The sequence below is a fragment of the Chelatococcus asaccharovorans genome (assembly GCF_003201475.1).
In the GTDB taxonomy this organism is placed as follows: Bacteria; Pseudomonadota; Alphaproteobacteria; order Rhizobiales; family Beijerinckiaceae; genus Chelatococcus; species Chelatococcus asaccharovorans.
Genome location: NZ_QJJK01000003.1, coordinates 1 through 115343, shown reverse-complemented (window position 1 = coordinate 115343; position 115343 = coordinate 1). Strand labels below are relative to the sequence as shown.

Below are 115343 nucleotides of genomic sequence, written 5' to 3'. Positions count from 1 at the left end.
TCTCGATCCAGCCGCCCGATGCCGCAACGGCAGTGCGTGTCATCAAGGCTTATGCGGGCAACCTTCTGCCTGAGGACACCGATCTGACAGGTGTCGCCGATCTTGTAGCCGGCCAGATCCCGGCGATGATCCGTGAGGTGGTCGAGCGAGCTAAGCTCGCCATGCTGTCGGAAAGCCGGGCCTCACTCAGCGCAGAGGACCTCTATGTCTCGGCACTGGGTATGAAGCGGCACCAGGAGTTGCTGGAGCCGAAGGAAAACGAGCCGACCGCGCGGGATCGACTGGCTGACGGCCTGATCGACATCATCCGAGAGGCTTTCGGTGAGGTTGACGTCTCGACGGATGATCTTTCGGGGCAGCTCAAGCGCCTTGATGACCGTGTCCGAGGCAGCTTCCGCAAGCAAGCCGAGGACCTTTCGACGGTCAAAAACATCGCCGCAGCCGGAGCCGAGAGCTCCAAGAAGGGCCTGGATAAGACGGAACAGGTCCTTAGGGCGGTCAACGAAGTCTAATCGGCCCCACCCTCCCCCATGGGGCTGATCGACGGCGGGGGCTCTCACTGCCTCCCGAGACCGGAGTTCCCGCCGTCACTTATCCCTCTTCGGAGAACTATCATGAAGATCACTGGACTAGGCATATACCCAGGCGCGTTGGGAGCCGAGCGGGACGATGAGGACAATGATAGGTCCTCCATCTTGCCCGAGGCGCAAATTGCAACGCTCCGGGAAGTGTACGAGCGCTATCGGGCGCCCTGCCCCTTCAAGCCCGGGGACCTCGTGACGCCCCGCAAGGGCATGGCAATGCGAGGCGAAGGGAAGCCGCATCTCGTCGTAGCGACCCAAGATGGGACGTATCACTGGAACGGCGAGACTTCGACCCGTGGGTACGGCGCCCGATTGGATATGCGAACGATCAAAATGTACGACACAAACGTCGTCGCGCACTGGGACGAGAGCTGGATGTTCGAGCCTTACGTGGGCGAGCCTGGCAATCAGGTGTCGTAACATGAGCGCCGCGGCTGAAGTCACGCGCGCCCTCACGCTTCTGAACGAACAGGGCGACACGTCGATTACCTGGACCGAGGACCAGGACGACGAAATGGAGGCCATCATCGAGAAGAAGATGGCCGAAGGGCTTACGTTCTTCATCGTGGAGCCGCGTGGCTTTGGTCTGCTGCCGCCTCGCAAGACCCCACTCAGCGACGCGACAGATGCCAGGAAGCATCGCGCGCTCATGATCAAGGACGAGGATCTCTCACGCTTCGTGTCGTCCGGATCCGGCGATGTCGTGAAGACGCCAGCCGAACCGGTGCGCAAGTCCCGCGTCAGCCGCAACGCCAAAGAGATCGCCATATCTCAGAGCGTCGCGGTCAAACCTATGCGGGGTGGCTGAGATGGACGTGCGAACCACTGCCCTCCCCGACCGCGCTGAGTATTTCATCGACAACGCGGGTGAATGCGGCGAGATCACCGATATGGCAAGCGTGGTTTGCCGGCTTTATGCCGATCCCGATCGCCTCATGGAAATCATCGGGGGGCTTGAATGGCGGGGTCTAAATAGCCGGCGGGAAATCTGCCTGGAGATCGAGCGCTATGCTCATACGCTGCTCTCGCAAGTGCCCGAGCCGCGACGTTCAACACTCACGCTCTACGGCATGAACGGAATATTGCGGACCATAAACGAGATCGCCGTCCTCTTGGCCGATTGGAACTACGAGGACGAGACGAAAGGCGGCTGCGCCAAGGATTTCCGCGACCACTGGCGCCTGCGGCGCAACATGACCCCCACGCCTCGGGCGATGCGCCATCTCACCAGCCCGCGCGCCATTCGGCGGTATGCCAAGCGGTCCGATGAGGTCCTGCACCTCAGGAAGCTGGTACGCATGCTCGCCGCTAACCGGGTTGAGGGCCCAGAGAATGTCGAGGAGGTGCAAGAGGACATCTTTCGCGACCTGCAGCTCCAGCACGCGATTGCGCGGCTCGACCGCGTCAAACTGTTCGATCGAAAACCGCGCGAGAGGCGAACAAGGCGAGTGCTAAAGCGCGCCGCCGTGATTGCCGCCGCTGTAGTTGGGGCCGCGAATGTGTCTGCCCTGGCGCGCGGTGAGCCGGTCTGCATCACAGGCGACAGCCTGGTGATTGAAGCTTCGCTTGCGCACGACATCGCGGCAGAGGGACACGGCGCCCTGAGGCTGACGCTACGGGGCCTCGATGGCAGCCGGCTCGCGGGCCTTTGCATGTACCAGGAAGCACCAGCTCTCGACCAGCTTACGAGCATCGCCTTGCATCTGTCGGCGGGCGAAGAACGCGCAGTGCTAAGCGCCGGGAATCTTTATGCCATCGACCCCGCCGCGATCTCGCACCCAGCTCTGCAGGATCGCGTGAAGCCGCCGCCTATCTCCGCTGACGACGGGAGAGGCTTCCTGGCGATGTTCGGCCGCAGGGCGGAGGAGCGATACCGTGCCGGGATGGTCGCGTATAAGGCCAAGTATCTTCCCGTCTATCGCGAAGCTGTCGCTACAGCAGTTCTCGGCGTTGTATCGCGCGGTCGCCTGGAAGTCATTGGGGCCGCTGGGCGTAGGCAATACGAGGCATAAGCCGTGCACTTGTTCGTCTGGACACTTCCAGTCACTGCAGCCGTCGTCCTCCTCATTTGCGTGGTTGCGAACCTTTTCTCGGGACCAAAGATCGACGAGTAGACAAGTATTGCTGAATCCGAAATTTAGACGCTATCGCGATGTATGTTTACATCATGGGCCGTTTGTTTGGCCTATCTCATCTCCCAACTGGTGGTGAAGTTATGAATGACACTCCAGCGGATACCGCGGCACCCCGAATTATCGTGACGGCGGACGTGCTCCGGGAGATCCTGGAGCGCCAGCCTGGGCTTGAAGTCGAGATCGCCAGATCTGCGATCGCCAAGATCGCGGCGACCATCGAGAGGCGCTTTGACGCGCCGAACCGTGACGTTGTCGATACGATCCAGTCCCGGATCATTGAGAAGGTCGAGTTGGATATACGCTCCCGCCTTCGAGAATATATGATGCCGAAAATTGAGGAGATTGCCGCCCAAGTTGTCAAGCAGCGCCTGAATGAAATTATAGCGGAGCGCTTTCAGAAGGAGGCCGACAAACTTCGCGAAGAGCTTTCACGTCAGTTCAACGCCCGGTTTGGGCGCATGGCGGCAGCTCTGCACCACAGCAAGGATCGCGCCGAATGATCTGCGCCCGCTGCAACACCGACACCGTCGAGTGGACGGGCAGTATTTTAAATCCGACCGGGATCAAATGCCGGGTTTGCAGTTGGTCTGCCTGCGGTCCCGCGCCTGAGCCTGTTGCAGAGCCAGAGGAAGGCGGCCCGTGCCCTGAGTGTGGGCATCTCGGGCTTGTTTTCGCCACGTCGGCGACGGCTGCTCCTGCCACGTCAACCCGGCGTGTGGCTACTGCACCAGCTCATTTTTCGCTTGTGATACCTGCGATTGGGAGGGCGAACGCCCATGACAACGAGTGAAGCAAAGACCTTCCTGCTTGCCGATGTCCTGTCATGCTCGACAGGCTTCCTGATGGGCGGGATCGATGGAGTATATCGGGTAGCCGAGTTCTTGTCCGGCGGCCCGGTATGGACGCATCAGCTCGTTCGGCTGTGCCCTCTGAGCGCGGACTATTTCAGCAACTCCAACGGCTCGACCAGCACTGATTATTGCGGCAGAAACTGCACCCGAACCGAAACGGATGAGATCGCGACGACGAGGGGCCTTAGGACTGACCACAGTGGGCAAGCTGATTAAGGCACTGATGGGCAATAATCTATCAGCTATGGAACGATCTAGCGAACGCCTCGGGCGAAAGTCATTTTGGTCTAAGGCGCACTCATAAGTGCTGATCCATTCTTGACAAGGTTTTGAACCCGCCTGATTCTAAGTCCTATTTTTTCTGACCGGGAGGGGCAGAATGAAAAATCAATTCGCGAGACTGTGCGTTTCGGTGGTTGTCACCTTCTTAGCAACCACAAGTTTGCAGGCGCAGCAGTGCGACAGTATATTAAACCGTAGTTTGATGAATAGTCATGATGTAGTTAATAAATCGTCCGCAAAATCCGCCATGACTAATCAATTTTGCAACTCTTCTTTTAACGATGCGAAATCTAGCGGCTCGCTGAGCGGGGGTGTATCGTACGGAATATTTGACGCAGAGGTTGCGCAATCTGACTCGTCATATCAAAGCTGGAAATCTGAAAACTGCGGTTCAAGCTCAAGCGCAGATCAGGCCGCCACATATCGATTTGAAGCCCAACGAGCTCTGTCGTCACAAGCAATCGCCGCCTGGGAGGCGTGCATGACGGAATCTGAGGGGTTATCTTGCTATGCAAAACCTAATCAAGATCCCAACGTTGTCGTTATTACAATAAGCTGGCGGCCTCCCGGCCCCGGCGCGAGTATTATTCAAGAGGCCGAGTTGATTGGAGGGCGGCGTCAAGGGGGCGCTGAGGGTTTTATTTTACCGCCAAACAGCGAGATAGCTTGGGGCAAACGAAACATCATGCTGACTCGGGATGGCAAGAAGGGCATTACGGCAGCGATCACCGTTCTATACGGCACCCAGCGCTCATATAGCTGCGAGGTGAGAGCCCCTGCACTTGATACCCCGCCGCCGCCCCCACCGACAATCCCGCCCGTCTCCGTGATCTGGCAGTCAGCGATGCCACCGATCACAACAGGGCCACTGCTGCAACCCTGCGGCTGCTTGGCACATGTCCAGGATCCGAACCAAACAACTGTCGAACTATCAAATGCGTGTAAAGGTGACGTATCAGGTATCGCGATCCGCGACGCTACCATGCCGGACACGCGGTTTAGCCCGTTCATGCCGATAGCGGGTCGCCAATTCGCGGCGCTCCGCCTGCCACCCGGACGCAAAGCGACGCTTCAGTCGCCGGAAGGTGGCATCTCGGGTTTCATAGCTTTCACTTGCCCCGGCCAGCCTGCCGTACCACTGCATAAAACCTGCGGGTTCTTCTCTGCCGATCAACAACGCTCAATTATCGCGGCGTGCCCCTATTCTGGGAGCAGCGCGCTCGGCGGATCATGCACATGTCCCAAGTTCGAGCCCAAGCCTGGCGGCGGTTTTGTGGAGGCGGGGACATGGGCGGGCAAAGTAATCCCCATACCACCTCCCCCGCCCGGCACCCTTCCGCTCTTCAAATAATACCTCATGCGGCGCGCCAAATGCTACAATATGGGTATCAGATTTTGTCATCCCAGCGAGGTCGGCAGCGTTGTAGAAAATATGCCGCGCTGCCTCAACATCCTCGGGCGCCTGACTGTTGATCGCAGCTTGACATGCTTCCATCGCAGCGACTCGGGCCGGCGCCACCTCTACCTCATCCGGCCACTTATCAAGGAGAATGCGCGCTTCCTCCTCCATGCTCGTAACGGTACGGCGGACGGTGTCGGAAACCCTGAAATCAACAGGATCGAACCAGAGGCGAGGCATGGCTCACATTAATACACACCAGTTTCGTCGCGGCGACATTGTCCGACACCGGCCCAGCCGGCGAGGAATGACTGCTCGACTACGCCGACTATGACACTGGCTATTTGTCGGTCGCAGGCTGGCCTTACAGCGAGGCGAAGATCGTAGATTGCGATCTGGTCAGCGCCGTGAGCGATGACGAGCACCGACGACGGGTTCGCGACTGGGAACCATACCATGACCGTCGCGGACGGATCGTGAAGGCGCTATACGGTGCCGCTCTCGCCCAGCCAAAGGATTGATACAATGACCACCCCAATCACCGGCGCCACCCTGATTGCGTGGGGTTTCAAGCCGGGCGAGTATTTTAAGGCTGCGATCGATCGCGCAAAACAGATGCGCGCAGGTGGCGCGAACGATGATGCCATTTTCTCGGACATCCAGTCGCTGGTGCCGGTGACCACGCTGATGCGGACAAACGCGATCGACTATGGCGTGTTCCTGGATGCAGACACCGAAGCCGAACGGGCCAATGCCGCCGATGTCGTGGCGCATATGGACGCCCTCATGCGCGTGCCAACCATCGTCTCTGGCGCCGTTATGCCCGACGCCTGCCCCTCTGGCATGCAGGAAGGCACGATACCCGTCGGCGGAGCGGTCGCGTGCAAGGACGCAATCCATCCCGGCTTCCACTCGGCCGACATCTGCTGCTCGGTCGCGATGACCTTGTTCAAGCGCGGCGACGATCCGAAGGTCGTTCTCGACGCCATGCAAGCGGTCACGCACTTCGGGCCGGGAGGGCGCAAGGACATGCTCCAACTGCCGCGCGAGTTCGCGGAGGCCTTCGATAACCCCTTCCTCAGGGGATTGGAGAACATGGCGCTTGGGCACTTCGGGAGCCAGGGCGACGGCAACCACTTCGCCTATGTCGGCCGACTGGCTTCGACAGGGCAGATTGCGCTCGTCACCCACCATGGCTCGCGCGGTTTCGGCGCCCAGCTCTACAAGCGAGGGATGGCAGTCGCCAAGAAGCATACTGCGATCACCGCGCCGAAGGTGCCAAGTCACAACGCCTGGATCAAGGCGTCGAGCGCCGATGGCGAGGCGTACTGGTCGGCACTCCAGTGGGTAAGGCGCTGGACGAAGGCGAGCCATTTCGCCCTTCACGATCTGGTTGCCAAGCGGATCGGGAACGCCGTCGTCGACCGCTTCTGGAACGAGCATAACTTCGTCTTCCAGAAGTCCGATGGCCTGTTCTATCACGGCAAGGGCGCGACCCCGTCGTGGGCCGGCTTTTCGGAAGACGATGACGGCCGCACTCTCATACCGCTCAACATGGCAGAGCCGATCCTGATCGTGTCGCATCGCGACCGTAAGGAAGCACTTGGCTTCGCGCCGCACGGCGCTGGCCGCAACATGGGCCGAAAGGCATTTCTACGCGATAACACTCCGGAGATACCGGCGGGCATTGACGCCCGCTTCTACTGCGGCATCCCTGATCTTTCCGAGCTGCCCGCAGCCTACAAGAACGCCGCCTCGGTGCGCGCGCAGATCGAGAAGTACCGTCTGGCCGATGTCTCCGACGTGATCGAGCCCTACGGCTGCATCATGGCCGGCGATTGGGAGCAGCAGGCGCCGTGGCGGAACAAGGGTGGTAAGGAAAAGCGATGATCCTCGCCGCCTTCCTTGCCCTCCTGTTGGCCACGCCAGCCGCCGCTCAAGAGCGCATCCATGCGCTCGACGGCGACACGATCGCGGTTGGTCGCGAGCGCATCAGGATCATCGGGCTCGATGCCCCTGAGACCTTCGACGCGCGTTGCCCGGCCGAGAAGCGGTTGGGAGACAGAGCTACCGCGGCCATGCGCCAGATGGTTGCCCAAGGCGTCAGTATCGAGCGCGCCGGCGCCAAAGACCGATACCGGCGCACTCTCGCGCGGGTCCATTTCCGTGGCCGGGACGTCGCCGACATCATGATCGAGCGCGGGCTCGCAATGCCGTATGATTGCCTGGCCGGGTACTGCCCGCGGCGCATCGATTGGTGCGCGAAGTTGGGAGGGTGAGATGGACACATTGCTCGATCAAGCCGTCGAAGCCGCAGCCGCCGCGTTCCACCAGGTCAACAAGGAACGCAATCACTTTCGCTGGGAGAACTGCAGCGGGCAATATCGGCGCGAGATCCGGGAGTTGATCCGGCCGGCGGCTGAGGCGGCGTTTCGGGTGGCGCGGGAGAAGCCCATTGAGCCCAGATGATTTATCAGCGGTTCGGAAGGCGTTGGGACTGACGCAGAGAGAGATGGCTGCGAAAATCGGTCTCTCTTTGCGTGCCTGCCAGCTTCTCGAGAATGGGCGGTCGGGGATACGGCTTCTGCACATCAACGCGACCAATGCCCTGGAGCAGCGGCGATGAACCTACGCGAGCTGACGGTAAACCGATGTCCCGCGCCGGGGTGGGCCCGGCCGGCATGGGGTTCTTGCAATGGTGGGAAATTCGGCAAGGGGTCGGCTCTTTAAGCCGCGCAAGAGCGTCGGAAAGATCCTCGACGCTACCGCCAAGCGGCTGGGTCTTCACTATCAGTTCCACGGCGAGGCAAAAGGCACCAAGAAATTGGCCTGGAGCTGGGCAGCCGACGTTCTCAAAGAAGAGAATGAGGAGGCGTAGTAGTGGGCGCCAGGAAGGACAGCCTGCGGCTCCCCACGAGAACGCCGGCATACGTTGACAGAGAGGTTGGTGCGGCCGAACTGCGCATATCTCCTGACACATGGGACAAGTGGGTCGCGGAGGGACGACTCCCGAAGCCGTCGCCGGGGTTCCCGACAACAACCCCGAGGTGGCGATGGGCCGACGTGGACGCCGCATTGAGCGGCGCCAAGCTCGTGAACTCGAGCTCGGTTGAAACCATGTCCGAGGAGGATACGATGAAGCGCTACTATGCCGCCGCTGAGTTGTACCGCAATGCCCCGAAAAAAGGTCGCCGCCGTGATCTCGCTGCCTCCTGAAGTGCAGTGGGTCCGCTCGGCTAAGGGCAAGGTCTACTATTATTGGGTTCCGAACCGGAACACGCGGCAGCAAGGTGCGCGGGAGGCATTGCCCGGCGACCCAATGGCAAAGCCGACCGACACGGCATTCAAAGCCTTCTGGGCGGCAGTCGAAGCGAAGGGGAGCATTGACCCACAGCGCCCCCCCGGATCAGTCTCGCGGTTGGTCTCGGAGTACCGAGAGAGCGAGGAGTTCAAGAGCTTAGGCGAAGGAACGCAGGCGACCTATGAAGTCCATATGAGGCGGTTTGAGAACCCAGAAGGATGGGGACTATCCCCTGCAAAGGATCTCTCCCCTTTCGCCGTTAAGCTTCTCCGCGATTCGATTAGGGGCACGCCGGTGATGGCGAACCAGATGGTGAGCGTGGGCCGCACAATCTGGGCATGGGGCATTCCGTTAGGGCTCCTTGGGAAAACACCGCACAACCCGTTCGAGCACGTGAAGGACCTGGATATCCCCGATCGCGGACATGTCCCGTGGCCGGAGTGGGCTCGCACTTACGTCATCGAGAACGCGCCAGCGGACCTCGTTCGCTTGGTGAAGCTTGGCGTTATGACGTGCCAGCGCGAGAGCGATCTCGTGAGGATGGGCCCAGAGCAGCGCGACGGGAATGGGATCTGGTGCCGACCTCAGAAGACGCGGCGCAAGCGCAGGGCATTTCGCGTCCCGTTATCCACAGCTGATGCATTCGAGCTGGATCGTTGGGCCGAGACGCCGATCCGCTTCGAGAATAGTCGCTGGAAAGCCCCGATCGAAAGGTATCGAGACGACCTTTACCTCTATACACCTCGTGCGCAGCCCTACACGCCCGATCGGCTTCGGGCGAGATGGGGCCGATGGCTCAACGAGACTCCAGCCGGCAAACAACTGTGCGAGACGTGGCGCGAGTGGCTCGCTGCACAGGTGAGAAAGTATCAATGGGATATCGACCCCGAAGACGTCCGCGGGCCAACGATACACGGGCTGCGAGGCGCAGGCGTCCTTGTGCGCCTGAAGGCTGGCTATGATGCAGACGCAGTCTCAAACGACATAGGTATGAGCCTCCCGATGGTTCAGAGGTACACCCGGTTCCGCGATCAGATCGATATTGCCGAGTCCGCAAGGGCCAGGATGAAGGTTGTCGAACGGGATTGACGGGGAACAAAAAAGCACTTATCAGGACCCCACCAACGCGCTGGATTGAAAAATTTTCCGGGTTGATTGAAAAAAACGCCGGAAAAGAATAACAATATCAGCAGCTTAGTTGGGGGATAGTTTAACGGTAGAACTGCGGACTCTGACTCCGTTAGTCCTGGTTCGAATCCAGGTCCCCCAGCCAATTGTAATCATTACGTTTTTCCCATTTTTAAGGTTGGACCGGAAACGGCATTTTGAGAAAATTTTGAAAAATCTGTTCTCGTTTCAGCCCCCTTCGACCACTCCTCGAGCTTCCTGACAGCGCTCTCCGCCATGGTCACATCGCGGCTCAGATCATGCGCGTCGAGGATCTCCTGCACGTCCCGCAGGGTATGCCCGGTGATGGTCGCGATCTCGGGCACACTGGCGCCGGCGAGGGCCAAACGGGTGACCGCGGACCCACGAAAATCATGGAATGTCAGCGCGGTGATTCCCGCCTTGGCACAAGCCTTGGGACAAGCCTTGGCCCAGGCGGCGACGATTGGCGGTGGCCTCGGCCGGCCCATCATCTCTGGCGGCAGAGATATTTCTCGGCAAATAGTCGCGCGCATTGCGGTACGTACCGCCTAGTGGTTCGACTCCGACATTTGCATCCGCCCGATAGCACCCTCGGAGCCAATGTCGGAGTCAAGAAAACCACTAGCAAGTTATTGGTTCTAGTGGAGCTTTTGAATTTGACATTTGATTTGGAGCTTGATGTCAGGCGGGACTCAAATGTCAAATTCGCTCCACTAGGCAACGCTGATCGCGGGCGTTAGCTTGGACGCGTGCCTATCTCAGTGCCGGAGGCGGTGGGACCATGAGCGAGTGCCTTGTCCGTAGGCTCACGGTGATCGAAGTCGAGCAACTCATCGGCTGGGCTCATGCTGAGGGCTGGAATCCCGGGCTCAATGACGCTGCTGCGTTCCATGCGACGGACGCCCAAGGTTTCATCGGTGCGTTTGTCGATGGCGAGATGGTCGCCGGCATCTCGGCCGTTGCCTACGGAACATCCTACGGCTTCCTCGGGCTCTATATAAGCCGCGCGGACATGCGCGGCCGCGGTTACGGGAAAGCCGTCTGGGACGAAGGCATGGCGTATCTCGACGGGCGCACAATCGGCCTCGATGGGGTCGACGCACAGTTCGACAACTACCGCCGAAAGGGCTTTGCTCCAGCTTACCGAACCATCCGTTTCGGTGGCCGCCTTGCTGGTCGTCCTATTGATGGCGGAACGCTGACGGCCGTTACGCCCGCTCTCTTGCCCGACGTTTTGACCTTCGATCGCAGAAGTTTCCCGGAGCAACGGGACGGGTTTCTCGCACGCTGGCTTGCGCCTCCGCATCTTGCCTGTGTCGCCGCCGCGCATGATGCCGTCACGGGGTACGGCGTGGCGCGTCGGTGCCGATCGGGTTGGAAGATCGGCGGGCTCACGGCGATCGACGACAGGACGGCTGCGGCACTCGTTCAGCATCTTGCGGTCTCTGTCGATGGCGACATCTTCATCGACGTTCCCGCCGCGCGACAGGCGTTCATCGGCTTCCTGTTGAACGCAGGCCTTCGGCCCGGATTTGAGACAACGCGCATGTATCGGGGCAACCCGATACCCCTCGCGCCCGCGTTATACGGCGTGACGACCCTGGAACTTGGCTAGAGCATTTTCGAGCGAAGTGGACACCGGTTCGCGTGAAGAAAATGCGCTAAAACAAAGACATGGAGCATTTTCGCGATTCGGAGAAACGCGAAAATGCTCTAGGCGCTCTCACGATTCAGGCGATATCGGGGAGATCAGCGGTTCGGCGATCCGCTCGATCGGCCAGGCCTGCGCCCCAATATCGGCCGGAGAGGCTCCCTTTGCAGTTTCTCAAAGCAGACCCATCCGTTTTCTGGCGATAGGGCCAGATGGCGTTGCTGAGAGCCACGCACAGGGGAAAACGATGGCGCAACCTCGAGCGCGTTTCGATCTGATTGCATCAGATCGGCGCTCTAACCTCTTTTATTTCAAGCATAATCTTATCGATCCTCGTTTCACTCCGGTCGGATTATGCTCTAGCGAGTTTGATCGGCTATGCGCGCGACGAGAGCGTTCCGGTCTCGGGGTGAAGCACGGATGCCGGCGCTTTAACGGGCGTCAGCCGTTCGAGGCTGTCGCGGTCCACCGCGCAGGCGAGCCTGTAGCTGGTCAGTCCGGAGGCGGTTCCAGCGAGCGCTTCGAGCGCGGCCTTAACGGCGGAAAAGCAGGCTGCGAGCGCGTCATCGTCATAGCCTTCCAATAGCAAGGCCCCGCCGCGGGGGAAGTCGGGGGCATCGCCACCGATGGTGAACGGCACGTCGGGGACGGCTTCCTCACGCACGAGGAGATGGACGGCGACGATGCCGGGCTGTGACGTCAGGCCCCTGACCGCCGCGAGGAAGGCCGAGGAACTGAGCGCTGGCCCATCCGCCAGAACCGCCGCGCCAAGGGCTGCACCAAGGCCGCCCCCGATCGACAGTTCCCGCCTGCAGCACAGGCGCATGAAGCCGCGGAACGACGGCCGCATGCTCTTCGACCACGGCGTCGGGTTGTTCAGCAGCCGGAGATAGGCTTCGCTCGACAGGACATGGGTGTCCGCCATGTCGTAGAGCGTGAGATACTCCGGCAGAGGCCCAGCGACGCGCACGTAACGGCGCGCGCCGATCATGCCGGGTACTGCGACGCGTTCCGGCACGTGCTCGCGCGTGTGCCAGAGATCGTATTCGGCACGTCGGGCAGGATCGATACCGTTCCAGAGCGCGAGGGCGCCCTTGCCGCGAAGATTCATGTCCGCAGTCTCCATCTGGCTATGCGCCTAATTAAACGCGTTCGCCATATAGAACAAGCCTATCCCGTCGTCTTCCGCGACTGGGCGATCTCGCGCAGCAGGATGCGGAGGAGCTGATGCGCTTTCGGTGGGAGCGGCACGCCCTCTTGCGAGATGATGCCGACGGTCCGCTTGATGGTCGGGTTGCTGATTGGAATGATGCGGACGGTGTCGCTGACCGGGATCGCCGCACGCGGCAGGACCGTGATGGCTAATCCGGCGAGGACGAGTGTACCAGCCATATAGGTGCGCTGCACTTCGTAGCGCCAATCGAGTTGGTGCATGAGGTCCGAAAGGCTTTCGCTGAGGATCACGCCATGACTGGTCGTGGTGGAGATGCGCGCGAGGGGGTAGCCGACGAGATCGGCCCAGGTGAGCTGCGCGCGATCCTCCAGCGGATGGCCGGCTGGCACGGCCGCGACGAAATCCTCCTCGTAGAGCACCCGCATTTTTTCCGCCCATCGCTGCGCGCCGAGGATCGTCAGCGCGAACTGCGCCTCACCCGCCGCCACGCGGTCGCTCAGCATCGCCGCGTGCTCGTCGTAGATGACGACGGTGGTGTCCGGATTCTGCTCGCGAAAGATGCGCAAGACACGCGGAAGGTAAAGCTCCCCCAGGGATCCAAGGCATCCGATGCTGACCCGCTCGCGTGCCCTTTGTCCTTCGATCCTGAGATCTTCATAGAGCGCGCTTAACCGCACCATCATGTCGCGCGCCTTCGGAAAGAACTCCTGCCCGGCGCGCGTCAGCGTCACCGTCCGGGTGGTGCGCTGAAGCAAGCTGAGCCCGATGTCCGTTTCGAGCTTCCTGATGCGGTGGCTCAGCGCCGTCTGGGACAGGTTCATCGCGACGGCAGCGCGCCGGAAACTGCCGGATTCCGCGATCTGGATGAAGGCCTGGAGACCGAGCACGTCCATTTCCGGCTCCTTTGATGAAAGTTCTTCATCAATTGCGCCAGAACATTCCTTTGATCAAGCTATTCTGCGGACATACGGTCCCTCCATCAGCCGGGGAAACGCCGGCCAAAGGGAGGATCCGATGACTTCACGCAGCGGGACCGCATGGTTCGTGTCCGCAGCAACGGCAGTGCTCATCGCCGCGACGGCCGCGGATGCGGGCGAAAAGATCGTCATTGGCACGGTGAACCTGCCCGCGACCGGCCCTCTCTATATCGCCCAGGACAAGGGCTATTTCGCCGCGCAGGATCTTGATGTGGAGGTGCGCTTCTTCGAATCGGCGCAGGCGATCGCCACCGCCGTCGTCTCGGGCGACATCCAATTCGGGGCGACATCGCTGACCGCCGGCTTCTGGAGCCTGGCCGACAAGGGCGGCCTCAAAGTGATCGCCGGCATGCTCGCGGATCGCAAGGATTACCATGCCGGCAATGCCTTCGTCGTGTCCAACGACGCCTATGCGGCCGGCGTGACCACGCCCGCCAAGCTGGGCGGCAAGGTGTTTGCAGTGACGACGATCGGATCATCCCTGCACTACGGGGCGTTGCGGGTCGCAGAGACGCTCGGCGTCGATCCCGCCACGATCCAGATCCGGCCGATGCAGCAGTGGTCCGCCGCGCTCGCAGCCGTCAAGACCGGGAAAGTTGACGCGACACAGGCCGCGGCCGCCACGGCGCGAGGCATGGAGGCGGCCGGGGAGGTGAAGATCATCGGTTGGCAGGGCGACTATATCCCCTTCCAGATCGCCGCGATCTTTACCAGCGCGGCGTTGATCAAAAAGGATCGGGGCCTCGTCGAACGCTTCATCAAGGGTTACGCGAAAGGCATCGACTTCTACACGGAGGCCTTCCTGAAGGGCATCGAGTCCGGTGCGCCGCAGTACGGGCCGGAGACCGACGAGGCCATCGCGATCATCCACAAGCGCCTGCTGAAGGACGATCCGGATTTCGCCAATAAGATCAAGGCATCGGTGACATATTATCATCCGAAGGGCGCGATGGATGTCGACAACATCCTCAGTCAGGTCGCGTTCTTCAAGGCCAATGACCTCGTCGCCAAGTCGATCGACCCTGGCAAGCTGATCGACGGCTCTTTCGTGCCGCCCCTGCCGCAGCAGCCTTCGCAACGGAACCCGGGATGACCCCATCTGTCCATCGTGGCGCGCTCCGCCTCGCATCGGGCGGCGCGATCCTGCCCGACAACCGCCCGCGCGATCGCGGACTTGCCCTCAAGGTCGACCACTTGTCGCATCGCTATGGCGACCTGAGCGTTCTCGATGGCATCGACCTTGCCATCGAGCCCGGGAGCGTTGCCGTGCTGGTCGGGCCCTCGGGCTGCGGCAAGTCCACGCTCCTCAACATCATCGGCGGGCTCCTGAAACCCTCCGATGGCAGCGTGAGCTATTCGGGCGAGATCGCGCCGGACTGCATCAACCCGTTCACCTATGTCTTCCAGGATTTTGCGCTACTGCCGTGGCGCAGCGTTGGCGGCAATGTGTCGCTTGTGCTGGAAGACTCGACGCTGTCGGCGCGCGAGCGATCCCAGCGCATCGACGAGGTGCTGGCGCTGACCGGGCTCAAGGAATTCAAGGATGCCTATCCCGGGCAATTGTCCGGCGGCATGCGCCAGCGCGTGGGCATCTCCCGCGCCTTGTCCGTTCGCCCCGCCTGCCTGCTGATGGACGAGCCGCTTTCGGCGCTCGATGCGCAATCACGCCTTCTCCTCCTGGAGGAGTTTGCGCAGATCATCGACCGGGCCAGAACGACGACCGTCTACGTGACCCATAACCTCAACGAGGCGGTAAGATTGGGCCACCAGATCGTCGTGCTGTCGCGCCGTCCGGGGCGGGTGAAGGAGATCATCCGCATCGACCGTCCGATCACCGAGCGCCGCGCGACGGATGCCGACATGGTCGAGATCGAGGCCCATGTGTGGGATCTGATCCGCAACGAGGCGGCGATTGCCGACAAGGAGCTGGGCCATGCGGGCGACGCCTGAAACCATTGTGCCCTTCCGCGCGAAGGGCTTTGCGCCGCGCAGCAACCCGGTCATGGGCGCGGCCTCCATCGCGGCCCTCGTCGGGCTGTGGCAGCTCGGCTCGTCGCTCGGCTGGATTTCGCCTGTTTTCCTGCCCGCCCCGCACGAGGTTGCCGGCGCCATCTACCGAATGGCCGTCAGCGGCGAACTGTGGCGCCATCTCTCCGTATCGCTCTGGCGCATCGTCCTCGGCTGGACGCTCGGCACGGTCGTGGGCGTGGCCGCCGGATTTGCGATGGGCCTGTTCACGCTTGCGCGCTCACCCATGCAGGCGTTCGTCGGCATTCTCTTTCCCGTGCCGAAGATCGCGCTCGTCCCCTTGTTCATCATCTGGTTCGGGATCGATGAGGGGTCAAAGATCGCCACGATCGCGATCGGCGTCTTCTTTCCGACGGTCATCAGCACCGCCGCCGGCGTCGAGGCGGTGCAGAAAAACCTGATCCGGCTGGGACAGAGCTTCAACCTTTCGCGCTGGTCGATCATCACGAAGATCATCCTCCCGGGCGCCCTTCCCTCGATCCTGGCCGGCTTCCGCATCACCTTGTCGGTTTCGATCCTGCTTCTGGTCGCGGCCGAGATGATCGGCGCACAGGAAGGGCTCGGGGCCTATATCATCCGGGCGGGCGACCTGTTCCAGACGGATTCGCTGATCGGCGGCGTCGTCATCCTGGCCGCGCTCGGCCTCCTCTTCGTCGGCCTGCTCGGCCTTGCCGAGCGGCGCCTGCTGAGGTGGCGATGATGCCCGCGACAGCGAGGGCAGAAGGTGGGGCCCGGCCAGCGTGGGTCCGCGTGCATAGTCCTGACGGGACGGACATCGCGGCAGCGTTCTCCGGCGCGCCGGTCGCCGACGGTATCGTCTTCATCCACGGCATTCTCCAGGCCGGTCTCTGCTGGAAGTATCAGATGGCGGACGCGTCGCTCGGCCGCTGGCGGCTCGCCGCCTATGATCTGCGCGGGCACGGCTTCTCGTCGAAGCCCGTCGGCCGCGAGCCCTATCATGATGGCACGCGCTGGGCCGACGACCTGCTGGCGGTGATGGACGCCGCCGGCATCGGGCGCGCGGTTCTCGTCGGTTGGTCGTATGGCGGGCGCGTGATGCTCGACTTCCTGGATCGCCACCTTGCGCTCGGCCGCGTCGCGGGACTCGCCTTCGTGGACGCCAACACCAAGAACGCGCCGGGCCACACCGGGGCAATCGGCGGCGGATTGCTCCGTGAGGCCGCGAGCGACGACATCGCCGAGGCCATTGCCGGCCGGCTGGGCTTCGTCGACGCTTGCTTCGAAAACAAGCCGTCCGCCGCGGATCTGCACGAAATCATCGCCTACAACATGCTTGTGCCGCCGCAGACGATGCGTGACCTGATGGGCAGGCCCCTCGAGCGCGACGCCCTGATGGCGTCACTCGACCTGCCCACGCTCGTCATCCAGGGCGAGCGCGATGCCTTGTGCCTGCCCCTCTCCGCTGAGCACACCGCGCGCAGCATACCCGGGGCGCGGCTCAGCATCTACGAGGGGATCGGCCATGCTCCCTTCCTGGAGACGCCTGAACGCTTCAACGCCGAGCTGGCCGCATTCGCCGATGCCTGCTTCGCGGCGGCGCCCCTCGTGCCCGCAATCCGCAAAGCCTGAACCTCGAAGGACGATGACATGGAATCAAGGACGATAACATGGGATCCATGACCGAAGACGGCGGGCGCCTGTTCTTTCGTTCCGAATCGTTCGCGGTCAAGCGCGGCGAGCGGCGGCGGGGATCGGACCGGATTGTGCAGGAACCGGCGCAGACGGTGCCCGTCCACACCGCGTGCGACGTCCTGGTCGTGGGCGGCGGGCCGGCCGGCACGGCAGCCGCCGTCGCAGCAGCGCGGCTCGGCGCCGACGTCGTCCTGCTCGAGCGCTACAACCATCTCGGAGGCCTCTCGACAGGCGGCCTCGTGATCTGGATCGACCGCATGTCGGACTGGAGCGGACGCCATGTGATCCGCGGCTTTGCCGAAGAGCTCCTCTCCCGGCTCACGCCGGACAAGATCGCAGGCCCCCCAAAGGCGGACTGGGGTTCCGGCGATCCGGCCAAGGTTGCCTACTGGTCGCTGCGATCCGCGGCCTACAACAACACGGTTACCCACTCACCCACGCTCGATCCGGAGTGGCTGAAGGCGGAGTCGCTCGCGATGGCGCTGGAGGCAGGAGTGCACCTGATCTTCCACGCATGGGGGGCAAGCCCGATCGTTGAGGATGGCCAGGTCGCCGGCTGCATCTTTGAAAGCAAGGAAGGACGGCGCGCCGTCCTCGCCAAGGTGACGATCGACGCGACAGGGGACGGTGACCTCTACGCGCGGGCCGGAGCCGGCTTCGTCAGCGACGTCGACGTCCGCGACATCCACGGCTGCATGAACACGGCCTGGCTGTTCGGCGGTGTCGATATGGACGCATTCCTGAAGTTCCGGGCGGAGACCCCGTCGCAGTTCTCCGACTTCATGGCGCGCGGTCGTGAAAGGTTGGGCTCGTTCGAGAGGCCGGTGGTGTCGTGGCGCCAGGACATCGCCGTGTTCATGGGGCCACGGCTCGCCGGATATTCGGCCTTGAAGGTCGAAGACCTCTCGGAGGTCGAGATCCGGAGCCGCAAGCTGATGCTCGCGCATTTCGACTTTTATCGTGAGCACGCCCCAGGCTTCGGCGACGCTTTCATCATGCTGTCAGCCCCCCAGATCGGCGTCCGCCACGGGCGCCGGCTTGACGCGGCCGGGCGGCTGACGCGCGAGATGTGGGACGGCCGGGTCGCTGCCGACGAAATCGGCGTGTCGCCATCGCTTGCGCCAAAATTCGCCAATATCTCCGTGCCCTACGGCGCGATCGTGCCGCGCGACGTCGGCGGGCTCCTGGCTCCCGGCCGCCATCTCGCCTGCGACGCCACCAGCCATTCCTTCATGCGCGAGATCCCGCAATGCTGGCTCACCGGCCATGCCGCAGGGGTCGCGGCAGCTCTTGCCGCCGATCGCGGATGCGCCGTCGCCGACGTGCCGATCGGCGAATTGCGGATGAAGCTCAGTGCCCAGGGCGCCTATCTCAACCCTTTGAACGCGATGGCAATTGACTGATCGATGAAGGCCGCGATTGGCGCAGGGCGCTGAGGATGCAAGACTGCTCGGCGCAGGACAATGATGCAAGACTGCTCGGTGCAAGACTAAGAAGAGCGGCCTCGGGCTCGATCAGGGAGAAGACGATGATACGGAGAATGAGTTTAAGCCGGCGCGCATTGATGCTCGCGGTGGGGGTGGGCATCGCGCTGTCCTCGGGGCCCGGGCGGGCCGCGGAGGTTGCAGCCCTTAATCCGCCGGCGCGCGTCAAGGTTGCCTATGTGCCGATCATGAAATTCGCCACGCTCTATGTCGCGGAAGGACGCGGGATCTTCGCGAAATATGGGCTGGACGTCACGCTGGAGCGCGTCAAGTCCGGCACCGAAGCCATCGCCTTCCTCGACCAGGGCAGCGTCGATGTCGGCGGCATCGCCATTGTCGCCTCGCTCTGGTCGGCCTGGGACCGCGGCCTCAACGTTCGCATCATCGCCCCCGGCGCGCTCGATCCCATGGAGAACGGTCCGACCAAGTTGATCATCCGCAAGGACCTGTCCGACGCCGGAGCGATCAAGACGATCGCCGACCTCAAGGGCAAGAAAATCGGCGTCGCGGGCGGCCCGGGAAGCGGCGGCGAATATTTCGTCGCGAAGGCCTTGGAGCGGGCCAAGCTGACGATCCGGGATGTCCAGCTCGTCAATATCGGCAATGCCGACATGCCGCCGGCGCTCGAGGCCAAGTCGCTCGACGCCGTCCTGACGAGTTCGCCCTTCTCCGACCAGATCCTCGGAGGCGGCACGGGCATCCTGCTGGCGCAGGACTTCACGCCGGGCTTGATGACCGTCGCGTTCGTGGCCTCGGGCAAGTTTATCAAGGAGCGGCCGGAAGTGGCGGAGCGCTTCGCGCTCGCGCTCGCCGAGGCCGCGCGCATGATGCAGGGCAACGACTATCTCTCGCCGGAGAACATCGCTGCCTACATCAAATACACCGCCTCCACGGAGGAGGCGCTCCGAAAGGGCGCGCCGGTGATCTACGACCCCAACATCGAGATCCCCGTCGATGGGCTCGCCGACGTCGAACGCGTGCACCGCGAGAACGGCCGCACGGAATATGACAAGCCCCTCGACCTTTCCAAAGCGGTCGATACCACCTTCGTCAAAAAGGCGATCGACGCCTTGGGCAAGCAATAAGTCTTGAGCAAGCAATAGGTCTTGGCAAGCAATAGGTCTTGGCAAGCAATAACGGCGTGACATGCCGCGGGAATCGCAGGATTCCCGCGGATCGGAGGACAATAATGGATGCGCAGGTGAGCGCCGGGCAAGTGCCGAAAATCGCGGCGCGGAACGTGTCGCGGATCTACCAGACCGTCGACGGCGACATGGTCGCGGTCGACGATTTCAGCCTGGACGTCACGGACGGCGAGTTCGTCTGTGTTGTCGGACCGTCCGGCTGCGGCAAGTCGACGTTCCTGCGCATGATCGCCGGGCTTGACACCATATCGGCGGGATCCATCCAGATCGCGCCCGGCGGCGTGCCCGGCAAGCCGCTGAATAGCGTGGTCTTTCAGGAATACGCGATCTTCCCCTGGAAGACGGTGATCGACAATGTCGCCTTCGGCCTGGAAATGCGCGGCATCGCCAGGAAAGAGCGCCTCGAGACCGCGCGCTACTGGCTCGACCGCGTCGGACTCGGCAAGTTTGCCGGCTATTATCCGCACCAGATTTCCGGTGGCATGAAACAGCGTGTCTCGATTGTGCGCGCCTTGGCCAATGATCCCGAAGTTCTGCTGATGGATGAGCCACTGGGCGCGCTCGACGCGCAGACGCGCGTGGTGTTGCAGGAGGAACTGCTGCGCATCTGGGAGGAAACGCGCAAGACGGTCGTCTACATCACGCACAGCCTGGATGAGGCGGTCCTGCTCGGCGACCGCGTGATCCTGATGACGGCCCAGCCTGGCCGGCACCTGGCCACCTTCGACATCGACCTGCCGCGCCCCCGCAGCATCGAGACGGCCAACACGCCGCGTTTCGTCGAACATCGCGCCCTGATCTGGGAGAAGTTGAGCCAGGAAGTGAAGCGAGCGATGGAGCAGAACCAATGACCGATGCGACGAGGCCCATCGCTCAGGAAACGCGCCTCGCCCGTCTGACCGGCAAAAGCGCCGTGAGCGATTTCCGTCTGATTGCGCTATTGGTGCTTGGCACGGTAGCCGCCAATCTGGCGCTCGCCGAGACCGGGTTCTGGCGAAGCTTGTCCTTTATCGCCATTCCGGCCGGCTTCGTCGTGCTGGTCGTCATCTGCGAACGGATCGGACGGCATGTGCGGCCCGCTCGCCGCGCCGCCTACGAGAAGGCGCTGGCCTTCGGTTTCCCCGCGGCGGTGCTGGCGCTATGGCAGATCGCCGGCGACACCGGGATGATCAACACGACCTGGTTTCCCCAGCCGAGCCGCATTGCGGCGGGACTGTGGGATATGACGATCCGCTACGACAAGTTCTCGCAGACGAGCTTGTTGGGACGTCCCTGGCTTATTCCTCAAGCCTTTTCAGAAGGCGGCTTCGCCGGCGTCTGGACGCTTCTGTCCGAAAGCCATGTGCTCGCCACCGTCGCGCGCGTGTTTATCGGTTTCGTGCTCGGCGCGATCCCGGGCATCCTGCTCGGCGTCGTCATGGGTGTGAACCAGACCGTCCGGCTCATGCTCGATACGACGCTCTCGGCGATTTACGTGCTGCCGAAGATCGCCATCTTTCCGATCGTCATGCTGATCTTCGCAGATCCTTTCGGCGAAGGCCCGAAGATCCTCGTGGTGGCGCTGGCGGTCTTCATCCTGATGACCATCAACACGATGGCCGGCGTCCGCGGCATCGACAACGTCTATCTCATGGCTGGCAGGAATTATGGCGCGCACGGCTGGCAGCTGATGCGCCATGTCATCCTTCCCGGCGCCATGCCGGTGATCTTCGCCGGACTGCGCATCGCACTCGGAACCGCCATGATCGTCATCATCTCGGTCGAGTTCCTGCGCGCCAAGCAGGGCGTCGGTTTCATCACCTTCTACTACTGGGAGGTACTGAATCCCGAGAAGATGTATGCCGGCCTCGTTGTCGTCATGCTGCTCGGCGTCCTCCTCACATACCTGCTGCAGTGGCTGCAGCGCAGGCTGATGCCATGGCAGCGATAGAGCAAACGCAACGCGAGACGCCCGGGATGGATGCGCTCTTTGCGGACTTCACGGAGCGGCGCGCGCAGATCGCCGACGGCACGACCTTCCGGCTGCTGTCCGGCGGCGAGGGTCCGGTCGTGCTGCTGTTGCACGGCTGGCCGCAGACGCTGGCGGCCTGGCACCGGATCGCCCCGCAGCTTCGCGCGGCCGGATATCGCGTCGTGGTGCCCGACCTTCCCGGCTACGGCCAGGGAGAGATCGGATCCGGCTCAGCGCTTGCACGCGCGCCGTCGCGGCGCGCCATCGCAGGTTCGATCGCGACCCTGATGGAAAGCCTCGGCCATCAACGCTACGCGGTCGTTGGCCACGACCGGGGTGCGCGTGCGGGCTACCGACTGGCTCTCGACCGACCGGACCCTGTCGCAGGCTATGCGTCCCTGGCGGTGGTGCCGACGCTCGACGTCTGGGAGCGGATCGATGGACGCTTTGCGCTCCGTGCACCGCACTGGTTCTTCTTCACGCTTCCGCCAGACCTGCTCGAGACGCTGGTCGGCGCTGACCCCGACGGCTATCTCGATCATGTCTTGACGGGAATGGCCGGCGGGCGCGACAGGCTCGATCCCCGGGCGGTCGCCGATTATCGCGCCGCCTTCGCGCGGCCCGCGGTGCGCGCGGCGATGTTCTCCGACTATTCCGCGGCGCTCGGCATCGACCTGGAGCATGAGCGGGCGGATCGCGAGACGGGCCACAAGATCGCCTGCCCGGTCCTCCATCTTTGGCCTGCGGGCGTCGCGGGCGACCCGCTCGCCGTCTGGCGACGCTGGGCGGACGATGTGTCCGGCGGCGATGTCGCGGGCGGCCACCTCCTCCCCGAACAGTCGGCCGATGCGGTCCTCGAGGCTCTCATCCCTTTCTTGAAGCGCTGCTTTCCCCGCTAGAGCAAGTCCGTCTTTTGCGGACTTGCTCCGCTTGAGAATAGACGAGCAAATTCACCGACTTGGAGGGTATCGGACGATTCCACCCAAGTCGGATTTGCTCTAGGGGGGCGCGGTTGAATTCACCTGGAGAACGACATGAAAATCGCCTTGATTACGGGCGGAGCCGGTGCGGTCGGCTCCGCGACAGCCCGCATGCTTGCAGCCGATGGATTCTCGATCGTCATCGTCGACCGGGCCGCGGAGGCGGCGGAGTCTCTTGCAGATGACTTGCGCCGCGACTACGGGGTGGAGGCGATCGCCTTGTCCGTGGACCTGAGCGACCTCGCGGCGCTCACCCCGCTGATGGACCGCGTGGCCACGCGCTTCGGGCGTCTCGATTGCCTCGTCAACAACGCCGGCCGAACAGGAGCCTCGCAAATCGCCGATGTCGACCTCGACGAATGGCACGACATCCTGACGATCAACCTCACCGCGCCGATGATGCTCGTGAAGGCGGGCCTGCCGCTCATGCGCCGTGCCGGCGGAGGCAGCATCGTCAACGTGGCCTCGCGGGTCTACCTGAGCGGGACCGGCGTCGGCTACACATCGAGCAAGACCGGACTGATCGGCCTCACGCGGGCCTTGGCCGTGCAACTCGGCAAAGACCGCATCCGCGTCAATGCGGTCGCGCCGAGCTTCCTGAACTCTCCGTTCAATAAGGGCATCGTGGACGCGAATGCCGGCCTCGCGGATGCCTTCTCGAAGATCACGCCACTCGAACGGCTCGGCACGTCGGAGGACGTTGCCGGCGCCATCGCCTTCCTCGCCTCCGACCGCGCATCCTTCATCACCGGCGATATCTTGCATGTCTGCGGTGGCGCGCAACTCGCCCCGCAGCCGGCGTGAGGACCAACATGACCTCGGCGCGCCCCGGCGACACCAGGCTTTCGCTTCCTCCCCTCGGCATCGGCTGCGGCAGCCTCGCCAATGCCGACGGCGAGGAGGCCTTCCGCGCGATGGTCGGCCATGCGCTGGCCTCCGGGATCGGCTACTTCGACACCGCGCCGCTCTACCTCGGCGGGCAGAGTGAGCGACGCCTCGGCGAGGCGCTAAGAGGTTTGCCGCGATCGCAGTTCCTGGTGTCTACCAAGACCGGCCGCTACCAGGATTTCGAGGAGCCGCGCCCCGATCGAGGCGCCAGAAGGTCACGCTTCGACTACTCGGCGGAGGCGACCTTGCGATCTGTCGAGGAGAGCCTCGGGCGGCTTCAACTCGACTACCTCGACATCGTGATGATCCATGACCTCAGTCGCTTTATCCATGGGGAGCATTTCGAGCGGCATCTCGAATTGGCGATGTGCGGTGCCTATGAGGCGCTCTTGTCGCTCAGACAGTCGGGCATCGTTCGCGCCATTGGCGTCGCCGCGATGGATTGGCGCGACTGCCTCGAACTTTCTCGTCTCGGTGATTTCGATGCCGTCATGCCGGCCGGCGCCTACACACTCCTGCACCGGGAGTGTGGCCCTCTCCTGGACCATTGCGCGGCCACTGGCGCAGCCTTTATCGCCGCCTCACCCTTCAACTCCGGGATATTGGCAACCGGCACGATCGTGGACGCGATGCATAATTTCGAACCGGCCTCGCCGGACGTTGTGCGCCGCGTCAAGCATCTGGAACGTCTATGCAGCGCAGCAGGCGTGCCGCTTTCCGCAGCGGCGATCCAGTTTCCCAAACGCCATCGCGCTGTGTCCTCGGTCGTTGTCGGTTGCCGCTCGGCGCAGGAGGTCGAGCGCAACACCGCCTTGCTCGCTCTCCCCGTCCCCGATGCCTTGTGGGGAGAACTGGAGGAGGTGGCGTCGGGGTGGGGGACGATGTCCGCCGCCTGATCTCGTCGGCCCTCAGAAAGATGAGCAGTATTCACTAATCAGCACGACAATACACGAATTCTTCGAGAGCAGGCTTGCTATCGTCGCGTGACAGGGAGATCGGAATTGTGACGAGCTACCACGTGCGCAGGATCAATGGCGTCCGCATTGCCTATGCGGCCGCGGGCGATGGCTTCCCCGTGCTGTTGCTGCACGGATGGCCGCAGACGGCTTACGCGTGGCGCAAGGTCATTCCGCTGCTCGCGCAGCGTTTTCGCGTCTACGCACCGGACTTGCGCGGGTTCGGCGCCTCCTCCAAGCCCGACACCGGCTACGACAAGAAGACGGTCGCGACCGATCTCGCCGGGCTGATGGACGCCCTCGGCCATCGGCGCTTCGCCGTGGTCGGCCACGACATGGGCGGACAGGTGGCTTATCCACTGGCCGCGATGCATCCCGACCGCGTTGAGGCCATGGCATTCATCGAAAGCGGCCTGCCGGGCTTCGGCCAGGAGCGGGCGATGGATGTCGGCAGCGGAGGCAGCTGGCATTTCGGGTTCAACATGGCGGGAGACATCTCGGAAGCGCTCGTGCGTGACCGCGAGGCGCTTTTCATCGGTTATATGATGCGCCGCGACAAGGTCGGAATAATGGGTGCCGACCGCGTCACCGAGGCCGACATCGAGGTCTACGCAGCCGCCATGCGTCAGCCGGGCGCGGCGCGTGCGATGTTCTCATACTACCGCACGCTCTTCGCGGACGCGGTTGACAATCGCGCGTTCGGCAGCCGGAAGCTCACCATGCCGGTGCTCGCCGTGTCGGCCGACCACGGATACGTCGGCGGAGCAGAGCGCACGATGGCGCAGGTGGCGGACAAGGTGGAGGAGGCGCGGATCGCCGACTGCGGCCACTACGTGCCGGAAGAACAGCCGGAGGTTTTGGCAAATCTGCTGTCGGACTTCCTCGCGCGCGCCGGAGTTGAAACGGCCATCTAGACACTCGAGCATTGTCGCGTTTCCCCGAATCGCGAAAATGCTCCATGTCTTTGTTTTAGCGCATTTTCTTCACGCGAACCGGTGTCCACTTCGCTCGAAAATGCTCTAGAGCAAATCCGACTTGAATGGAATCGTCCGATACCATCCAAGCCTCTGAATTTGCCCGTCTATTTTTGATCGAAGCAAGTCCGAACAAGACGGACTTGCTCTAGGGGCCCGGCCAGAACCGCCCGACCGAAGCGCCCTTAAGCTTCTGTCCAGACGCGGATGATGTTTGCGTCCGCAGCAACCACGGAGACAGTCATGCTCGAGCGCTACAGCGGTGCCACCCGCATCTACTTCATCATCGGGCATCCGATCGCGCAGGTGAAGGCGCCGGCCGGCATGACCCGCTTCTTCGAGGTGGAGGGACGGGACGCGCTCTGTGTGCCGATCGAGGTGCCGCCGTCAGGTTTCGATGCCTTCGTCACCGCCGTCACGGATCTGTCGAATGTCGACGGGTTGGCCATCACCATACCGCATAAATTCGCGGCCGCGCGCGCCTGCGCCACGGTGTCGGAGCGCACGCGGCTATTGACAACCTGCAATGTCATGCGCCGCGGTCCGGATCGCGGCTGGCACGGCGACATGGTCGACGGCATCGGCAGCGTGGCGGCGTTGCGCGCCAAGGGCGGTTCCATCGCGGGCAAGCGCGCCCTGCTCGTCGGGGCCGGAGGGGCGGGCAGCGCCATCGGGCTCGCTTTGCTCGACGAAGGCGCCGCACTTCTCGCCGTGCACGACACCGATGTCGGCCGGCGCGACGCGCTGATCGCCCGGCTTCGGCAACGCCACGACGGACGCGTCGTCGCCGGCTCGGACGATCCTACCGGTTTCGCCATCGTGTCCAACGCCAGCCCGGCCGGCATGAACCCGGCCGATCCGCTCCCGGTCGATGTGGGACGGCTGGAGCCGGGCACCTTCGTCTGCGATGCGATCACCCTGCCGGAGATTACGCCGCTCATTCATGCGGCGCGCGCGCGCGGCTGCCTCACCAGCACGGGGATCGACATGTTCGAGGCGGAACGCAGGTCCATGTTCGATTTCTGGTTTGCCACATGACGATGCCGCGCGGAACCGTCGCGCTCATCGGCGTTTGCCGCTTCGGCCGCCGGGCCGGGGGCCCAAGCGCTCCCGGCCCATGAGCCCGGCCCATGAGCCGGCATGGTGCCTTCGCGGCGCTACACCCGCAGTTGCGGCAGATCGCGGAACAGATCGAGCGCTTCGGGATTGGCGAGTGCATCCGCATTCTTCACCTCCCGGCCGTGCACGACGTCGCGCACCGCAAGCTCGGTGATCTTGCCCGATTTCGTTCGCGGAATATCGGCCACGGCGATGATCCTGGCGGGTACGTGCCGCGGACTGGCGCCGCTGCGGATGGCTTGGCGTATCGTCTCGACCAGGGCTGCGTCGAGGACCGCTCCCTCCGCCAGCCGCACGAAGAGCACGACCCTGACATCGCTGTCCCAGTCCTGCCCGATGGCGATGCCCTCCAGCACCTCGGGAATGCGATCAAGCTGGGCATAGATCTCGGCGGTGCCGATCCTGACGCCGCCCGGGTTCAAGGTCGCGTCGGAGCGCCCGTGAATGATGATACCCCCGTGCTCGGTCCATTCGGCGAAGTCGCCGTGGCACCACACCCCGGGGAAGCGCTCGAAATAGCTCGCGTGATAGCGGCTGCCGTCGGGATCGTTCCAGAAGCCGAGCGGCATGGTGGGGAAGGCCTTGGCACAGACGAGCTCGCCTTTGCCACGCGTCATGGGCCGGCCCTCGTCATCCCAGACCTCGATGGCCAATCCAAGCCCTGGCGCCTGAATCTCGCCCTTCCACACCGGTGACGTCGGCTCACCCAGAACGAAACAGCCGAGGATATCGGTGCCACCGGACATCGAGACGAGCTGGGCGTCGGCTGAAATCGCATCATAGACGTAGTCGAAGCTCTCGGGCGAGAGCGGCGAGCCGGTCGAGGCGATGACACGGATCGTCGACAGATCATAGCTGTCGCGCGGTCGTATCCCCGCCTTGTGACAACTGTCGATGAATTTCGCGGAGGTGCCGAACAGGGTCACGCGCTCGTCCTCCGCATAGCGGAAGAGCACGGCAGGCGATGGATGCAGCGGCGAACCATCGTAGAGGACGATGGTCGCATCGCTGGCGAGAACGGCGGCGAGCCAGTTCCACATCATCCAGCCGCAGGTCGTGAAGTAGAACACCCTGTCGCCGGCGCGAATGTCGAAATGCAGCCGATGCTCCTTCAGGTGCTGGAGGAGCGCACCGCCCGCCCCATGCACGATGCATTTTGGGGCACCCGTCGTCCCCGACGAGAAGAGGATGTAGAGCGGATGGTCGAAGGGAAAGCGCGGAAAGCGAACAGGCCGCGACGGGAAGGCCGCCAGCACCTCCGGCAGATAGACACCGTCCGGAATCGTGTCGGCGAGCTCTTCCGCATCGCCGAGATACGGGACAAGGGCCACCGCCTTCAGGCTCGGCAGCTGCGCGGCAATGTCCCTCACCTTGTCGCCCACAGCAATGCGCTTGCCGGCATACCAATAGCCGTCGACCGCGATGAGCACCGTCGGCGCGATCTGTCCGAAGCGGTCGAGCACGCCGTGAACGCCGAAATCCGGCGAGCAGGAGGACCAGGTCGCGCCGAGCGCGACCGTCGCCAGCATCGCAGCGACGGTCTCCGGGCGGTTGGGCATCATCGCCGCGACGCGGTGCCCCGGGCCGACGCCAAGGCTCTCGAGCCATTGCTGCAGGCGGGACACGAGGCTGTGCAAATCCGCGAAGGAGAGCCTGGCCTCCTCCTTGTCCTCCCCCCGGAAGACGATGGCCGTGGCATGGTCGTTCCGCTGCAGGAGGTTTTCCGCGAAGCTGAGGCGCGCGCCCGGGAAGAAGACGGCGCCCGGCATGGTGTCCTGCGCGAGCACCGTGTCGGTGCGTTCGCCGACGACGCCGCAGAAATCCCACACCGCAGACCAGAAGGCCGCGCGATCGGCGACGGACAAGGCGTGAAGCTCTCGGTAGGACGACAGCCGCTGCCCGACCCGTGCGCCAAGAAAAGCCATGAAACGCGCCACAGTCGACAGGGACGCGTCCGCCGGATCGGGCGTCCAGAGCGGCGACGATGTCATGATGTCTCCCCCATTCATCTATGGCTGATATTTGCGACCGGTACCGGCCGGCCAATAAAGCGCCACCTTTCAGGTTCACACAATATCTGCCAGAGTGCGTCGCGAGGGTGAGGCGGCTCTCTTATAAGGGTAATGGCCATAGGCTGTTACGGGATTTTTCGTAAGGTTTTCGGCGGGTCAAGTGATGATTCTCGGCCCACCTGACGTCCTCTCAGCAGTTTGGACGATTCGTTCGTCCCGTCCATTCGCCCCTTCATTGCTCTAGGTCATGACCCGACGGACATTTTTCCTCCTGGCATCGGTCTCATTCGCACTCGCGCTCGCCGCGGTGACACCGTGGTCTGTCCCAAGCCTCAGGCTCGATCGCCAGGTCGCCGGTCAGGTGGAGCGTGTGACCGGCCTGACCCTCGTATCGGACGGGGAGGTCACGCTGACCCTGTTGCCGGTGCCGCGCATCACGCTGCCGGACGTGACAATTCGCACAGCCAATGGCGAATCCATTGTCTTTGCCCGTCAGATGCGGGCCGATATCAATCTGCTTTCCCTCATCAGCGCGCGCCGTATCGACATCGCCGAGACGACGCTCATCGCGCCGACCATCCATCTGCGGCCCTTCACAACCGGGGATCTCTGGCCCGGTGTACAAAAACGCCTCAACAGCGGGGATGCATCGACCGCCACCACGCGGCTGACACTTCTGCGTGGCCAGGTGCTCGACGACGACAACGACGTGGCAGATAGCATCGATCTGTTCGCGAAATGGTCGCCCGAGGGCGATGATCTCGACTTCAATGGCCGGGCGCGCTGGCGCGGCGAGATGGTGGAATTCCGCGCCGTCAATCTCGCACCGCGCAATCTGGCGGCCGGCCAATCCTCGCCAGCCTGGATCTCGGTGTCCTCACGCCTCCTGTCCGTTTCGCTTCTGGGCACGATCGACGCCGCCGAGCAACTGCGCACGCGGGGCCGTTTTAGCCTCAAGACCCCATCCCTCTCCGACGCCGTCCAATGGCTCGACAGGCCTCTGCCGCTCGCAGCCCAGATCGGCAGCTTGGCGCTCAGTGGCGACGGGGATCTTTCACTGCGCGGCGGTTCAATTCCTGCAGCCACGATCGAACTCGGCAAGAACCCGCTCGAGGGTGCGCTCGTGCTGCGCGTCGAGGACAACCGTCCGATCCTGTCGGCGACGGTCGCGGCCGATACGCTCGATCTCGACCGGCTCCTTGAACCGCTCACACCCGTGCGTTCCTCCTGGGGGAGCTGGAGCCGCGAGAATTTTGCACCGATGCTCGGCAGCGCCAGTCTCGATGTCCGCCTGTCCGCCAATGCGGCGCGTCTCGGCGCACTCGTCTTCGAGAATGTCGCCGCCGGCATCATGATGAACGCCGGCCGCACGGAGGTTTCCGTCGGCCGTGCCACGCTTGGTCAGGGCAGCCTCAAAGGCCGGCTGATCATGACGCAAAGCCAGGCTCCCGCCGTGGATGCCAGGCTCATCGGCAGCTTCGACCAGATCGAGGCCGGCGACATCGTCAACGAGGTTTTCGGCAATCGCCGCTTCGCCGGACTTGCGCAAGGACAGCTCGCGCTGGAATCCAGCGGCCGTTCTTTCGCCACGCTTGCCAATGCGCTCAGCGGCAAAATCTCGCTCAGCCTGCGGCAGGGAGAGATTTCCGGTCTTGATCTTGCCGAGATCGCCAAACGTGTGCAGGCGAGGCCTCTCTCGACCGCGATGGAATGGCGCGGCGGCCGCACCAATTTCGATCAGATCGGTTTCGGCCTCACGATCACGGACGGCGTCGGCGAAATCACCGAAGGCACCATGAGCGCGCAGGGCCTGCGCGGCAGCCTTGGCGGGCGAATCGACTTCGGGGACCGCCAGTTCAACCTGCGCGGCGTGGTCGCGGCGCCGACGACGGCCGTGCCCGGCAAGGGCTTTCCCCTCGGCATCACGGGAAACTGGGACAGCCCGACGATCGCGCCGGATATCCAGGCCCTCATCGAGCGGTCGTCGGTCACGGCGCCCCTGTTTGCCGTTCCCGTCGACAGCCGCCAGCGCGGCCCGACGCGGGCCGATGCCGTGAAAGCGCAATAGCTGCAATTTCTTACGAACTAGACTTCAAGCATCTTGCCATCGACGCTCCTGGCCTTGGTGACGAGCGACGCAATGATGACGAGTGCGGTCACGCCCGCCAGCATCAACGTACAGAGCGCATTGATCTCGGGTGACAGGCCGCGCCTCGCCTTGTTGAAGATCTCGATGGGAAGCGTCGAGGTGCCCGGACCGGTGGTGAAGCTCGCGATCACCACATCGTCGAGAGACAATGTCAGCGCCAACAGGAAGCCGGCCCCCACCGAGGGTGCGATGAGCGGCAACGTGACCTTGAAGAAGGTGCGCACCGGCGGCGATCCGAGGTCCAGGGCGGCCTCCTCCAGGCTGCGGTCGAAGGCGACCAGCCGCGACTGCACGACGACCGCGACGAAGCTCATCGTGAAACTCGTGTGCGCCAGCGTGACCGTCCAGAAGCCGCGACCAACGTCGAGCGAGACGAAGAACAACAGAAGCGCCAGACCGGTGATCACCTCCGGCATGACCAGCGGCGCATAGACCATCCCGGTAAACAACGTCCGTCCGGTGAAACGCCCGTGACGCACGAGGGCCAGCGCCGCCAGCGTTCCGAGGACAGTGGCGAGGCTCGCCGAGGCAAGGGCCACGCCGATCGATGTCCACATCGCATCGATCAGTTGCGTGTTCTGCCAGATCTCGCGGTACCAGCGGGTCGAGAACCCACCCCAGACCGCAACAAGCTGCGAGCCGTTGAAGGAATAGACCACCAGCATGACGAGCGGCAGGTAGAGGAAGGCGAAGCCGAAGGTGAGGACGGTCGCATCAAGCCCGGAAAAGCGGCGGATCATCGCGCCTGCTCCAGTCGACGCAGCTCGATGGAGCGATGCAGCGTGATCGGTCCGATGATGATGACGAGCAGAACGATGGCCACCGCCGAGGCGAGCGGCCAGTCCCTGTTCTTGAAGAACTCGTCCGACAGCGTCTTGCCGATCATCAAGGTGTCCGCGCCGCCGAGAAGTTCGGGGATGACGTATTCACCCGTGATGGGGATGAAACAGAGCAGCGCCCCGGCGGCGAGCCCGGGCAGCGCGAGCGGCAGCGTCACCTTGCGGAAGCTCCGCCATGGCCGCGCGCCGAGATCGCCCGCGGCCTCGATCAGCGTCCAGTCGAATTTCTCCAGGGTCGCGAAGAGCGGCAGGATCATGAACGGCAGGTAGCAATAGACGAGGCCGATCAGTACCGCTGTTTCCGTCTGCAGCAGCCCCAGCGGCTCGCTGGTCAGCCCGAGGCCGATCAGCACTGCATCGAGCAGCCCTTGTGGGCGTAGAATGCCGATCCAGGCATAGACGCGGATAAGAAAACTCATCCAGAATGGCAGGATGACCAGGAGAACGAGCAAGGGCCGCCGGCTCGGATGGGCCTTCGCCATCGCATAGGCAAAGGGAAAGCCGATGACGACGAGGATCACCGTTGCGGTGGCGGCAATGCGCACCGAGGACAGGACGGCCTCGCCGTAGAATAAATCCTCCATGAGGAGGACGAAATTGTCGAGGCTGAGACCGGACAGGAAGGCCGAGAGACCCGCCAGCCCCGCGGAAAGGTCGAGGACGGGCTGATAGGGGGGCATGGCGCTCGCCGTCTGCGACAGGGACAGCTTGAGCACGATTCCGAAGGGTACGAGGAAAAAGACGAGCAGCCACAGGTAGGGAACAGCCGGCACAGCCGCCTGCATCAGACGTCGCACGGGGCTCTTCGGATGGGGTGTCGTCATGCTTCGGCCCGGACGGAGGAATCAGCGTAACCCTTGCTCCCAACAAGGTTTAAAGCCATTGATGGCTTTAGGGGAGTACCCGCGGCGCCACGATCTTCACTGCGCGCGTGGGCGCGGACCGGCACCACGTGTAGGATGGCGTCATTGACAGTCCCCCCGGTCGGACGGTTTGCTGCCCGAAGACCGCGGCACGAGACAGACAGCGAAGGAACGCATGGCGAAGGAACGCATGGCGAAGCAGGACAAAAAGGGCACCAAGCTCCCGCAGAACGAGCGCGGGGCCGCCAATATCGAAGCAGCGCGTGCGTTTGTGGACGCCCATGGCATCGAGGATATCGAGTGCTTCGTGCCCAATCAGGCCGGCGTCGCCCGCGGCAAGATGATGCCCACGGAAAAATTCTTCGGCAGCCCGAATCTCAGCCTGCCGGGGGCGATCTTCTATCAGACCATATCGGGCGATTATCCGGATGACGTCGTCGACAAGGAGATGCCGACGGACGGCGACCTGATCCTCGAGCCTGATCTCTCCACACTGACCGTGGTGCCCTGGGCGAGCGATCCCACGGCGCAGATCATCCATGACGCCTATTTCCGCGACGGGCGGCCCGTCGAGACCTCGCCGCGGCAGGTGCTGAAGCGCGTCGTCGACATGTACCGCCAGCGCGGCTGGCAGCCGATCGTCGCGCCGGAGATCGAATTCTACCTCGTCAAGCGCAATACCGATCCCGACTATCCCCTGGAGCCGCCGATCGGCCGCTCGGGCCGGCCCGAGATCGGCCGGCAGGCCTATTCGATCGCCGCCGTCAATGAATTCGATGCCCTGTTCGATCTCATCTACGACTATTCGGAGGCGCAGGGCCTGGAGATCGACACGCTGATCCACGAGGAAGGCGCGGGGCAGATGGAGATCAATCTGCGCCACGGCGATCCCATCGATCTTGCCGATCAGGTCTTCCTCTTCAAACGCACCATTCGCGAGGCAGCGATGGCGCATGACATGTATGCGACCTTCATGGCCAAGCCGATCGCCCATCAGCCGGGCTCGGCCATGCATATCCACATGTCGGTGGTGGATGCGAAAACGGGGGCCAATATCTTCACCAATCCCGCCGACGGCCAGCCGACCCCTGAGTTCTTCTCCTATATCGCCGGCCTGCAGACCCATCTGCCCGCGGCGATGGCGATGCTCGCCCCTTACGTGAATTCCTACCGGCGCCTCACACGGCACTCGACCGCACCGATCAATACGCGCTGGGGTTACGACAACCGCACGACCGGCCTCCGGGTCCCCCCGTCGAGCCCCGAGGCGCGCCGCGTCGAGAACCGGGTCCCCTCCTCCGACGCCAATCCCTACCTCGCCATCGCGGCGTCACTGGCCTGCGGCCTGCTCGGCATCGACCGGCGCCTGCGCCCCGGTGAGCCGGTCCCCGGCTCGGCCTATGACCTCGAGCACGATCTGCCGCTCGGCCTGCTCGAAGCGGTCGCCGCGCTGGAAGAGAGCGAGGCGATGCGTGAGATCCTCGGCGAGAGCTTCGTGCGCGCCTTCACCGCCGTGAAGCGTTCGGAGTTCGAAACCTTCATGGAAGTCATCAGCCCGTGGGAGCGCGAATATCTCCTGCTCAACGTCTGAGGCGAACGCTCCTCTCAAGGCCCATGCCGCATTACGACCGATGACCCAACCCGCACGCCGTGATGCGCATCTCAATCTCTATGAGGACGCGCCGCTCAACGCCGCGCCCGCCACGGCCTCCCTTAGCGACGGCGCGCGATCCGACATCTGCGTCATCGGCGCCGGCGTCACCGGGCTCGGTGCGGCGCTGACGCTGGCCGAGGGGGGCGCCGACGTGCTCGTGGTCGAGGCCAGCCGCATCGGCGGCGGCGCCTCCGGGGTCAACGGCGGGCAAATCCACCCCGGCCAGCGGCGCGACCAGGGATGGCTGGAGGCCAAGGTTGGCGAGGCCGAGGCGATGCGCCTCTGGCAATTCGCCGAGGAGGCCAGGCGCTGGCTGCAGGATCGCATCGCGCGCCACGGCATCGTCTGCGATCTCGAGCCGGGCCTCCTCAGCCTCGCCCATCGCCGCGACATCGCCGAGGGCATGCGGGCCGACGCGCTCCATATGGCCAATCGCTACGGCGTTGCCGGGCTCGAGGTCCTGACCGAAGCGGACTTGCCGCGCTACACCGGCGCCCAAGGCTATTGCGGGGGCCTGTTCGACCCCCATGGCGGGCATCTCGACCCGCTCGCGCTCACCCGCGGCCTCGCTGCGGCGGCCGCTGCCGCAGGCGCCCGCATTGCCGAGGAAACGACCGTGCGTCGCGTCGTCCGCGACGGCACCGGCTGGCGGCTGGAGACCTCGCGCGGCGCCGTCAGCGCCCGCGTCGTCGTCGCGACGGGTGACGGCAGCATCGGCAATCTTCTGCCCGAGGTCGCCGCGCATGTGGTGCCCATCGTGAATTTCATGGTGGCGACGGGCCCGCTCGGCGATCGCGCGGCAACGCTCCTGAGAGAGCGCCATGCGGCGTCCGATACCAAATTCGTGGTCAACTACTTCAAGCGGACGGTCGACGACCGCCTTGTCTTCGGGGGCGGCGAAAGCTACGGCAACGCAGTGCCGGCCGATATCCGCGCCCGTGTTCAACCGCGCATGCTCAAGGTCTTCCCCGATCTTGCCGACGTTCCGCTGACCCATGCCTGGGGTGGACGCCTGGGAATCACGGCGACCCGCCTGCCCTTCATCCGCCGGCTTGGGCCCGATCTCTACGTGGCGTCAGGCTTTTCCGGACAGGGTGTCATGATCGGGCCGTACACCGGCGTCGCCATCGCCGAGGCGATCGGCGGGCGCAGCGATCGCTTCGACCTGATGGCGCGGCTGCCGATACCGCGCTTCCCGGGCGGGCCGCTGCTGCGACGCGCCATCGTCATCGCCGCCATGGTGGGGGCTGGATTGGTGGACAGGCTGTAAACAAGAGAATCAATGCCTGAAAGACAGCGCGACGACACGGCCTTGATGCTATCGTTGAACTGAAAATTATCCAGCAACGATAAGAAATCAATGGTTTATTTTAAATATATTATCGCGGCGTTCCTCATTATTTTCATACCTGTCGGAACGTTTTTTCTATTCTTTATGGACGTCATACCAAGATCGTCACCGCACGCCGCGCGGGTCGCGCATGTGGTCCTCGTTCGCTTTCGACCAGATGTGGCGAAGCCCGAGATCGAAAGCGTGTTCAAGGCTTTGGAGGAGCTGCGAGACACGATCCCGGGCATCACACGCATTCGGACAGGGTCCAACAGCAGCCCGGAGGCGTTAGGGCGCGGCTATGACCACCTGTTCATCGTCGATTTCGCCAGTATTGCGGCGCGCGATGCCTATCTCAAGGACCAAAGACATGCCGCGGTCGCCCAACAGCTGCTCTCCCTCGCGGATGGGGGTACGGACGGCCTGATCGTTGCCGATCTTGATCGCGGAAAATGAACGCGCGCGCGGCAGGTGGGGCGGGTCAGGCCGTCAATGTCCCCCGCCGCCTCCCCCAGCGGCGGCGCGCGGTTTCTTCACCAGCGGCAGGATCACCACGAGGGCGAGGAACAGGAAGGTCAGGGCATAGAACACATCGGCGAAGGCCATGACCGTCGCCTGCTGGCGCACGATGCCGGCAAGCTTCTTGATGGCGGCAATTTCGGCATTGGAGCCGAGCGGCGCCATCCCCTGCGTGATCTTGGCGAGGGTTTCCTCGGCCGCAGTCCGCCCCCAGGCGACCTGTTCGTGCAACCTCACCAGATGCAGGTCGAGCCGATTGTTCAGAAGCGTGTTGATCAAGGCCAGTCCGACCGCACCGCCGAGATTGCGCGTGAGATTGAACAGACCGGAGGCGTTTTTGATTTCGTGAGGTGGCAGCGTGCCCAAGGCGACATTGCTGATCGGCACCATGCAGATCATCATCGAAACGCCGCGCAGCACCTGCGGCACGAAGAGCTCCCAGAAATCCCAGTCCGACGTGATGCTCGTGACCTGCCAGGTCCCCAGCGCGAAGCCGGCGAAGCCAAGCCCCATCATGGCGCGCGGGTCGAGCCTGGTCATCAGGCGGCCAGCAAGGGGGGCCGCGAAAAACATGGCGAGCCCCGAGACGAACATCGTCTCGCCGATCATCAGGGCGGAATAGCCGCGGATGCGCCCGAGATAGACCGGGTAGAGATAGGTCAGCCCATAGAGGCCGATGCCCATCACGAAGCTGAAGGCCGATCCTGTGGCGAAATTCCGGTCCCGGAAGGCGCGGATATCGACAACCGGCATCTTCGCCAGGAGCACGCGCGCGAAAAAAGCAACGCAGGACGCCGCCGCGAGAAGGGTGAACAGGACGATGAGTTCATCGTCGAACCAGTCGTTGGTCGGCCCTTCCTCCAGCACATATTCGAGGCTGCCGAGAAAGCCGGCCATGAACAGGAGACCCCACCAGTCGAAGCGGTCGAGCAGCTTGAGGTCGGGCTCGTCGAAGTCGACCAGGAGGAAGGTTGCAATCGCCACGATCACGCCCGGCACGATATTGACGAGAAACAGCCAGTGCCAGGAGAAGAGGTCGGTGAGATAGCCGCCGATGGTCGGGCCGATGGTCGGCGCCAGCGTGGCGACAAGCCCGATGATCGGCGAGACGACCGCCTGCTTGTTGCGGGGAAAGGCGCTGAAGGCTGTCGCAAAGACGGTCGGGATCATGCCGCCGCCGATGAAACCCTGCAGCGCGCGATAGACGATCATCTCGTTGATCGACGATGCCGTCGCGCAGAGGAAGCTCATGATGGTGAAGCCGGCGGCGGAGGCGGCGAACAGCCACCGCGTCGACAGCGCGCGCGACAGGAAGCCCGACAGCGGGATCATGATCACTTCGGCGATCAGATAGCTCGTCTGCACCCAGGAAATCTCGTCGGAGCTCGCCGCGAGGCCCGCCTGGATCTCTGACAGCGATGCCGAAACGATCTGGATGTCCAGGATGGCCATGAACATCCCGAACACCATGAAGATGAAGGCGATGAACTTGCGCGCCGGAATACCCAGCATGAGAAGGGGCGGCCGTTCCTGGCCGGCCGCGGCGATCGCGCTCATAGGCCTATGCCTTATTCTGCGCTCGACCGGGTGGGAGCCTTCAGGGCAGCCGTCCGGGGTGCGTCGGCGTCGTGACGTGTATCGACTGTGGCGACGACCGACATACCCGGTCGCAACACATGGTCGCTCAGGGCGTCGGCCGAGAAACGGATGCGAACCGGCACCCGCTGGACGATCTTGGTGAAATTGCCGGTGGCGTTTTCCGGCGGCAGCAGGCTGAACAACGCGCCCGATGCGGGTGAAATGCTCGCGACCTCACCGGTGAAGACCCGGCCGGGATAGGCATCGACGGTGATGTCCACGCGCTGGCCGGGCTTCAGGCGGCCGAGCTGCGTTTCCTTGTAGTTCGCGTCGACATAAACGGAATCCAGTGGAACGATCGCCGCGAGACGCTCTCCAACGGACACCAGCTTGCCGACCTGCACCGCGCGGTTGCCGATGACGCCCGACACCGGCGCCTTGATTTCAGTGAAGGAGAGATCGCGCTCAGCCTTGGCGAGGGTCGTCCTGTCCTCGTCGAGGCTGCGCTCGGCCTCGACGCGCTGGGCGTTGAGGACGCCGACATTGGCCGTCGCGGAATCGAGCCCGGCCTTGGCGCTGGCCAGATTGGCGCGCGTGCGACCACGGTCGGCTCGGGCATTGTCGAGGGCCTGCTTGCTCGCGAAATTGCTTTTTGCGAGCTGCTGCTGGCGGTCGAATTCGAGCTCGGCACGATCCACATCCGCCTGTGCGGCGTCGATCTGCGCCTCGGCCTGCTCGACAGAGGCCTGTCCGGCCTTGATCTGCTCGGCGATGCGCGCGATGGCCGCCTGCTGGGTGGCAACCTTGCCCTTGGCCGCATCGACCGCGAGCCGATAGTCGCCATCATCGATGCGCGCGATGATGGCGCCTTCGCGCACGAATTGGTTGTCCGTGACGTCAACGCTGGTGATGTAGCCAGAAACCTTGGCCGCGAGGATCGTCATGTCGACATGCACATAAGCGTCGTCGGTCTCGATCTCGAAGCGGCCCAGCGTCCACCAGTGATAGCCCTCGTAGCCGCCTGCAGCGAGTGCGATCAGGGCGACCGCCGCCAGCAAGGGCTTGCGAATGCGGCTCTTCTTCTTCGGCGCATCCTTGTCGTGGTGCTTGCCGCCATGGTGCTTGTGCCCCGACTTTCCAGCAGGAGCCGGCCCGGCCGGCGCTTCCTGGGCCGGGTTCTGGAAAGCACCCGGCTCTTGCGGTTTCTCGGCGCGCGACACATCGCGGGCAGGCTTTTCCGCCTGCCCCGACGCGCCACCGCCTGCGCGCGGTTCCTCGTGGACCATGAGACCGGACCCGTCGGCCATATCCTGGCGTCTATCCACGGCACTTGCCCATCTGTCAGAATGCTTGACCGAACCGTTCGGTCAGCACTACAACCACATAGATTGACCGAACGGTTCGGTCAATGACGGACATGTGCGCCACCGCACGCCACGGGAAAGTCGTCCAGCGCGCTTGCCACGCCTATCGCGCGCGATGCAAAGATCATGTGGCGACGCGTTCATGCGTATCAGCGAACCATCGGGATGGAGCCAATGGACCCCCTCACCCTCGCATCCAAGCGCGAGGACGCCGCACAGGATAGCTCGAAACGCCGCGACATTCTGAATGGCGCGCGGCACGTTTTCCGTGCCCACGGTTTCGACGGGGCCAGCATGGGCGACATCGCGAAAGCGGCGAGCGTCTCAAAAGGCACGCTTTACGTCTATTTCGACAGCAAGGAGGCGCTGTTCCGCGCCTTGATCGATGTCGACCGCCGCGATGCGGCGGAGCGCCTGTTCGACCTCGACCAGGACGAACCCGATGTGCGGGGCGTGTTGACGCGGCTGGCCACGAGCTTCATCAGCATGATGATTCAACCGGACCATGTTTCGTTGCTGCGCATGGTCATCGGCGCGGCGGAGAAATTTCCAGCCCTCGGACGGGCCTTCTTCGAGGCCGGCCCCTGCTATGGTGTGAAACGGCTTTCAACCTATCTCGCGGCCCAGCGTGCGGCCGGGCGTCTCCTGATCGAGGATACCGATCTCGCCGCCGCGCAGTTCATGGGCCTGATCCAGGGCAGCCTGACGAAAGGGCCGCTGTTTGGCGTCAACGAGCGGCCCTCCCCCGAAGATATCGAGGTGACCGTCGCAAGCGCGGTCCGCGTGTTCTTCGCCGCCTACGGACCAAAGGCCTCCTGGAAGCAGGATCCTTGAAAGCAGGCCTCTTGGAATGCAGGATCCTTGAAACGCGGCATCCCGCTGGCGCCTACTTGTCGTCGCGCAAGGCTTCCTTGACGCGCGCATCCAGCACCTCAGGCTGTTTGATGACGAGCGCGCCGCGCGTGCGTTCCACGAGCCCTTCGGCCGACAGTGCGCTGAATTCCCGCGTCACCTGCTCGCGCCGGCAGCCTATGCGGGCCGCAATGACGTGGTGGAAGGGCGGCGGCGTCACCACCCGCTCGCCGGGGTGGCCGGCGCGCGGCACTGACAGGCGTAGCAATTCGGCATAGAGGCGGTGCCGGAGATCGAGCACCGTATGCTCCATGATGCGGGCATTGAGCTCCCGCACGCGGCCGGCCAGCAGTTTGAGCAGCCGCTCGGCGACGATCGGCGAGGCAAAAACGATCTCGCGGAACACCACGGCCGGCATGATGCAGACTTCGCCGCGCGTCAGGGCCGTCACATTGGCCGAGCGCTTGACCCCATCGATGGCGGCGAGTTCACCGAACAATTCGCCCACGCGCATCTCGCCGAGGATGACCTCCTTGCCGGACTGGCTGCGGACGAGCACGCGCACCTCGCCGGAGACGATGAAATACACGTCGGTGGAAATATCCTCGAAATCCACAAGGATCTCGTCGGTATCGAAACGGCGCCAGTTACAGCGCGGCTCGAAGGAACCGAGATCCAAATCCGCGTCCTTGAAGAACGGAACACGCGTCAGCTGCAACATCGCCCCGATTCTCACCTTCCGTCCGCATCGTCCGGACCTGAGGGAACGGGGTCAAGCGGCTTTGGCCTCACATCACGAAGCCATCAGGCAAGTGCCATCGGATGAGCGTTGAAAGCAACAGATCTTCGTATGCACGGCGCACTTTTTGCCGCGAAGGCGCGTCGCCATTCCCGACATTCGCATCTTCATCGGCCAGAGCGCGTGGGTCCAGCCGCTTCAGACGGTCGGCGTCGCAACCCTGACAAGCGCCTTGCCGGGAGACCAGGCGTGCTGATCCACGCGCACGGCGTCGATGCGCGTGATCGCACCCGCGCCGCCGACCACCAGGACTATGCCCATCACAAGCCCCAAGACCGCGATCGTCAGGGCGGGAATGGAAAACAAACTGACATCAAAACGCATGGTCATCGAATCACATGTTATCCACAGCTTTTCAACACCCTGTCCTCAACTCTGTCCAAGGCAGCATCGCGACCGGACTATGTCGAAGGCAAGGCAGACCGGGACGACCTGACGCGCAAACGACCGGCCGTGACGCCTCGTGCGATAGACGGGACTTGCAGGCGAGGCCGGCAGACGGCACAAGACTGCCATGCTGCAGATCAACGAACTGACCTATCGGCTCGGGGCACGCCTCCTGATCGATCGAGCGACCGTCACCGTCCCCAGCGGGGGGCGGGTTGGGCTCGTTGGCCGCAACGGCGCCGGCAAGACGACGCTGTTCCGGCTGATCCAGGAGGAGATCGGCGGCGAGAGCGGCACGATATCGCGCCCGAAGAACTGGCGTATCGGCGCGGTGGCGCAGGAGGCGCCCGGCGGTCCCGAGACCCTGATCGATGTCGTGCTGGCAGCGGACACCGAACGCGCCGCGCTGATGGCCGAGGCCGAGACCACGACCGATCCCATGCGGCGCGCCGACATCGAGATCCGCCTGGTCGATATCGACGCCCATTCGGCGCCGGCGCGCGCGGCCTCCATCCTGCACGGCCTCGGCTTTGATGCCGAGGCGCAGGCGCGCCCATGCTCGTCCTTCTCCGGCGGCTGGCGCATGCGCGTGGCGCTCGCCGCCGTGCTCTTCACGGAGCCTGACCTGCTGCTCCTCGATGAGCCGACGAACTATCTCGACCTCGAAGGTACGCTCTGGCTCTACGACTATCTCGGGCGCTATCCGCACACCGTCCTTGTCATCAGCCACGACCGCGATCTGCTCGACACCGCCGTCGACCACATCCTGCATCTCGACCAGGGCAAGCTCACCATCTACCGCGGCGGCTATACCTCCTTCGACCGCCAGCGCCGGGAGAAGCAGGCGCTGCAATCCAAGGCGCGCATGAAACAGGAGGCCGAGCGCAAGCATCTGAGCGCCTTCGTCGAGCGCTTCCGCGCCAAGGCCTCGAAGGCCCGCCAGGCGCAATCGCGCCTCAAGCGGCTGGAGAAGATGGAGCCGATCGCCGCCGTCGCCGGCGAGGAGGTGCTGCCGTTCCATCTGCAGGGGCCGGACCGGCCGCTCTCGCCCCCTCTCATCTCCATCGAGGGCGTGGGCGTCGGCTACGGCGACCGCATGGTGCTCGACCGCCTCAACCTCACCCTCCTGCCGGACGATCGGATCGCGCTGCTCGGCTCGAACGGCAACGGCAAGTCGACCTTCGCCAAGCTTCTGTCCGGGCGGCTTGCGCCGATGAAGGGCCAGGTGATCCATTCGCCGAAGCTCAAGACCGCCTATTTCGCGCAACACCAGCTCGACGAGCTCGGCCTGGCGGAAACGCCGCTGCAGCATGTCGCCGCGCTCATGCCGGATGCGCCCCCGGCCAGGCAAAGGGCGCGCGCCGCCCAGTTCGGCTTTTCCGGCGCAAAGGCCGAGACGCCCGTGGAAAAGCTCTCCGGCGGCGAGAAGGCGCGGCTTCTCATGGGGCTCGCGGCTTTCGGCGGCGCCCATCTTCTGATCCTCGACGAGCCCACGAACCACCTTGACATCGACAGCCGCCAGGCGCTCGTCGAGGCGATCAACGACTACACCGGCGCGGTGGTCCTGATCAGCCACGATCGCTTTCTGATCGAGGCTTGCGCCGAACGTCTGTGGCTCGTCGCCAACGGCACCGTCAAATCCTACGACGGCGACATGGACGACTACCGCCGCCTCGTGCTCGGCCTCGACAAGTCAGGCAGCAGCGCAGCGCGCGAAGGGGATGCCAGCACGCGGGGCTCCGCGCCGACGCTCTCCACGCCGTCGCGCCCCACGGGTGCACCACGTCCGTCGCTCAATGCCATGCGCAAGCGTATCGGCGAGCTTGACGCCCGTCTTGCCAAGCTGTCGACCGCCATCGCCAAGGTCGACGCCGCCCTCGCCGATCCGGCGACCTTTCGCGACAATCCTGCAAAGGCCGCAGAGCTGGCGCGCATGCGCAGTGAGGCCGCTGAAGCGTTGGCGCGCACCGAAGACGAATGGCTGGACGCGACTGCGATGCTGGAAGCGTCGCAATTATAGCAGGCTGGACCATTGTTGTGACATAGCCTGCCTCGAAAGCGAAAGTTATTCGACGATAGAATCTCAGCGAACTTTGCTGATTTTGTCGGAGCTTCGCCTATGCGTTCCCCACGCGCCTCCGCCGCCTCATTCGAGTCCAAGCATTACGTCTATATATATGCGTCTCGTCCGTTCTTAGAACGGATCCCGCAATACTGGAACATGCACCGGTGGGGTAATCGATGGCCGAATTGTGAAATTATTCATGGCCCGGAGAAAATCGAAATCTTGGGGAAACTCGACACCGTTCTCAAGGCTGGCCGACGCGCCTTTTCCGGCAAGCTAGAAAAGCTGTCCCCGCATTGCACGCTTTACATTCTCACGGAGAATATCGGCGTCGTGGCGCGCAAAAAACATGGAACAGTACGACAGACGCACAAGGGAGCAGAAGCCCTTGCCAACCACCTCATGGGCGAGAGGCTCCCGCGCACGTGCCGGTTCATATACCTTTACAGAAACCACATTAATGAAACAGCAGAAGATTTAAGCTATGCGGAAGCTTTTGAGAAGCAACTCAAAATAAATGGATATGGCGCTGCGTTCGTCAAGACGTTTCACTTCATGCACGGCACTGACCAGCTGGGAGGCCCTGTAGACCTCCGATCCAATCCCACATACTTCAAAGATACTAGGAATATACGCGAGCGAGAGGCCAAGATTTTAAGTGCACGAGAAAACGAGCTCAGGTGCGCGCGCGAAGCCGAGATTATACGCGCGCGGGAAAACGAGATTAAGCGCATGCGAGCAGCGGGGATTGAGATTGAGGACGGAATTGAGGCTAAGGAAGACCTCCCCCCGACCGGATGCTGGTCGGCGATATGGCGCCACATCAAAAATTTCGCACCCGTTAAAGTCACGCGCCGGTAGCGCGGTCCGTTTATGTCATCCCACATTATTAAAAAAATGCGTCTGCCAGGTATTCGAAGAGGTTTCTCTCCATGGTTCATCGCCCTGAATTTCTGAAGCATCGCCCCATACTCGTTAAAAAGGCCATGACGCGTTTGGGATTTGAGAAAATAAAGAATAACCAGCCGGCTCAACTGGCCATAGGAGGCGCGGGCCCCTCCCAGTCCGGATCACTCATCCGGGGGGACGGCGATCCCACGCCAAACGTCACTTTTACGGGTGAGGACTGCAACGGAACAGTTGGACCAAATGGGGAATGCAGCAGGGCCCTTATGCCGCAGCCTAGTGCGAGCGATGACCCGCTTCGCGATAGCAGACGGCAGGGGCTCATCTATATTCCCGTGCGCTCCCGCAAGCTGAAAGGCCTGGCCCAGATCTGGAACCAGCACAGGTTCAGCACCGGCAAGGGCCTCTATGGCGTCCTCCATAAGCCCGACGACATGCTGGAACGCGCCTGGCTGGCGACACGCCCGCTCCGAGACCTCGATTGCGAGGCAAAGCTCTACGTTCTGCTCGATGCCGACGTTCCCGGCCATGCCGGCGAGAACATCGTCGGCGGCGTTGAAGACCCGGTTGCCTATTCCATGGAGAAGAAGGCGGGCACGCGAGAAGTGCGGTCGGCGAACCCGCTCTCGCCCCTTCTCAAATTCGGCAACAACTGCTTCGTGAGCGACGAGCACATCTGGTCCCCGAAGGACTTCGCACGGCACATGGGAGAGGCCGGCCTGCCGACCGATTTCCGCTTCCTGCGCGTGTATGTAGGCTTCTCACACTATGTGAAATCCAAGCACGAAGGCGCCTGCTATGACAGCCACCCGGGCTGCGCCTTCGTCAAGGAGTTCACGGCCGCCATGAACAAGAATGGGTACAAACATCTTGAGGTGCGCGGATACTTCGGCATGCTGTCGATGGGAGGCGATGACATGTCAAGAGATTATCGATATACAAAAATATATTTCGAAAATCCACGCCCGGCCGCGACGCCCGAGTATTTCAAGCCCAGCCAGAAGAGCTTTGTCTACTACAGCAACACGGATGACGTACGGTCGGGAACCGTGCTCGGTCGAACGACGCAAGCCGCCGAAAAGGCCGCGGCCTTCATCAGGAATCCAGCGGATTTTATGCGCAAAAGTATCAGGGACAGCGCGGCGAAGAAGCTCAATCCGCTGGCCTGACGACCACGGACCGGCCATCTTGCGTCCGACAATCGTGGATGGCTGGCAGGACGCCGCCACAGGCGGATCAGGATTTCCGTCCCACCGCCTTGAACAGCCGCTCGGCGCTGTCCCGCAACGCCTTGCGGCTGTCGTCGCGGGTGTAGAACATGTGCCCGCCGGGCACGACCTCGAGCCGCAAGCGTTCGGAATTCGCGATCGTTGCCGGGATGCGATCGAGCACCAGACGTGATTCCAGATAAGGCGTGACGAGATCGGTGAAGCCGTGGGTCACGACCACCACGAGCGCCGGATCGAGCGCCATGGCCGCGTTGAGATCGCTCGCAGCCTCCGGGCCCTCGCGACGGTTGCCCCATGACCAGCGCCGGTTGATCTCGCCGTTGAGAAGCTCGTAAGGGCGTGAAACCTCATATTTGAGCACACGCCTGGTATAGTCCACCGCGGCGCTCGTCAGCGGCGCCATGCTGGCGTCGAGGACGGGATCATCGAAGCTCGCACGCGGGGCCGAGGGCGCTGGATCAATCCCGGAGATCAGCGCGTCGTAATAGCTTGCAACCTCCGATCGTGGCCGTCCCAGCTCGCGTGCCACGCTCGTCATATCCGGCTGGCCGCCGCTGCGGGTCAGGAAATCCCGGTCAAGGCCCGTGAGCGCCTGCACCCTATCCAAGATCCGCGCCACCGCGGCCGCGTCGCGCGGCCCCTTGAGCGCATCGACGAGATAGTCGCCCAGCGCATAAGCCTCGACCTCAGCCAGGGCCTCCCGCGTGATGGCCTCTCCCTTCGCGGCGCGTGCCGCCGCGACGAGGCTCGGCAGCCGCGCCGCGCTCGAGAACGGCAAGCCATCGGCCTTCAGATTGAAATCGAGCACCGGCGAGATGATGTAGAGGCCGTTGATCCCGACACCGTAGTCCCCCTGCAGGGCGCGGGCGATCTTCGGCACGCGGAAGCCGCCGTAACTCTCGCCGACGAGGACCTTCGGCGAGCGCAGCCGGTCGTTCTCGGTGAGATAGCGCGTGACGAACCGCGACAGCGCGGCGACATCGCCGCTGACCGACCAGAATTGCTGGCGCAGGTCCTGGTCGTCGCGCAGGAAGCGGCTATAGCCGGTGCCGACGGGATCGACAAACACGAGATCCGTGAAGGGCAGCCATGTCTCGGGATTGTCCGTGAGGATCGGCGGGCTCGATGGCCCGTCGCCCTGATTGCCGAAGGCGAGCCGCTTTGGTCCCATGGCGCCGAAATGAAGATAGGCGGAGGCCGCCCCTGGGCCACCGTTGAAGGCGAAGGCAATGGGCCGCGTCGCCGGGTCCTGGCCCTCGAGACTATAGGCCACATAGGCGATCTCGACCGTCGGCCGGCCGGCCTGATCGCTGAGCACGATGCTGCCGGCGGTGGCTTGATACTTCCCGGAGCCAAGCGCCGCCGGCAGGCTATGGCTGGTCGTGACCGGCGCCGGCAGGCGCTCCCCCGGCTCGGCCGCCGGTCGCTGCCGCTGTCCCGGACCCTGCGACATCTCCTGCTGGCCGCCCGGCCTGCCGGATTCCTGGGCCGCGATCGGCGACAGCAGCGCGAGCCCCAGCAGCGCACCTATCACGGCAGTCCTGGCGAGAGGCCTGGCGCGACGGCCGTCGACGCCTTCATTCTCGCGACAGCGGTGGAAACGGATCGGCGACTGCATAGGGACCCTCCGGGCGAATGACGGATCGTACCGGGACGGTGCCCTGTTCGATCAGGCCTTCTTCTGCCAGCGCCCTTGCTCGTCCTGCTGCCAGTAGGTCACATCATAGCCCTCATCACGGGCAACGCGCCATTGGCCGCGGGCCTCAGCCAGCGCCTCATCGTCATTACCGTCAAATAGGACGACAATGCGGTCGTAGCTACCGGCCTCCACACCCAGTGTCGCGCCATCGACGAGGAAGCGGACGGCCGCGGCATTAGGATTGTCGGGCGAGGCGGTCAGCACGACGGGCTGGCTCGCCGCATCCGCATCGGCTTGCGTACCGTGCGGCAGGAAGCTCTCCTCCCGATAGGTCCACAGGTGATCGTCAAGCGCGGCAAGGCGCTCGCGATCGGGAACCTCGATCGCAACCCGCCAGCCACGCTCCAGGCTCTTCTCCACGAGGGTCGGCAAAACGGCTTCGAGTGGCTGCCGCTGCAGATGATAGAATAGCACATCCGTCATGGGTGGCCCGCTCCCACGCTCACCAACTTTTTATCCCGTCGCGCGGGCGCTCAGCCTTCATAATGGTCGCGCACGAGGCGATCGAGCAGGCGGACCCCCCAGCCGGAGCCCCAGCTCTTGTTGATGTCGGTCTGCGGCGCATTCATGCCCGTGCCGGCGATGTCGAGATGCGCCCAGGGCGTATCCTTGACATAGCGCTGCAGGAACTGCGCCGCCGTGATCGATCCGCCGAAGCGGCCGCCGGTGTTCTTCATGTCGGCGAATTTCGAGTCGATCATCTTGTCATAGGCGGGCGCGAGCGGCAGGCGCCACACCTTCTCGCCGGTCTCCAGGCCCGCGGCGGCAAGCCGATCCGCCAAGGTGTCGTCGTTGCTGAAGAGCCCCGCATGCTCCTGGCCGAGCGCGACCAGGATCGCCCCCGTGAGCGTGGCGAGATCGACCATGAAGGCCGGCTTGAAGCGGTCCTGCGCGTACCACAGCACATCCGCCAGCACGAGGCGGCCTTCGGCGTCGGTATTGATGATCTCGATCGTCTGGCCGGACAGCGAGGTTACGATATCGCCGGGACGCTGGGCACGCCCGTCCGGCATGTTCTCGACGAGGCCGATCAGGCCGACGGCGTTGACGCGCGCCTTGCGCTGGGCCAGCGCCTGCATGAGGCCGACGACGCAGGCCGCGCCCGCCATGTCGCCCTTCATGTCTTCCATGCCGGCGCCGGGCTTGATCGAGATGCCGCCGGTATCGAAGGTGACGCCCTTGCCGATGAAGGCGACCGGCTGATCCTTCGCGCCTGCGCCGTTCCAGCGCATGACGACGACGCGCGCCTCCCGATGCGACCCCTGGGCGACGCCGAGAAGCGCCCGGAAACCAAGCTTCTTCAGCTGCTTCTCGTCAAGGATCTCGACGTCGACGCCGACCTTCTCCAGCGCAGCCGCCCGATCGGCGAATTCCTCGGGAAAGAGGACATTCGGCGGCTCGTTGACCAGTTCGCGCGCGGTGAGCACGCCGGCGGCGACCGCGTCGCGTGCTTTCGCGACCTGCCGCGCCGCCGACGGGTCATGGACGAAGAGCGTGACCTTGAGCGGCTTCGATGCCTTCTCGTCGGCATCCTTCTTCGTCTTGTACTTGTCGAATTTATAGGCGCGCAGCTGCATGCCGAGCGTCAGATCCGCCGCCGCCTCCGGCGTGACATCGTGGCCGGGAAGCGCGACATAGAGACTGGCGCGGGCGCCCGAAAGCATAGCCTGCACGGCGCCGCCGAGCTCGACCCAGTCGAGCTTTGAAAAATCGGCAGCCGGGCCGGTGCCGACGACGACGAGGCGATCCGCCTCGATGCCCTGCGGCGCGGCAATCACGAGGGCCTTCTTGAGCTTGCCCTTGAAATTCTCCGCTGCCGCCGCCCTGGAGATGGTTGCCAGAGCATCCGGCCCGAGTGCCTTCGCCGCATCCTCGCCTGTTTCAAGCGCATCATTCACAAACACGACGACGCTGCCGCCCCCCGGCTGACCAAAAGGCTTGAACTCGAATTTGCTGCGCTCGACCATACGATCCTCTTTCAGTCCCTCGCCCGACCGCTCTGCCCGGGGGCAGACAGTGGTATAGCATGGCAGGACCAGCCGCCAATGGTTCCTCCCCTGCGATAAGCTCAGCAGGCATGAGCCACCTTCTGCCATCAAACCGCCAAGCTTGCCGCCGATGGCTGGTCGCCACGGCATCGTGGCTTACATCGTGGCTTACATGGCGGCGTGAACGGCGGCGTGAACGGCGGCGGCAATTCAATGGGGAGAAGCAGGCGCTGCTGATCTGTTGTGCGCTGGCTCACTTGCCCTATTGTGCTCGACACGGTAGCTCGGCTGTCGGCGAAGAAAGTATGGGACTGGTAGAGTAAGCGAGCCATGGGGCTGATCGACCGCTACATCCTTCGCAATGTCGTCGGAGCCTTTCTGGCCTGCCTGTCGGCGTTGACGCTCGTGATCTGGATCACCCAGATCCTGAAGGAGCTCGATCTCGTCACCGGCAAGGGCCAGACCATCGGCATCTTCCTCGTCGTCACCCTGCTGTCGCTGCCCGCCCTCATCACCATCATCGCACCGGCTGCCCTGTTCATCGCGACGCTCTATGCGCTCAACCGCCTGAACGGCGATTCCGAGCTGATCGTCATGAGCGCCGCCGGCATTCCTCCGGTGCGCCTGCTACGGCCATTCGCGCTCTTCACCGTCACGGTGACCCTGGCCGTCGGTGTCATGACCGTCTATCTGATGCCGCAGAGCTTCAATTCGCTGCGCGATCTCGTGACGAAGATCCGCGCCGACTTCGTTGCCAATATCGTCAAAGAAGGCCAGTTCACCACCCTCGACACCGGCATCACCTTCCACTACCGCGAAAAATCCGGCGACGCCCTCCTCGGCATCTTCCTGCAGGACCAGCGCGACCGTAACAAGGTCGTCGTCTATATCGCCGAACGGGGCCAGGCCGTCGACGTCAAGGGCCAGAGCTATCTCCTGCTCGAGACCGGATCCGTGCAGCGGCAGGAGCCCGGCAGCAAGGATTCGGCGATCGTGACCTTCGAGCGCTACGCCATCGATCTGTCGGTCTTTGCGCAGGAAGGCGCCGACGTCATCTATAAGCCGCGCGAGCGCTCGACCTGGGCCCTGATGACCCCGGACCCGAACGAGCCCTATTTCAAATTGCAGGAGGGGCGGTTCCGCGCCGAATTGCATGACCGATTTTCCGCGCCGCTCTATTGCATCGCCTTCATGCTGATCGCCTTCGCCGCGCTCGGCGAGGCGCGCACCACCCGTCAGGGGCGCGGCGCCGCCATCCTTGCCGCCATCCTCGGCGTGATCCTGGTGCGGGTGGCGGGCTTTGCCGCGTCGAGCGCCGCCGTCCGGTCGCCGACAGCGCTCATCGGCGTCTACGGCGCACCGCTGGCGGGATGCCTGGTGTCGCTCGTCATCATCTTTTACGGACATGGCGTCGGGCGTCTGGCAGCCGCGCTCGTCCGCAGGCGCGGTGGCCGCCCGGTCGGATCCGTCGCGACGGCAGGGTCGTCCTGATGCTCATCGGTGTGACGCTCGGGCGCTACCTGTCCCTTCGCTTCCTGAAGACCATCCTGGCCGTCTTCGCGACGGTGTTCCTGCTCGTCTACACCCTCGACTTCGTCGAGCTGATGCGGCGCGCCGGCGATGCCCAGGGCGCGAGCACCGGGCTCATGGTGACGCTGGCCCTCCTGCGCACGCCGGCGGTCGTCGAACAGGTGATGCCTTTCGCGGTCCTCTTCGGCAGCATGGTGACCCTGCTCAACCTGAGCCGGCGGCTGGAACTCGTCATCGCACGCGCGGCCGGCATCTCGGCCTGGCAGTTCCTGCAGCCCGGCGTCTTCATCGCCCTTGCGCTCGGCATCGCCGTCGTCACACTCTACAACCCCCTTTCGGCCATGCTGAAGCAAAGGGCCGGCGTTATCGAAGCACGCGTCTTCGCGCGCAGCAGTGCGGCGACGACGGGCCAATATATCTGGGTGCGCCAGCGCAGCGTCGACGGACAGGCGATCGTCCGCGCCGACGCCGCCAGCAATGACTCCGCGACGCTCGTCAACGTCACCTTCTTCCTCTTCGACCCGCACGGGCAATTCACGGAACGCGTGGAGGCGCGCGAGGCCGATTTGCATAGTGGTTACTGGGAGCTTAAGGACGCCCGCGTGACCTCCGCGACGAGCGAGCCGGAGACCCATACAACCTATCTGATCGCCACGAACCTGGAGCCTTCGCAGGTGCGGGAATCCTTTCTGCCAGCGGGTTCTGTGCCATTTTGGCGACTGCCGTCGGTAATCGAGCGGACCGAGCGAGCAGGCCTCGATTCCACGCCTTACCGGCTCCAGCTCGATTCCTTGCTGGCGAGGCCTTTGCTTTTCGTCGCGATGGTCATGGTGGCCGCGTCTGTTTCATTAAGATTCTTCCGATTTGGTGGTGTAGCACGCATGGTTCTGAGTGGCGTCGTTGCCGGGTTCATGCTTTATGTCGCTACGGAGCTCATGGAGGATCTCGGGGCATCCGGGCTTGTAAGCCCAATGGTGGCGGCCTGGTTTGCGGCCGTTGTCGGGAGTCTGCTCGGTACGCTTGCGCTTCTTTATCAAGAGGACGGGTGATGCCGGTTCGTGCGGATTGGAGCGTGTGGACAAGGAGGGCGCGCTTGCATCTCGGCAAAGTTGGGTGGATTTTATTGTCGACTGTGGCCGCTGCTGCGCTGACCTTGCCGTCGGCCGCACGTGCACAGACCGTGAACGAACGTCTTGCCTCCAAATCCCAGCCCAATAAGACTGACAAGCTCCTCGTCGAGGCGCGTGAGATCGTCTACGACAACGACAAGAACACCGTTGCCGCGGTGGGCGACGTCCATGTCTATTATCAGGGCCGTGCCCTGCAGGCCGATCGCGTCGTCTACGACCGTAACACCAGCCGCGTGCATGCGGAGGGCAACGCCCGGCTGACCGAATCCGACGGCACGGTCGCCACCGGCGACCGCTTCGAGCTGACCGACGATTTCAAGGACGGCTTCATCGACACCTTGCGTGTCGAGACATCCGACAAGACGCGCTTCTCGGCCCCGCGCGCCGAGCGCACGTCCGGCGAGACGACGGTCTTCCAGCGTGGCACCTATACGGCCTGCGAAGCCTGCAAGAAGGATCCGTCCCGCCCGCCTCTGTGGCAGGTGAAGGCCGCCAAGATCATCCACAACAACAGCGAGCGGATGATCTACTATGAAGACGCGACGATCGAATTCTACGGCATTCCACTCGCCTATATCCCCTATTTCTCGACGCCCGACCCGACGGTGCGGCGCAAGACGGGTTTTCTGTCGCCGCGCTATGTCTATTCCTCGGCGCTGGGCTATGGCGCGTCGGCACCCTTCTTCTGGGCGATCGCGCCTGACTATGACCTCACCCTGACCCCGACAATCCTGTCACGGCAGGGTTTCCTCGGTCAGGCGGAATGGCGCCAACGGTTCGAGACGGGCTCCTACAACATTCGCGCCGCGGGTATTTTCCAGCAGGACAAAGCCGCGTTCAGCGAGCCGCCCTATGGTGCCGCCAACAAGGATTTCCGCGGCTCCATCGAGTCCACCGGCCGGTTCAACATCAACCAGCAGTGGGCTTGGGGCTGGGACGTGGCGCTCCTTTCCGACAAGTGGTTCCTCGAGAACTACAAGGTGCGCAGCGAGAGCCTGACGTCGACCTTCTTCAAGGAATCGACCTCCACCGTCTATCTCACCGGTCGCAGCGAAACCGGCTATTTCGACATGCGTGGCTATTATTTCCGCACGCTGTCTTACGACGACTGGCAGAAGCAGCAGCCGGTCGTCTACCCGACGCTCGACTACAACAAGCGCATCCAGGCCCCCTGGGCGATCGGCGGCGAGATCGAACTCGACGCCAACGTCACCCATCTGAGCCGCTCTGCCGCGCAGTACCAGGCGGTGCCTGGTATCGTGAATGGCGTATACCCGACCGGGTCGACTTACGAGACCTGCACGGTCTTCAACTCCACCCAATGCCTTGTGCGCGGCATTGGCGGCAGCTATACGCGCATTTCGACCAGCGCAACCTGGCAGCGTGAATTCGTGGATCCGCTCGGCCAGACCTGGAAGCCCTTTGCCGGCATCCGGGTCGATGGTTTCGCGATGAACCTGAAGACCACGAACTACCAGAATTCGGAGATCAGCAATTTCCTGAACCCGAACGACAACCTGTCGGCGCGCGTCATGCCGACGGTCGGGCTGGAATACCGCTATCCCTTCGTCGCGACCACGCAGGGCTGGGGAACCCATATCGTCGAGCCGATCGCACAGATCGTGGTGCGGCCGTCGGAGACGCGCATCGGCAAGCTGCCGAACGAAGATTCCCAGAGCCTGGTGTTCGACGATACCAACATCTTCGAATGGAACAAATTCTCGGGTTATGACCGGGTCGAGGGCGGCGTGCGCGCCAATGTCGGGGCGAAATACTCCGTCACGACGGAAACCGGCGGATACGGCGACGTCCTGATCGGCCAGTCCTACCAGATCGCCGGCCAGAACTCCTATGCCGGCACGGATATCGCCCACACAGGTATGGACTCGGGCCTCGAGACGAACCAGTCGGACTATATCGCCCGCGTGCATATGGCACCGAACGAGAACTTCTCCTTCACCGGCCGCGGCCGCTTCGACGAGCAGACATTCGCCCTCGAGCGTCTGGAATTGCAGGCCAATGCCAAGGTCGGTCCGGTGACGGCCAATGCGATGTATGCGCGCTATGCGGCACAGCCCCAGCTCGGCTACCCCTATCGCCGCGAGGGCTTGCTGACCGGCGCGACGCTCCAGTTGTCGACCAACTGGTCGGTGAACGGCTCGGTCCTGTTCGACCTCGACCGCTACATCACCGAACGCGCGAATTATGCGACCGTGGGCGTCACAAACGGCTCATCCAACCGCTGGTCGGTGGCCAATATGTCGATCGGCGCCAGATACCAGGACGAATGCCTGACGTTGGGCGTGACCTATCTCTCGTCCTACAAGAATGATTCAACCGGCACGCGCAGCCCGGACAAGACCGTGATGGTCACGCTCGAGCTCAGGACATTGGGTGAGATCAAGTTCAGCCAGAACCTCAGCTCTTCCAGCTCGACCGACGGTATCGCCAATTGAACGTGACGAAAGCCCGGCCGACGGGGACGCCGGCTGCGAGCGCTGGCTCCGGCGCTCTCCCGCTGGCGCTGACCCAGGGCGATCCCGCAGGGATCGGGCCCGAGATCGCGATGAAAGCCTGGCTGCGGCGCAAGAGCGAGGCGTTGCCGCCCTTCTTCCTGTTGTCGGACCCGGCCTTCATCGCCACCCGCGCCGCCCGCCTCGGGCTTGACCTGCCGATTGCGGCCGCGACGCCCGAGACAGCCGCTGCGGTCTTCGCCGCAGCCTTGCCGGTGGTCGACACGGGCCACTCCGTCACAATCGAGCCGGGCGCGCCGTCAGCCTCGACGGCTGCGTCGACGCTGGCAGCCATCGATGAGGCGGTGGCCTTGACCTTCGCCGGCCGTGCCGCCGCCGTGGTCACCAACCCGATCGCCAAACACGTCCTCTATGCGGCCGGCTTCCGCCATCCCGGACATACTGAATATCTCGCGGCGCTGTCAGCGGCCTATCTGCCCGCCGGTACCCCCGCGCCGCTGCCAGTGATGACGCTGTGGTCGCCGGCGCTGGCTGTCGTGCCCGTGACCATCCACATCGCCCTGGCCGAGGTGCCGAGCCGGCTCACCACCGCCCTGATCGTCGAGACAGCGCAAATTGTCGCGCGGGATCTTCAATCGCGCTTTGGCATTCCGGCGCCGCGCCTCGTCGTGGCCGGGCTCAATCCGCATGCCGGTGAGGGTGGGGCGATGGGCGGAGAAGACATCGCGATCATCGCCCCGGCCATTGCCGCCCTGCGCGGCGCGGGTATCGATGCGCGCGGTCCGCTTCCCGCCGATACCCTGTTCCACGCCGAGGCGCGGGCCGGCTACGACGCCGCGCTCTGCATGTATCACGACCAGGCGCTCATTCCGATCAAGACCATCGCCTTCGACGATGCCGTCAATGTCACGCTCGGGCTGCCGATCGTGCGGACGTCGCCGGACCATGGCACCGCCTTCGACATCGCCGCGCGCGGGATCGCCCGCCCCGCGAGCCTGTGCGCGGCGCTGCGTCTGGCCGCACATCTCGCTGCAACGGAAGCGGCTCGATCGTCATGAGCCCCGCTCCGGACAAGGCGCTGGCCTTCGACGGCCTGCCGCCGCTGCGCGAGGTGGTGCGCACACACGGCCTCATGGCGATGAAGTCGCTCGGCCAGAACTTCCTGTTCGACCTCAATCTCACTGGCCGGATCGCCCGCGCGGCAGGTCCCTTGGAAGGCGTGACGGTCGTCGAGGTCGGTCCCGGCCCGGGCGGGCTGACGCGGGCGCTCCTCGCCCATGGCGCCGCCCAGGTCGTGGCGATCGAGCGGGATCAGCGATGCCTCGCCGCGCTGGCGGAGATTGCGGCCCATTATCCCGGCCGGCTGACCGTCATCGAGGGCGACGCACTCGAAGCCGATGTCACGCCCTATCTCGGCAAGGGTCCCGCCCGGATCGTCGCCAATCTCCCCTATAACGTGGCGACGCCGCTGCTGGTCGGCTGGCTCACGGCCTCGCCCTGGCCATCCTGGTGGGATTCGCTGACGCTGATGTTCCAGCGCGAGGTGGCCGAGCGCATCGTCGCCGGCCCGAGCAAGCCCAAGGACTACGGGCGCCTGGCCGTATTGGCCGGCTGGCGGACGGAGGCGTCGATCCTCTTCGACGTGCCTGGCTCGGCCTTCGTGCCGCCGCCGAAGGTCACCTCGTCGATCGTCCGGCTCGTGCCGCGCGCGGCCCCCCTGCCCTGCGCGACGCGCGCCCTCGAAGTCGTCGCCCAGGCGGCATTCGGCCAGCGGCGCAAGATGCTGCGCCAGAGCCTGAAGAGCCTCGGCGTCGATCCGATGGCGCTGCTCGAACCCGCCGGCATCGCGCCGACGGCCCGCGCCGAGGAAGTGCCCGTCGCGGGTTTCATCGCCATGGCGAACGCCTATGCCGGATTGACGTAGGGGCGCGCACCGGACAAGGCCGTCACACCGGGACGTCGATATCCAGAAGCGGCGCATATTGCTGCGCACCGAAGATATCGCTGTCGCCGGCGCTGCCGCTCGGGCTCGTCCGATAGATCGTGAACTTGATCGCGCAGGCGGGATCATATTCCACGAAATCGGCGATGCGCTCCTGGGCTATTCCATAGAGGCTGGAAATTTTCGCGGCCGTGATCGCCCGGCTGGCGAGCACCTTCTCGTAGACCGCGCGATCCGTGAAAATGATATCGAAGGTGATCTTGTCGACGCCGGCATTCTTGCTGCGGATGGTCTTGGCGAGTTCTGAAAGCTTGGTCATTGTTATCAACCCTCTGTGCCGACCGTCTCGGTGTGCGTGGGAAAAAGCTCCAGCGGATCGTCGACCGCCAGGGTGTGGTTCACCGTCCAGCGATAGGCGGGCGAGGCCTTGAGCACTTCGTCGAGTACGAAGGCGACGCCGCCGGCCGTGCCCTTGACCTCCGGCAGGCGGGCATAGAACAGCTGGCGCGTCGCGGTCATGCAGAGTTCCTCTGCCATCTCGGCCGTCGGTGCGACCCCCTGCACGACGATGCAGAGCTCATGCGCCGGCGTCTTCACGGGCTCCATGTCCCCCATGACGCCGTTCTTGCCGAAGACGTTGAAATGCAGCTCATAGCCACTGGCACCGAAGCGTTCGACGACCTGCGCCTTCGCCCAGGCGATGACCGCGTCGATATGGGCGATGGTATAGGGGTCGCGGACCGAGGCGATGCCGACATAGCGCTCACCGACCTTGCCGGAGCCTTCCAGCTTGACGCGTACGCGTTTGGCCGGCTCGAAGCGCTGGCCGGTGACGCGCGTGGTGCGGGGATCGATCTGCGTGTAGTGGCAGTCGCGCATGTCGAGGCGCCCCCCCGCGACGAATTCGTCATAGGGATTGGAGCGCTCGTACATGGCGTGGCCGGCGACCGAGGCGATGGTGCAGCGCTGGTCCGGGTGCATCGCCGTCACGGTGACGCCGGCATCGTCGATGGCGCCCAGCACCGTCTCCTTCGCGCCATAGGGCTCGGCGCAGAACGACGCGCATTCCAGGACCTTGCCGAGGTAGTAGGCGTCGGCCTCGCGCGCGCCGCGGTGCAGCGCGGCCGCAGCGAAGATCGCACAGTCACTCGAGCGGCCGCCGATGATGACGTCGCAGCCCTCCTCCAGGAGCTTCCGAAAGGGATGCACGCCCGCCATCGCGACGATGCGGTCCGTGGCGTCGAGCTCCTTCTCCGAAAGGGGCTCGCGTCCGTCGAGCCCGAGCACGGGCTCCGACGAGCCGATGGCGCGACGCACGCGGTCCTTGCTCACTTCCGAATAGAAATAGCCGAGCTTGAACGGTGCAAGCCCATGCTTGGCGGCGACCTCCTTGATGATCGCGACATAGCGGTCGACGCGGCTGTTCGTGCCGGTGTCACCCGCCGAGCCAATGATCATCGGAACGCCGATGCGCCGCGAGGCCAGAAGCATCGCCTCGAGATCCTGCCGCTGCCAGGCCTCCGGGGAGGTCGACGTGTCGCTGCCGAGCGGCACCGGTCCGATGTCGTCGCTTCCCGAATCCGCCGCGATGAAATCCGGGCTCGCCTCGACGCCGCGCAGAAAACTGTCGGTCTTGAGAGGCGCGAAACCCAGATGACCATTGGGGCAGATAATGCGGATCAGTGACATAGCCAGGAACCTCCGAAAGTCACATCACAGGATGTGCATTCCGGGCTCAGCAGATTTTATGCCATGGCGCTAATTCTCTATATCACCTTGATATAAAATAACTTTCTTCGCCCGACGGGCAAAAGCCGGCGCCGAACGGCCGGCCGCATCGCGCGTTTCGCGCAGCCTTGCGTGAAACGCGCGCGCTCAGGCCATGCCAAGCTTCAGCATCTGGTGCCTGAGCGCGTGGCGCGTCAGCCCGAGGCGAGCCGCCGTCTCGGTCAGATTGCCCTCGGTGGCAACCAGGGCCTGGCGAATGACCTGCGCCTGGAAGGCCGCCGTGACCTCGTGGTAATCGAGCGGCTCGTCCGGCACTTGCATGATCCCCGGCGCTCCCCCCTGCGGCGGCGCCCCGGAGTTCAACGGGCCGTCCATCTCCCGGACGTCGCGCAGGATGCGATCCGGAAGATGGCGCGCGAGAATGATGGCATCGTCCTCGAGAATGAAAATGCGCTCGAGCAGGTTTTCGAGCTCCCTGACATTCCCCGGCCACCGGTAGCGCCGGAAGATGTCGCGAGCCTCCGGGGACAGCCCGCGCACCACCCGCCCGTAGCGACTGCTGAGCCGGCGCAGGAAATTGTCGGTCAGGACGAAGATGTCGTCGCCGCGCTCCCTGAGCGGCGGCGAGTTGATCGCCACCACCTGCAGCCGGTAATAAAGATCCTCGCGAAAGCGGCCGGCCTTCACCTCCGAGAGAAGCACCCGGTTCGTCGCCGCGATGAAGCGCACATCCACATCGACCGCGGCCGTCGCGCCGACGCGGCGCATGCGCTGCGTGTCAAGGACGGTCAGGAGCTTCGCCTGCATGACGAGATTCATGTCGCGGATCTCGTCCAGGAAGATCGACCCGCCATTGGCCGTCTCGATCAGGCCGGACTTGCGCATGGCCGCGCCCGTGAAGGCGCCCTTCTCGTGGCCGAACAACTCGGACTCGAGCAGCTGATCGGGAATCGCTGCGCAATTGACATCGACGAAGGGTTGCGGCGCGCGCGCCGACTGCTGGTGGACGAGACGGGCGATGAGCCCCTTGCCGGTGCCGGTCTCGCCATAGATCAGCACCGCCCGCGCGGCGCTGCGCGCCACCCGGTCGATGAGCCGCCGCACCTCGACGATGGAGGCGTGTTCGCCGATAAGCCCCGCTTCGTAAGCCAAGATCGCCCCGCTCTCGTCAGGGCCGGCAGTCGTAAAGGCTCCACGCGCCGGCGCAAGGATGTTGCGCTGAAAAGTAGAGACGGCGCTCCGAAGGTGCAAATACGGAACAGGAGATCGTGCTGGAATCCCCATCCTGTCCGTGCCGGCACAGCGCCTCCTCGCCATCGGCGCCATGGCCGCCCATCAGCGCCGCGATGTCGGCCAGCGGCGGCCGCTCCCGGCGGTCCCCGAGCCACGACTGGAGGCGGGCGTAGCGCCCCAGCGTACTCCTCGCCATCGGGTCGGAGCCGACCGGAAACCAGAAGGGCGCGCAGGCGGGATCGACGAAATGGTTGGTCTTCAAGACGAAAGGCGTCCGCCGTTCCACGGCCTGCGCGCTGTGGCCGAGCTCGACGGCCGCGATCCCGCCCCCGGCATCGGCGAGGACGATGCATCCGCCGCCGGCATGCGGCAGCGCGGCGATGAGGCCAAGCGCCTCCTCGACGTCGGCGCAGGTCCAGAGCAGCCACGTCATCAGGAAATAGCGCAACAGGCCCGGACCATGGTCACGCGTCGACACATGGGTGTCGACGATCGCGAGGCCCTTCGCATTCATGCCGCTCGAAAACGCGCCGGGGCTCCCAAGGCTCCCGACGCACAGCAGGGCCTCCCCGGGTCGCGCGGGATCGCGATGCAGGAAGACCCGCTGCAGCGCCACATGCTCGCCGCGGTAGTCGCGGTTCTTGACGAGGACCGTGTCCGCGCCAGGCTTTCCCCAGGCCCATGCGGAGCAGCCATCCTCGGCGAAATCCCGCAGCAAGCCGAGATGCAGATAGGTCAGAAGGGCCGCATAATCGATGCCGAAGCCATCGGCGATCCCGCGCGTCTCGGCGGCGGCATTGGGATCGAGCCCTTCGAGATCCGCCTCCTGACGGTCGAGGAAGGCGCGGACATCGGCACGCGCCAGCAAGGAAGTGGCTTGCCCCAAGCGCAAGCTGACGGCTTCGCGCACCGCGTCGGCCAATACCGGCCCGCAAGCCGCCTGCGCCCGCCCCCGCGCATAGGCATTGCCGGAAAGGAGCATGGGCGTTCCCGTCTCAAGCTGCATGCTCAATCTCCAGAAGGTGGCAGGCCGCGAGCGCATCGCGGCCGTTCTTGCGCAGGACGGGGGCCTCGCGCCGACAGACGTCCATGGCAAAGGGACAGCGCGTGTGGAACTTGCAGCCGGAGGGTGGCGCCAGGGGCGACGGCAGATCGCCGGTGAGCTTGACCCGCTCCCGCCGGCTGCCGGCATCGATCTGCGGCACCGCCGACAGAAGCGCCTTCGTATAGGGATGGCTCGGCGCGTTCAGCAGGGCGCGCGTCGGCCCGATCTCGACGATATCGCCGAGATACATGACCGCGACGCGATCGCTGACATGGCCGATCACCCCGATATCGTGGGAGATGAACAGATAGGTCAGGCCGAGCTCGCGCTTCAGCGTCCCGAGCAGCGCGATGATCTGCGCCTGCACGGATACGTCGAGCGCCGACACCGGCTCGTCGCAGACGACGAAGCTCGGATTGAGGATGAGCGCGCGGGCGATGCCGATGCGCTGCCGCTGCCCACCCGAGAACTGATGGGGATAGCGGCCGAGATGCCCGCTCTTGAGGCCGACGTTTTCCAGCATGGCGACGACGCGGTCGCGCAGCTCGCCGCGCTTCGCCACGCCATGCAGGGCGAGCGGCAGGCCGACGATCTGCTCCACGGACTTGCGCGGGTTGAGCGAGGCGTAGGGATCCTGGAAGATGATCTGCATGCGCCGCCGGAGCGCCGTCATCTCCGCCAGCGGGATCCGGGTGATGTCCTTTCCGTCGAAGACGATGCTGCCGGATGTCGGCTCATGCAGACGCAGCACCGTGCGGGCGAGCGTGGACTTGCCGCATCCGGATTCACCGATGAGACCGAGCGTTTCGCCCGGCTGCACGGAGAAGCTGACATAGTCGACGGCGCGCAGGACGCGCGGCGGTTCGCGCATGACCCGCTGGAGAAGGCCGTCGTTGAGATGATAGACCTTCTCCAGGTTGCGGACGTCGAGCAGCGGCGGCGGCTCCTGGTGGGTCATGGCAGATCCTCCCCGGCGCGGATACAGCGCGCCTCATGCGCGGCGCCCACGGGCCGCATCGGGATGTCCTGCCGACATTCCGGCAGACGGAGTTCGCAACGATCGGCGAAGCGGCAGGTGCCGCCGAGGCCGATCAGGTCCGGCACCTGCCCCTCGATCGGCTTGATGGGCGCATCGAGATCCGACAGACGCGGAATGAGGCCGATCAGGCCACGGGTATAGGGATGGCGGGGATGCGCGATGAGATCCCGCGTCGGGCCCGTCTCGACGATCTGCCCCGCATACATCACCGCGACCCGGTCGGTATGCTCGGCGACCACGCCGAGATCATGGGTGATGAGCACGACGCTCATGCCGAACTCCCGGCGCAGATCGGAGATCAGGTCCAGCACCTGCGCCTGGATGGTGACGTCGAGCGCCGTGGTCGGTTCGTCGGCGATCAGCAGTTTCGGACGGCAGGCGAGCGCAATGGCGATCATGATGCGTTGACGCATGCCGCCCGAGAACTGGTGCGGATAATCGTCCATCCGGCTTTCCGCGGCGGGAATGCCGACGAGCCGCAGCATCTCTATCGCCCGGGCGCGGGCAGCGCGCCAGCGATTGCGGCGCGGAAGATCCTGGGCATGGGCAACGAGCACCTCGCAGATCTGCTCGGCGACCGTCAGCGCCGGGTTCAGCGCGGTCAGTGCGTCCTGCATGGTCATCGCGATGTCGCGCCCACGCAGGCGCCGCCATCCGCCGGGATCGAGCGTCCTGAGATCGGCGCCGTCGAAATGGATGGAGCCTTCGGCGATCCGCCCCGGCGGACGAATGAGGCCGATCACGCTGGCGAAGGTCACGCTCTTGCCGGAGCCGCTCTCACCGACGATGCCGAGGCATTCGCCCGGCTGGACGTCGAGATCGACGCCGTCGACGGCGGTGACGAGCCCCGCGCGCGTCGGGAAGCAGGTCTTCAGGCCACGGATCGACAAGAGCGGCGCCGGCCTGTCAGTCGCTGAACTTCGGGTCAAAAGCATCACGCAGGCCCTGGCTGGCAACATTGATGGAAAGAACGAGCGCGAGAATGGCGAGCCCCGGAAAGGTGCTGACCCACCAGGCGTCGAGGACGAAGGCGCGGCCATCGGCGACCATCGAGCCCCACGAGGCCGTGGGCGGTTGCACGCCGATGCCGAGGAAGGACAGGCTCGCCTCGAGAATGATGACATGCGCCATGCGGATGGTGGACACGACGATGACCGGCGAGAGGATGTTGGGCAGGATCTCGCGGAACATGATGTAGCGGCGCGGCGCCCCAACGGCGCGGGCCGCCTCGACATATTCCATCTCGCGCGCGGCCAGCACCTCGCCACGGACGACGCGGGCCGGCACCACCCATTCCTTGAGGACGAGCGCCAGGATGATGTTCTTGAGGCCCGGCCCCATCATCGCCATCAGGGCGATGGCGAAGATGAGATAGGGAAAGCCGAGGAGAATATCGACGATCCGCGAGATGACGATATCGACCCAGCCGCGCAGATAGCCGGCGGCCAGCCCGAGGACGATGCCGATGACGGTCGCGATCATGACGACCGCGAGGCCGATGGTGATCGACACCCGCGCGCCGTAGATGATGCGCGACAGGATATCGCGCCCGAGCCCGTCGCACCCCAGGACGAAGCTCCATTCGCCGCCCTCCATCCAGGCGGGCGGCTGCAGGCGCCGGAACAGATCCGTCTCATAGGGATCGTGGGGGGCGATGAAGGGCGCGAAGACGGCGAGCAGCACGAAGAGAAGGACGATCCCCATCGCCGCGGCAGAAAACCGGTCCGCCAGGAAGCGCCTGAGGCTCTGGCCGGTGGGGCTTTCGATGCGCTCCCGGACGATCGCCGCGTCGTTTGGCACGGCCGTCATAGTTTTACTCGCGGATTGAGGACGGTGTACAGAATATCCGCGACGAAATTCAGCAGAACATAGGTCACGGCGTAGAAGAGGACGGCGGCCTGCACCAGCGGATAGTTGCGCACGAAGATGCTCTCCACGACGAGGCGGCCGAGGCCCGGCCATCCGAAGACCGTCTCCACCACCATGTTGCCGCCAAGCAGCGAACCGGTCTCGATGGCCGCCACCGTCACCGTCGGCACGAGCGCGTTCTTGAGCGCGTGCCGCCAGAGAATGCGTCGCCGCGACAGGCCCTTGGCTTCCGCGAAGGTGATGTAGTCCGACCGCAGCACCTCGATCATCGCCGTGCGCTGCACGCGCGTCAGCACGGCGGCCATCGGCAGGGCTAGCGTCAGCGCCGGCAGCACGAGATGCGACAGCGCATTGGTGAAGCAGTCGGGCCGGCCCCTGAGCAAGCTGTCGATGGTCAGGAGATAGGTGACGGGCGCCACCTCGCAGGCAAAGTCCATGCGGCCGGCGACGGGCAGGATCTTCAGATGGACGGCGAAGAGAATGATGAGGATGATGCCGAACCAGAACCCAGGCAGCGAGATGCCGAAGAGGGAGCCGACCGCCGCCAGCCGGTCGACCAGGCTGTTCTTCTTGATCGCCGCGATGACGCCGAGCGGTATGGCGATAACCAGCGCGAGAAGAAGCGCGGCCAGGGTGAGCTCGATCGTCGCCGGCAGGCGTTCGGCGATCACGTCGAACACCGGGCGCCGGTGGAAGAAGCTCAGGCCGAAATTGCCGGTGGCCGCATTGCCGAGAAAGACCCCGAACCGTTCCAGTGCCGGCCGGTCGAGCCCCATGTCGTGACGCATGGTTTCGACCTGCTGCGGTGTCGCCTGCTGGTCGGCCAGCATGATCTCCACCGGGTCGCCCGGGGTCAGCAGCATCATCACGAAGACGATGACGCTGACCCCGAGGAGAACCGGAACGAGCTGGAGCGTCCGCCCCAGGAGCGCCAGTGGCTTCATTGCGCGCTCTCCCTCAAACCACCTCGCGGCCGGTCATTTCACGCAGGCGTCGTGCAGGTTGATGCGGCTGTCGGCACTCGGCTCCCAACCCGTGACGCGCTTGGACACACCATAGATGTCCTGCGGCAGCCACAGGAAGATCCAGGGCGCGTCCTTGTTCACGAGAACCTGCGCCTTCTTGTAGAGGTCCGCGCGCTTGACCTGGTCGAGCTCCACATTGGCCGCATCGAGCAGGGCGTCGACCTCCTTGTTCGAATAGAAGGCGGTGTTGCCGCGGTCGCCCGTCCGCAAGGTCGGCACGAAGATGTCGGCGGGGTCCAGCGAGCCATTGCCCCAGGAATTGAAGAACATGTCGCCCTTCTTTTCGCCGCCTGGCGCCCATTTCGCGCGGATGGTCGAGCCTTCGCCGACGACCACCTTGGTGCGGATCCCGATTTTCGTCAGCATGGCGGCTACGGCCTCCGCCATGTCCTTGAAGGCACCGTCCGTGTCGAGGGTCACATCGAGCCCGTCGGGATAACCGGCCTCGGCGAGCAGCGCCTTGGCCGCCGCGATATCGAAGGCATAGGCCGGCAGATCCGGATTGAAGCCGAAGGCATCCGGGCTGAGCACGCCGTTCAGGGGGACGGCTGTTCCCAGCAGGATCTTGTCGATGATCAACGCCTTGTTGACGGCCATGTTGGCGGCGCGGCGCACGCGCGGATCGTCGAAGGGCTTCTTGGCGTTGTTCAGCGCGACGAAGAAGGACCGGGTGCCGTTGACCGTCATGACCTTGGTGTTGGCGTTGGCCTCCACCTTCTTCATGTCATAGGGCGGTAGTTCGGCGATGATGTCCGCCTCTCCCGCGAGCAGCGCCGCCACACGCGACGCGTTTTCCGGAATGATGCGGAAGATGACACGATCGACGCAGGCCTTGCCGACGGGCGCGATATCGGGGGAGCCGCCATAGTAGTCATCGAAGCGCTCGAGGATGATCGCATCGCCCTTGCGCCATTCGACCAGCTTGAACGGGCCGTTGCCGTTGGTCTGGGTGGCCAATCCCTGCGAACCGACCTTCTCGGTGAAGGCCTTGCTCACGACCTCCTGCACCGGCAGCATGGCGGGCAGGATCGGCCAGGGCTCCTTCAATTTGAAGCGCACCGTGTTGGCGTCGACCTTGGTGATGGACTCGACCGGCCCGACGAGATCCTTGCGCGGGCTCGTCTGGCCGCCCATCGCGCCGTCCTTCGTCAGGCGCTCGAAGGTGAAGACGATATCGTCCGCCGTCATCGTTGAGCCATCATGGAACTTCACGCCCTGGCGGATGCGGAAGTCGTAGGTGAGCGGATCGACCTGCGTCCAGGATTCAGCCAGTTCCGGGACCACCTTCATCTTGGCATCGCGCGTCAGGAGGCCGTCATAGATGTTGCGGAGAATGGTCTCGGTCTGTCGGTTGCGGTGGTTGGCCGGATCAAGCGTCAGGGCATCGAGCGTGAAACCCACGCGCAACTCACTCGCCATCGCCGGTGCGAGCGGCACCGCAGCCATCATCGCAATGGCTGCGACAGCAGAAACTCTCGAAAACATGTACCCCTCCATGCCGTGTTCTGTATCTCGTGGACTTCTGACAGGGAGGACGGCAAGAACCGTACCACTATCCCAGGAATCCAGCACAGCACTGATTTATATATATAATTCCCATGCTCTGCGCAGCGCTATGCGGGTTCATGCGTGAAAATCCCGCATGCTGTGTTTGTCTCACACGCGCCTCTGATCCTACCAGAAAGCCGCATGTGGCTGCCCGCCAAATCGGATCGGACCGGAAGTGGCTCGCCGCCGCAATGCCCTCATGCCTCTCATGCGAAAGGCGCGGAGAGCGCAGGCTTCCTGTGGCGCTGGACGGCGCCCCTTCGATACGCGTCACCGCAGCATCAGTCGTGACGTCGCCCAGGCCAATGACCGGGATCGGCCGTGCCGCGATGGTCCAGGATTGTTGGGATCGCGAGCGGACTTGATAATGCCCGCGAATCGGGCCTTGTCGGCTGTCGGCGCCGATGTGGCAGTTCTGAAGCCGAAACAATCGGGAAGCGTTTGCGATCATGTCTGCCAGCAAGAAACCCGACAGCCAGAAGGGCGACGGTGGCCCGGCCGCCCAGGCGCCGGACGTGCCCCGGCCGTCGGTCTCGTCCGCACAGGACATTCTCCAAGCCGTCGTCACCGAGGCCGCCGACGAACTGGTGAGGATTTTCTACGACAGGTTCCTGCAGCACCCCGAAGCGTCTGCATTTCTGAGTCATGCCGTGGTGCACGAGCGACTGAGTACATCGCTGCGCGCCTGGCTGATCGACCTTGCACGGATAGGCGATACAGAGAGCTTCGCGGATCGCCAGCGTCACATCGGTGAAGTGCATGCACGCGTCAGGATACCGATCCATCTGGTGCTGGAAGGAGCAGGCCTGATCAGGAGCCGGCTCATCACACTCCTGAAGGACCGAGCCTCTTTCGACCCGACGACATTTGCCGACGTCGTTCTGCTGCTCAGCCAGCGCATCGACCATGCCATGAGCCTGATGAGCCGCGCCTATGTCACCCGCGCGACAAAGGGCGCTCAAGCCGATGAGGCCTTCCGGCTGTTCGCGCTGGGGCAAGACATCGGCCTTGAACGCGAAAGCCAGCGCGCCGCATTGATGGAATGGAGCCAATCCGTCGTCTTTGGACTGTTTGGCGAGGAGAACGCCCGCCGTCAGCAGCCGATCATGAACTCCTCGTTCGGCCTTTGGTTGCGCCACCGGGCAGGCGTCATGTTCCAGGGCACGCCGGCGATCGACCGTATCAACGAGACAATGCTGCACATCGATACGGTCCTCCTGCCAAAGCTGGTGGAGGCCAAGGCGGCGGGGCCGGCAGAGACGGCGCCGGCCATCGAAGCGCTGCAGTCCTGCATCAAGACGATCAAGCTCCTTCTCGCGGATCTCTTCCAAAGTGTCGCGGGCCTCGAGAACGGGCGGGATCCTCTGACCCGCACGCTGAACAGGCGCTTCCTGCCCTCCATCCTCGGGCGGGAGATCGCGATGGCGCAGAAAAACAATTCGCCCTTCACCGTGCTGATGATCGATATCGACCACTTCAAGCGCATAAACGATGGCTGGGGGCACAGCGCGGGCGATGTCGTGCTACGACAGGTGGCCGAGATCATTCTGGACGCCGTGCGGCTGAGCGATTTCGTGTTTCGCTATGGCGGCGAAGAGTTTCTCGTTGCGCTCGTTGAGACGGCGCCTGAGGGCGCCCACCAGATTGCCGAACGTATCCGCTCCGCGATCATGGATCGCAGTCTGCTGTTGCCCAACGGCGAGACCCTGCATGTGACAGCATCGATCGGCCTCGCGACATTCGAAGGTCACCCCGACTTCGAATTCGTCGTCAGAGCGTCGGACCAGGCGCTCTACCGAGCCAAGCGCCTCGGCCGCAATCGCACGGAAATGGCCTAGAGGCGCGATTTGGCCGCGACACGGCCGCGACTTGGCCGCGACTTGGCCGCGACTTGGCAGCGACCTGGCCCCTGCTGGCCGCTTATCTCGCCGTCCCCTTGGCTGCTCGCGGACTTCTCAGAGCCGGCCGAAGATCACCGACGCGTTGACGCCGCCGAAACCGAAGCCATTCGAGAGTGCATAGGTGATCGTTTTCTTGCGGGCGTGCGGGCCAATCAGATCGAGATTGCCGGCGGCGGGGTCGCGCTCCTCCAGGTTTAGCGTTGGCGGCAGCATCGAGGAGCGCAAGGCCTGGATGCTGAAGATCGCCTCGACCGCGCCGGCTGCTCCCAGAAGATGGCCGGTCGCGGATTTGGTGGACGAAATGGAGACGTCGGCATGCGGCCCGAAGATGCGTCTGATCGCCGTCAGCTCAGCCGCGTCCCCCATCGGCGTCGAGGTGGCATGGGCGTTGATATAACCGATGTCCGACGGCGCGATGCCGGCGGCTGCAATGGCAAGACGCATCGCGCGCTGCACGCCCTCCCCATCCTCGGGCGCTGCCGCCATGTGAAAACCGTCCGAACTGGTACCGTAGCCTGCGAGCTCCGCGAGCGGCTTGGCGCCACGGGCAAGGGCGTGATCGAGCGCCTCGATCACCAGCATGCCGGCGCCCTCCCCCATCACGAAGCCGTCGCGCCGCAGGTCGAACGGGCGTGAAGCGCGCTCAGGCGCATCGTTGAAATGGGTCGAGAGTGCATGCGCCGCGGCGAAACTGCCAAGGCTGACCCGCTCGATGCAGGATTCCGCACCTCCGCAAATGGCGATGTCGGCCTCTCCGTTGGTGATCAGCCTTGCGCCATCGCCAATGGCCTGGACGCTGGCTGCACAGGCTGTCACCGGGGCTCCTATCGGGCCCCGGAAACCGTGCCGGATCGACACCTGGCCGGCAGCCAGATTGACCAGGAACGAGGGCACCGTGAAAGGCGACAGCCGCCGCGCACCCTTGGTCTCAACGGTGATCATCGCCTCGCTCATCGTCGTGAAGCCGCCGATGCCCGAAGCGATGATGGTCGCGGTCCGTTCGCGTTCATGGGCGCTCGCCGGCCGCCAACCCGACTGGAGGATCGCCTCCTCGGCTGCGGTGAGCGCGAGAAGGATGAAGGGATCCATACGCTTCTGGTCCTTCGGCGACACCAGCAGATCAGGATCATAGCCTGCTTCCGGGTCTTCCTCCCTGGTCGGAACCCGCCCGCCGATCTTGGCCGCCACATCATGCACCATCTCATCGGGAAGCCGCCTGATGCCAGATCGGCTCGCGATCAGCCGGCGCCACACGGGGCCGACGCCACAGCCGAGCGGCGACACAACCCCTAGACCTGTAACCACTATGCGGCGCTTGCTCACTGAAATGTCACCTCCCGACGGGGGAATACTTTCGCTGCGCGGCGCGAGAATTGGAACATTGGCCGATCAAGGAATGGGGGATAAGGTAAAACCGGCCTGCTTGAATCCGTCTTGCCCAAGGGAAATGCGGCTTGTCTACCAAAAATTCGGCTTTTCCTTCGCAGGACGCCGACAACGCTTGCAAGGGCTTTGCCGGGCGTCAAGACTGCGGCCCGTCGAGGGTCGCCATCGAAATGGGGTGAGATGCTGCTGCTGTCCAATCTTTTGACCAAGTTCGTCCGGAACGGATCCCTGCATCTGACCGACGCCACCGGGAAGCGCCATGTGTTCGGTGGCAAGGGGCCCGGGCCGGAGGTTCATGTCAAGCTCCATGATAAGGCCCTCCATACCAAGCTCTTCCTCAATCCCGAGCTGCATGCGGGCGAAGCCTACATGGATGGCACGCTCACTTTTGAACAGGGCTCGTCGGTCTACGATTTTCTCTATCTGTTTTCGATCAACCGGGCTGGGCTCGGCGCCCATCGATCGCAGAAACTGCTGCGCGGCCTGTGGCGCGCCCTGAAACGCCGCCAGCAGGCCAATCCCGCCAAGGTCGCCGCCGCCAATGCACGCCACCATTATGACCTCTCGACCGATCTCTACCGGCTTTTTCTGGACGAGGGGCTGAACTATTCCTGCGCCTTCTTCGAACATCCGGAAACCGACACGCTGGAGGAAGCCCAACGCAACAAGCTCCGCCGTATCGCGGCCAAGCTGAAGCTTGAGCCCGGCATGCGGGTCGCCGAGATCGGCTCGGGCTGGGGTTCGCTCGCCATTGAGCTGGCAAAGAACGGCGCTGACGTCACGGCGATCAACGTCTCGCCGGAGCAGTTGCGCATCGCGCGCGAGCGCGCCGCCGAGGCCGGGCTTTCCGATCGGATCGCATTTCGCGAGCTCGACTACCGTGCGCTGGAGGGGCACTTCGACCGTGTCGTATCCGTCGGGATGATGGAACATGTCGGCATCGGCCATTTCGACGACTATTTCGCGAAGATCGCCGCGCTTCTGACAGAAGATGGCTATGCCTTCGTCCATTGCATCGGTCGCATGACGCCGCCCGGCACCACCGGGCCGTTCATCCGGAAGTATATTTTCCCCGGCGGCTATGTGCCGGCCCTGTCCGAGGTCTTCGCTGCGACAGAGCGGGTCGGGATGTGGATTGACGACATGGAGGTCCTGCGGCTGCACTACTATTACACCATCAAGCATTGGCGCGAGCGCTTCGAGGCGCGCCGCAGCGAGGCCGCCGCCCTCTATGACGAGCGGTTCTGCCGGATGTGGGAATTCTATCTCTGCGCCGTCGAGCTCGGCTTTCTCAACGGCTCCAACATGGTGTTCCAGCTGCTCCTGTCGGGGAAACGCGACGCGGTGCCGATCGTGCGGGACTTCATGGTCGAGACGCTCCGAAAGGCCTGAGTTCTCACTTCCTTCCTCAAGCATTTTCGAGCGAAGTGGACACCGGTTCGCGTGAAGACAATGCGCGGATACAAGGACCTGGAGCCTATCCGGTGAACCGGGGCTCACCGGATAGGCTCTAAAAATCCCCGGCGTGACCGGCCTTCATGCAAGGCCGCGGCACGCGCTGCTGCGTTCGGTTGTCGCCCCGGTTGGACCGCGTGTGCGTCGGCCACGCCGCAGACCTGTGGGCGCCCCACATCCACACCGAAGTACCGCTGGCTATGGCTTTTTGGTAGTGTTATTCATTACCCTCGGCAAGCCACGGCACGGCGGGCAATCTCCAAGGAATGGCAGGTCTTTAGTTCCATCTAAGTTTAGGGGGGCATCAATGGCGACCAAGACATATAATGTCGGAACGAACGGCTATAGCGTCATAGCCGGAAATTTCTCGCAGCAGACCGATCTCGTCATCAAGGGCAATGGCAGCAATGCCAATGTCGTCATCGAGTCGACGAATATCTTTGGTTTCAACATTCCGACGACGCTGAACGGCTCCGTCAATGGCCAGTCGAAGTTTCTGGCAACACTGATCACCAACGGGGTTTCGTTTTCAGGAACATCCGGCAGCGAGACGTTTAACGCCGCGAAGTATCTTGGCGATGTGAAATTCAACGGCGGAGCCGGCAGCAACAAGCTGGTAGGCGCGTCCGGAAAGAATACCTTCACCCACGATTACAGCAACGGCGGCGTTGACACCATCATTGGCGGCGCTGACAAGACGGTCAGCTGGAAACTGCTTTGGTGGAACTACAGCAAGACCTATCTCGCGTCGAACGAGCTTGTGGTCAACGGCACGGCGGCGGCCGACGTCTTCAATTTCTCGGGAAGCGGCAGTGCTTTCAAGGTCTTTAAAGATAATACCAACAACCATGTCATCGACGCGTGCCAGTTCAACAACGGTGCGATCAAGGTCAATGGCGGAGCGAGCGGCGACCAGGTCGATCTGCGCGCCTTCAGCGGAATCCTGACCTTCAACGGTGAGGCCGGCAATGACACGCTTGTCTACAAGGACGGCTTCAGCGGTGTGGGCTCGACCTACAACGGCGGCGCCGATCGCGACGGGCTGGCCGTGGACGCCAAGGACGCGGGCAGCACGCTGATCCTGTCGGACAGCGCGCTGACCAATGGGAATTCCACCCTCATCTATCTGTCGAGCGTTGAGGATTTCAATTTCGTCGGCGCCGCGGGCGATGACGATGTCGATGCCAGCCAATTCAGCGGACGGGTCATCTTCCGCGGACGCGGTGGTGAGAACGACTTCAAGGCGGGCAAGGGTGACAACGACGTCATCCACGAGCTCGCCTATGGCGGCCATGACACCATCACCGGCAATACGGTGAGTGGCCAGACGTCATTGGAAATCGTCGGCGACGGCGAGGCCAACAGCCTTGCGTTCGCGGGCGATGCCAATACCTTCAAGGTGACGCATAATTCCGTCGAAATCATCGATGCGACGGATGTCAACGGCATCAAGACCGTCAATGCCGACGCCGGCGCGGACGCGCTTGATCTGACAGCCTACAAGGGCAAGGTCGTCTTCAACGGCGGGGCCGGCGATGACCTGCTCACCGTGCGCGACAAGGTGAGCGGCGCCGGCACCACCTATGATGGCGGCGCCGATACCGACACGCTGAAGCTCGTCGCCTCCCTTGGCGGCAGCACCATCACGGTCGATACGACCAGGCTGGTCGATTCCAACGGCGCCGATCTCGTCACGTTCCAGAACGTCGAGCGCTTCGTGTTTGACGGCAAGCTCGGCGACGATTCGGCCGACGCCTCCGGCTTCACGGGCTTCACCACGCTCAACGGCGAATGGGGCTTTGATACGCTGAAGGCCGGCAGCGGCGGCAGCGCGATCACCGGCGGCTTCGGTGGCGACCAGATCCATCTCGGCAGCGGCGTCGATAAAGTCTACTATACCGGAGACATCTTCCAGTCGATCTTCCTCGCCATGGACGATGTCACCGGCTTCGACACGACGGCTGACGAGCTCGTTTTCAACGATGACAACGCGATTCAGGCTGATGCGGCTGTTAAAGTTTTCGGCACGACGGTCGCCAACTTCGACGATGGCATCCTGAAATTCGGCACGAATTTCGCGGGCAATACGGCCAAGACGACGTTCAACAATCTGTCTCTCCTTGCCGCCACCGAATTCGTCGCGGGCTACGCCGCCGACGATAGGATCGTCGGCTTCCAGCACAAGGGTGAATGGTATGTCGCCGAATTCGGCGACGGAATCATCATCAACAACATAGTCCACCTGACGGGCGTCGACCTCGCCAGCACGAATCTCGCCGACTACGTGAGCTTCGCCTAAGGCAAGTCCGCTTCGTCTAAGGCAAGTCCGCGTTTTACAGATTGGCTCTGCGCGAAAACAAGCGGCGAGCCAATTCGCCGGCTTGGGTGGTATCGGACGATTCCATTCAAGTCGGTTGTGCTCCGGACAGCCCACAGACGGTCCGATCCGATGACAGGGCTGTCCGCCCAATCAGCCCAATACGCCCATGAGGGCGTGATTGGCTGGAGACCCGGTCATGGGGCAATGCGAGTGGTATACCCGCCAGCCTCTGCGGCGTTTTGCGCGCCCAACGGCAACCGGAGACGATTTGGCCGCAGAGCCTCCTCTCCCCGCGTTCCGACGAACGCGGGGCCGCCGTTGTACTGGTTGTTCTCGATTGGACCGAGCGGGTGCGGCCACGCGCCGGAGATGGCCGCCTCGTCCGGAACAGACGAAGCCCGCGCCGAACCGTGGCGCGCCGCCCGGCGCGTTGATCAGCGCGAGCTCTCCCACACGATAGTCGTCGGTCTTGAGGGCGAAGCCGCCCAGCAATCGTCGCCGCCGCGTGACGGCGCGCGGGCGATGTCCATGGTGTCCGGAACGATCAAGCCGATCCGCGCAGGAGACACGCACCGTGGAACGCCCGCCGACCATGGTTCCGGACTTTTCCAGGACTTTTTGGTCCGAAAGTGCGCCAGCGCGTCCGTTATGTTCTGTGGACATACGAATTCAGGCTTGCGCTCTGCCGCGAAAAATCCTACGTCATCAACGCCGTCAAGGCGTCGGAGCGTAGCGCAGTCCGGTTAGCGCACTAGTCTGGGGGACTAGGGGTCGTGGGTTCAAATCCCGCCGCTCCGACCATTAAAATCGACGGAATTACAATTACTTATAGACGACGCTTAAAGAGAACTATAGGTGAACGACTGGCGACCTGGCGACCGCAGTGGCGACCAAACGTTCTAGGATCGTTCTTGGCACGGCATGCTGGTCCGCGTTGCAGCGATCGATTGGTGTTCTCCGCAAGAGAATCACCCCAGGCTCACACGCATAAAGGCTGAGGCCTTGTCAGCCTGCTCGGCTGTCTTCGGCAGGTAATGCTCCACGATATCGTAGCCCTGTTCGATCGTATGGCCTGAAATCGAGCACACCCACTCGACAGTCGCACCCTGCGTGATGGCATGGACGAAGCCCGATCGTCGTCCGTCGCGGAGTTGCCCGCCTTTGAGGTGTGCCCATTTCTCCGGGTCACGCTCAATGGCTTTGGCGACAATACGTGTGAACACGCGGCTAATGGTCTTCTCGTGATACGGCGCCTTCGTTTCTTCGGAAATGATCCAATTCCTGCACTCCGGGTCTGCTGACTTAACGCGATGCTTGGACAGCAATTCCGAAATGACACCTGGCAGGAGTATATTCACCTGAAATCCGGCATCGAGCTTGCCCGCCTTTCCAATCTTAGCCGATTTCGACTGTGTGAATTTGAGCCTGGCAGGCGCCGCTCCGGTGGCAGGCGCAATATGGTCATCCGTGAGGGTGATCACATCGGTAATCCGCTGGATGCATGTGAAGCCGACAACGAGCGCGATGCCCACGGAAGGGCGTTTTTCTTCGATTGCGGTGTTGAGGATGTGAAGCACATCGCCCCATAGAAACCGGAACTTGCGCTTTCCACCCGAGCCAAGCCCTGCCCCCTTGAAAGGGTTGTGACCTCGAGGAATGTACTTTTTACGGGAGGCCCATTCAAACAGCGATCGGGCACGGCTCGCCAGGTGCCGAACTGTTTGCGGTGCGTGAACGCGGGCCACCTCCAACCATTCGTCAACGCGCACTTCGTCGATCGATGCCGCCAGTTCGTGTCCAAATTCGTCTTCAAGTCGTTTCAATTCGTAGCTGTACGTTTGTCGGGTCCGCTCGCGAAGTGTCTTCCAAACCGGCGAGGAACGGTAAAGGCCGCTAAGTTGCCCGACTGTGAGAGGGCCCGTCCGCACACGAGGCGATTTATCGATCGTCCGAGCTCGATCACTCAACCAAGCGTCGGCTTCGCGGTTGAGACGCCGTGCCTCGGCTCTGGCGCGATCGACATTGTCACCAAGTGAAATGCCTTTCCAATGCGGTCGCAGTCGCTTGTCCGGCTTCCAATGCCAGTAACCGTGCTCGTTCTGAAACAGTCTAGGAACCTTGTGGCTCTGGCCGTTAATATTGGATCTGGATTTTGGTGATGAGTTGCGCATGAGGTGCCCTCCCTTCCGCGCTTAATCGACTATCCTGCCGGCTTCCGGCGGATATATTCACGATGTTCAATCGTATGTGCCGGTGAAGCTTGGCACGGGGCGGCCGCCCATTCAGCCGTCCTATGCGAAGTGTCGCACGTTAGCCGCCACATGGCGTGGCAAGCGTTGCCTTTGGCGTCGATGGGCTACGCCTTTCCCCTCTTTCGGAGGAACGCGTTGTAGCGATCAGCTAACCTGAGTCTTATTATTTGATTTAGCGGAAGCTCTCGGGCGGCGCGCAAGAACGATGTCCCCGTCATCCGTTTGCTCATGGATGACTTCATGGCCGTCTGATTTCAAACGACTGACCAGCATGCGCGCGCGGGTGGTTTTTCCGCTTGCAGGCGGACCATCAAAGATCCGCCGAACCTTCCAGCCTTCGGCTTCCAGCTGGCCTATCGCCGCTTTCGAGATCATGATTGACCGCCCTGTTGGGGCACGAGCTCCGGCGGCACAGAGCGGTTGCGTCGCTCTTGCCTGTCTTTCCAGGCTAGGACTGCGGCGGGGTTCCATCGCTTTTCGCGCGTGCACCAGGGAAGCGGCCGCGGGAAATCAGCCGCTTCCCATTGCGGCATGAGTTTGCGTCTTAGCAGGTCAATTGACACGCTGAAGACTTGGGCGAGGTCGGGATAGGTCCAGAAATCCCGGCGAGGATCGCCGGGCACGGTGGTTAAATGTGCGGGCTGTGCCTTCACGGCGAAGCCTCCATCTGTCTGCCGGCAGCGCGCGCGTGATAGTGGCGCTTGTGCTGCTCGTTGCTGTGATTGATCGGTGGACGCATCAATGCGGCTCTGCCGGCCGCGGTGATGCTGACGGCACCAGGGATATCAGACTGAGCGATCCATCCACGCTCGCCGATCCTGGCAATCGTCTCATTGGCATAGCGGCGCGAACCGCATCGCCACGCGCCATCATGATAGGATAGTCGTCCTGAGGCGAGCGCAGCCAGTGCCTGGCGCTGTGCGCTCTGCGAAATTGTTGCCATCACACCCCCCGCATGAGTGGGATGCGGCGGTACTCCACCGTCGCACCCATGTTGTCTGTGAGGCGCCGGCTCTCGATGTGTCCTCGGGCTTCGAGCCGGCTCAGCGCATTGTGCAGCCTCGCTGGCACTGAACTCAGGTGCTGCCACGACAGGTGACGCATCCAAGCCATAGCCGCGGCCTCGTCAGTCTGAAGTGGCCGCAGATCGGGCTCCAACTCGACCAATATCGGCAGGCCCGTAAGCGCCCGCACGACTGTCGCGCCGCTGCTGCTAACGCCGATCAGATCGCCGTCCAGACCTCGGCGGCGTGTTGTGACATATTCGAGGAGCCCGTGCTTCAACAGGCACCCAATTGGCCCTTGGTATTCGCGATCGATGGTCGCCAACGATATCAGCGGCGCGACAGCGACCATCCGTAGGGCAATCTGCTCTGACAGGGAAAGCGACGCACCAAGAGGCGGATGCAGCGCTGTCATGGCTTCTGTCCCTCCGCCTTCTGTCCGGCATTCCGCAGCGCGCGAAGCTGCGCGATACGCTCCTTCATGACACCCTGGACGTTGTAAAGGTGGTGGATACGCGCGGTCGTGAAGGTTGTTGCCGAGGCCAGCGCGCTATAGGTGAGCTTCACTTGCCTCAGTTCGTCGTCGATATGTTTGAGAACGTCTTCCAGTTCGCGTTCGAGATGCGAAGGATCCTGCCAGCGATTGCTTGGGAAAGGGATCATCATTGCACCGCCCCCTAAACTGCCGGCCGGGAAGCGGCGATCGGAAGCACGTCCGTATCGATGCCGGCGGCAATTGCATATGCCTGTCGGGCTGCGGCGTGGTTGAGCGCGAAGAGCGCAGGGCCAATTGCGCCGTCTCGCACTTGTAGTTTCACCGCGTGAACCATGGCATGCGCAAAGCCATGGCAAATTGCATCGGAAATCTCGTGTTCCTGGATGCCGCGCTCTCTTTCCGTGGCAATGAGATCGGCGATAGCCTTGGACAGCGCAGATGAAATGTGATCGCGCAAGGCCATCATGTCGGTCTTCAGCGCTTTCCTTCTTTGAGCAGCGCGCAGGTTCGCAATGACGCGCGTGACCGCGCCTCTATTCGAGTCAGCGATTGTCATGATTGAAACCGGATTCCTGCCGATATACGGCATATTATCTATCAATGACCGCGGGCTAAGCCCCCGCGAAGTGAATGGCTTTCACGCAATACGATAGACAGCCGTGTTGAGAGTGCACGCTGTCGCGCGATGTAATGGGCAACGCGTTCGACAGGGAACCTCCAACGGAGAACACGGGTATCACAGAGATATGCGTAAAAGCAAACGCAAAAATCCGATTGAAGTGTGATTTCTGACGGGCCGCCGCCGCTTGATGGTTGCCTTGCGCGCCCTGAGAGCTACCGAAATTACGCTGAATACGAGCGCAATATGCTGGAAAACACAGTGATCATTGGCGCCTGGCGACCGTCCTCGATGCGCTAAGGACGTCCGCAAAGGTCAGGCGTATCCTGGCTCGCCCCCTGTCAGGCAGCTACTTTGACCGCGCTGCGCCCGCGCAGGCTCATGACCACAACACCTTTGATCTGTGTGCTTTGCTCGTCGAGAAAACGGGGCCGTCGCGCCGCGTCATCGGAGCCCGCACCAAGCAGGAAGGGCGGGTGATAAAGCCGAAACACCGTCTCCCCGCCGCGCTGCCAATCGCTGACATGAGCGCAGACGACATCGCCAACATCCGGGCGCGCCTCGCGATCGACGATGACGACATCTCCCGGCCTATAGCCCTCGAATTCAAGGGCACGCCCGCGTAGGGCCCAGATCTCGAACCGCGCTTCATCCTGGTAGGGCTTCAAAACGGTCTGCCATTCCGGGCTTGCCGCCTCAAGCGGCACGGGCTCGGCCTCGCGCGCCCGATGGATAGCCTTGAGCGGCAACTCCCCGCCAGGTACTGCGATGGGCACGCCGGTCGTTTGGGAGATCGAATTGACCGTGAGCGGTGTCAGCGTGCCCTTGTGGTCGGGCTGATTACGAAACCGCGTCAGCGTCGAGGGGTTTACGCCAGCTTCCTTGGCGATTTCTGTCAGGGTAAGGCCTGTGGCCGCGCATACGTCATCGAGCCATTTGCGCTGCGCTTCGCGCAAAGCCACCTTCACATCAGTTTTAGCGGTCGCCTTTTGCATTTTCATATCACATTCCTTATCGATCACCGCGTCATGTGTCGATATTTCCATCTGGGATACCGGATAGAAACCGCTTGACGTGCAATTGCAAATCACATGACAATGTGCAATCGCATATTGCATTCTAGGGCGCGATGGTTACCAAAATGACATCGGTGGAAATGGATCTCCGCATCAGGCGCATCCGCATGCCCATCAAGGGGCTGGCAAGCGCGGCGGACGTCCATTCCGACAGCATCTATCGCTTCGTCAAAGGCCTGCATTGCCTCCGGCGGAGCACGAACAGGGCAATTGCCGCGGCTCTTGTTAGCGAGGAACTGGCGCTCCGCGACCATCTTGTTTCGCTCCATGGGCCGGGTAAGGCGGCGGGCATCTGAGCCATCGCCACGTCGTCGCTTGTGTTGTGTTGCGTCGGTCGTATGCGCCGCGTGCGTTTTTGCGTTTCGCTGCATGGTGGCGCCCTCCCACTCCGTGCAGCCCGCCTGGAGAGGTCGGCGTAATTTGCGTCGGCCTCTCCATTTTGCCAGCGGAGACGCGCTATGCAGCTCGACACAATCCTCAAAATCGAGTTCTCAGTGCCCTATGCCGGCGGAGAGGCGCGCTTCGAGGCGACGCGCCTCGGTCCTGCCGGCAATCTTCCCCTCCTTGCGTTTCTCGATCCCTGGCATGACACATCGCCGGCGGTGTCGAACATTCGCGCCGCGTGCAAGATCTATTCGGGACTGCGCGACTATGGCGATGTCGCCCATATCCGTAGCCTCGCCGAGGCTGATCGTCTGTTGGATCTTATCTTTCGGCCCGCCCTCGACCTCATGGGGCGTGTTTGATGGCGGGCAATTGGCAATCGGGGTGGCGTGTCAGCCGGAAGCGCGAGTTTCAACGCTTCGATGCCCTGCCACCATCGGTCCGGCAGATTGTCAGCCGCGCGCCCTATCCATATGTCGTCGCTGGCATCGTGCGGCAACTCCGCAAGCATTTGGCAAACGGAGGCGATGCAGCGACGTTCCGGAACTCGCTCATTGCCGGCATATGCCTGGATATTCAGCGCAGCGCCCGCAAGACTTACGGCAAACACCATCCCGATGCGCTGCGATCACGGCTTGAAGGTCTCCGGGCAGGAGCGCGGCCGTGAGCTTTGCCGTCTCGATCGACCTGATCAAAGCCAAGCTCTGCGAGCGCATCGACACGCTCGTGCCCGAGCTGTTCCCGAATGCCACGCCAGAGGGCAAGGAATGGACCATGGGCGACGTCTATGGCGCGCCCGGGCGCTCATTGTCCATCTGCAGGGTTGGGCACAAGGCAGGCTGGTGGCGTGATTTCGGTGGCACCGCCAAAGGCGATGTGCTCGATCTCGTGGCCGCCGGCGCCTGCGAGGGCGATATCAAGGCGGCGATCCCCTGGGCTGTCAACTGGCTCAAACTCGGCGGGATGAGCGCGCAGGAGCGCCGGCGCCAGGAGGATAAAGCTAGGCGTGTGGCGGCGGATCACGCCCATCGGCAACGCTCTGACCTCGCGCAGCTGCGGCGCCTGGCAAAGGGACACTTTTTGAGCGCGGCCCCCCTGCCTGGCACGCCGGCCGAACGCTATTTGCTCGGCCGCGCCATTGATCTGCGCCGCCTCGGCCGGGCGCCTGGCGCTCTTCGCTTCAAGCCGATGAAATGCCCCGAAACCGGCGAAATGCGCCCGTGCATGCTGGCGGCCGTCAATCACGGCATCACCGGTGAACTTCTCACAGTACATCGCCATTTCCTCGAGCAGCATCTAGACGGCCGGGTGACCAAGGCGTCCATGGCCAAGCCGAAGCGCGCCTATTGCGAATATGCCGGCGGCTTCGTCCCGCTCTCGCGCGGTCGCTCCGGCAAACCGATTGCGCAAGCGCCCCAGGGCGAATGGGTCGCCTGTGCCGAGGGTGTCGAAAATGGCCTGTCAGTTGCGTTGGCGCGGCCCGAGCTGCGCGTGCTCACCTCAGTCAGTTTGGCCAATCTCGGCAATATAACGCTGCCGGACCATATCGGCGGGGTCTATGTTATCGCCGACAACGATAGCGAGCCTGACGCGCTCCGGCAGCTGAATGCCTCGCTCGCTTTACTTGAAACGCGCAATTTTCCGACACGCGTCGTGCGTGCGCCAGAGCCCCATAAAGATTTCAACGACTGGCTTCAGGTTCTCGCGGCGCAATCAGGCAAAGAGAGGCAATTTGCCCATGTCTGATGTCGCATCGTCAATATCGATCGGCGCGCAGGCGGCGAGCACGCGCGCCATGCTTGCGTGTTCTGCGGCCTCTCGCAAATCTGTCGAGAGTTTCCGAGCCTGCTCGATTGTAAGCGAAAGCTCTATTCCAAGGCAGCTAGATTTAGCGAAGGGGCAATATCCCCTTTGTGAAGCCACAAATAAAGAAAGTTTGTCTTGGCAGCTGGCATCAACTTCAAATGCGGTCGCCACAATAGCGTTCCCACCATTGCACTGCATTGCTCCCCCCACGGGCAATCAAATTATTAAGCAATCCGCAAACGTTAACACAACGCCAGGACTTGGCCAGTCCTGTTTCGCACGCCTTGCGACTTTTTTTGCCGGCGCAGAAAAGGGGCCACGGTGAGCGATCCGCCTCAACCCATCGCGCCGTTTCTCGCCCCGATTGCCGAGGCGTTCGACGCTGCGGATGCCGCCGCCCGCGCGGCGCGCGCTGAAGAGGCGCAACGCGAGGAAGACAGGCAATCGATCAGGCGCGCTTTCAAGCGCGGTGGCTTCAAGATGGCGGTGTCAGTCGGGTCCACCTATGGCTGGAGCCGCGACGAAGTCGAGGCCTTGTTTCGGGCGCCAGCCGAACCCGAAGATGGTGGAGATGGTGACGATGGCGAACCGCCCGTCGTCGATCCCGATGATGAAGACGGCGACGAGGAAAAGCGTAAATGGACGCGCATCAAGCATCCCATCAAGGCACTGCCGCCTGACTGTCCGGTGATCCCGCTCGGCAAAAGCGGGGGGCATTTCCACTACCTGGACCCATCGCGCGAATATGTGGCGCTGCGCAAGCACGGCGCGGATGAACTGCGCGGCCTCTTCGCCGGTCGCAACGACTGGCTTTGGGCGTTCATGCCGAAGTTCAACGAAAAAAACCAGACGCAGACGGGCTGGAAGGCCGACCGCACTGCCGACAGCCTCATGGATGCCTGCGGCAAGATCGGCATTTTCGACCCGGCCAAGCGCCTACGCGGCGTCGGTGCCTGGCGTGGTGATGACGGCGGGCTCGTCCTGCATGCCGGCGATGTGGTGTATTTCGGTGGCGAATGGCGTGAGCCTGGCTATCTCGGCGAGCATGTCTATCCCGGCCAGGATCGGCTGCCGCGGCCGGCGGATGAGCCCGCGCCCCCGGCCAGCGCGTCAACGCTGCTCAACCTGTTCAACGCATGGCCTTGGGAACAAGACGCCTTCGCCGATGCCGACGTGTCCACGGTCGAGATCAACGGCGCGGCCTGGGCAGTCCCCTCCGTTCTCCTGCTGGGATGGGCGGGTTGCGCCATGGTCGGCGGGGCGCTCGACTGGCGCCCGATGATGTGGATCACGGGCGATGCCGGCTCGGGCAAGTCCACGCTGCAGAAGGTCATCCAGTACCTGATGGGGCCGGCTCTGGTCGCCTCGTCGGATGCCACCTCCGCCGGGATCTATCAGGCGGTTGGCTATTCCTCGCGCGCGGCGGCGATCGATGAGGCGGAAGCAGATCCGAACAGCCTCAAGATGAAAAACATGGTCGATCTGGTGCGCCAATCGGCATCAGGCGGCAAGATCCTGCGCGGATCTAACGACGCCAAGTTCAAAGGCTTCGAGGCACGATCGACCTTCCTCCTGTCCTCGATCATCGTGCCGCCGCTCAACACGGCCGATCTTACGCGTATCACCATCCTGAGCCTCGGCCGGCTGAAAAGCATCACGCCGCCACGGATCGACGGCGCCGAGCTCCTGCATCTCGGCCGGCAACTGCGCAGGCGTGTCATGGATGGCTGGGGACGATGGCAAGAGACGCTCGACGTCTATCGCCAAGCCCTCGCGCTCACCGGGCATGATGCCAGGGGCTGCGACCAGTTCGGCGCGCTACTCGCCATGGCCGATGTCCTGCTCTTCGACGCGGCTGCCGACAGCGACACGGTCGCCTTGCTGGCGGCCGCCTGCGGCAAGGCCAAGATGCTCGACCAGCAGGAAGAGCCCAGCAACGCCGAGGCCATGCTCAACTGGTTGATCTCCATCCCGCTCGACGTCTTTCGTGGCGGCACGCGCATGACGATCGGCACACTTGTTGCCGGCGCGGCGGACATTGTGCAGGTCGATGGGCAGCTCCCTGTGGCCTGCGCCCGCGCCCTTGAGGCGCATGGGGTGTTCGTCCAGGGCCTCAAGGATGCGGCGACCGTCACGCTGCCGAACCAGCATGCGGGCTTGGCCCAACTCTTCGACCGCTCAGTTTGGGCCACGTCGCCGGGCGCGGCCACGTCAGGCTGGAGCCAGGCCATGCGACGGCTTTCCGGCGCCCAGCGCGTCAACTCCCGGCGCCTCGGCGGGCGCGGTGTCAGCATCCCTGTCAGGATCTTCCTGCGACAGGATGAAGGCGAAACAAGGTAATCGACAATGGGCGCAAATCACCTCACGCTCGCGATTCCTGTACCTGTTTGCTGCGCGAACAGGAATTCGCAACACTTCGGGGGCGGGACGCCGAAACTGTTGCAGGGTTGTTGCAAGCGGAAGGCATTGCAATGGTTGATGTATTTCCGATCTGCAACACTGCAACACCTGCAACACCTCCAATCGGCCTTCACATGTACACGTGCATGCGCGCGCCCACGCGCGCGAGCGCACGGGGTGTTGCAGGTGTTGCAGTGTTGCAGAATACATATATCTATTGAATATCAATGGATTAGCCTTGCAACACCCTTGCAACACTTTGCCGGTCCGGCTCGGAAAGTGTTGCAGCGCTCGAAATTAGGGCTTCGGTTCGATCCATTCCGCGCATTGTGGCGGCACCGTCTCAATCAATCAGGGGCGCTGGCGACCTGTTCGGGTGCGTCGCCTCGCGCCGATCGAATTAAATATTCCCGTATATTCAATGTTTTAGGGGGTGTGGCGTGAGCGGCGCGGCCGACGACGGCGCGCGCGGCGAGCGTGGCGTGATCGCGGCGGCCGTGAGCGAGGCCGCCGGCGCGGTCGCGGCCGATCGGGCGCCCGATGAACAGCTCGGGCTCTTCGAGGCGCCAGCCGGGCGCCGCATGGATGTCGAGCAGGCGGCGGAAGACCATGCGGCCCGACGCGGGCGCGGGCGGCCGCCTGGCGCGGCCAATCGCTCAACGCGCGAGCTCCGGGAATGGCTCATGCGCGGCGGCGTCCTGCCCCAGCGCTGGATGATGGATTGGCTCCTGCTATCGGTCGAGGAACTGGCAGCGCGGCTCCAGTGCTCGCGGCTCGAAGCCTTCGATCGGCAAGCCTCGCTTGCCGATCGCCTGGGCCGCTATTTCATGCCGCATCTGGCACCGACCGACGCGCAAGGCGCGGCTGTGCCGATGGTCGCGCTCATGGTCGGCGGACAGGCCGTGAACGGCGCCGCGACCGGCTCCGCGCCGCCATGGGCGCGCGCCTTCGAGGATGTGGAATATCAAGAGCTTAGCGACGGCGATGCGGCGCAGTCGCCGCTCGATCAGTCGCCACCTGAGGAAAACCCGTGATGGTTCAACACCTTCAGCGCCCATTGCGTCTAGTCACGGTCACTGAACGCACCTTCGTCACCAGCGCCGCCGCCGCGCGGATGGCGGGCGCCGCGACCGACGCGCGGATCCCACCCCCCCGGTCTCGCCGGGAGGGTACCCCCCAGGCGGCGCGGGTCGATTTCTCAGAGACAGCCTCGCCGATATTTTCCAGCGGCTGGCCTGTCCGGGAAGACGGCGGCCGAAAAACTCGCCCGTGTGGAACCGGGGCCGAGGGACATGGGCGCCGGGGATTTGGGCTCGGGCATATCGGGCGCGGGGGGCACGCATGACGGTGACCTTCGGCTCCCTCGACGATGCCCTCAAGCGCTATCCTGATGGCGCCCGCCTCCTGCTCTCGGCCGGGGCGGTGTCCGATGCCTTCATCATGTCGAACGGCACGCGGGATCTGCTCAACGGGCCGGTGGGATCGGGCAAGACGACAGCTTGCGTCAAGCGCGCCCTGCGCTCGGCCATCCAGACCCCGCCGATGATCTCGAGCGGCGTGCGGCGCTACGTGCTGGCAGTTTGGCGCGAAACCTATCAGCAGCTTTGGGGAACGACCATCAAGAGTTGGCGGAAGGTGCTGGACCCCGACAAGGGCATTGGCACCTTCACCGGTTCGTTTCCGCGGGCGGCCGAACATGTCGTCGAGTTCGAGGACGCTTTCGGCAAAATCCAGCTCATTGCCCGCTTCATGGCCTTCGGCGCGGACGCCGACCCCGACGACCTCGGCGGCACGGAATATACCGACGCCTACCTCAACGAGATGGACAAGCTGCCGGAAGCGCTGTTCATCAACCTCGCGCGCTCGGTCGGCCGCGATCCGACCCGTGGCGAACTCGGGCTCCCTGATCGGCCGGGCATCCGCTACGGCCGCATCTTCGGCGACTGCAACGCGCCAAGCCCGCTGGTGTGGGTCTATCGTGACTGGTGGTCGCCGAAAAAGCCCGCCGGCTATCATCTCTTCCGCCAGCCCGGCGGCCGTCATGCCGAGGCGGAAAACCTCGCCGCGGTCGGCCGCCAATATTACCATCAGCAGGCGGAAGCGAATGCGCATCGGCCCTGGTGGATCCGCGTCAAGATCGACAACGAGCCCGGCTTCAACCGGGACACCGACGTCGTTTATCCGAAGTTTGTCGACAGCCGCATGGTGGCGCTGGAGCCCCTGACCGTCTTCCCTGATATCCCGGTCATTGTTGGCTGTGACGGCGGTAATACGCCTGCGGCCGCCTTCCTGCAGGAGATGCCGGACGGGCAATTGCGGGTTCCGGCAGAAATCGCGCTCGATCGTGGCGACGAGCTGGATCTCGCTCGCGCTGTAAACGTGGTGATGGCCTCGCGCCGCTTCGCCGGCTGCGAGTTCTACGTGGTCGCAGACCCTGCCACCTTCGCCGGCGACGACACGACGGGCGGCTCCTGGGCAGGGCGTCTCGGCAAGGCGATCGGCCTCAAGGTGCACAAGCCCCCTGTACGCAACGAAGATACCGAGGGGCGCCACCGCGGCGCGCGCGAAGCCATGGAGCGGGCGCTTGTCGGTGATAGGCCCGGCTTTCTGCTCGATCCCAGCTGTTCCGCCATCCGGCGCGGCCTCAACGGCACGTTCCACTATCACCGCATCAAAGGCACCGACGCGCGCGGCGGCATCGTCAAGACGCCCGACAGCCATGTGGTCGAGGCAATGGAATATGGCGCCTCGCTGTCCGGCTCGTCGGCCGCGCGCCACCGCACGTCCGAGCATGAAGCGGAGAAGCGCCGCAAGCGCGAGGCCTCGCGCAAGACGCAAGGGCGCTACAACGCGTTGCGGAGACAAGCCTGATGTTCATTCGCCCTGCCACCGTCGCCGATATCGAGCACATCTGTCGCAATCTCAGGCCGATCGATCGCCATGAAGTCATGGCTGTGCGCTTCAACGACGATCCTGACGCGCTGGTCGATGACATCCTCATGCTCGGCCCGCGCAAGCTCGGCCTGTTCGCGCTCGCCGATGCCGGCCGGGAGCCGGTCGCCCTGGTCGGCGCCCATCTTATGACGCCGACGACCGCTGCCGCGTCGATGATCGCCACGGCCCGATGGAATGCGATCGCGCGGCCCGCGCATCGATGGGTCCGCCGCGTCTTCATGCCGGCCGTTCTCGCCCCGCATGTGGCCCGCGCCGAATGCCGCGTGTGGGACGGCAACACTGTCGCGCGGCGCTGGCTGCGGCGGCTCGGCTTTGCCGAGGAAGGTCGCGCGCCGGCCTTGGGGCGGCACGGCGAGGCTTACGTGCAGTGTGCGTGGATCAATCCATCATGGACATTCCCGGAGGTCTGACATGTCCTTTTTGAGCAAGATCTTTGGCGGCGGCTCGAAGCGCAAGCAAAGCGCCCTTCTGTTTCAACAGCAGTTGGAAGCCCAGGCGGCGGAGGCCGACCGCAAGGCGATGACGCAAGAGCTCACCGCCGCGCAAAACCGCATCGCCGACCAGCTTGCCGATCAAACAGCCGTGGCCCAGCAGGCCCAGCAACAGGCTGAGGAAGCCGCCCTCAAGGCAGCCGAAGGGCCAGGCGACAGCGAGGACGCGCGCCAGGCGGCCGAAAAGAAGATCCGCAAGGCCCTGTCCGCCAAGGGGCTTGCCTCAACCATCCTGTCGCGCGGCGGCGGCGATCTCGGCGCGGCGCCGGTCGGCACGCGAACCCTGCTCGGCGCCTGATCTCACCTTCAGTCAGGAGGCCGCAATGTTCGGCATCAATCACATCCTCGATCGGCACGGCGAGCTCAAGGCGGCGCGTCAGCCGGCCGAAACGCAGTGGCGCGATATCGCCAAGCTCATGCGGCCCGAACAGGAGGATATGTTCTCGGGCAACAGCAAGACCAGCGCCTATGACGATATCTATGACAGCACCCAGCTTTATGCGCTGGAAAGCTTCTCCGGCGGCATCTTCGGGCAGCTCACCAATCCCGCCAACCGTTGGTTCGAGCTGAGCCTGCAAGACAAGGACCTGGCGAAATGGCTGCCGGTGAAACACTGGCTCTACAGCGTCGCCAATGTCATCTATGCCTCGATCTCGCCGAGCGTTTCGAACTTCTACAGCGAGGCGCCCGCCTGGTTCGCCGACCTCGGCGCCTTCGGCATGGGCACGCTCTATCAGGAGGAAGTGCCCGGCAAGGGTCGTATCCTCGATCGCGTCATGCCGCTCGGCGAGACCTACATCGATATCGACATGGATGGCGATATCGACACCGTGCACCGCGAGTTCAAGCTCAAGGGCGTGAAGGCGAAGCGGGAGTTTCCCGACCTGGCCGAACCCGCTTCGGGCTGCCAGGACAAGAGCGAATACACTTTCATCCATGCCGTTTCGCTCAATCCCGAATTCGAGGCAGGCCGGCTCGGACCACGCGGCATGCCGTGGGTGTCGGCATATGTGAGCCCCGATTTGCGCAATTTCATGCGGCTGGGTGGTTACTATCAACTCCCTTATCACGCCGTGATGTGGAACCGCCGGCCGGGTCGCGTCTATCCGGTCGGTCCCGGCCATATGGCCCGGCCGGACGTCGCGATGCTCCAGGAAATGGAGCGCTCGCATATCGTCGCGGCGCAGCATGCCGCTGAGCCGGCCCTGCTCTTGCCGGATGAAAGCACCATCACGGCCGCCGATGTGGTGCCGAATGCGGTGCTCTACGGCGCCGTCAGCGAGGATGGGCGCGAATTGGCCCGCCCGCTCAACCGCGCGCAGAACCTTGGCCTGTCGCGCGAGCAATCCCAGCAGCGGCGGGATGCGATCCGCGAGGCGTTCTTCTTCGGGCTGATGCAGCTCATGAACCGCCCGCAGATGACTGCAACCGAATTCCTCGGCTTCCAGGAGGAAAAGCTGCGGCTCATGGGGCCGAACCTCGCCCGCATCCAGGGGCAAGGCTTGTCGCCCTTCCTGTCGCGGCGTTATCGCATGCTGGAGCGCGCCGGACAGTTGCCGCCGCCGCCGCCGGAGCTCGAAGGCCATGCCATCGAGGTCGAATATGTCTCGCCGCTCGCCAAGATGCAGCAGGCGGCGACGGGCCGGGCGGTGCTGAGCTGGATCGGCGCTGTGGGACAGGTGGCGCAGACCACCGGCGATAGCGGCGTGCTCGACAATATCGACGGTGACGCCGTCGTGAGCGTGCTGCACGACGCCTTCGGCCCGCCGCCGGCGGTGCGGCGCGATCCCCGCGAGGTCGAGAAGATCCGCAAACAGCGGGCAGCGCTTGCCGCCCAGCAAACCGAGCTTGACCAGCAAGAGCAGTCGGTTGCCATCCAGTCCGAGGCGGCGCATGCGGCTCAGGCCCAGACGCTGGCGGCTGATCGGGTGCAGCCATGAACCTGATCGGCTGGTTTCGCACCGCCTGGCGCAACGACGGCCACCGCGCCGCCGTGCTCTCCGATTACGCCAAGGTGGCGGAGTTGCGCCACTTCATGGCGGATTTGGCCCTTCGGGGTTCCGTCTTCGCGCCGCTACCGCCGGCGAAAGATCTCTATGCCGCCGGCATCGCGGAGGGGCGACGCCAGCTTGCCTTGGAAACCATGCGGATCGCCGGCACCGATCCCGCAACCTTGCAGCGTCTGTGTTTCGAGCCCCTGAAACAGGAGAATTCCCGATGACCGATCTCAAGCAGTCCCTCGCGCCCGCAGCGTCCGCCGCCTTCCTGTTCGCCAATCCGATCGGCCCGCGCATGGTGCTGGCGGCGGAGGGGGGCGCCGGCGCTGCGGGGGTGCAACCGGCCGCCGGCGGCTCGCCAGCGGGTGGCGATGGCGCCACGCCGCCAGGCGCCTGGTACGATACCGCGCCGGGCTTCTCGGATGAGCAACGGACATTCCTGGCCGGCAAGGGGTTCACGGACCTAGCCGCTGCCGTCAATGCCCATATGCAGGCCGATAGGATGGTGCGGGAACGGAATATCCTGGCAAAGCCGGATCCGACGCGCATGGCAGAGTGGGAAGGCTGGGCGGAACTCGGCTGGAAGGCGGATCGCAACGACTACAGCCTCAAGAAGCCGCGCGTTCCCGACAGCTTCCTCTATGATGCCGGTTTTGAAAAAGCTTTGGTCGATGCGGCTCACACGGCCCGTGTGCCATTGCCGGCGGCGCAGGCCATGCTCGATGCCGTCGTGGGCTATGCTGCGCACGCGATCGACGCTGTGGATGCCAATGGCGCGAAGGCCAATGCGGATCTCGCGGCCGCGCTCAAGAAGGATTGGGGCGCTGACTACGCGCGCAACACCGATCTTGCCCAGCGTGCGGCGCGGCATCTCGGGATTGGCCTCGACGACGGCGCCGAGCTCGAAGCGATGATCGGTGCGCCGCGTATGATGCAGCTTTTCCACAAGCTCGGGGAAATGCTTGGCGAGGACCGCCTCGTCAGCACCGCCGGCGGCGGCAGCGCGGCGATGTCGGCCAGTCAGGTGCAAGCCGAGCTCGACCGGCAGGCTGCCGATAGCGACTTCATGAAGGCTTTCGGCGATCCGCGGCACCCGCGTTATGCCGAAGTCCGCGCCCAGCGCGAGGCGCTGTTGATGCGGAAGGCGAAGATGGCCGGCTGATTGGAACACAGGGAACGACAAAAAATGAGAAGTACCTCAGCGGCGCGGAGAAGCAGCTAGCCGGATTCCGAGGGCAAGGTTTGGGAACAATGAGAAGGGTATGCTAAAGACTATATTGATGATCGCCGTGGACATTCCGACCGCCAACCTGCGGTCGGTGTGCTCACTATGCCCATCGTGATCGCTCACTTAAGCGGACCGGACGTCGCATTTCGGAAGCTCTCGACTAGCCATTTTTGCCGCGGCTTTTGCATTTGCCTTTGCGCCTTTGCTCACATTCACCAAGTCCGGGAGCGATTTAGGCGGAAGGCGTGCCACGCGCGCGTTCAATTTTCCGTCCATTTTTTGGAGAAATTTTTGGGATCGGAGCGTCGCCTTGAATGATCCATACTCATCTCTATCGTATGTATCAAGAGCGGCATCGTAAAAAAGGTCCGTCGCCTTAGACACATACTTTGTAATTGCAGCGATGAATTCGGTCGTATTCATTGTGTTTAGATCTATATGCACCGATTCCAAATTTGAGAATTTTGCGATTAGCTTATATGTGCAGAATATTATCCAATATGAACTCGTCACACTTAGCAAGTTCGTGTTATGATCTTTATTCAATTTCTTGAGCAAAGACTGCCGCTCGCTATCAGCCTTTCCACCGATGATCCAGGCTAGGTACACAGTCGATGCCCTGATCCCAGCAGGGAAAATTTTCTGATAGGGCCGATCAAATAATTCGCTCTTATTATCGATCGCCTGGATAAGAAACTCAGTCTCAGACGACGCGATATACTGCGCAACCTTATCAAGCTCGATAATTTTATCACCTTTTTTCCGTCTTGACCCTTCCTGCTTTGGAGCATAGTCCACGTTTATTTTCTTAAATTCACCACGAAGCACTTGCTGTACATGATCCGCAGATCTTACGGTCCATATTTTAATAGCGTTCTGAGAGTTATTATATCTAACAATATCTGTCTTTATTGAGTTTTTCGCAGCTATTACCCTCACTAGCACCTTGGCTTCTGCGGCAGCCTGGGCTTGAACGAGGCTTGTTGTCGTTTGACATCCGTTGACGATGCTAAATCTCTTGAGGGATAAAATATTAATTTTACCGGAAGGTTTCTTTGCAGTCGCCGTGTCCGCTACTATTGTTACTCCGTTGTTCAATGCCCAAAATATTCCGGGAGAATCTGTAGCCGTGTTGATAATTTGCTCGTTGATTCCACCCTTCCGTGCACCTAAAAAGAGGCGCACATTACCAGCAAACAAATCGCTCCCATGTTTTCCATGCAGCCGCTGCAATTCGGTCGCGCTTACGGACCCTATCCACGCCCTTCCATACTCACCCTTATCTTCTATTATTCCCCCACAAAACTCCAATGTATCCTCAGGAACTCCTTGTCCCGCCAATACAAGCGCTTTGTATCGCGATATTATATCTTCCTGAGGAACAAATAAAAACTCGATATCCTTCTGACGCTTACTGTGAGCAACAACAGACCCCCTTATCTCGTCGGAGTTCTTACCCAATGTTATTAGACAAATCATAATCTGAAAATCTGGATTGCTTTCTTTCAATGAGGAAATTGTTTCCTCAAGGTCAGGGCGTCCATTTTTGCCTAGATTTGAAGGATCGATCACAAAAGGCACCGAGCTTAAGACGGCGTCCCACTTAGCTTTCGGGCACTTCTTTGTTGTATTTTCTGGGCAATGAGCTTGAATTACGATTATTTTCTCAGTTGTGGCGTCCGCAAACGCAAGATCAATCCCTTGATCATTGCCACCATCAGCAGCCGCTGCCTCTAGCGCGTCATCCTCATCGAGGTTGTAGAAATTGATCGCGTACCAGGCCGCGAACGCTCGGCCGCGTGGTATTCCACCGCGAGTAGATAGCTCGTCCAGAGATTCTAAAATTTCGTCCAAACTGCCTGCTTCGACCATAACGTTCCCCCAATGCAACGACGCAAGATCATTATCTCAGACAACCGACCAAAAGAAAGTGTGAAGTAAGGATCTTCTCTCCTTTACGTTTTGTCATACACTTGACAGATTCGGCAGATTAGCTTCAATAGACAAACGTTCGCGAGCGTCGCGCCCCTGTCCGCAGGTTGCGCGTCCCAACTGCCGCACCGTCCGAGCTCGCGCGGATGCCCGCTGGATGCCCGTCACCATAACCGGGCCGCCGACCGCAGGCGTTAAACGACAGGCGTTGCCCGCTGGGTGGATTGCGATCCTGCCAGCCGCACCTTCGCCGGAACCTCAGAACCCAACCGTTCTTTCGTTTCGCAGGTGCTGCCATGCCCCAGGAATTCGGTCCCATAGAGGCCGTGCACAAGGTTCGCTACAACGATAACGTCAAGCTGGCGCTCCAGCGCATCCGCTCGGTTTTCCGCGAGACCTTCTCGCTCATCCCCGACGTGAAGGGCAAGGAAGCCCAGGCGGTGGAGCTCGTCGGCCGTAGCCGAGCCCGCCGCAATGCGCCCAACAATGCCCCGACGCCGAACATCCCGCCGTCGCATGCCGGCATCTGGGTCAAGCCGCAGCGCCTCGACTGGGGCCGCACCATCCCGTCGAGCACGTCCCTGCTCACGGCGACCCAGTATGAGAGCATCTATGTGCAGGAGGGCGCCGCCGCCATGCGCCGCGGCGAGGATGAAATCCTGTCCGAGACCTTCTTCGGCATTCGCCTGGTCGCGCAGGACGATACCGGGCTCTATACGCAAGTGCCCTTCGACACGGCCAATCAGCAGATCCCGGTGAACTACAAGGCCGGCGGCGCCACCGGCCTGACGGTCAAGAAATTCGTCGGCGCCCTGTCCAAATTCATCGACAGTGAGGTTGACGTCGATCACGAGGAAATCTTCTGCGCTATCACCGGCAAGCAGAATGAAGACCTCTACGCCGAATTGCAGGTGTCCTCAAAGGACTACCGCAACAAGGCCATTTTCGAGGACAAGCGCGTGTTGTCCTTCATGGGCGTGCAGCTCGTCACCTATACCGATCTGCCGAAGACCGGAGAAGGCCACCGCCGCTGCCCGTTCTGGCTGAAGAGCGGCATGCATATGGGTGATGCCCTGCCGATCTCGACGGTGATCGAACGCAACCCGTCGATGCAGTATCAGCCGCATCCCTACATGGAGCAGTGGCTCGCGGCGACCCGCTCGGAAGACGAGAAGGTCATCGACATTCTTTGCGCCGAGGCCTGAGGCGTCGCTCGTCGGGCGCCTGGCGCCCGGCCTCTCCATCCCGATCGTTTCGCTTTTATGGGGGCCGCCATGGCCGTTCGCACTGTCTATAGTCAGGCGCATCCTGACCCTGCCACCAATGTTCGCCCTAAGGGCATCAATGCCGAGGCGCGCGTGGTATCAGCCATCGCCACCTTTGCCGTGCTCAATGGCGACAGCGCCAACACCAAATTCTTCATTGCGAAGGTGCCGAGCTGGGCGCGCATTCTGCCGCTCTCCGCTGTTCGGCATGCCGGCATCACGGGGCTGACCGATCTCGATATCGGTACGGCGGAAGATGCCGACGCGCTCGCCGATGGCCTCGATGTCAGCGCGGCCGGCACCAAATCGCTGATCGCCGCGGTGACGGTCGCCGATCTGCACAAGCCGTTGTGGCAGCTCGTCGGCCTGACAAAGGATCCCGTCCGCGAGCTCTCGCTCTTCGCCACCATGAAGGCGGCCGCCACCACCGCCGGCGCGGTGCAATTCGAGCTCTATTTCGCGACGGAAAACTGACCCATGCAAAGGGCGGCGACCGAGACGGAAGCGGCATCGGGGGCGCTGGCGCATGTCAGCCATCCCCCGATCGTCGATATCAACGCCGCGGTTGCGGCCGCCATCGCCTGCCGCACGCGCTTCGGCGACGTGCGCGATGCGGTCTTGCGGGAATACCCCTGGAATTTCGCCGGCGCCTGGATGCGGCCGGCACGCGAGCCCGCGCCAGCGCTCGGCCCGCTCAAGAACCGGTTCGCCCTGCCGCCCGATTGCGTCGCGGTGCGGGCTGTCGATGGCCTGAAAGAGGACGAATGGGCAGTTGAGGGCGCCGCGGTCAATCCCGGTGAAATGCCGGTCTTTGCCATGGTGCTCGTCACCAATGCCCCGGCGCCGCTCGTTCACTACACCCGCATCGTCGAGAACCCGGCGTTGTGGGATGCGTTGTTCCTGTCCGTCTTCCAGCTGCGCCTTGGCGCGGCGATCGCGCCCTTTCTCGCCAAGGACCGGGCGCTTGCCAATGATTTGACGGTTCGCGCCGATCTCCTCATTGCCAAGGCCAAGCGCGCCGATGCGAAGGAACGCGCCCGCACCGAAATCCCGCGAACCACAAGCTGGCTGAGGGCGCGCCGATGAGCCTCGCCAATGTCGAGCGCAGCACCTTTGCCTCGGGCGAACTCGACAAGGCCTTGCATGCCCGCGTCGATCTCGCGCGCTATCAGACCGGCCTCAAGATCTGCGAGAATTTTGTGGTGATGGTGGAAGGCGGCGTGACGCGCCGGCCGGGCACCCGCTTCGTCACGCCGCTCCGCAAGGAAGGCGAGCGCTCGCGTCTCATCGGCTTCGAGTTCTCGGCCGACGACAATTATGTGCTCGTCTTCAATGACGGGCATATGCGCGTGATGCGCGCCGGCGGTGTCGTCGAGACGGCGCCCGGCACGCCCTACGAGCTGGCCGTGCCCTTTTTGGAAGCGGATCTCACCAAGCTGCGCACGGCGCAATCCGCCGATGTCATCTTCGTCGCCTGGGGTGGCAAGCCGAAGGTCATCAAGCGCTTTGCGCATACCAACTGGACGATCGGCGACTATGAGAATGAGCGCGGTCCGCTCGAAATCCAGAATGTCGACCGCGCCAAGCGCATTCGCGCCTCCGCCACCTCGGGCGATATCACGCTTGAAGCGGATTTCGATGTGTTCGCTGCCGGTCATGTCGGCTCGATCTGGCGGTTGGATGAGAGCAACGTCGCCAATGTCCCGCTGTTTAAGACCAATGAGACAGGGCTGACATTCGGGGCGCTCCGCCGCAACAAGGGCAATGTCTATTCCGTCGTCTCCGGTTCGGATGCCGGCCCGAACACCCCGCAGCACGACGAGGGCGACGTGTCGTCGGGCAATGGCAATGTCGTCTGGCGCTTCGTCCACGGCGGCGGCGGCTTTGTCCGCATCACCGGCTTCACCGATGCGCGGCACGTGTCTGCCACCGTCATCTCGACCTTGCCCGGCGATGTGGTTGCGCCGAACTGGACCTTTCGCTGGCATGAGCCGGCCTGGTCCGATGTGAAGGGCTGGCCGACGCATGTCATCCTGCACGACAACAGGCTGGTCTGGGCGCGCGGTAATCGCCTCTGGCTGACCAAGATCGGCGATTTCTATACATTTGAGATCACCGATCTCGACGATAGCGCGGTGACGACGCTCTTGACCTCGCCCGATGGCAAGATCGTCGACATTCAATGGATGATGAATGCCGGTGTCATCGTCGCCGGCACGCGCAGCTCGGAATGGATGGTGCGCGGGGCGGATGCCTTCGACACCATCACCGTGTCGAACGTCCGCGCCGTGCCGGACGGCACGGAAGGCTCGGCCTCGCATACGCCGCAACTCGTCGATGGCGGCGTTGTCTTCATCGGCCGGTCGCGCCGGCGGCTGCATTTTGCGCAGTTCGATCGCGTCGGCGAAAAGATCGGCGTGGATGAGCTGACGCTCTATGCCCGCCATATCCTGAAGGGCGGCGCCATCGGCGTGTTCTATCAGCGTGATCCGCACCGCATCCTCTGGATCCCCCAGGAGAACGGCGAACTCGTCGCCATCACGTTCCGGCCGGATCAGCAGGTCATGGGGTGGCATCGCCACCCGATGGTCAACGGCGCCATCGAGGACATGGCTATCATCCCGTCCGGCGACGCCAGCACCTCGGAGCTGTGGTTCACCGTGCGGCGGACGATCAAGGGCGAAACCCGGCGCTATGTGGAAGTCATGCAGCCCTTTTTTGAGCCGGTCGATGAAGTGCAGCCTGACGCGCGCGCGGCCTGGTTCGTCGATAGCGGCTTGAGCTATCAGGGCGCCGCGACGACGGCGCTCGCCGGTCTCGATCATCTCGCCGGGGAAATGGTCTCCATCATCGCCGATGGCGTCGAGCATCGGCAGCTCGTCGTTGGCGACGACGGTACGCTCACCCTCGATCGCCCGGCGGCGCGCATCGTCGTCGGGCTGTCCGTGCGTAGTCGCGTCCGCACATTGAAGGCCGAGGCCAATCTCCAAAGTGGCTCGACGAAGGGCGGCACCAAGCGCGCCAGCCATGTGTTGATCGAGCGTCTTCATGCGGCCGGCGGCGAAATCGCCATCAATGACGGCGACCATTGGGAGCCCTTGCTCCAGGGCGGCGGCAATCCGCTCGGTGTGCCACAGCCACTGGTGACAGACGGAAGGCTCACGACCCTGTTCGGTCCTCCCTCGGATCAACTGGAATTCGAGCTTGTTTGCGACAGCGTTTATCCCTTCACGCTGCTGGGCCTTACGCCGTGGGTTGATTTCACGGAGGCGCGATAATGTGCGAAGCCTCCATGCTCGTGGCGCTCGGGGCCTCGGCTCTGTCGAGCGGGATCGGCGCGGCGGGCCAGCTTTCCGCCTCTCGCAGCCAGGAAAAAGCGAGCCTCTGGCAGGCTATGGAAGGCACACGTGCCGCCTATGGCGAGGCGCGCGACATCGGCCGCGCCACGATTGACCAGGCCATGCGCGGCACCCGCGCCTATACCCTCGCGGCCAGTATCGCGCAGAAGAACGCCGAATTGGCGCTGGCGCGCGGACGCCTGGATGAGAACCGCGTGCGCGATGAAACCGATCGCGCCACGGCCTCGCAGAGGGCTTTCTTTGCCGGCGGTAATATCGATCCGGCATCCGGCTCGGCTTTGATGCTGGCGGCATTCGGGGCCGCACAAGGCGAAACCGATGCGCAGATCACGCGCGCGAATGCCTTTCAGGAAGCCGCCGGCGCACAATGGTCAGCCTATGGGGCGCTCGACCATGCCGAGGATGGTTTGCAGGCGGCGAGCCGCACCATCGATAGCAGCTTCAAGGCAGCCGACAGTCGGTCCCGTGGTCTCACGGGCGGCGCGGCGATGACGGCGGACGCCAACCGCAAGGCCGGCATGTTTGGCGCCGCGAGCACCTTGCTGAGCTCAGCCTCTCAATGGGCGACGCTCGGCGCGCAACGCGGTTGGTTCAGCACGGGCAAGACGCCAAGCACCTTCGCCGGCTCCATCGACATCTTCAAGGGGATCTATTGATATGGCCGGCGCGCCCCTCATCATTTCGCGGCAGACGCTCGGCACCGGCATTCAGGGGCCACAGCTGTCGAGCGGCCAACGCAGCTATCAGGCCGCTCTATCCGGCGCACAGACGGAAGCGCAGGCGGCCGAATTCGAAACGCGCGCCGTTGCCGGCGGCATGGCGCAACAGGGCCAGGCCGAGGCCCGTTTTGGCCAACAGGTCGCGGGTGGCGTGACTAACCTCGCCCTGATGGTGGCGGAAGCGCAGCGCAAGACAACCCTCAGTCAGCGCAAGGCGCAGTGGCTCGAAAGCACGGCGGCGGCCCAGGCCGATTTCGACGCCGACCCGGATTGGCAGGCCGCGCCCGAACGTCTGCGCGCGCGGCAAGAACAGATCGACGCCAGCCTTTATGAAGGCCTCGGGGAGATGGACGCGCAGGAATTGCGCCTCGACACCATGCGCCCGCGTATCTCGCTCAATCGCCATGCGACGCAACGCACGGTCGCGAAGACACAGGACGCCTGGCGCGCCTCGCTTGCCAGCCAGACGACAACGCTGTTGACCCATGCGGCTTCAGCGAGCAGCCCGACCGAGCGTGCTGGTGTCATCGCCGATCATGACAAAATCCTCCGCGATGGCATTGCTGCGGGCATGCTCGGCGCCGCTGATGCGCAGCAGCAAAAACAGGCTTTCGCCGGTCAGGTCGACAACACGGACATCATCCGCGGCATTCGCGAACGCCCGCGTGAGACGCTGGCCATGTTGAGCGATCTGAACAATTTTCGCTCACTGACGCCGGTCCAGCGGGAAAGCTTCAAGGCGCAGGCCGGGACTTCGGTTGACGAGCAAACGGCTCTCCAAGCCCATGATCTGGTCAAGCGCGATCCCACGGCGGCCGCCGCCACCTATGGCCGCAATCTCTCGCCGACCGTGACGGCGGCCATTTTCGATCGCGCCATCATTCCGCAGGAAAGCGGCGGCGACGCCACTGCGGTCAGTAACCGCGGCGCCTATGGCATCGCCCAGGTCATGCCCGGCACGGCCCGCATGATGGCACCCAGCATCGGCCGCAAGGATCTCGTCGCCCTGTCCGATGGCCAGCTCAAGGCGCAGCTGCTCGCCGACCCCACCCTCAATCGTCAACTGGGGCTCGCGTATTTCCAGCAGAACGTGAAGAGCTTCGGCAATCTGGCCGCGGCGATCGCCGCGTACCACGCCGGCGCCGGCGGCGCCGTCAAGGAAGCGCATGACAAGGCGCTCGCACAGCACGGCGAAAACTACACGCCGGCCCAGCTTATCAGCCTGTTGCCGGATAACCTGACGGATGGGACCAAGAAGACGAAGGAATATGTCGCGGACGCCTTCGCCCGCCTCGGCGCTGATATGACACGCGGCGGCGTCTCGACCAATGCCAGCTATCGCATCGCCAGCCTGGTCGATAGTGGCCTTGCCGCGCAGGATGCGGCCAGCAAACGCGATTTGCATGATCTCGTGACCGCAACGGGTGATGAGCGCAATGCCGTTATTGCGTCTTTTCAGGCTGGCTACGCCACCGACCCGATGGGGGTGCTCGCCATCAAGCAACCCCTGATCGCCGCGGCGGCAACCGGTGATGCCAATGCGGCCAACGAGCTGCGCCGTTTCGAGGCGATCGAGCAGAACGCGCCGCTCGTGCGCCAGGCCTATCAGATGCCGCCGGCCCTGCTTGAGGCTGGCGTCGCGGAACTCCGCGCCAAAGCCGCGACCGGCGGCGCCGATGCCACGGAACAGCGCAGGCTTGCCGTCTTCGAGAGTGTCGCCACCGAAGTCGCGCGGCTCGCCAAGGCCGATCCCGTCCAGCTCGAGGAACGCGCCGGCCGGGCGCCGGCAACCCTTGTCGCGCCGCCGCAGGACGGCCGCGATCCCGTCTTTTCACAGCAGCTTGCGACACGCGCCGCCATCGCCGCACAAGCCGCCTCGCGCTATGGCAGCGAGCTCCAGGTGCTCAGGCCGCAGGAGCAAGCGGCCTTCCGCCCATGGTTTGCTAGCCAGTCCCCCCAAGGGAAGGTCGATGCCCTGAATGCGGCGGCACGGGCCATGCCGGAGCCTGCCTATCGCGCATTCGTCAATCAGGTCGCCGGCGATGACAGCCTCAGCGCCACCGCCGGCTGGCTCGGCCGCCGCGATCCCGGATTGGCCGCGGATATCCTGAAGGGTGCCAGCTATCTGCAACAGCCCGGCATCAAGGAAAAGCTGTCGGACGTGCGCAAGGCCATCGCGGAGGCACTGCCCGGCAATGTCTATCCGCCGGCGGTGGCTGGCGACATGATCGAGGCGGCAATAGCCGTTTATGCCAAGGACAAGGCGGGCGGCGCCACCTTCGATGCCGAGGATGGCGCGGGACTGACGCGGGCGCTCGAACGCGTCGCCGGCCATCTGGTCAAGGTCAATGGTGCGTATGTCCCGGTACCGGTCGGCACGGCCGACTGGCTCGTGCAAGACGGCATGCGGCGCCTGAATGCCGAAACCCTCGATCGATTTGGCGGCGCAATCGCCGCCGATGGCTCGCCCTTCGATCCCGCCTTCATCGGCCGTCATGCGCAGTTGCGGACGATCGAGCCCGGCGGCGGGCGCTATGAGGTCTTCATTCCCCTCGGCGGTGGCCGTATGGCGCCCGTCCGCAACCGCGTCGGGGAAACGCTGACGATCAATCTCGATGGTCTCATTCATGGCTCGCGGCTGGATCAGGCCGATACGCCCAACGCTGCACGACGTCGCGCCCGTGCGCGGCTTGGCGAGGACCTTGACGCCTTACGCGGGGAAGGTACGTCACCATGACCTGGGAAGCGGCCTTCACGGCACAATCGTCTGAACTCGCGGCGGCTCCAGCCGCGCGCCAGCCCGCCACGCTCGGCGAGATCTGGCGCAATGAGTGGGACGCCGCCGGCCTCGGCACGAGCTTCGGTGTCGGGCGCCCGCTCACCGACGCCTATGGCCAACTTGTCGATCGCCTGACCTCAGCCCTCGATGGCGAGCCGCTAGGAGTGGCAGCTGCTAAACGTGGCAAGGATCTCGTCGGCGGCTTCGATCGCACGATCGACGTTCTGAAGGATATTGCCAGCGGCCTGCCGGATCAGAAGTTCAGGCAAGTCGAGCCCTTTCTCGATGTACGCCGCAAAGCCGCCCAGGCGGCAGCTGCGAGTGAGGCCAAGGCCGCGGACAGCCGGGAATGGGCTTATGGTCTGAGCGGTCATGCGGTTGCCTTCGCCGCTAATGTGGCGCGCCAGGCTGTCGATCCGGTCAATCTCGCAACGCTTCCGCTCGGCGCGGCGCGCGGCGCCTCGATCCTGCGCATGCTCAGCACCGAGTTCGCGGTTGGGGCTGCCACCCAGGCGGTGCAAGAGCCCTATATCCAAACCATGCGGGGCGAGCTTGGGCTGTCGTCCGGTATAGAGGACGGGCTGGTGAACGTCCTCGAAGCGGGCATCGGCGCCGCTGCCCTGTCCGGCCTCCTGCGCGGTGGCGCGGCGATCTATCGGCACCTGCGTGATACCGGACGCGCCGCGCCCCTTGAGGCCTCGGGCCTATCGCCCGATGACCTTGACGCCGCGGCGGCCCACGCCGCTCGCGATGAACTGTTTCAGAGCCTCGCGGTATCGCCCGATCATGCCGGGCGCCGCGTCGACGGCGATCATATCGACAGCGCAGCCGCCGCCCTTGAGAGCGGCCGCGTACTCACCGATGCGCTTGAAGTGCCGCGGGTCATGATCGAGGAGGCCCCCGCCACTGCCGACGTAGCCGGCGCGCCGGCAGCTCCGCCGCTCGATCGCATCGCCCAGAACCGCGCGGCGCTAGCGGATCTCGATACGCGCATCACCGTCTTGGAGGCGGAAGCCGCCACGCCGCTCGGCGCCGGCGATGCCAGCTTGCGCTTCGAACTCGATTCTCTCCATGCGCTTCGTGGCGATCGGCAAAGCATTCTCGACGGGCTTGAACGTCAAGGGCGTGATGTCCCACCGGTATCTCGCGAGCCGATTGATAGTGCCGGCGGCGACCGGGCTGCCGGTGCGGAAAGCATTGTCCCTGTGACTGAGCCCGACCGCGTGGCGAGCATCGCCGCGCGCCGCAACGACCCGACCCGGCGGCAGACCAACCGGCCACGCCGCCCGCTTTCCCTGACACAGTTCATTGCCAAGAATGGCGGCCTCGCGCTGGACGGCGATGCGCGTGGCGGCGATTTCCAAAAACTCTTCATTCCCGGCGGCGGGCCTTTGGCACGCAAGAGCGGGCTTTCTATCGACGGCTATTGGCGGGAAGCCCTGATTGAGGCCGGCTATCTGCCGGCCGATGCCGACGGCGGCATGGCCCGCGACATTACCAGAGAGCTGTTCGACCTCATCGAAAAGGAACGCGCCGGCCAAAAGACCTACGCCGCGCGCGATCGGGATGCGGTCGCGGAGCTCGACGCGGCCAGGCTCGACACCTGGTCGCAAGAGGTCGAGGCCTCGGCACAGACCATTCGCCGGGAGGCTGAAGCGCTTGGACTTGGCGAAATCGACAGCGGCACACTCTATGATGCCGCCGAACTTTTAGCCCGCGGCGATGAGCCGGACTGGGATCATGCGCTTGAACGCGCGTATCTAACGCGCGAGCTCGATGCTCCGACTGGTCCGGATACGGCGGCGGTTGTATATAAAGATGATCTGCCCGGCTGGGAGAACGACCATGCGGTTCAGCGCCGAACAACATCAGAAGATGGCGGACCTCCTGACAGAGAGGGCCGAGGCCGAGACGCGCCCGGATCACAAGCAAAAGCTCTTAGAGCGAGCGGGGACAGCGCGGGCCTTGGCGAAACTCGCCGCCCTGAAAGCGGCCAAAGCCAAAGAGACCCAGGCGGACAAGACCCAAGCAGCCTAGGGCCGACCCGCCTTCCCAACGATCCGGTCATTCTGGAGCGCGCCGCCCGGCGCGCGGATGCCGAGCGCGCGCTTGAAGCCGTCGGCGGCGATTACGAGGTGCTGCTCGACGACGGGCGGCGCGCCTCCGCCCGCGACCTCCTGGACGATCTCAATATCGAAGACGCCGCGGCCGATAACGTCCTCGACTGCATCTTGCGAGGGCCGGCGCCATGAGCGTCAAATTCTGCCTGCGCGCCAAGATCAAGGTCGGCCGCGTCGATGAGAACGCAGGCCGGCAAATCCTCGCCTGGATCGAGGCGACCGAGGCCGAATATAGAACCCGTATGACGGCCGCCGAAGCCGCCCGCGCCGCCGCGATCGACGTGGCGGACGCGGCCAAGAAGGACGTGGCCCGCCGTGAAGACTTGTTGCTGCGCTCGATCGAAGCGCAGCTCAACGTCTTGAACACGGTTGCGAGCTATCGCACGGCGATCGAAGGCCTGCGGGCAACACCTGGTGATTTCGGTTTTGGCAACAAGGCGCCCTTGCGGCTCGCCGGCGAAAACGTCTCGCCGCTCGGCGCTGCCGTGCTCTCCCTGTTGACGCGTGATCCCCATGAGATCGCCACCGGGGTCAATGTGCATTATCTCGCCCGCGATATCCGCGGCCGCGCCCATGCGCGATTTGCCGAGGCGATCGAGACCTTGCGTCCCAAGGCCCTCGGGCTGAAAGCTGAGACCCTACGGGAAACGGAAGCCCTGCGCGCCCTGTTCGGTGAAACCGACGTGTCGCCGGAAGCCCGCCGGGCGGCCGAGGCATTCGCCGGTGTGGCCGAGGATCTGCGCCAGCAGTTCAACGCCGCCGGCGGCAACATTCCCTTGCGCAAGAATTGGCGGCTTCCCCAGCATCACGACGCCGACAAGGTGGCGGCGACCACGCGCGAAAGCTGGATCGCCTATATCAGGCCGCTGCTCGACCGGGCCGATATGCTCGATTTCGCCAGCGGCAAGCCCCTGTCTGATGCCAAGCTCGATGCGCTCCTTGACCAGGTCTATGGCGCTATAGTCTCGCGCGGTGCCTCTGGTCCCCCGACCATGGGCGTGACCGGCCGGCCAATGCTGGCGAACTCTCGGGCAGAAGCGCGCGTGTTGTCCTTCAAGGATGCGGCCTCCTGGTCCGCCTACCGCGAGGCCTATGGCGTGGCCGATGGTGTCTATGAAACCATGATCCGCCACATCGCGGATATGGCGGATGATATCGCGCAACTGCGCGTGCTTGGGCCAAACCCGAACGGCCTCAAGCATTATATCGATAGCCTCTTCGATCGCGAGATTGCGGCCTTGGCCGGCAAGGCCACGCCCGATGATCCGCAAGCCGCGGCGGCGGCGGTGAAGGATATCCGCAAGGCGGCCTCACGCCTGAAAGCAGAGAAGAAGGCCACCACCCATCTCTGGGAGGAAGTCACCGGACAGGCGCGCGCACCGGTGAATATAGAATGGGCGCGGCATATGGGCGACATGCGCGGCTGGCTCGTCGGCACACAGATGGGCTCGGCCATCATCTCGTCCCTGACCGATGTGCCGCTCATGGCCCAAATTGCCCGGTTCAACGGCCTGCCGGTGATGAATGTCATCCGCAATGCCACGACCATGATGGCGGAGCCCGGCGCGGAAATTCGCGCCGCCCATGCCGGCCTCATCGCCGACAGCCTGGCGCAGACGGCACGCGAGAATGATCGCTTCATGGGGGAAACGATCCGCTCTGGCGCCGTCGCCAAGATGGCCGGCGCAGTCATTCGTGCGTCGGGCCTGCGTCGCTGGACGGCGACCCTGCGCAATGCCTTCGGCATGGAATTCATGGCCCATGCAGCACGCCTGGCGGAGCGCCCCTTGGGCGAAATCGAGCCGCGCTTTCGCGAGGCGATGGCCCGCCATGGCATCGGCGCGGCCGAATGGGATCTAATCCGGGCTGCCGAACAATGGGAGCCGCGCGCCGGCGCCACCTTCATCCGGCCGCTCGACGTGGCCCGCCTCGGCACGCCAGAAGCACGGGCCGCGAGCGAGCGCTATGCCCAGCTCATCAATACCGAAATGGATTATGCCGTCATTGAGAGCGACCCAGCCACACGGGCGATGCTCTATGGCGGCGCACCGGCCGGCACCGTCAAGGGAGAGGTCGCGCGTGCGGTTGGGATGTACAAGGCCTTTCCCATCACCTTCGTGACGCTGCATTTCGCCCGCGCCTTTGCGCGCGGTTGGGACGGTTCGCGCCTCGGCCATGCCGCCGCGACCCTGACGGCCATGTGGGGCTTCGGCATCCTCGCCATGCAGGCCAAGCAGATCGCGCAGGGCCGTGACGCCTATTCGCTCGATCCGACCGATAGCAACGGTCTGCGCGCCTGGGGTGCTGGCCTCCTGCAATCGGGCGGCCTCGGCATCTTCGGCGATATGCTGTCCCAGGACAAAACCCGCTATGGCAATTCCTGGGTCACGACGCTCGCCGGCCCGCAATTCGCGGCGGTCGAAAGCGTGCTGGGGACGTGGCTATCCGCCAATATCGGCCGCTCGATCAAGGGCGAGGAGACACATTTCTTCGGCGATGCGCTCTATACCGCGGCGCGCCTCATGCCCGGTTCCTCCCTCTGGTATGGGCGGCTCGCCTTTCAACGCGCCGTCGTCGATCAGCTCGCACGCATGAGCGATGACCGCGCTGCGGATCGCTTCGCGCGTATGGAGCGCGAAGCAGCCAAGAGCTGGGGCCAAAAGTTCTGGTGGCGGCCTGGCGTGAGCACGCCCGATCGCGCGCCCGCCATCCTCGGGGAGCCCTGACATGACGGTCAGCACGGAAATCGCCTATCGCGAATTGCCTTGGAGCGGCGTCGAAACCGTCTTCGCCCTCGGCTTTCCCGCAGACAAGCCGGCCGATGTGCACGTGCGCTTTCGTGCACCTGACGGCACGGTGACCCAGCTCGCCGCCGGCGTGAACTTCACGGTGATGCTGGCGAGCACCAGCAAGCTGGTGACGGTGACGCCGATCGCCCTGCCGCCTGCGACCGGGATCCTCGTCTTCGAGCGGCGCACGCCGGCGATCGTGTCCGAGGTGCTGCTCGACGGCCAGCAATTCCCGGCGTCGGTGCACCAGGCCCTGCACGATCGCGCCGCCATGCGCGATGCGGAAATGCGCAGCGCCACCGATCGCGTTGCCGAGCGGCTCGACAGCGTCGAGCCGACGCTCGCGGAGCTGGCTGCCTTCATGGAGGTTGTGCTCCCGGAGGTCACCGCCCTGCATGACGAAACCGAGGGCTATGCCGCCTCGGTTCGGATCGATGCCGACCGCGCCGCTGTCTCCGAGGCGGTTGCTATCGGCGCGGAAGAACAATCGGCCACGCACGCCGCCGCTGCCGCAGCCTCCGCTGCCCTAGCTGTGCCGGCGGCCGCCGCCGCCGATGCCAGCGAGCTGGCGAGCAAGACCCACCGCGATGAAGCGGAGAGCTTCGCGATCGCGGCCGCCAGCCATGCCGCGGCACTGGCGCAGCCCGACTACGGCTTTGTGACCGACGTCGCCACCGACAGCCGCGATTATGGGAGCCTCCTATGAGCATTGCCGTCCAGCGCCGCCGGGGAACAGCGGCCGAACATGCCAGCTTCGTCGGCTTCCCGGGTGAACTTACCATCGTCACCGACGATTGGTCGCTCCGTATTCATGACGGGCTGACGCCAGGCGGCCATTCCTATGGCGCCTCATCAGGCTTGCAGCCCTTCCAGAACCTCGCCGATCTCACCGATGCCGACACCGCTCTTTTGAACCTCGGCGGCAGCGCGATTGGTCGCAACCTGTTCAAGGCTGGGAACGATGAAGCCGCGCGTGACCTGCTCGGACTGAAGACGATGGCGCTCGAACAGGCGAGCGACTTCTACACCAAGACCTCCATCGACAATCTCGATGGCAAGAAGCTGCGCGTCGATGCCGAACAGTCCTTCAGCAGCGAGGAAAAAGAGCGCGGCCTTGCCAATCTCGGCGCCTCGGCCCTCGGCGCGGCGGTGTTGCAGGCCGACGATGCCGATGCGGTGCTTGACGAACTCGGCGCAACGACAACGGGCAAGGCGCTCGTCGCGGCTGAAGACCCGGGGAGCGCTCGCGCCCTGCTGGAGCTCGGCAGCATGGCAGTGGAGGCTTCCGCAAGCTACATGCCCAAGGCCGGCGGCACCTTCACCGGCCCTGTCACCTTTCCCGGCTCGGCCGGCATTGATGCGTCAGGCCGCATACTCGCTCCCGCGCAACCCGCCTTCGCCGCTTTGAACCAGGCGAACACGGGAGTGGGCAACGGCACCATCAACGGCTTCCCCTTTGCAACCGTCCACCTGAATGTTGGCAATCACTATAACCCGGCGAATTCACGGTTCACGGCGCCGATCGCTGGAATATATCAGTTCACGGCATCTATTGGGATAAGCGGAAACTCCGCAACCGTGAATGCTGGATCGCTTTCCATCGGCATCAGGAAGAACGGAACGAATATAATAACCGTTGCTTCGTCGGGAACGTACTTCATCCATAAGATTGAATCGATAATAACCTACCTCAATCAGAATGATTACGTCGACGTTTCATTCACGATGGACGCACTTGCGGGCACTGTCTTTTGCCGCAATGGCTCCTTCACCGGCCATCTCATAGGATGATGTCACCCATGCAGTGCACCGTTAATCTCACCGAGGCCGAGGCCAAGGCTCTTTCGGCCGTTGCCCTCGATCCCGCCGCCTGGATCATCAATGCAGCCAAGGAACGCGCGCGCCTCGCGATCGATGCGATCGCCGCCCAGGAGATCGACCGGCGGCTTGCCTCTGGGGAGGCGATCGCCGGCAGCAAGGAAGACATCGTGCTCGCCGCTTTCGCCGGCGGGTATGTGATCGCGCTCGCCGATCAGGACAACATTGTGTAACGCGCCGGCCTAGCGGCTCCCCCTGTTTGCGTCATCTGCCGCGCTCAGCCGTGAACCTCCCCAAGGCGGCTGCGTCCTGCCGCCTTCCTGTTCTCATTCGCAGGTGACGCTATGTCTTTTAATCGCACGACATTTTTCAATTATGTTCGCAAGGCTCCTTTGGGCGGGCGACTCAGTCAACAGCAGGTCGAGGGCCTGACGGCCTTGCTCGATAGCTGCGCCGAAGAGGCTGTGACCGACCTTCGGCACATCGCCTGCATTCAGGCCAATGTGTTTCATGAGACGGGGGGGCGCATGGTGCCCGTGCGCGAGACTTTCGCGTCGAGCGACCGGGAGGCCATCGCTAATCTCGATCGCGCCTGGAAGGCGGGCAAGCTTGGCAGCGTCGCAAAGCCTTACTGGCGTGAGGGCTGGTTTGGTCGTGGCCCGCTTCAAATCACGCACCGCGAGAACTATGAGAAGGTCGGCCGGGCGCTCGGGCTCGATCTCGTCGCCGCGCCGCATCTCCTGCTCGATATCAAGATCGGCGCCCGCAGCGCCGTCGTCGGCATGAAGCTCGGCCTGTTCGCGGCCGACAAGAAAGGCCCGCAAACACTCGATCGGTATTTCGCCGCGAATGTCGTCACCGATCCCGTCGCCTCCCGCGCCATCGTCAACGGCCGGGACAAGGCAAAGCTCGTCGCGACTTATTATGAGGCGTTCCTCGCGGCGCTCAAGGCGGCCGCTGCCGACCAGCCGCAGCCCGCAGACGTGCGCGCCGAGGCGGCCTTGCCGGACGATGTGAAGCCAGTCGACAGCGGCCTCATCCAGGCGGCCGGCGGCCTGTTTGGCTCCGGCGTGCTCGGCCTGTCCTTCCTCGGCAATATCGACAACGGCTTTGCACTCGGCGCCTTCGCGCTCCTTGTCGCCGCGGCCGGCGCGGTGGCCTGGGCGCTGATGACCGGGCGGCTGACGATCAACCGCAGGGCAGGCGCGGCATGATCGCCCTCGTCCTCAAACACTGGCGCCTGGCGAGCGCCGCCGGCGCCGTGCTGCTCCTGCTCGGCTGCCTCGCTCTCTACCGCGAGAGCCTTTTGCGCGACGGCGGGCGCCGCGCTCTCGACCAGGTGGAGATGAAGAATGCGGCGGCCAAGGACGCGGCGCAACGGGCGCAACGCGGTGTTGATGATTGCTATGACGCTGGCGGGCTGTGGTCCACGATTACCGGCCAGTGCAGCCGGTGAATGCGCCGTGTTCGAGGCGCCCGGCTTTGCCGTGCAGGGCCAGCGTCCGAAAGACCGTCGATGGATCGACGGCCAGATTGAGCGCGGCATCGCATCCTGTAGCTGGAAGCGTCCCACTTCGGACTGACAACCGGGAGGCCGGCATGTCTGATCTCGGCGGCTGGGAGCATGTCTTCGGCATCAAGAGCGTCCATCTCTGCGCCGGCTTTGCTGGTGGCATCGTGCGCGCGCTGATCAATTCGCACTACACCTTGGCTGCCCGCATCAGCGCGGCCGTGGTCGGCGGCCTGACGGCCGGCTACGGCACCCCGCCGGCGGCGCAGATTGTGCGCCGCTGGCTCGACCTGTGGGGCTATCCGATCGGGGAGCTCGAAGGCTCAGTTGGCTTCCTGCTCGGCCTCGTCGGCATGACCGTCTGCGAGGCCGTGATGCGATGGGCGCGGCGTTGGCGAGATGGGTTACCCGAACGCTGACAAATTTAACGGAAGTAATCTCATTTTCCCCAAGGAGGACCTCGCGCAGCTAAGACTTGCGAATCTCAGAGCATTTGATCCAAATATAACATTTGGGTCGCCTTCTATGGGGGATTGAATGCCAGCTGATTCTACGCCATTCAGTATATACATGCAGCCCAGATCCCCTGGGGGAAAATACAAATCAATCTCGGCATTTACTTGGGAGAATATCCCTCCACTTAGTATCATAACAGGTCGAAATGGCTCAGGAAAAACCCAGCTTCTTAACCTAATTAGTCATCATTTAACAAAAACGATACCAAATGACCTGAATCAGCATGAAGTTATTCCTCTCGAAATTACAACGACGGGCCCCGAATATAGCCCAGACGAAGTGGGATTTATTGGCAGCGACGGGTGGACACCAAGCAACAGCTATTCATCTGTCAGCGAAATGCCCAATATGAGCCGATATGTTTTGCAGTTTGCGAAGAATATCGCCTCATACAGGAGCGATCCGACCAATACGTCAAAGGCTTACATGGTTCGTAAGCTGTTAAAAAATATAGACATTAGCAGCGCTTCCGACGAACAATTATTCGATTTGCTTCCCGATGATTTTCGACACACCATTGCGGGTGTCGACGTAGTGAACGGGATGGCAAGTGTTTTTCTTGCTTATCATTACAAGGCAGTGGAAGCAAGAGAGCGAAACACTCCAGGACTTGACATTGATGGCAATGATATTGGACGTGCGCCTTGGGACTTCGTAAATGAGGCTCTCAAAGCTGCTGATTTTTCGTACAGAATTACTCCGCCACATGGAATGTATATCGGCAAGACATACCAGCTGGAATTTGTCGATCAATTAACTAATAATTCTGTTGGAGCCATTGATCTTTCATCCGGAGAGCAGGTCATATTACGACTTCTTTTATGGACTTTCAGCTCAACAAAAGAAGATATTTTCCCCAAGATACTTTTGCTTGACGAGCCGGACGCACATTTGCATCCGTCAATGACGTCACAATTCCTTAACGTGATCACAGAAGTATTCATCAAAAAGTACGGAGTGCGAGTAATTATGACTACGCACTCGCCGTCTACGGTTGCTCTGGCGCCGGAAGGATCTGTTTTCCAGATGGAACGCGGCGCGAATCAATTGATTCGCGTTTCAAGCCACGACGATATCATACCAGTTCTTACTTCGGGGCTTATAACAGTTAGTCGTGCAAGCAAGTTCTGCTTCGTCGAAGATAATGGTGATGTCGATTTTTATAACCTGATCCGCGACCTTTTGACTGACTACGGCCCAAGTAAGGATCCTATGTGCTTACGAACAACTCCGTCGTTTGTGTTTATTTCTGCTTCGGCCGGGAAAGGAAGTGATAAGGTTTCGGGCGGCTGCACCGTAGTGAGAAATTGGGTTGAAAAATTTGAAGGCTCCCCGCTCCGGACGACATTTTTTGGCGTTACGGACAAGGATGTCAATAACCCCGAATCTTTACGCGTCAAAATTTTGACTAGATATAGTATAGAGAATTATCTTCTCGATCCAGTTAATATATTTAGCTTGCTTCTTGATGGTGGTAGGGCACCAGAAGTTGAAGATATAGCAATATCCCCTGGTGATGACCATCTTCTTAGAGCAATGAATAACGCGCAGCTTCAGGCTATTAGTAATACTGTAACATCTTTGATGGGAACTAGTTTTCCCGGGGAAGCTGCGAACCAGCTTGTCGAGGTTGAATACACAAGGGGGCAGAAAATCCAGGTGCCTCATTGGGTTGTTAATCATCAGGGGCACAGCCTGCTGAGCATAGCTCAGGGTGCATTCGGGCAACAGGTCGTAACGCCTCCGAAACTTTTAGCGGCAATGCGACGGGTAAGGCTTATCCCGATCGAGCTAGCGAACATGCTTGCTGCAATTCAGAGCCTGTGACCAACAGAGGCATCCTGCGATCCAAAAACATACCATCCTCCCGTCAGAGAGATGGAAGAGCACCGTCGTTCTTGACGCCTCGGGCCACGATCTGGAGCGAGCCATCCGGCAACGGGCGCTGTAGGTCTTTGGCCTCGCTCCACGGCGCGCGCATCCAGATATCGCGCTCCTCCTCGGTGGTGAGGATGACCGGCATCGCCTTCGGATGGATCGCGCCCACTTCCGCATTCGGGTCCGTGGTCAGGAACGCATAGAGATCTGCAACCTCCATCCCGGTCTTGACCTTGCGCACGCTTGGCCAGCGATCCGTCCAGATCCCGGCGAAGAAGGCGAGCGGCCTGCTATCATCGAAGGCGAACCAGATGTCGCCGCCGGCCGCCTTGTTGAACTCGCTGAATGAGGTGAAGGGCACCAGGCAGCGGTTGTCCGGCCCAAGCCAGCGCTGCCAGTGCTTGCTGTCGGTGTTGCGGACGTTGGTGGTGCCGCTGTCCGGCTCCATCTTCAAGATCTCCTTGAAGTCGACTGCCTGGCCCTTGGCCTCGAGCTTCTCGGCACGCCGCTTGGCGGCCTGCATCAAAGCGAACTGCGAGGTTGGCATCCCCCATCGGGCCATGGCCAGCGCCCGCCCGTTCGGCCCGTGGCGAACGATCGGCGCGGAATAGTCGGGGAAGACGCCCGGCATCCGTTGCAGGTTGCCCGTGTAGTCCTCAAAGGCCTTGGCCAGTTCGCGGATGGCCTGCTGGCCCTTGGTCATGGAGTAAAGATTGCACACCGCTTCCTCCGTTCATCGTCCCAGCTTTGCACGGTCCTTTTTCCACAGGCAAGCGGGCGGGAGTGCCACGCAGCGTGTCGAATGGCACCGAATGAGCGTCTATTTGTTCTTTTTTTGTTCTCATTTTGAGCCGCCGGGATACAATGGCCGGCCATGAGCCACCTGGACACCGACAAGGCCGTGGAAGCGATCGCGGCAGCCTATCTGGAAGAGGAGCGCGACGCCCTGGCGGCACTGGAGGCTGTCGTCCGTGACGCCCTGGCGGATCTGACCGAGCGTGAGCGGCGGATTGGGGAGGCGGCACGCTTTGTCTCGCGCGGCTATATCCGCGGCCGGGAGATCGAGCGGTGATTGTCGCGCACAAGCTGTCGGACTTCCCATGGGTTTGGGTGCGCATCGGCTGCGACGCATGCAACCGCTCCGGGAAATATCGCCTGGCCCGCCTCGCGGAGCGCTTCGGCGCCGAGATCCCGCTCGACGACCTCGTGAGGGAGCTGTCGCTCGATTGCCCGCGGCGCCGCATGGGTACGATGAAGCGCAGCCGCTACAATGGCGAGCCGTGTTTCGCCTGCCTCATCGATCTCTACAAGCCGCCTGGGCCGCCTGACATTCCGCCGGCCATGGTGCAATTGCGTCTCGTGGCGGGTGGGAAAGGATAAAAAAACGAGTGGCGGAAATCGCCACTCGCAGATTGCGCATAGATGTGCAAAGAGTGCACGGCGGAAAATACAACCGACCTTCTATAAGTTATTGGAATTGAACACATTATCGCTCCCTGGGGGACTAGGGGTCGTGGGTTCAAATCCCGCCGCTCCGACCATTAAAATAATTGATTTCCAATAACTTACCATATCGGCGCAAAAAGAACATTGAGTGAACAACTGGCGACCTGACGACCCCAGTGGCGACCAATCGTCCAGCGTCGGTCTTGGCACAGTATGCTGGATCCTCGACACGGATCGATTCGTGTAGGGTGTCATCTAGGCGCGCATAGCCCCTCAAGTATCCTGATGTCCGCGCGGTCGGAAATCGCCACGTCCCCGCACCTCTTCGGTGAGAGCGTGATCCCGGCGAGTTGCCACCCCTCCCCGGCTTGCTTGAACTGTACCGCAGGTCAGGGGCACCGTATTGAAGAATATCAGGCTAGGTGGCTATCCAGCCAAATGCCGTTCGATATGGTTCCGATTGTATTGGCCTTGTTCTCAGGGCTTTCGGAAAAACTTATCAGCAGGTCTTCCCTCGTCAGCCCGTCGTCCATCGCCCCGGTCCAAAAGAGATACCCGGATTCGTCCGGCTGACGGTCAAGAACATTCTCATAAATCAGCCGGATATAGTCGCGGCTTGTAGAGTTCTCGCCATAGCGGCCGTTAAACTCGGGAGATGAGATGAATGAATGCGCCAGGTCTTTCAGGCTGATCCCCCCGTCCATAGCACCCGTCCAAAAGGTCAGGCCCGCGGTGTCCGGAGCGCGGCCGAACGCCGCCACGTATATCCGATAAGACTGGCCGGCACTGCCATCGAGATCCAGCGCGAGTGTTTTGTCCGTGAACACGATGCGCTCGGCATCGATGATGTCAGCGTTGTAAGACGCGCTCAAATTACTAACTGAAAGCTCACCTGCATCGTAGGAGAATGTATATCCTGAGCTTTCTGTGTTGAAGCTGACACTATCGAAACCCGCTCCCGCCTTGAGGGTTTGACCAGACTGTGGCGCGGTAAGACTATCGGAGTTACGCGTCCCGATGCCGAGGTCGGCCAAAATTGCGAGAACAAGGTCGCTTATGGGATAAGCTGTCGCGGCCTTGAAGATCACCCCGTTCATCAGGTCATCCACCAGATCCGCGCCCGGCTTTGGCGCCGGGTTTCCGAGATGAAACATGTTCCCATAAGTCAGAGGCACAGGTCCTCCATAGACCTTTGCAGCATTGACGCCCTCGAAATACGGAAATCCGTCCTTCATCAGGATATGCATGTCGAAGGGTGTCTGATAGGCCCCCGGCAGAATGCCGGTCGTGTGGTCGCGCCAGCCAACAAAGCCGATTCCGTGCCCGAGCTCATGGAGAAAAGCGGAAACCGCGCTAACTCTATCCGGAACGGAATTATTTCCAAAATAAACAGAATTCAGGAGATAGTCGATATCGGCCTGAATGACTATATCGTGCTCCGTCCCTAAATCGATCCCGGTTCTCAGTTCGTATGAGGCCGCGCCCTCCAAGACCCTCATCCCATCGATTGTGCCGACAGGAACCATCAAAGCCGGCCTACCCTGAAGCCTGCCGCTTGTGGTCTGGTCCAATATTTCAAATCTGACGTTGAAATTGACGTTCGCTGCCAATGCGGGCGACCATACTTCAAAAGCCGTCGCAAAATCCGCCCGAATGAGGTCTATCAGATCTTGCTTTGCTCCAGCCTTGTTGAGCACGTCTACCGTCGCCATGATCATATCTCCTCCGCACCGAGCCGCCCTTGGCTTCAATGGGCTCAAACAGAGCGGATCTCACAAAGTAACAATACATCAGACGCTTAGCTGAAAATCCCATGCATCTGAGGCAGGCCGCTCGGACCTCGATGGCCGCCTTGCACCGTCAGCCATCACGCGCCGCCATCCGCACAGGTCCGCTCCACGCCGGTCGCCCGGGCTGGGGCGCGATTCCATGTCATCCCGGATCGACGCCTTTTCCTACCCTCAGATCACCCCTGCGGCAATATTCACGCCCATGGCGAGGATCGCTGTGTTGAACAGGAAGGAGAGAACCGTATGGCACAGAACGATGCGCCGGATACGGCGGGATTCGATGACGACGTCCGATGTCTGTGCCGCCGCCCCGAGATTCGCGGCGAAATACATGAAATCCCAGTAGTCCGGCTGGAAATCGCCGTTCTTGGCGGAGGAGGGAAAGCGGATGCCCGGATGCTGCTTTTCACGCGCGTAGTATTCATGCGCGTAATGCAGCGCGAAGCTGACATGGACGATCAGCCACGAGATCAGGATCGTCACCGTCGCCAGTGCGATATGCAGATTGCGCATCGTCGGCGCGAAGTTGTTGACATTGCTGAATTCCACCACGATCGCCACGAGGCTCATCACGCTGGCGATGATGGTGAACATCAGGATGGCAAGGGCGCCGTCATCCTCCACGGCCGCACGACGGCGCATCACGGAGATATCCGCGATGACGGCCATCCGGGCGACCAGGACGAGATAGACGAGCGCGCCGCAGTCCCACGCGATGAGAAGCCGCGACGACGTGGCGAGGTCCCGCGGAAGAGCAATGGCCAGACCGATGACGATTGCGAGGAAAATGATGATGCGCGGGCGCGCCCGGAGGCTGTTGATGATGGACATGCGTCGATGACCCGGTTGGGAACGGCGCGGGATCCCCTCGCCAGGAAAGCTTCAGCAGGCTTCAGGCGCGGAAGGGCGTCCCGTTCAGCCGCGCAGCCGATACCAGATGACAGCACCTGCGAGCGCAAGGACGACGATGAGGATCAGGGTCAGGATGAGGGCGGACTGGTCGAGCCAGGCGACCGTCGGCACAGCAAGGCCCATGACGATCCCGTTGGCGCACATCCGCCAGGAGCCGATGTGAACGCCCGCGACGAAGGTGCTCAACGCCAGGATCAGAAGGATGATCAAGCCGGTCGAGTCGATATTGGCGATGGCCTGCACGCTCGGCAGAAAGACGAGATACATGGCGAGCAGAAATGCGCCCCAATGGAGCACCTGTCTCCAGATCAGCCGCCACCGCCGGCTGGTATCACGCGCCTCGGGCCATCCGACCACGATACAGATGATCGCGATAACGATCGCCATGAGCTGCCAGTACAGCGCGATCGGCTGACGGGTCAGGCTGACGTAGCCGACACCGCAGGCGGTCATGATCAGGATGACGAGATAGGGCATCTCCCGCATCCAGAAATCCGAATGGCGTGGCGCGGCCGCCGGCGTGGCGTTTCCGAAATTGTCGAGGTCGGCCATCTCTACTCCCTGCCCGTCCGGTGATGCATCACCCCCGTCGTTCCCGGTCTAGATCATTGCGCGATGCAGTGCCACAGCAATCCCTATCGTCCGACGCGACGTTATAAGGCTCCGCTCAACCTTACGAAGAATTCATGGGTTTGAGAGGGTGCTGTAAGGGGCGGCTTGTCATTGTCGGTTGCGAAGAGGGGCGCGATGTCCGCGTCCTGCGCCGGGGAGCCCGGGGGGATTGGGCTTCCTGGCGAGCGTGACTGGAAAGACGATGATGATGGACAAGAATTCGCAGACCCCTGCCTCGCCGCGCACGAACCGTCGCAAGTCGCTGCTGCTGGGTGCGGTGGCGCTGGCGGCTCTGGGCACGGCGGGTGTGCTGCAGGGGATGGTGGCCCCGCCCTATGGCCCGGCCTATGCCCAGCAGATCGCGCCGGCCCCGGCGGTGACGGTGCCCGGCCAGGCCTCGTTTGCCGATCTCGTCGACCGGGTGAAGCCGGCGGTGGTCTCGGTGCAGGTCAAGGTGGCGATCGATAACGTCCGCAACGACAGCGGCATGCAGCAGTTCGGCGGCCAGCAGGGTGACGAGCAATTCGGCGGTCCCGGCATGGGTCCTGGCATGGGTGGTCCCGGCAACCCCTTCGAGCAGTTCTTCCGCCGCTTCGGTGGCGAGGGCGGGCCGCAGGGCGGCCGTGGCGCGCAGCCGCGCCGCTTCGGCGA

Annotated in this window: 106 protein-coding genes, 2 tRNA genes and 2 pseudogenes (1 of these 110 running past the window's edge); 74 read left to right on the top strand and 36 right to left on the bottom strand. The window is 63.2% G+C overall.

The window, feature by feature from the left end:
- The 7 genes from C7450_RS07955 to C7450_RS34460 form a co-directional block, all read left to right on the top strand.
- On the top strand, positions 1-512 hold the end of the coding sequence (locus tag C7450_RS07955; RefSeq protein WP_245449535.1) for an AAA family ATPase. 1030 nt of this gene lie to the left of the window's left edge; only the last 512 of its 1542 coding nucleotides appear in the window; the start codon falls outside the window, past its left edge; its stop codon occupies positions 510-512.
- Positions 513-614: 102 nt separating this feature from the next.
- Positions 615-1004: a hypothetical protein gene (locus C7450_RS07950; RefSeq protein ID WP_110373901.1), complete on the top strand. Its 390-nt coding sequence runs from the start codon at positions 615-617 to the stop codon at positions 1002-1004.
- Between the two features lies 1 nt (position 1005).
- Positions 1006-1392, top strand: coding sequence for a hypothetical protein (locus C7450_RS07945; RefSeq protein WP_110373900.1), 387 nt, complete (start codon positions 1006-1008; stop codon positions 1390-1392).
- A gap of 1 nt (position 1393) precedes the next feature.
- On the top strand, positions 1394-2596 hold the full coding sequence (locus C7450_RS07940) for a hypothetical protein (RefSeq protein WP_110373899.1): 1203 nt from the start codon (positions 1394-1396) through the stop codon (positions 2594-2596).
- A gap of 140 nt (positions 2597-2736) precedes the next feature.
- A complete protein-coding gene (locus C7450_RS07935; RefSeq protein ID WP_146227290.1) occupies positions 2737-3219 on the top strand; it encodes a hypothetical protein in 483 nt (160 codons plus the stop codon).
- A gap of 276 nt (positions 3220-3495) precedes the next feature.
- Positions 3496-3786, top strand: a complete 291-nt coding sequence (locus C7450_RS35305; protein WP_110373897.1) for a DUF7736 domain-containing protein — start codon at positions 3496-3498, stop codon at positions 3784-3786.
- 163 nt (positions 3787-3949) lie between these two features.
- The gene (locus C7450_RS34460) at positions 3950-5203 is read left to right on the top strand and encodes a hypothetical protein (RefSeq protein ID WP_245449533.1); all 1254 of its coding nucleotides are present in this window, start codon (positions 3950-3952) and stop codon (positions 5201-5203) included.
- A 63-nt stretch (positions 5204-5266) separates the two neighbouring features.
- Here the strand turns inward: C7450_RS34460 and C7450_RS35070 are convergent.
- A pseudogene (locus C7450_RS35070) lies at positions 5267-5491 on the bottom strand (DUF982 domain-containing protein); the annotation flags it as partial.
- A gap of 285 nt (positions 5492-5776) precedes the next feature.
- On the opposite strand from C7450_RS35070, the gene C7450_RS07920 reads away from it, so the two are divergent.
- The 6 genes from C7450_RS07920 (at position 5777) to C7450_RS07885 (ending at position 9825) form a co-directional block, all read left to right on the top strand.
- Positions 5777-7141, top strand: coding sequence for an RtcB family protein (locus C7450_RS07920; protein WP_110373895.1), 1365 nt, complete (start codon positions 5777-5779; stop codon positions 7139-7141).
- Entirely contained in the window at positions 7138-7530 is a 393-nt protein-coding gene (locus C7450_RS07915) for a thermonuclease family protein (protein ID WP_110373894.1), read from the top strand. The genes C7450_RS07920 and C7450_RS07915 overlap by 4 nt, the downstream gene beginning before the upstream one ends.
- A gap of 1 nt (position 7531) precedes the next feature.
- Complete coding sequence (locus C7450_RS07910; protein ID WP_110373893.1) at positions 7532-7720, top strand: hypothetical protein; 189 nt, start codon at positions 7532-7534, stop codon at positions 7718-7720.
- On the top strand, positions 7707-7877 hold the full coding sequence (locus tag C7450_RS35065; RefSeq protein ID WP_425351158.1) for a helix-turn-helix domain-containing protein: 171 nt from the start codon (positions 7707-7709) through the stop codon (positions 7875-7877). The genes C7450_RS07910 and C7450_RS35065 overlap by 14 nt, the downstream gene beginning before the upstream one ends.
- A 522-nt stretch (positions 7878-8399) precedes the next feature.
- Positions 8400-9641: a site-specific integrase gene (locus C7450_RS07890; protein WP_146227289.1), complete on the top strand. Its 1242-nt coding sequence runs from the start codon at positions 8400-8402 to the stop codon at positions 9639-9641.
- 110 nt (positions 9642-9751) lie between these two features.
- A tRNA-Gln gene (locus C7450_RS07885) sits at positions 9752-9825 on the top strand.
- A 10-nt stretch (positions 9826-9835) separates the two neighbouring features.
- On the opposite strand, the gene C7450_RS07880 is transcribed toward C7450_RS07885, so the two are convergent.
- A complete protein-coding gene (locus C7450_RS07880; protein ID WP_110373888.1) occupies positions 9836-10234 on the bottom strand; it encodes a site-specific integrase in 399 nt (132 codons plus the stop codon).
- Positions 10235-10482: 248 nt separating this feature from the next.
- Between C7450_RS07880 and C7450_RS07875 the strand changes: the two genes are divergently transcribed.
- Positions 10483-11316 (top strand): GNAT family N-acetyltransferase, encoded by an 834-nt coding sequence (locus C7450_RS07875; protein ID WP_110373887.1) that lies wholly within the window; start codon positions 10483-10485, stop codon positions 11314-11316.
- A 412-nt stretch (positions 11317-11728) separates the two neighbouring features.
- Here C7450_RS07875 and C7450_RS33885 read toward each other — a convergent pair whose 3' ends face one another.
- Together C7450_RS33885 and C7450_RS33475 are read right to left on the bottom strand one after the other, a co-directional pair.
- Positions 11729-12463, bottom strand: coding sequence for a hypothetical protein (locus C7450_RS33885; protein ID WP_170147135.1), 735 nt, complete (start codon positions 12461-12463; stop codon positions 11729-11731).
- A 59-nt stretch (positions 12464-12522) separates the two neighbouring features.
- Positions 12523-13419 (bottom strand): LysR family transcriptional regulator, encoded by an 897-nt coding sequence (locus C7450_RS33475; protein ID WP_146227288.1) that lies wholly within the window; start codon positions 13417-13419, stop codon positions 12523-12525.
- Positions 13420-13540: 121 nt separating this feature from the next.
- On the opposite strand from C7450_RS33475, the gene C7450_RS07845 reads away from it, so the two are divergent.
- The 13 genes from C7450_RS07845 to C7450_RS07785 all read left to right on the top strand — a co-directional run bounded on the left by C7450_RS07845 (position 13541) and on the right by C7450_RS07785 (position 26600).
- The gene (locus C7450_RS07845; protein WP_170147134.1) at positions 13541-14596 is read left to right on the top strand and encodes an ABC transporter substrate-binding protein; all 1056 of its coding nucleotides are present in this window, start codon (positions 13541-13543) and stop codon (positions 14594-14596) included.
- Positions 14593-15453, top strand: coding sequence for an ABC transporter ATP-binding protein (locus C7450_RS07840; RefSeq protein ID WP_110373881.1), 861 nt, complete (start codon positions 14593-14595; stop codon positions 15451-15453). Before C7450_RS07845 ends, C7450_RS07840 begins: the two co-directional genes overlap by 4 nt.
- Positions 15437-16231 (top strand): ABC transporter permease, encoded by a 795-nt coding sequence (locus C7450_RS07835; protein WP_110373880.1) that lies wholly within the window; start codon positions 15437-15439, stop codon positions 16229-16231. The genes C7450_RS07840 and C7450_RS07835 overlap by 17 nt, the downstream gene beginning before the upstream one ends.
- A 50-nt stretch (positions 16232-16281) precedes the next feature.
- Entirely contained in the window at positions 16282-17121 is an 840-nt protein-coding gene (locus C7450_RS07830; RefSeq protein WP_170147133.1) for an alpha/beta fold hydrolase, read from the top strand.
- A 38-nt stretch (positions 17122-17159) separates the two neighbouring features.
- Entirely contained in the window at positions 17160-18587 is a 1428-nt protein-coding gene (locus C7450_RS07825) for an FAD-dependent oxidoreductase (protein WP_110373878.1), read from the top strand.
- A gap of 137 nt (positions 18588-18724) precedes the next feature.
- On the top strand, positions 18725-19753 hold the full coding sequence (locus C7450_RS07820; protein ID WP_170147132.1) for an ABC transporter substrate-binding protein: 1029 nt from the start codon (positions 18725-18727) through the stop codon (positions 19751-19753).
- A gap of 104 nt (positions 19754-19857) precedes the next feature.
- Complete coding sequence (locus C7450_RS07815) at positions 19858-20664, top strand: ABC transporter ATP-binding protein (RefSeq protein WP_110373876.1); 807 nt, start codon at positions 19858-19860, stop codon at positions 20662-20664.
- Entirely contained in the window at positions 20661-21743 is a 1083-nt protein-coding gene (locus C7450_RS07810; RefSeq protein ID WP_110373875.1) for an ABC transporter permease, read from the top strand. The genes C7450_RS07815 and C7450_RS07810 overlap by 4 nt, the downstream gene beginning before the upstream one ends.
- Entirely contained in the window at positions 21731-22663 is a 933-nt protein-coding gene (locus tag C7450_RS07805) for an alpha/beta fold hydrolase (protein ID WP_210206400.1), read from the top strand. The genes C7450_RS07810 and C7450_RS07805 overlap by 13 nt, the downstream gene beginning before the upstream one ends.
- Positions 22664-22798: 135 nt before the next feature.
- Positions 22799-23548 carry an SDR family NAD(P)-dependent oxidoreductase gene (locus C7450_RS07800; protein ID WP_110373873.1) on the top strand — a complete coding sequence of 250 codons (750 nt, stop codon included), beginning with the start codon at positions 22799-22801 and terminating at the stop codon, positions 23546-23548.
- An 8-nt stretch (positions 23549-23556) separates the two neighbouring features.
- Complete coding sequence (locus C7450_RS07795; RefSeq protein ID WP_110373872.1) at positions 23557-24528, top strand: aldo/keto reductase; 972 nt, start codon at positions 23557-23559, stop codon at positions 24526-24528.
- A 107-nt stretch (positions 24529-24635) separates the two neighbouring features.
- Complete coding sequence (locus C7450_RS07790; protein WP_210206399.1) at positions 24636-25502, top strand: alpha/beta fold hydrolase; 867 nt, start codon at positions 24636-24638, stop codon at positions 25500-25502.
- A 303-nt stretch (positions 25503-25805) separates the two neighbouring features.
- Positions 25806-26600 (top strand): shikimate dehydrogenase family protein, encoded by a 795-nt coding sequence (locus C7450_RS07785; protein WP_110373871.1) that lies wholly within the window; start codon positions 25806-25808, stop codon positions 26598-26600.
- Between the two features lie 119 nt (positions 26601-26719).
- Here the strand turns inward: C7450_RS07785 and C7450_RS07780 are convergent, their stop codons facing one another.
- Positions 26720-28672 (bottom strand): acetoacetate--CoA ligase, encoded by a 1953-nt coding sequence (locus C7450_RS07780; RefSeq protein WP_110373870.1) that lies wholly within the window; start codon positions 28670-28672, stop codon positions 26720-26722.
- A 268-nt stretch (positions 28673-28940) separates the two neighbouring features.
- On the opposite strand from C7450_RS07780, the gene C7450_RS07775 reads away from it, so the two are divergent.
- Positions 28941-30761, top strand: a complete 1821-nt coding sequence (locus C7450_RS07775) for an AsmA family protein (RefSeq protein ID WP_110373869.1) — start codon at positions 28941-28943, stop codon at positions 30759-30761.
- 17 nt (positions 30762-30778) lie between these two features.
- On the opposite strand, the gene C7450_RS07770 is transcribed toward C7450_RS07775, so the two are convergent.
- Both C7450_RS07770 and C7450_RS07765 read right to left on the bottom strand, forming a co-directional pair.
- A complete protein-coding gene (locus C7450_RS07770; protein WP_110373868.1) occupies positions 30779-31582 on the bottom strand; it encodes an ABC transporter permease in 804 nt (267 codons plus the stop codon).
- Complete coding sequence (locus tag C7450_RS07765) at positions 31579-32505, bottom strand: ABC transporter permease (RefSeq protein WP_110373867.1); 927 nt, start codon at positions 32503-32505, stop codon at positions 31579-31581. The genes C7450_RS07770 and C7450_RS07765 overlap by 4 nt, the downstream gene beginning before the upstream one ends.
- A gap of 229 nt (positions 32506-32734) precedes the next feature.
- Between C7450_RS07765 and C7450_RS07760 the strand changes: the two genes are divergently transcribed.
- The 3 genes from C7450_RS07760 (at position 32735) to C7450_RS07750 (ending at position 35984) form a co-directional block, all read left to right on the top strand.
- Positions 32735-34135 carry a glutamine synthetase family protein gene (locus tag C7450_RS07760; RefSeq protein WP_110374282.1) on the top strand — a complete coding sequence of 467 codons (1401 nt, stop codon included), beginning with the start codon at positions 32735-32737 and terminating at the stop codon, positions 34133-34135.
- A gap of 40 nt (positions 34136-34175) precedes the next feature.
- Positions 34176-35468 (top strand): NAD(P)/FAD-dependent oxidoreductase, encoded by a 1293-nt coding sequence (locus C7450_RS07755; protein ID WP_110373866.1) that lies wholly within the window; start codon positions 34176-34178, stop codon positions 35466-35468.
- Positions 35469-35558: 90 nt separating this feature from the next.
- Positions 35559-35984, top strand: a complete 426-nt coding sequence (locus C7450_RS07750; protein WP_110373865.1) for a Dabb family protein — start codon at positions 35559-35561, stop codon at positions 35982-35984.
- A 33-nt stretch (positions 35985-36017) separates the two neighbouring features.
- Here C7450_RS07750 and C7450_RS07745 read toward each other — a convergent pair whose 3' ends face one another.
- Together C7450_RS07745 and C7450_RS07740 are read right to left on the bottom strand one after the other, a co-directional pair.
- Positions 36018-37604 carry a DHA2 family efflux MFS transporter permease subunit gene (locus C7450_RS07745; protein WP_110373864.1) on the bottom strand — a complete coding sequence of 529 codons (1587 nt, stop codon included), beginning with the start codon at positions 37602-37604 and terminating at the stop codon, positions 36018-36020.
- An 11-nt stretch (positions 37605-37615) separates the two neighbouring features.
- Positions 37616-38911, bottom strand: a complete 1296-nt coding sequence (locus tag C7450_RS07740) for an HlyD family secretion protein (protein WP_110374281.1) — start codon at positions 38909-38911, stop codon at positions 37616-37618.
- A 252-nt stretch (positions 38912-39163) separates the two neighbouring features.
- Here C7450_RS07740 and C7450_RS07735 point away from each other — a divergent pair, with 252 nt between their 5' ends.
- Positions 39164-39823: a TetR/AcrR family transcriptional regulator gene (locus C7450_RS07735; protein ID WP_245449529.1), complete on the top strand. Its 660-nt coding sequence runs from the start codon at positions 39164-39166 to the stop codon at positions 39821-39823.
- A gap of 52 nt (positions 39824-39875) precedes the next feature.
- Here the strand turns inward: C7450_RS07735 and C7450_RS07730 are convergent, their stop codons facing one another.
- Both C7450_RS07730 and C7450_RS07725 read right to left on the bottom strand, forming a co-directional pair.
- Entirely contained in the window at positions 39876-40562 is a 687-nt protein-coding gene (locus C7450_RS07730; protein ID WP_110373862.1) for a Crp/Fnr family transcriptional regulator, read from the bottom strand.
- Between the two features lie 216 nt (positions 40563-40778).
- Entirely contained in the window at positions 40779-40970 is a 192-nt protein-coding gene (locus C7450_RS07725; RefSeq protein WP_110373861.1) for a hypothetical protein, read from the bottom strand.
- A gap of 184 nt (positions 40971-41154) precedes the next feature.
- Here C7450_RS07725 and C7450_RS07720 point away from each other — a divergent pair, with 184 nt between their 5' ends.
- The 3 genes from C7450_RS07720 (at position 41155) to C7450_RS07710 (ending at position 45167) form a co-directional block, all read left to right on the top strand.
- A complete protein-coding gene (locus C7450_RS07720; RefSeq protein ID WP_110373860.1) occupies positions 41155-43047 on the top strand; it encodes an ABC-F family ATP-binding cassette domain-containing protein in 1893 nt (630 codons plus the stop codon).
- 267 nt (positions 43048-43314) lie between these two features.
- Positions 43315-43953: a hypothetical protein gene (locus C7450_RS07715; protein WP_110373859.1), complete on the top strand. Its 639-nt coding sequence runs from the start codon at positions 43315-43317 to the stop codon at positions 43951-43953.
- A 71-nt stretch (positions 43954-44024) separates the two neighbouring features.
- Positions 44025-45167 (top strand): hypothetical protein, encoded by a 1143-nt coding sequence (locus C7450_RS07710; RefSeq protein WP_146227287.1) that lies wholly within the window; start codon positions 44025-44027, stop codon positions 45165-45167.
- A gap of 67 nt (positions 45168-45234) precedes the next feature.
- Here C7450_RS07710 and C7450_RS07705 read toward each other — a convergent pair whose 3' ends face one another.
- Genes C7450_RS07705 through C7450_RS07695 form a run of 3 tightly spaced genes read right to left on the bottom strand, consistent with a single transcriptional unit; the run spans position 45235 to position 48893 of the window.
- Positions 45235-46845, bottom strand: coding sequence for a S10 family peptidase (locus C7450_RS07705; protein WP_110373857.1), 1611 nt, complete (start codon positions 46843-46845; stop codon positions 45235-45237).
- Between the two features lie 51 nt (positions 46846-46896).
- Positions 46897-47349: a DNA polymerase III subunit chi gene (locus C7450_RS07700; protein WP_110373856.1), complete on the bottom strand. Its 453-nt coding sequence runs from the start codon at positions 47347-47349 to the stop codon at positions 46897-46899.
- A 50-nt stretch (positions 47350-47399) separates the two neighbouring features.
- Positions 47400-48893, bottom strand: coding sequence for a leucyl aminopeptidase (locus C7450_RS07695; RefSeq protein WP_110373855.1), 1494 nt, complete (start codon positions 48891-48893; stop codon positions 47400-47402).
- Positions 48894-49244: 351 nt separating this feature from the next.
- Between C7450_RS07695 and lptF the strand changes: the two genes are divergently transcribed.
- The 5 genes from lptF (at position 49245) to rsmA (ending at position 55972) form a co-directional block, all read left to right on the top strand.
- The gene (gene lptF, locus C7450_RS07690; protein ID WP_110373854.1) at positions 49245-50405 is read left to right on the top strand and encodes an LPS export ABC transporter permease LptF; all 1161 of its coding nucleotides are present in this window, start codon (positions 49245-49247) and stop codon (positions 50403-50405) included.
- Complete coding sequence (lptG, locus tag C7450_RS07685; protein ID WP_110373853.1) at positions 50405-51493, top strand: LPS export ABC transporter permease LptG; 1089 nt, start codon at positions 50405-50407, stop codon at positions 51491-51493. Before lptF ends, lptG begins: the two co-directional genes overlap by 1 nt.
- Positions 51494-51576: 83 nt before the next feature.
- On the top strand, positions 51577-54030 hold the full coding sequence (locus C7450_RS07680) for an LPS-assembly protein LptD (RefSeq protein WP_245449569.1): 2454 nt from the start codon (positions 51577-51579) through the stop codon (positions 54028-54030).
- Positions 54031-54032: 2 nt separating this feature from the next.
- On the top strand, positions 54033-55106 hold the full coding sequence (pdxA, locus tag C7450_RS07675; protein WP_170147170.1) for a 4-hydroxythreonine-4-phosphate dehydrogenase PdxA: 1074 nt from the start codon (positions 54033-54035) through the stop codon (positions 55104-55106).
- The gene (gene rsmA / locus C7450_RS07670; protein WP_110373851.1) at positions 55103-55972 is read left to right on the top strand and encodes a 16S rRNA (adenine(1518)-N(6)/adenine(1519)-N(6))-dimethyltransferase RsmA; all 870 of its coding nucleotides are present in this window, start codon (positions 55103-55105) and stop codon (positions 55970-55972) included. The genes pdxA and rsmA overlap by 4 nt, the downstream gene beginning before the upstream one ends.
- A 22-nt stretch (positions 55973-55994) precedes the next feature.
- Here the strand turns inward: rsmA and C7450_RS07665 are convergent, their stop codons facing one another.
- The 9 genes from C7450_RS07665 to C7450_RS07625 all read right to left on the bottom strand — a co-directional run bounded on the left by C7450_RS07665 (position 55995) and on the right by C7450_RS07625 (position 65414).
- Positions 55995-56309 (bottom strand): DUF4387 domain-containing protein, encoded by a 315-nt coding sequence (locus C7450_RS07665; RefSeq protein ID WP_210206398.1) that lies wholly within the window; start codon positions 56307-56309, stop codon positions 55995-55997.
- Positions 56310-56314: 5 nt separating this feature from the next.
- Entirely contained in the window at positions 56315-57679 is a 1365-nt protein-coding gene (locus tag C7450_RS07660) for an acyclic terpene utilization AtuA family protein (RefSeq protein ID WP_110373850.1), read from the bottom strand.
- A 186-nt stretch (positions 57680-57865) separates the two neighbouring features.
- Positions 57866-58870, bottom strand: a complete 1005-nt coding sequence (locus C7450_RS07655) for a sigma-54 interaction domain-containing protein (RefSeq protein ID WP_210206397.1) — start codon at positions 58868-58870, stop codon at positions 57866-57868.
- Between the two features lie 16 nt (positions 58871-58886).
- Entirely contained in the window at positions 58887-59957 is a 1071-nt protein-coding gene (locus tag C7450_RS07650; RefSeq protein WP_170147131.1) for a C45 family peptidase, read from the bottom strand.
- Entirely contained in the window at positions 59947-60954 is a 1008-nt protein-coding gene (locus tag C7450_RS07645) for an ABC transporter ATP-binding protein (protein ID WP_110373847.1), read from the bottom strand. The genes C7450_RS07650 and C7450_RS07645 overlap by 11 nt, the downstream gene beginning before the upstream one ends.
- A complete protein-coding gene (locus tag C7450_RS07640; protein ID WP_110373846.1) occupies positions 60951-61970 on the bottom strand; it encodes an ABC transporter ATP-binding protein in 1020 nt (339 codons plus the stop codon). The genes C7450_RS07645 and C7450_RS07640 overlap by 4 nt, the downstream gene beginning before the upstream one ends.
- Positions 61942-62844 carry an ABC transporter permease gene (locus C7450_RS07635; RefSeq protein ID WP_110373845.1) on the bottom strand — a complete coding sequence of 301 codons (903 nt, stop codon included), beginning with the start codon at positions 62842-62844 and terminating at the stop codon, positions 61942-61944. Before C7450_RS07635 ends, C7450_RS07640 begins: the two co-directional genes overlap by 29 nt.
- Positions 62841-63848 carry an ABC transporter permease gene (locus C7450_RS07630; RefSeq protein WP_110373844.1) on the bottom strand — a complete coding sequence of 336 codons (1008 nt, stop codon included), beginning with the start codon at positions 63846-63848 and terminating at the stop codon, positions 62841-62843. The genes C7450_RS07635 and C7450_RS07630 overlap by 4 nt, the downstream gene beginning before the upstream one ends.
- A 33-nt stretch (positions 63849-63881) precedes the next feature.
- Positions 63882-65414, bottom strand: coding sequence for an ABC transporter substrate-binding protein (locus C7450_RS07625; RefSeq protein ID WP_110373843.1), 1533 nt, complete (start codon positions 65412-65414; stop codon positions 63882-63884).
- A gap of 512 nt (positions 65415-65926) precedes the next feature.
- On the opposite strand from C7450_RS07625, the gene C7450_RS07620 reads away from it, so the two are divergent.
- Entirely contained in the window at positions 65927-67315 is a 1389-nt protein-coding gene (locus C7450_RS07620) for a GGDEF domain-containing protein (protein WP_110373842.1), read from the top strand.
- Between the two features lie 117 nt (positions 67316-67432).
- Here C7450_RS07620 and fabF read toward each other — a convergent pair whose 3' ends face one another.
- On the bottom strand, positions 67433-68701 hold the full coding sequence (gene fabF, locus C7450_RS07615) for a beta-ketoacyl-ACP synthase II (protein WP_110373841.1): 1269 nt from the start codon (positions 68699-68701) through the stop codon (positions 67433-67435).
- A gap of 243 nt (positions 68702-68944) precedes the next feature.
- On the opposite strand from fabF, the gene C7450_RS07610 reads away from it, so the two are divergent.
- The 3 genes from C7450_RS07610 to C7450_RS07600 all read left to right on the top strand — a co-directional run bounded on the left by C7450_RS07610 (position 68945) and on the right by C7450_RS07600 (position 73340).
- Positions 68945-70156 (top strand): SAM-dependent methyltransferase, encoded by a 1212-nt coding sequence (locus C7450_RS07610; protein WP_110373840.1) that lies wholly within the window; start codon positions 68945-68947, stop codon positions 70154-70156.
- Positions 70157-70526: 370 nt separating this feature from the next.
- The gene (locus C7450_RS07605; RefSeq protein ID WP_110373839.1) at positions 70527-72518 is read left to right on the top strand and encodes a hypothetical protein; all 1992 of its coding nucleotides are present in this window, start codon (positions 70527-70529) and stop codon (positions 72516-72518) included.
- Between the two features lie 744 nt (positions 72519-73262).
- A tRNA-Pro gene (locus C7450_RS07600) sits at positions 73263-73340 on the top strand.
- Between the two features lie 167 nt (positions 73341-73507).
- Here the strand turns inward: C7450_RS07600 and C7450_RS33470 are convergent.
- The 6 genes from C7450_RS33470 to C7450_RS07570 form a co-directional block, all read right to left on the bottom strand.
- Positions 73508-74710 (bottom strand): hypothetical protein, encoded by a 1203-nt coding sequence (locus tag C7450_RS33470; RefSeq protein ID WP_146227286.1) that lies wholly within the window; start codon positions 74708-74710, stop codon positions 73508-73510.
- 225 nt (positions 74711-74935) lie between these two features.
- The gene (locus tag C7450_RS33465; RefSeq protein WP_146227285.1) at positions 74936-75166 is read right to left on the bottom strand and encodes a hypothetical protein; all 231 of its coding nucleotides are present in this window, start codon (positions 75164-75166) and stop codon (positions 74936-74938) included.
- Between the two features lie 567 nt (positions 75167-75733).
- Entirely contained in the window at positions 75734-76210 is a 477-nt protein-coding gene (locus tag C7450_RS07585; protein ID WP_110373836.1) for a hypothetical protein, read from the bottom strand.
- Entirely contained in the window at positions 76207-76461 is a 255-nt protein-coding gene (locus C7450_RS07580; RefSeq protein WP_110373835.1) for a hypothetical protein, read from the bottom strand. Before C7450_RS07580 ends, C7450_RS07585 begins: the two co-directional genes overlap by 4 nt.
- Before the next feature lie 11 nt (positions 76462-76472).
- On the bottom strand, positions 76473-76880 hold the full coding sequence (locus C7450_RS07575) for a hypothetical protein (RefSeq protein ID WP_110373834.1): 408 nt from the start codon (positions 76878-76880) through the stop codon (positions 76473-76475).
- 371 nt (positions 76881-77251) lie between these two features.
- Positions 77252-78028, bottom strand: a complete 777-nt coding sequence (locus tag C7450_RS07570; RefSeq protein ID WP_146227284.1) for a LexA family protein — start codon at positions 78026-78028, stop codon at positions 77252-77254.
- Between the two features lie 23 nt (positions 78029-78051).
- Here C7450_RS07570 and C7450_RS07565 point away from each other — a divergent pair, with 23 nt between their 5' ends.
- The 4 genes from C7450_RS07565 to C7450_RS07550 all read left to right on the top strand — a co-directional run bounded on the left by C7450_RS07565 (position 78052) and on the right by C7450_RS07550 (position 80116).
- On the top strand, positions 78052-78282 hold the full coding sequence (locus tag C7450_RS07565) for a hypothetical protein (RefSeq protein ID WP_110373832.1): 231 nt from the start codon (positions 78052-78054) through the stop codon (positions 78280-78282).
- A gap of 162 nt (positions 78283-78444) precedes the next feature.
- On the top strand, positions 78445-78732 hold the full coding sequence (locus C7450_RS07560) for a hypothetical protein (RefSeq protein ID WP_110373831.1): 288 nt from the start codon (positions 78445-78447) through the stop codon (positions 78730-78732).
- Positions 78732-79037 (top strand): DUF6525 family protein, encoded by a 306-nt coding sequence (locus C7450_RS35060; RefSeq protein WP_110373830.1) that lies wholly within the window; start codon positions 78732-78734, stop codon positions 79035-79037. Before C7450_RS07560 ends, C7450_RS35060 begins: the two co-directional genes overlap by 1 nt.
- The gene (locus tag C7450_RS07550; RefSeq protein WP_110373829.1) at positions 79034-80116 is read left to right on the top strand and encodes a DUF7146 domain-containing protein; all 1083 of its coding nucleotides are present in this window, start codon (positions 79034-79036) and stop codon (positions 80114-80116) included. The genes C7450_RS35060 and C7450_RS07550 overlap by 4 nt, the downstream gene beginning before the upstream one ends.
- On the opposite strand, the gene C7450_RS33460 is transcribed toward C7450_RS07550, so the two are convergent.
- Positions 80084-80347, bottom strand: a complete 264-nt coding sequence (locus tag C7450_RS33460) for a hypothetical protein (protein WP_146227283.1) — start codon at positions 80345-80347, stop codon at positions 80084-80086. The two genes, C7450_RS07550 and C7450_RS33460, sit on opposite strands and share 33 nt — an antisense overlap.
- A gap of 150 nt (positions 80348-80497) precedes the next feature.
- Between C7450_RS33460 and C7450_RS07545 the strand changes: the two genes are divergently transcribed.
- The 8 genes from C7450_RS07545 to C7450_RS07510 all read left to right on the top strand — a co-directional run bounded on the left by C7450_RS07545 (position 80498) and on the right by C7450_RS07510 (position 89181).
- Positions 80498-82516, top strand: a complete 2019-nt coding sequence (locus tag C7450_RS07545) for a hypothetical protein (protein WP_110373828.1) — start codon at positions 80498-80500, stop codon at positions 82514-82516.
- 500 nt (positions 82517-83016) lie between these two features.
- Positions 83017-83610, top strand: coding sequence for a hypothetical protein (locus C7450_RS07540; RefSeq protein WP_110373827.1), 594 nt, complete (start codon positions 83017-83019; stop codon positions 83608-83610).
- A gap of 307 nt (positions 83611-83917) precedes the next feature.
- A complete protein-coding gene (locus tag C7450_RS07535; protein ID WP_110373826.1) occupies positions 83918-85447 on the top strand; it encodes a hypothetical protein in 1530 nt (509 codons plus the stop codon).
- The gene (locus tag C7450_RS07530) at positions 85447-85941 is read left to right on the top strand and encodes a hypothetical protein (RefSeq protein ID WP_110373825.1); all 495 of its coding nucleotides are present in this window, start codon (positions 85447-85449) and stop codon (positions 85939-85941) included. The genes C7450_RS07535 and C7450_RS07530 overlap by 1 nt, the downstream gene beginning before the upstream one ends.
- Position 85942: 1 nt before the next feature.
- Positions 85943-86320 carry a hypothetical protein gene (locus tag C7450_RS07525; RefSeq protein WP_110373824.1) on the top strand — a complete coding sequence of 126 codons (378 nt, stop codon included), beginning with the start codon at positions 85943-85945 and terminating at the stop codon, positions 86318-86320.
- A gap of 25 nt (positions 86321-86345) precedes the next feature.
- Positions 86346-87962 (top strand): portal protein, encoded by a 1617-nt coding sequence (locus C7450_RS07520; protein WP_110373823.1) that lies wholly within the window; start codon positions 86346-86348, stop codon positions 87960-87962.
- A complete protein-coding gene (locus C7450_RS07515) occupies positions 87959-88243 on the top strand; it encodes a hypothetical protein (protein ID WP_110373822.1) in 285 nt (94 codons plus the stop codon). The genes C7450_RS07520 and C7450_RS07515 overlap by 4 nt, the downstream gene beginning before the upstream one ends.
- Positions 88240-89181 carry a hypothetical protein gene (locus C7450_RS07510; RefSeq protein ID WP_110373821.1) on the top strand — a complete coding sequence of 314 codons (942 nt, stop codon included), beginning with the start codon at positions 88240-88242 and terminating at the stop codon, positions 89179-89181. Before C7450_RS07515 ends, C7450_RS07510 begins: the two co-directional genes overlap by 4 nt.
- A gap of 189 nt (positions 89182-89370) precedes the next feature.
- Here C7450_RS07510 and C7450_RS07505 read toward each other — a convergent pair whose 3' ends face one another.
- Positions 89371-91119, bottom strand: a complete 1749-nt coding sequence (locus tag C7450_RS07505) for an AIPR family protein (RefSeq protein ID WP_110373820.1) — start codon at positions 91117-91119, stop codon at positions 89371-89373.
- 356 nt (positions 91120-91475) lie between these two features.
- Between C7450_RS07505 and C7450_RS07500 the strand changes: the two genes are divergently transcribed.
- The 15 genes from C7450_RS07500 to C7450_RS07430 all read left to right on the top strand — a co-directional run bounded on the left by C7450_RS07500 (position 91476) and on the right by C7450_RS07430 (position 109881).
- Positions 91476-92384, top strand: a complete 909-nt coding sequence (locus C7450_RS07500) for a phage capsid protein (RefSeq protein ID WP_110373819.1) — start codon at positions 91476-91478, stop codon at positions 92382-92384.
- 69 nt (positions 92385-92453) lie between these two features.
- On the top strand, positions 92454-92918 hold the full coding sequence (locus C7450_RS07495) for a hypothetical protein (protein WP_146227282.1): 465 nt from the start codon (positions 92454-92456) through the stop codon (positions 92916-92918).
- Positions 92919-92921: 3 nt separating this feature from the next.
- Positions 92922-93530, top strand: a complete 609-nt coding sequence (locus C7450_RS07490; RefSeq protein ID WP_110373817.1) for a phage connector family protein — start codon at positions 92922-92924, stop codon at positions 93528-93530.
- Complete coding sequence (locus C7450_RS07485; protein ID WP_110373816.1) at positions 93527-95722, top strand: phage tail protein; 2196 nt, start codon at positions 93527-93529, stop codon at positions 95720-95722. The genes C7450_RS07490 and C7450_RS07485 overlap by 4 nt, the downstream gene beginning before the upstream one ends.
- Positions 95722-96459, top strand: coding sequence for a hypothetical protein (locus tag C7450_RS07480; RefSeq protein ID WP_110373815.1), 738 nt, complete (start codon positions 95722-95724; stop codon positions 96457-96459). The genes C7450_RS07485 and C7450_RS07480 overlap by 1 nt, the downstream gene beginning before the upstream one ends.
- 1 nt (position 96460) lies before the next feature.
- The gene (locus tag C7450_RS07475) at positions 96461-99259 is read left to right on the top strand and encodes a transglycosylase SLT domain-containing protein (protein WP_146227281.1); all 2799 of its coding nucleotides are present in this window, start codon (positions 96461-96463) and stop codon (positions 99257-99259) included.
- On the top strand, positions 99256-101553 hold the full coding sequence (locus tag C7450_RS07470; protein WP_110373814.1) for a hypothetical protein: 2298 nt from the start codon (positions 99256-99258) through the stop codon (positions 101551-101553). The genes C7450_RS07475 and C7450_RS07470 overlap by 4 nt, the downstream gene beginning before the upstream one ends.
- Positions 101550-104147 carry a hypothetical protein gene (locus C7450_RS07465; protein WP_110373813.1) on the top strand — a complete coding sequence of 866 codons (2598 nt, stop codon included), beginning with the start codon at positions 101550-101552 and terminating at the stop codon, positions 104145-104147. Before C7450_RS07470 ends, C7450_RS07465 begins: the two co-directional genes overlap by 4 nt.
- Position 104148: 1 nt before the next feature.
- The gene (locus C7450_RS07460; RefSeq protein ID WP_110373812.1) at positions 104149-104916 is read left to right on the top strand and encodes a hypothetical protein; all 768 of its coding nucleotides are present in this window, start codon (positions 104149-104151) and stop codon (positions 104914-104916) included.
- Positions 104913-106001, top strand: a complete 1089-nt coding sequence (locus C7450_RS07455) for a hyaluronate lyase N-terminal domain-containing protein (RefSeq protein ID WP_110373811.1) — start codon at positions 104913-104915, stop codon at positions 105999-106001. Before C7450_RS07460 ends, C7450_RS07455 begins: the two co-directional genes overlap by 4 nt.
- Positions 106002-106009: 8 nt before the next feature.
- Entirely contained in the window at positions 106010-106261 is a 252-nt protein-coding gene (locus C7450_RS07450) for a hypothetical protein (protein ID WP_110373810.1), read from the top strand.
- 231 nt (positions 106262-106492) lie between these two features.
- Positions 106493-107242 carry a glycoside hydrolase family 19 protein gene (locus tag C7450_RS07445; RefSeq protein ID WP_245449527.1) on the top strand — a complete coding sequence of 250 codons (750 nt, stop codon included), beginning with the start codon at positions 106493-106495 and terminating at the stop codon, positions 107240-107242.
- Positions 107239-107484: a hypothetical protein gene (locus C7450_RS07440; protein ID WP_110373808.1), complete on the top strand. Its 246-nt coding sequence runs from the start codon at positions 107239-107241 to the stop codon at positions 107482-107484. The genes C7450_RS07445 and C7450_RS07440 overlap by 4 nt, the downstream gene beginning before the upstream one ends.
- A 143-nt stretch (positions 107485-107627) precedes the next feature.
- Positions 107628-107957: a hypothetical protein gene (locus C7450_RS07435; protein WP_110373807.1), complete on the top strand. Its 330-nt coding sequence runs from the start codon at positions 107628-107630 to the stop codon at positions 107955-107957.
- A 118-nt stretch (positions 107958-108075) separates the two neighbouring features.
- Positions 108076-109881: an ATP-binding protein gene (locus C7450_RS07430; RefSeq protein ID WP_110373806.1), complete on the top strand. Its 1806-nt coding sequence runs from the start codon at positions 108076-108078 to the stop codon at positions 109879-109881.
- Between the two features lie 43 nt (positions 109882-109924).
- Here C7450_RS07430 and C7450_RS07425 read toward each other — a convergent pair whose 3' ends face one another.
- A complete protein-coding gene (locus C7450_RS07425) occupies positions 109925-110653 on the bottom strand; it encodes an SOS response-associated peptidase (RefSeq protein WP_110373805.1) in 729 nt (242 codons plus the stop codon).
- 153 nt (positions 110654-110806) lie between these two features.
- Here C7450_RS07425 and C7450_RS07420 point away from each other — a divergent pair, with 153 nt between their 5' ends.
- Both C7450_RS07420 and C7450_RS07415 read left to right on the top strand, forming a co-directional pair.
- Positions 110807-111004 (top strand): hypothetical protein, encoded by a 198-nt coding sequence (locus C7450_RS07420; protein WP_110373804.1) that lies wholly within the window; start codon positions 110807-110809, stop codon positions 111002-111004.
- Positions 111001-111312, top strand: a complete 312-nt coding sequence (locus tag C7450_RS07415) for a hypothetical protein (protein WP_110373803.1) — start codon at positions 111001-111003, stop codon at positions 111310-111312. The genes C7450_RS07420 and C7450_RS07415 overlap by 4 nt, the downstream gene beginning before the upstream one ends.
- Before the next feature lie 479 nt (positions 111313-111791).
- On the opposite strand, the gene C7450_RS07410 is transcribed toward C7450_RS07415, so the two are convergent.
- The 3 genes from C7450_RS07410 to C7450_RS07400 all read right to left on the bottom strand — a co-directional run bounded on the left by C7450_RS07410 (position 111792) and on the right by C7450_RS07400 (position 114632).
- The gene (locus C7450_RS07410; protein ID WP_170147130.1) at positions 111792-113090 is read right to left on the bottom strand and encodes a DUF4214 domain-containing protein; all 1299 of its coding nucleotides are present in this window, start codon (positions 113088-113090) and stop codon (positions 111792-111794) included.
- Positions 113091-113339: 249 nt separating this feature from the next.
- Positions 113340-113999, bottom strand: a complete 660-nt coding sequence (locus tag C7450_RS07405) for a DUF1345 domain-containing protein (protein ID WP_110373801.1) — start codon at positions 113997-113999, stop codon at positions 113340-113342.
- An 84-nt stretch (positions 114000-114083) separates the two neighbouring features.
- Positions 114084-114632 carry a hypothetical protein gene (locus C7450_RS07400; RefSeq protein WP_110373800.1) on the bottom strand — a complete coding sequence of 183 codons (549 nt, stop codon included), beginning with the start codon at positions 114630-114632 and terminating at the stop codon, positions 114084-114086.
- Positions 114633-114897: 265 nt separating this feature from the next.
- On the opposite strand from C7450_RS07400, the pseudogene C7450_RS07395 reads away from it, so the two are divergent.
- Positions 114898-115343 (top strand): annotated as a pseudogene (locus tag C7450_RS07395) (serine peptidase); the annotation flags it as partial.

Excerpts from the sequence above, each read along its gene's own strand:
- C7450_RS07950 (WP_110373901.1), top strand. The coding sequence starts at position 615 with ATGAAGATCACTGGACTAGGCATATACCCAGGCGCGTTGGGAGCCGAG.
- C7450_RS07945 (WP_110373900.1), top strand. The coding sequence starts at position 1,006 with ATGAGCGCCGCGGCTGAAGTCACGCGCGCCCTCACGCTTCTGAACGAA.
- C7450_RS07940 (WP_110373899.1), top strand. The coding sequence starts at position 1,394 with ATGGACGTGCGAACCACTGCCCTCCCCGACCGCGCTGAGTATTTCATC.
- C7450_RS07935 (WP_146227290.1), top strand. The coding sequence starts at position 2,737 with ATGTATGTTTACATCATGGGCCGTTTGTTTGGCCTATCTCATCTCCCA.
- C7450_RS35305 (WP_110373897.1), top strand. The coding sequence starts at position 3,496 with ATGACAACGAGTGAAGCAAAGACCTTCCTGCTTGCCGATGTCCTGTCA.
- C7450_RS34460 (WP_245449533.1), top strand. The coding sequence starts at position 3,950 with ATGAAAAATCAATTCGCGAGACTGTGCGTTTCGGTGGTTGTCACCTTC.
- C7450_RS07920 (WP_110373895.1), top strand. The coding sequence starts at position 5,777 with ATGACCACCCCAATCACCGGCGCCACCCTGATTGCGTGGGGTTTCAAG.
- C7450_RS07915 (WP_110373894.1), top strand. The coding sequence starts at position 7,138 with ATGATCCTCGCCGCCTTCCTTGCCCTCCTGTTGGCCACGCCAGCCGCC.
- C7450_RS07910 (WP_110373893.1), top strand. The coding sequence starts at position 7,532 with ATGGACACATTGCTCGATCAAGCCGTCGAAGCCGCAGCCGCCGCGTTC.
- C7450_RS07890 (WP_146227289.1), top strand. The coding sequence starts at position 8,400 with ATGCCGCCGCTGAGTTGTACCGCAATGCCCCGAAAAAAGGTCGCCGCC.
- C7450_RS07880 (WP_110373888.1), bottom strand. The coding sequence starts at position 10,234 with ATGCGCGCGACTATTTGCCGAGAAATATCTCTGCCGCCAGAGATGATG.
- C7450_RS07875 (WP_110373887.1), top strand. The coding sequence starts at position 10,483 with ATGAGCGAGTGCCTTGTCCGTAGGCTCACGGTGATCGAAGTCGAGCAA.
- C7450_RS33885 (WP_170147135.1), bottom strand. The coding sequence starts at position 12,463 with ATGAATCTTCGCGGCAAGGGCGCCCTCGCGCTCTGGAACGGTATCGAT.
- C7450_RS33475 (WP_146227288.1), bottom strand. The coding sequence starts at position 13,419 with ATGGACGTGCTCGGTCTCCAGGCCTTCATCCAGATCGCGGAATCCGGC.
- C7450_RS07845 (WP_170147134.1), top strand. The coding sequence starts at position 13,541 with ATGACTTCACGCAGCGGGACCGCATGGTTCGTGTCCGCAGCAACGGCA.
- C7450_RS07840 (WP_110373881.1), top strand. The coding sequence starts at position 14,593 with ATGACCCCATCTGTCCATCGTGGCGCGCTCCGCCTCGCATCGGGCGGC.
- C7450_RS07835 (WP_110373880.1), top strand. The coding sequence starts at position 15,437 with ATGCGGGCGACGCCTGAAACCATTGTGCCCTTCCGCGCGAAGGGCTTT.
- C7450_RS07825 (WP_110373878.1), top strand. The coding sequence starts at position 17,160 with ATGGGATCCATGACCGAAGACGGCGGGCGCCTGTTCTTTCGTTCCGAA.
- C7450_RS07820 (WP_170147132.1), top strand. The coding sequence starts at position 18,725 with ATGAGTTTAAGCCGGCGCGCATTGATGCTCGCGGTGGGGGTGGGCATC.
- C7450_RS07815 (WP_110373876.1), top strand. The coding sequence starts at position 19,858 with ATGGATGCGCAGGTGAGCGCCGGGCAAGTGCCGAAAATCGCGGCGCGG.
- C7450_RS07810 (WP_110373875.1), top strand. The coding sequence starts at position 20,661 with ATGACCGATGCGACGAGGCCCATCGCTCAGGAAACGCGCCTCGCCCGT.
- C7450_RS07805 (WP_210206400.1), top strand. The coding sequence starts at position 21,731 with ATGGCAGCGATAGAGCAAACGCAACGCGAGACGCCCGGGATGGATGCG.
- C7450_RS07800 (WP_110373873.1), top strand. The coding sequence starts at position 22,799 with ATGAAAATCGCCTTGATTACGGGCGGAGCCGGTGCGGTCGGCTCCGCG.
- C7450_RS07795 (WP_110373872.1), top strand. The coding sequence starts at position 23,557 with ATGACCTCGGCGCGCCCCGGCGACACCAGGCTTTCGCTTCCTCCCCTC.
- C7450_RS07785 (WP_110373871.1), top strand. The coding sequence starts at position 25,806 with ATGCTCGAGCGCTACAGCGGTGCCACCCGCATCTACTTCATCATCGGG.
- C7450_RS07780 (WP_110373870.1), bottom strand. The coding sequence starts at position 28,672 with ATGACATCGTCGCCGCTCTGGACGCCCGATCCGGCGGACGCGTCCCTG.
- C7450_RS07775 (WP_110373869.1), top strand. The coding sequence starts at position 28,941 with ATGACCCGACGGACATTTTTCCTCCTGGCATCGGTCTCATTCGCACTC.
- C7450_RS07770 (WP_110373868.1), bottom strand. The coding sequence starts at position 31,582 with ATGATCCGCCGCTTTTCCGGGCTTGATGCGACCGTCCTCACCTTCGGC.
- C7450_RS07765 (WP_110373867.1), bottom strand. The coding sequence starts at position 32,505 with ATGACGACACCCCATCCGAAGAGCCCCGTGCGACGTCTGATGCAGGCG.
- C7450_RS07760 (WP_110374282.1), top strand. The coding sequence starts at position 32,735 with ATGGCGAAGCAGGACAAAAAGGGCACCAAGCTCCCGCAGAACGAGCGC.
- C7450_RS07755 (WP_110373866.1), top strand. The coding sequence starts at position 34,176 with ATGACCCAACCCGCACGCCGTGATGCGCATCTCAATCTCTATGAGGAC.
- C7450_RS07750 (WP_110373865.1), top strand. The coding sequence starts at position 35,559 with ATGGTTTATTTTAAATATATTATCGCGGCGTTCCTCATTATTTTCATA.
- C7450_RS07745 (WP_110373864.1), bottom strand. The coding sequence starts at position 37,604 with ATGAGCGCGATCGCCGCGGCCGGCCAGGAACGGCCGCCCCTTCTCATG.
- C7450_RS07740 (WP_110374281.1), bottom strand. The coding sequence starts at position 38,911 with ATGGTCCACGAGGAACCGCGCGCAGGCGGTGGCGCGTCGGGGCAGGCG.
- C7450_RS07735 (WP_245449529.1), top strand. The coding sequence starts at position 39,164 with ATGGACCCCCTCACCCTCGCATCCAAGCGCGAGGACGCCGCACAGGAT.
- C7450_RS07730 (WP_110373862.1), bottom strand. The coding sequence starts at position 40,562 with ATGTTGCAGCTGACGCGTGTTCCGTTCTTCAAGGACGCGGATTTGGAT.
- C7450_RS07725 (WP_110373861.1), bottom strand. The coding sequence starts at position 40,970 with ATGACCATGCGTTTTGATGTCAGTTTGTTTTCCATTCCCGCCCTGACG.
- C7450_RS07720 (WP_110373860.1), top strand. The coding sequence starts at position 41,155 with ATGCTGCAGATCAACGAACTGACCTATCGGCTCGGGGCACGCCTCCTG.
- C7450_RS07710 (WP_146227287.1), top strand. The coding sequence starts at position 44,025 with ATGGTTCATCGCCCTGAATTTCTGAAGCATCGCCCCATACTCGTTAAA.
- C7450_RS07705 (WP_110373857.1), bottom strand. The coding sequence starts at position 46,845 with ATGCAGTCGCCGATCCGTTTCCACCGCTGTCGCGAGAATGAAGGCGTC.
- C7450_RS07700 (WP_110373856.1), bottom strand. The coding sequence starts at position 47,349 with ATGACGGATGTGCTATTCTATCATCTGCAGCGGCAGCCACTCGAAGCC.
- C7450_RS07695 (WP_110373855.1), bottom strand. The coding sequence starts at position 48,893 with ATGGTCGAGCGCAGCAAATTCGAGTTCAAGCCTTTTGGTCAGCCGGGG.
- lptF (WP_110373854.1), top strand. The coding sequence starts at position 49,245 with ATGGGGCTGATCGACCGCTACATCCTTCGCAATGTCGTCGGAGCCTTT.
- lptG (WP_110373853.1), top strand. The coding sequence starts at position 50,405 with ATGCTCATCGGTGTGACGCTCGGGCGCTACCTGTCCCTTCGCTTCCTG.
- rsmA (WP_110373851.1), top strand. The coding sequence starts at position 55,103 with ATGAGCCCCGCTCCGGACAAGGCGCTGGCCTTCGACGGCCTGCCGCCG.
- C7450_RS07665 (WP_210206398.1), bottom strand. The coding sequence starts at position 56,309 with ATGACCAAGCTTTCAGAACTCGCCAAGACCATCCGCAGCAAGAATGCC.
- C7450_RS07660 (WP_110373850.1), bottom strand. The coding sequence starts at position 57,679 with ATGTCACTGATCCGCATTATCTGCCCCAATGGTCATCTGGGTTTCGCG.
- C7450_RS07650 (WP_170147131.1), bottom strand. The coding sequence starts at position 59,957 with ATGCAGCTTGAGACGGGAACGCCCATGCTCCTTTCCGGCAATGCCTAT.
- C7450_RS07645 (WP_110373847.1), bottom strand. The coding sequence starts at position 60,954 with ATGACCCACCAGGAGCCGCCGCCGCTGCTCGACGTCCGCAACCTGGAG.
- C7450_RS07640 (WP_110373846.1), bottom strand. The coding sequence starts at position 61,970 with ATGCTTTTGACCCGAAGTTCAGCGACTGACAGGCCGGCGCCGCTCTTG.
- C7450_RS07635 (WP_110373845.1), bottom strand. The coding sequence starts at position 62,844 with ATGACGGCCGTGCCAAACGACGCGGCGATCGTCCGGGAGCGCATCGAA.
- C7450_RS07630 (WP_110373844.1), bottom strand. The coding sequence starts at position 63,848 with ATGAAGCCACTGGCGCTCCTGGGGCGGACGCTCCAGCTCGTTCCGGTT.
- C7450_RS07625 (WP_110373843.1), bottom strand. The coding sequence starts at position 65,414 with ATGTTTTCGAGAGTTTCTGCTGTCGCAGCCATTGCGATGATGGCTGCG.
- C7450_RS07620 (WP_110373842.1), top strand. The coding sequence starts at position 65,927 with ATGTCTGCCAGCAAGAAACCCGACAGCCAGAAGGGCGACGGTGGCCCG.
- C7450_RS07610 (WP_110373840.1), top strand. The coding sequence starts at position 68,945 with ATGCTGCTGCTGTCCAATCTTTTGACCAAGTTCGTCCGGAACGGATCC.
- C7450_RS07605 (WP_110373839.1), top strand. The coding sequence starts at position 70,527 with ATGGCGACCAAGACATATAATGTCGGAACGAACGGCTATAGCGTCATA.
- C7450_RS33470 (WP_146227286.1), bottom strand. The coding sequence starts at position 74,710 with ATGCGCAACTCATCACCAAAATCCAGATCCAATATTAACGGCCAGAGC.
- C7450_RS33465 (WP_146227285.1), bottom strand. The coding sequence starts at position 75,166 with ATGATCTCGAAAGCGGCGATAGGCCAGCTGGAAGCCGAAGGCTGGAAG.
- C7450_RS07585 (WP_110373836.1), bottom strand. The coding sequence starts at position 76,210 with ATGACAGCGCTGCATCCGCCTCTTGGTGCGTCGCTTTCCCTGTCAGAG.
- C7450_RS07580 (WP_110373835.1), bottom strand. The coding sequence starts at position 76,461 with ATGATGATCCCTTTCCCAAGCAATCGCTGGCAGGATCCTTCGCATCTC.
- C7450_RS07575 (WP_110373834.1), bottom strand. The coding sequence starts at position 76,880 with ATGCCGTATATCGGCAGGAATCCGGTTTCAATCATGACAATCGCTGAC.
- C7450_RS07570 (WP_146227284.1), bottom strand. The coding sequence starts at position 78,028 with ATGCAATATGCGATTGCACATTGTCATGTGATTTGCAATTGCACGTCA.
- C7450_RS07565 (WP_110373832.1), top strand. The coding sequence starts at position 78,052 with ATGACATCGGTGGAAATGGATCTCCGCATCAGGCGCATCCGCATGCCC.
- C7450_RS07560 (WP_110373831.1), top strand. The coding sequence starts at position 78,445 with ATGCAGCTCGACACAATCCTCAAAATCGAGTTCTCAGTGCCCTATGCC.
- C7450_RS35060 (WP_110373830.1), top strand. The coding sequence starts at position 78,732 with ATGGCGGGCAATTGGCAATCGGGGTGGCGTGTCAGCCGGAAGCGCGAG.
- C7450_RS07535 (WP_110373826.1), top strand. The coding sequence starts at position 83,918 with ATGACGGTGACCTTCGGCTCCCTCGACGATGCCCTCAAGCGCTATCCT.
- C7450_RS07530 (WP_110373825.1), top strand. The coding sequence starts at position 85,447 with ATGTTCATTCGCCCTGCCACCGTCGCCGATATCGAGCACATCTGTCGC.
- C7450_RS07525 (WP_110373824.1), top strand. The coding sequence starts at position 85,943 with ATGTCCTTTTTGAGCAAGATCTTTGGCGGCGGCTCGAAGCGCAAGCAA.
- C7450_RS07520 (WP_110373823.1), top strand. The coding sequence starts at position 86,346 with ATGTTCGGCATCAATCACATCCTCGATCGGCACGGCGAGCTCAAGGCG.
- C7450_RS07515 (WP_110373822.1), top strand. The coding sequence starts at position 87,959 with ATGAACCTGATCGGCTGGTTTCGCACCGCCTGGCGCAACGACGGCCAC.
- C7450_RS07510 (WP_110373821.1), top strand. The coding sequence starts at position 88,240 with ATGACCGATCTCAAGCAGTCCCTCGCGCCCGCAGCGTCCGCCGCCTTC.
- C7450_RS07505 (WP_110373820.1), bottom strand. The coding sequence starts at position 91,119 with ATGGTCGAAGCAGGCAGTTTGGACGAAATTTTAGAATCTCTGGACGAG.
- C7450_RS07500 (WP_110373819.1), top strand. The coding sequence starts at position 91,476 with ATGCCCCAGGAATTCGGTCCCATAGAGGCCGTGCACAAGGTTCGCTAC.
- C7450_RS07495 (WP_146227282.1), top strand. The coding sequence starts at position 92,454 with ATGGCCGTTCGCACTGTCTATAGTCAGGCGCATCCTGACCCTGCCACC.
- C7450_RS07490 (WP_110373817.1), top strand. The coding sequence starts at position 92,922 with ATGCAAAGGGCGGCGACCGAGACGGAAGCGGCATCGGGGGCGCTGGCG.
- C7450_RS07485 (WP_110373816.1), top strand. The coding sequence starts at position 93,527 with ATGAGCCTCGCCAATGTCGAGCGCAGCACCTTTGCCTCGGGCGAACTC.
- C7450_RS07480 (WP_110373815.1), top strand. The coding sequence starts at position 95,722 with ATGTGCGAAGCCTCCATGCTCGTGGCGCTCGGGGCCTCGGCTCTGTCG.
- C7450_RS07475 (WP_146227281.1), top strand. The coding sequence starts at position 96,461 with ATGGCCGGCGCGCCCCTCATCATTTCGCGGCAGACGCTCGGCACCGGC.
- C7450_RS07470 (WP_110373814.1), top strand. The coding sequence starts at position 99,256 with ATGACCTGGGAAGCGGCCTTCACGGCACAATCGTCTGAACTCGCGGCG.
- C7450_RS07465 (WP_110373813.1), top strand. The coding sequence starts at position 101,550 with ATGAGCGTCAAATTCTGCCTGCGCGCCAAGATCAAGGTCGGCCGCGTC.
- C7450_RS07460 (WP_110373812.1), top strand. The coding sequence starts at position 104,149 with ATGACGGTCAGCACGGAAATCGCCTATCGCGAATTGCCTTGGAGCGGC.
- C7450_RS07455 (WP_110373811.1), top strand. The coding sequence starts at position 104,913 with ATGAGCATTGCCGTCCAGCGCCGCCGGGGAACAGCGGCCGAACATGCC.
- C7450_RS07450 (WP_110373810.1), top strand. The coding sequence starts at position 106,010 with ATGCAGTGCACCGTTAATCTCACCGAGGCCGAGGCCAAGGCTCTTTCG.
- C7450_RS07440 (WP_110373808.1), top strand. The coding sequence starts at position 107,239 with ATGATCGCCCTCGTCCTCAAACACTGGCGCCTGGCGAGCGCCGCCGGC.
- C7450_RS07435 (WP_110373807.1), top strand. The coding sequence starts at position 107,628 with ATGTCTGATCTCGGCGGCTGGGAGCATGTCTTCGGCATCAAGAGCGTC.
- C7450_RS07430 (WP_110373806.1), top strand. The coding sequence starts at position 108,076 with ATGCCAGCTGATTCTACGCCATTCAGTATATACATGCAGCCCAGATCC.
- C7450_RS07420 (WP_110373804.1), top strand. The coding sequence starts at position 110,807 with ATGAGCCACCTGGACACCGACAAGGCCGTGGAAGCGATCGCGGCAGCC.
- C7450_RS07410 (WP_170147130.1), bottom strand. The coding sequence starts at position 113,090 with ATGGCGACGGTAGACGTGCTCAACAAGGCTGGAGCAAAGCAAGATCTG.
- C7450_RS07405 (WP_110373801.1), bottom strand. The coding sequence starts at position 113,999 with ATGTCCATCATCAACAGCCTCCGGGCGCGCCCGCGCATCATCATTTTC.
- C7450_RS07400 (WP_110373800.1), bottom strand. The coding sequence starts at position 114,632 with ATGGCCGACCTCGACAATTTCGGAAACGCCACGCCGGCGGCCGCGCCA.